The 115,343-nt window shown below is 73.9% G+C and carries 100 protein-coding genes, 1 tRNA gene, 1 pseudogene and 1 riboswitch (1 of these 103 only partly in view); of the genes and pseudogenes, 77 read left to right on the forward strand and 25 right to left on the reverse strand.

The window, feature by feature from the left end; translation table 11 throughout:
* Positions 1-72 (forward strand) — tRNA-Val (locus tag T328_RS04020).
* Positions 73-244: 172 nt separating this feature from the next.
* Here the strand turns inward: T328_RS04020 and T328_RS04025 are convergent.
* Complete coding sequence (locus tag T328_RS04025) at positions 245-973, reverse strand: 3'-5' exonuclease (RefSeq protein WP_496494437.1); 729 nt, start codon at positions 971-973, stop codon at positions 245-247.
* 206 nt (positions 974-1,179) lie between these two features.
* On the opposite strand from T328_RS04025, the gene T328_RS04030 reads away from it, so the two are divergent.
* From T328_RS04030 to T328_RS04045, 4 genes are all read left to right on the forward strand, one after another.
* On the forward strand, positions 1,180-1,761 hold the full coding sequence (locus tag T328_RS04030; RefSeq protein ID WP_496494438.1) for a DUF4365 domain-containing protein: 582 nt from the start codon (positions 1,180-1,182) through the stop codon (positions 1,759-1,761).
* Positions 1,761-2,921 carry a hypothetical protein gene (locus T328_RS04035; RefSeq protein ID WP_496494439.1) on the forward strand — a complete coding sequence of 387 codons (1,161 nt, stop codon included), beginning with the start codon at positions 1,761-1,763 and terminating at the stop codon, positions 2,919-2,921. The genes T328_RS04030 and T328_RS04035 overlap by 1 nt, the downstream gene beginning before the upstream one ends.
* A 161-nt stretch (positions 2,922-3,082) precedes the next feature.
* Positions 3,083-5,065 (forward strand): threonine--tRNA ligase, encoded by a 1,983-nt coding sequence (thrS, locus tag T328_RS04040; protein WP_496494440.1) that lies wholly within the window; start codon positions 3,083-3,085, stop codon positions 5,063-5,065.
* A gap of 152 nt (positions 5,066-5,217) precedes the next feature.
* Positions 5,218-5,766, forward strand: coding sequence for an HIT family protein (locus tag T328_RS04045; protein WP_496494441.1), 549 nt, complete (start codon positions 5,218-5,220; stop codon positions 5,764-5,766).
* A 32-nt stretch (positions 5,767-5,798) separates the two neighbouring features.
* Here the strand turns inward: T328_RS04045 and T328_RS04050 are convergent, their stop codons facing one another.
* Positions 5,799-6,986, reverse strand: a complete 1,188-nt coding sequence (locus T328_RS04050; RefSeq protein ID WP_496494442.1) for a trans-sulfuration enzyme family protein — start codon at positions 6,984-6,986, stop codon at positions 5,799-5,801.
* 63 nt (positions 6,987-7,049) lie between these two features.
* Here T328_RS04050 and T328_RS04055 point away from each other — a divergent pair, with 63 nt between their 5' ends.
* Entirely contained in the window at positions 7,050-8,507 is a 1,458-nt protein-coding gene (locus tag T328_RS04055) for an aminotransferase-like domain-containing protein (protein WP_496494443.1), read from the forward strand.
* A gap of 28 nt (positions 8,508-8,535) precedes the next feature.
* Here the strand turns inward: T328_RS04055 and T328_RS04060 are convergent, their stop codons facing one another.
* Together T328_RS04060 and T328_RS04065 are read right to left on the reverse strand one after the other, a co-directional pair.
* Positions 8,536-10,197 carry an AbeC-like domain-containing protein gene (locus T328_RS04060; protein ID WP_496494444.1) on the reverse strand — a complete coding sequence of 554 codons (1,662 nt, stop codon included), beginning with the start codon at positions 10,195-10,197 and terminating at the stop codon, positions 8,536-8,538.
* Positions 10,198-10,289: 92 nt separating this feature from the next.
* Positions 10,290-12,488 carry an elongation factor G-like protein EF-G2 gene (locus T328_RS04065; RefSeq protein WP_496494445.1) on the reverse strand — a complete coding sequence of 733 codons (2,199 nt, stop codon included), beginning with the start codon at positions 12,486-12,488 and terminating at the stop codon, positions 10,290-10,292.
* A 279-nt stretch (positions 12,489-12,767) separates the two neighbouring features.
* Between T328_RS04065 and pgsA the strand changes: the two genes are divergently transcribed.
* From pgsA to T328_RS04140, 15 genes are all read left to right on the forward strand, one after another.
* Positions 12,768-13,493: a phosphatidylinositol phosphate synthase gene (gene pgsA, locus T328_RS04070; RefSeq protein ID WP_496494446.1), complete on the forward strand. Its 726-nt coding sequence runs from the start codon at positions 12,768-12,770 to the stop codon at positions 13,491-13,493.
* Positions 13,490-14,389: a phosphatidylinositol mannoside acyltransferase gene (locus T328_RS04075; RefSeq protein ID WP_496494447.1), complete on the forward strand. Its 900-nt coding sequence runs from the start codon at positions 13,490-13,492 to the stop codon at positions 14,387-14,389. Before pgsA ends, T328_RS04075 begins: the two co-directional genes overlap by 4 nt.
* Positions 14,386-15,555 (forward strand): glycosyltransferase family 4 protein, encoded by a 1,170-nt coding sequence (locus T328_RS04080; protein ID WP_496494448.1) that lies wholly within the window; start codon positions 14,386-14,388, stop codon positions 15,553-15,555. The genes T328_RS04075 and T328_RS04080 overlap by 4 nt, the downstream gene beginning before the upstream one ends.
* Before the next feature lie 3 nt (positions 15,556-15,558).
* Positions 15,559-16,113 carry a LemA family protein gene (locus T328_RS04085; RefSeq protein ID WP_496494449.1) on the forward strand — a complete coding sequence of 185 codons (555 nt, stop codon included), beginning with the start codon at positions 15,559-15,561 and terminating at the stop codon, positions 16,111-16,113.
* A 197-nt stretch (positions 16,114-16,310) separates the two neighbouring features.
* The gene (pdxS, locus tag T328_RS04090) at positions 16,311-17,231 is read left to right on the forward strand and encodes a pyridoxal 5'-phosphate synthase lyase subunit PdxS (protein WP_496494450.1); all 921 of its coding nucleotides are present in this window, start codon (positions 16,311-16,313) and stop codon (positions 17,229-17,231) included.
* A gap of 11 nt (positions 17,232-17,242) precedes the next feature.
* Positions 17,243-17,833: a pyridoxal 5'-phosphate synthase glutaminase subunit PdxT gene (gene pdxT / locus T328_RS04095; RefSeq protein ID WP_496494451.1), complete on the forward strand. Its 591-nt coding sequence runs from the start codon at positions 17,243-17,245 to the stop codon at positions 17,831-17,833.
* 70 nt (positions 17,834-17,903) lie between these two features.
* Positions 17,904-18,656, forward strand: coding sequence for a YebC/PmpR family DNA-binding transcriptional regulator (locus tag T328_RS04100; RefSeq protein WP_496494452.1), 753 nt, complete (start codon positions 17,904-17,906; stop codon positions 18,654-18,656).
* 163 nt (positions 18,657-18,819) lie between these two features.
* Entirely contained in the window at positions 18,820-19,374 is a 555-nt protein-coding gene (ruvC, locus tag T328_RS04105; RefSeq protein ID WP_496494453.1) for a crossover junction endodeoxyribonuclease RuvC, read from the forward strand.
* Positions 19,371-19,994, forward strand: coding sequence for a Holliday junction branch migration protein RuvA (gene ruvA, locus T328_RS04110; protein WP_496494454.1), 624 nt, complete (start codon positions 19,371-19,373; stop codon positions 19,992-19,994). The genes ruvC and ruvA overlap by 4 nt, the downstream gene beginning before the upstream one ends.
* A gap of 70 nt (positions 19,995-20,064) precedes the next feature.
* On the forward strand, positions 20,065-21,108 hold the full coding sequence (ruvB, locus tag T328_RS04115) for a Holliday junction branch migration DNA helicase RuvB (RefSeq protein WP_496494455.1): 1,044 nt from the start codon (positions 20,065-20,067) through the stop codon (positions 21,106-21,108).
* A gap of 178 nt (positions 21,109-21,286) precedes the next feature.
* Positions 21,287-21,817: a preprotein translocase subunit YajC gene (gene yajC / locus T328_RS04120; RefSeq protein ID WP_496494456.1), complete on the forward strand. Its 531-nt coding sequence runs from the start codon at positions 21,287-21,289 to the stop codon at positions 21,815-21,817.
* Positions 21,818-21,977: 160 nt separating this feature from the next.
* On the forward strand, positions 21,978-23,765 hold the full coding sequence (gene secD / locus T328_RS04125; RefSeq protein WP_496494457.1) for a protein translocase subunit SecD: 1,788 nt from the start codon (positions 21,978-21,980) through the stop codon (positions 23,763-23,765).
* 1 nt (position 23,766) lies between these two features.
* Positions 23,767-24,972 carry a protein translocase subunit SecF gene (secF, locus tag T328_RS04130; protein ID WP_496494458.1) on the forward strand — a complete coding sequence of 402 codons (1,206 nt, stop codon included), beginning with the start codon at positions 23,767-23,769 and terminating at the stop codon, positions 24,970-24,972.
* Positions 24,973-24,974: 2 nt separating this feature from the next.
* Positions 24,975-25,517, forward strand: a complete 543-nt coding sequence (locus T328_RS04135; RefSeq protein WP_496494891.1) for an adenine phosphoribosyltransferase — start codon at positions 24,975-24,977, stop codon at positions 25,515-25,517.
* A gap of 132 nt (positions 25,518-25,649) precedes the next feature.
* Entirely contained in the window at positions 25,650-28,148 is a 2,499-nt protein-coding gene (locus T328_RS04140) for a RelA/SpoT family protein (RefSeq protein ID WP_496494459.1), read from the forward strand.
* A gap of 69 nt (positions 28,149-28,217) precedes the next feature.
* Here the strand turns inward: T328_RS04140 and T328_RS04145 are convergent, their stop codons facing one another.
* Together T328_RS04145 and T328_RS04150 are read right to left on the reverse strand one after the other, a co-directional pair.
* The gene (locus T328_RS04145) at positions 28,218-29,447 is read right to left on the reverse strand and encodes a DUF349 domain-containing protein (RefSeq protein ID WP_496494460.1); all 1,230 of its coding nucleotides are present in this window, start codon (positions 29,445-29,447) and stop codon (positions 28,218-28,220) included.
* Between the two features lie 230 nt (positions 29,448-29,677).
* Complete coding sequence (locus T328_RS04150; protein WP_496494461.1) at positions 29,678-30,526, reverse strand: peptidylprolyl isomerase; 849 nt, start codon at positions 30,524-30,526, stop codon at positions 29,678-29,680.
* 190 nt (positions 30,527-30,716) lie between these two features.
* Here T328_RS04150 and T328_RS04155 point away from each other — a divergent pair, with 190 nt between their 5' ends.
* From T328_RS04155 to nusB, 20 genes and pseudogenes are all read left to right on the forward strand, one after another.
* Positions 30,717-31,436, forward strand: a complete 720-nt coding sequence (locus tag T328_RS04155; RefSeq protein WP_496494462.1) for an MBL fold metallo-hydrolase — start codon at positions 30,717-30,719, stop codon at positions 31,434-31,436.
* Positions 31,433-32,719, forward strand: a complete 1,287-nt coding sequence (hisS, locus tag T328_RS04160) for a histidine--tRNA ligase (protein WP_496494463.1) — start codon at positions 31,433-31,435, stop codon at positions 32,717-32,719. The genes T328_RS04155 and hisS overlap by 4 nt, the downstream gene beginning before the upstream one ends.
* Before the next feature lie 195 nt (positions 32,720-32,914).
* Positions 32,915-33,556, forward strand: coding sequence for a vitamin K epoxide reductase family protein (locus T328_RS04165; RefSeq protein WP_496494464.1), 642 nt, complete (start codon positions 32,915-32,917; stop codon positions 33,554-33,556).
* A 34-nt stretch (positions 33,557-33,590) separates the two neighbouring features.
* Positions 33,591-34,982 carry a replication-associated recombination protein A gene (locus tag T328_RS04170; protein WP_496494465.1) on the forward strand — a complete coding sequence of 464 codons (1,392 nt, stop codon included), beginning with the start codon at positions 33,591-33,593 and terminating at the stop codon, positions 34,980-34,982.
* A gap of 182 nt (positions 34,983-35,164) precedes the next feature.
* Positions 35,165-35,776, forward strand: coding sequence for a 30S ribosomal protein S4 (gene rpsD / locus T328_RS04175; RefSeq protein WP_496494466.1), 612 nt, complete (start codon positions 35,165-35,167; stop codon positions 35,774-35,776).
* Between the two features lie 180 nt (positions 35,777-35,956).
* Positions 35,957-36,451 (forward strand): DUF948 domain-containing protein, encoded by a 495-nt coding sequence (locus tag T328_RS04180; protein ID WP_496494467.1) that lies wholly within the window; start codon positions 35,957-35,959, stop codon positions 36,449-36,451.
* A gap of 5 nt (positions 36,452-36,456) precedes the next feature.
* Positions 36,457-36,807 carry a DUF6167 family protein gene (locus tag T328_RS04185; RefSeq protein ID WP_496494468.1) on the forward strand — a complete coding sequence of 117 codons (351 nt, stop codon included), beginning with the start codon at positions 36,457-36,459 and terminating at the stop codon, positions 36,805-36,807.
* Positions 36,807-39,476, forward strand: a complete 2,670-nt coding sequence (alaS, locus tag T328_RS04190; protein WP_496494469.1) for an alanine--tRNA ligase — start codon at positions 36,807-36,809, stop codon at positions 39,474-39,476. The genes T328_RS04185 and alaS overlap by 1 nt, the downstream gene beginning before the upstream one ends.
* A gap of 31 nt (positions 39,477-39,507) precedes the next feature.
* Positions 39,508-39,972: a Holliday junction resolvase RuvX gene (gene ruvX, locus T328_RS04195; RefSeq protein ID WP_496494892.1), complete on the forward strand. Its 465-nt coding sequence runs from the start codon at positions 39,508-39,510 to the stop codon at positions 39,970-39,972.
* 78 nt (positions 39,973-40,050) lie between these two features.
* The gene (mltG, locus tag T328_RS04200; protein WP_496494470.1) at positions 40,051-41,718 is read left to right on the forward strand and encodes an endolytic transglycosylase MltG; all 1,668 of its coding nucleotides are present in this window, start codon (positions 40,051-40,053) and stop codon (positions 41,716-41,718) included.
* Positions 41,718-42,554: a shikimate dehydrogenase gene (locus T328_RS04205; RefSeq protein ID WP_496494471.1), complete on the forward strand. Its 837-nt coding sequence runs from the start codon at positions 41,718-41,720 to the stop codon at positions 42,552-42,554. The genes mltG and T328_RS04205 overlap by 1 nt, the downstream gene beginning before the upstream one ends.
* Before the next feature lie 183 nt (positions 42,555-42,737).
* The gene (gene aroC / locus T328_RS04210; protein ID WP_496494472.1) at positions 42,738-43,922 is read left to right on the forward strand and encodes a chorismate synthase; all 1,185 of its coding nucleotides are present in this window, start codon (positions 42,738-42,740) and stop codon (positions 43,920-43,922) included.
* Positions 43,919-44,482, forward strand: coding sequence for a shikimate kinase (locus T328_RS04215; protein WP_496494473.1), 564 nt, complete (start codon positions 43,919-43,921; stop codon positions 44,480-44,482). Before aroC ends, T328_RS04215 begins: the two co-directional genes overlap by 4 nt.
* Positions 44,479-45,606 carry a 3-dehydroquinate synthase gene (gene aroB / locus T328_RS04220; protein ID WP_496494474.1) on the forward strand — a complete coding sequence of 376 codons (1,128 nt, stop codon included), beginning with the start codon at positions 44,479-44,481 and terminating at the stop codon, positions 45,604-45,606. Before T328_RS04215 ends, aroB begins: the two co-directional genes overlap by 4 nt.
* Positions 45,603-46,043: a type II 3-dehydroquinate dehydratase gene (gene aroQ / locus T328_RS04225; protein ID WP_496494475.1), complete on the forward strand. Its 441-nt coding sequence runs from the start codon at positions 45,603-45,605 to the stop codon at positions 46,041-46,043. Before aroB ends, aroQ begins: the two co-directional genes overlap by 4 nt.
* 154 nt (positions 46,044-46,197) lie before the next feature.
* A complete protein-coding gene (locus T328_RS04230) occupies positions 46,198-46,410 on the forward strand; it encodes a hypothetical protein (RefSeq protein WP_496494476.1) in 213 nt (70 codons plus the stop codon).
* 143 nt (positions 46,411-46,553) lie between these two features.
* Positions 46,554-47,288 (forward strand): AAA family ATPase, encoded by a 735-nt coding sequence (locus T328_RS04235; protein ID WP_496494477.1) that lies wholly within the window; start codon positions 46,554-46,556, stop codon positions 47,286-47,288.
* Between the two features lie 97 nt (positions 47,289-47,385).
* Complete coding sequence (locus tag T328_RS04240) at positions 47,386-48,492, forward strand: M24 family metallopeptidase (RefSeq protein ID WP_496494478.1); 1,107 nt, start codon at positions 47,386-47,388, stop codon at positions 48,490-48,492.
* Positions 48,493-48,559: 67 nt separating this feature from the next.
* A complete protein-coding gene (efp, locus tag T328_RS04245) occupies positions 48,560-49,126 on the forward strand; it encodes an elongation factor P (RefSeq protein WP_496494479.1) in 567 nt (188 codons plus the stop codon).
* Between the two features lies 1 nt (position 49,127).
* Positions 49,128-49,553 (forward strand): annotated as a pseudogene (nusB, locus tag T328_RS04250) (transcription antitermination factor NusB); the annotation flags it as partial.
* Positions 49,554-49,896: 343 nt separating this feature from the next.
* On the opposite strand, the gene bldD reads toward nusB, so the two are convergent.
* Positions 49,897-50,400, reverse strand: a complete 504-nt coding sequence (bldD, locus tag T328_RS04255; protein ID WP_018836716.1) for a transcriptional regulator BldD — start codon at positions 50,398-50,400, stop codon at positions 49,897-49,899.
* A gap of 227 nt (positions 50,401-50,627) precedes the next feature.
* Here bldD and pyrR point away from each other — a divergent pair, with 227 nt between their 5' ends.
* The 14 genes from pyrR (at position 50,628) to T328_RS04325 (ending at position 67,415) form a co-directional block, all read left to right on the forward strand.
* Positions 50,628-51,197: a bifunctional pyr operon transcriptional regulator/uracil phosphoribosyltransferase PyrR gene (gene pyrR / locus T328_RS04260; RefSeq protein WP_496494480.1), complete on the forward strand. Its 570-nt coding sequence runs from the start codon at positions 50,628-50,630 to the stop codon at positions 51,195-51,197.
* A gap of 98 nt (positions 51,198-51,295) precedes the next feature.
* Complete coding sequence (locus T328_RS04265; protein ID WP_496494481.1) at positions 51,296-52,276, forward strand: aspartate carbamoyltransferase catalytic subunit; 981 nt, start codon at positions 51,296-51,298, stop codon at positions 52,274-52,276.
* Positions 52,273-53,568, forward strand: a complete 1,296-nt coding sequence (locus tag T328_RS04270; protein ID WP_496494482.1) for a dihydroorotase — start codon at positions 52,273-52,275, stop codon at positions 53,566-53,568. Before T328_RS04265 ends, T328_RS04270 begins: the two co-directional genes overlap by 4 nt.
* Positions 53,565-54,188, forward strand: a complete 624-nt coding sequence (locus T328_RS04275) for a PH-like domain-containing protein (protein WP_496494483.1) — start codon at positions 53,565-53,567, stop codon at positions 54,186-54,188. Before T328_RS04270 ends, T328_RS04275 begins: the two co-directional genes overlap by 4 nt.
* Entirely contained in the window at positions 54,185-55,399 is a 1,215-nt protein-coding gene (gene carA, locus T328_RS04280; protein WP_496494484.1) for a glutamine-hydrolyzing carbamoyl-phosphate synthase small subunit, read from the forward strand. Before T328_RS04275 ends, carA begins: the two co-directional genes overlap by 4 nt.
* On the forward strand, positions 55,392-58,712 hold the full coding sequence (carB, locus tag T328_RS04285; protein WP_496494485.1) for a carbamoyl-phosphate synthase large subunit: 3,321 nt from the start codon (positions 55,392-55,394) through the stop codon (positions 58,710-58,712). The genes carA and carB overlap by 8 nt, the downstream gene beginning before the upstream one ends.
* A 147-nt stretch (positions 58,713-58,859) precedes the next feature.
* Complete coding sequence (locus T328_RS04290; protein WP_496494486.1) at positions 58,860-60,056, forward strand: quinone-dependent dihydroorotate dehydrogenase; 1,197 nt, start codon at positions 58,860-58,862, stop codon at positions 60,054-60,056.
* Positions 60,053-60,922 carry an orotidine-5'-phosphate decarboxylase gene (gene pyrF, locus T328_RS04295; RefSeq protein ID WP_496494487.1) on the forward strand — a complete coding sequence of 290 codons (870 nt, stop codon included), beginning with the start codon at positions 60,053-60,055 and terminating at the stop codon, positions 60,920-60,922. The genes T328_RS04290 and pyrF overlap by 4 nt, the downstream gene beginning before the upstream one ends.
* A 207-nt stretch (positions 60,923-61,129) precedes the next feature.
* On the forward strand, positions 61,130-61,453 hold the full coding sequence (locus T328_RS04300) for an integration host factor (RefSeq protein ID WP_018836707.1): 324 nt from the start codon (positions 61,130-61,132) through the stop codon (positions 61,451-61,453).
* Between the two features lie 38 nt (positions 61,454-61,491).
* On the forward strand, positions 61,492-62,085 hold the full coding sequence (gene gmk, locus T328_RS04305; RefSeq protein WP_496494488.1) for a guanylate kinase: 594 nt from the start codon (positions 61,492-61,494) through the stop codon (positions 62,083-62,085).
* A gap of 31 nt (positions 62,086-62,116) precedes the next feature.
* On the forward strand, positions 62,117-62,389 hold the full coding sequence (rpoZ, locus tag T328_RS04310) for a DNA-directed RNA polymerase subunit omega (RefSeq protein ID WP_018836705.1): 273 nt from the start codon (positions 62,117-62,119) through the stop codon (positions 62,387-62,389).
* A gap of 90 nt (positions 62,390-62,479) precedes the next feature.
* On the forward strand, positions 62,480-63,739 hold the full coding sequence (gene coaBC / locus T328_RS04315) for a bifunctional phosphopantothenoylcysteine decarboxylase/phosphopantothenate--cysteine ligase CoaBC (protein WP_496494489.1): 1,260 nt from the start codon (positions 62,480-62,482) through the stop codon (positions 63,737-63,739).
* A gap of 221 nt (positions 63,740-63,960) precedes the next feature.
* Positions 63,961-65,172, forward strand: a complete 1,212-nt coding sequence (gene metK / locus T328_RS04320) for a methionine adenosyltransferase (RefSeq protein ID WP_496494490.1) — start codon at positions 63,961-63,963, stop codon at positions 65,170-65,172.
* Positions 65,173-65,279: 107 nt separating this feature from the next.
* Complete coding sequence (locus tag T328_RS04325) at positions 65,280-67,415, forward strand: primosomal protein N' (protein ID WP_496494491.1); 2,136 nt, start codon at positions 65,280-65,282, stop codon at positions 67,413-67,415.
* A 271-nt stretch (positions 67,416-67,686) separates the two neighbouring features.
* Here T328_RS04325 and T328_RS04330 read toward each other — a convergent pair whose 3' ends face one another.
* Positions 67,687-68,199, reverse strand: coding sequence for a hypothetical protein (locus tag T328_RS04330; RefSeq protein ID WP_496494492.1), 513 nt, complete (start codon positions 68,197-68,199; stop codon positions 67,687-67,689).
* A 302-nt stretch (positions 68,200-68,501) separates the two neighbouring features.
* Here T328_RS04330 and fmt point away from each other — a divergent pair, with 302 nt between their 5' ends.
* Both fmt and T328_RS04340 read left to right on the forward strand, forming a co-directional pair.
* Positions 68,502-69,455 (forward strand): methionyl-tRNA formyltransferase, encoded by a 954-nt coding sequence (gene fmt, locus T328_RS04335; protein ID WP_496494493.1) that lies wholly within the window; start codon positions 68,502-68,504, stop codon positions 69,453-69,455.
* 42 nt (positions 69,456-69,497) lie between these two features.
* Complete coding sequence (locus T328_RS04340; RefSeq protein ID WP_496494494.1) at positions 69,498-70,916, forward strand: RsmB/NOP family class I SAM-dependent RNA methyltransferase; 1,419 nt, start codon at positions 69,498-69,500, stop codon at positions 70,914-70,916.
* Between the two features lie 39 nt (positions 70,917-70,955).
* Here the strand turns inward: T328_RS04340 and T328_RS04345 are convergent, their stop codons facing one another.
* A complete protein-coding gene (locus T328_RS04345; RefSeq protein ID WP_496494495.1) occupies positions 70,956-73,202 on the reverse strand; it encodes an MMPL family transporter in 2,247 nt (748 codons plus the stop codon).
* Between the two features lie 141 nt (positions 73,203-73,343).
* Between T328_RS04345 and rpe the strand changes: the two genes are divergently transcribed.
* Together rpe and T328_RS04355 are read left to right on the forward strand one after the other, a co-directional pair.
* On the forward strand, positions 73,344-74,033 hold the full coding sequence (gene rpe, locus T328_RS04350; protein ID WP_496494496.1) for a ribulose-phosphate 3-epimerase: 690 nt from the start codon (positions 73,344-73,346) through the stop codon (positions 74,031-74,033).
* 172 nt (positions 74,034-74,205) lie between these two features.
* Positions 74,206-75,195, forward strand: coding sequence for a sugar-binding transcriptional regulator (locus tag T328_RS04355; protein WP_496494893.1), 990 nt, complete (start codon positions 74,206-74,208; stop codon positions 75,193-75,195).
* An 81-nt stretch (positions 75,196-75,276) separates the two neighbouring features.
* Here T328_RS04355 and T328_RS04360 read toward each other — a convergent pair whose 3' ends face one another.
* Positions 75,277-76,455 (reverse strand): acyltransferase family protein, encoded by a 1,179-nt coding sequence (locus T328_RS04360; RefSeq protein WP_496494497.1) that lies wholly within the window; start codon positions 76,453-76,455, stop codon positions 75,277-75,279.
* A gap of 146 nt (positions 76,456-76,601) precedes the next feature.
* Between T328_RS04360 and T328_RS04365 the strand changes: the two genes are divergently transcribed.
* Positions 76,602-77,888 (forward strand): MFS transporter, encoded by a 1,287-nt coding sequence (locus T328_RS04365; RefSeq protein ID WP_496494498.1) that lies wholly within the window; start codon positions 76,602-76,604, stop codon positions 77,886-77,888.
* 30 nt (positions 77,889-77,918) lie between these two features.
* On the opposite strand, the gene dgoD is transcribed toward T328_RS04365, so the two are convergent.
* A complete protein-coding gene (gene dgoD, locus T328_RS04370) occupies positions 77,919-79,067 on the reverse strand; it encodes a galactonate dehydratase (protein ID WP_496494499.1) in 1,149 nt (382 codons plus the stop codon).
* Positions 79,064-81,115, reverse strand: coding sequence for a beta-galactosidase (locus T328_RS04375; protein WP_496494500.1), 2,052 nt, complete (start codon positions 81,113-81,115; stop codon positions 79,064-79,066). The genes dgoD and T328_RS04375 overlap by 4 nt, the downstream gene beginning before the upstream one ends.
* Positions 81,116-81,219: 104 nt before the next feature.
* Between T328_RS04375 and T328_RS04380 the strand changes: the two genes are divergently transcribed.
* Together T328_RS04380 and T328_RS04385 are read left to right on the forward strand one after the other, a co-directional pair.
* Complete coding sequence (locus tag T328_RS04380) at positions 81,220-82,002, forward strand: SDR family NAD(P)-dependent oxidoreductase (RefSeq protein WP_496494501.1); 783 nt, start codon at positions 81,220-81,222, stop codon at positions 82,000-82,002.
* A 90-nt stretch (positions 82,003-82,092) separates the two neighbouring features.
* Entirely contained in the window at positions 82,093-82,905 is an 813-nt protein-coding gene (locus T328_RS04385; protein WP_496494502.1) for a FadR/GntR family transcriptional regulator, read from the forward strand.
* Positions 82,906-82,989: 84 nt separating this feature from the next.
* Here T328_RS04385 and T328_RS04390 read toward each other — a convergent pair whose 3' ends face one another.
* The 4 genes from T328_RS04390 to T328_RS04405 form a co-directional block, all read right to left on the reverse strand.
* Positions 82,990-83,883: an aggregation-promoting factor C-terminal-like domain-containing protein gene (locus tag T328_RS04390; RefSeq protein ID WP_496494503.1), complete on the reverse strand. Its 894-nt coding sequence runs from the start codon at positions 83,881-83,883 to the stop codon at positions 82,990-82,992.
* A gap of 6 nt (positions 83,884-83,889) precedes the next feature.
* Positions 83,890-84,063, reverse strand: a riboswitch (cyclic di-AMP (ydaO/yuaA leader).
* 103 nt (positions 84,064-84,166) lie between these two features.
* Complete coding sequence (locus T328_RS04395) at positions 84,167-84,739, reverse strand: hypothetical protein (protein ID WP_496494504.1); 573 nt, start codon at positions 84,737-84,739, stop codon at positions 84,167-84,169.
* 389 nt (positions 84,740-85,128) lie between these two features.
* Positions 85,129-85,377 carry a DUF397 domain-containing protein gene (locus tag T328_RS04400; RefSeq protein WP_496494505.1) on the reverse strand — a complete coding sequence of 83 codons (249 nt, stop codon included), beginning with the start codon at positions 85,375-85,377 and terminating at the stop codon, positions 85,129-85,131.
* Positions 85,378-86,238, reverse strand: coding sequence for a Sco1979 family transcriptional regulator (locus tag T328_RS04405; RefSeq protein ID WP_496494506.1), 861 nt, complete (start codon positions 86,236-86,238; stop codon positions 85,378-85,380). It abuts the gene before it with no gap.
* A gap of 234 nt (positions 86,239-86,472) precedes the next feature.
* Between T328_RS04405 and T328_RS04410 the strand changes: the two genes are divergently transcribed.
* Positions 86,473-86,949 (forward strand): ATP-binding protein, encoded by a 477-nt coding sequence (locus tag T328_RS04410; protein ID WP_496494507.1) that lies wholly within the window; start codon positions 86,473-86,475, stop codon positions 86,947-86,949.
* Positions 86,946-87,374, forward strand: a complete 429-nt coding sequence (locus tag T328_RS04415) for a hypothetical protein (protein WP_496494508.1) — start codon at positions 86,946-86,948, stop codon at positions 87,372-87,374. Before T328_RS04410 ends, T328_RS04415 begins: the two co-directional genes overlap by 4 nt.
* 151 nt (positions 87,375-87,525) lie before the next feature.
* Here the strand turns inward: T328_RS04415 and T328_RS04420 are convergent, their stop codons facing one another.
* From T328_RS04420 to T328_RS04445, 6 genes are all read right to left on the reverse strand, one after another.
* The gene (locus T328_RS04420) at positions 87,526-88,488 is read right to left on the reverse strand and encodes a sugar phosphate isomerase/epimerase family protein (RefSeq protein ID WP_496494509.1); all 963 of its coding nucleotides are present in this window, start codon (positions 88,486-88,488) and stop codon (positions 87,526-87,528) included.
* Between the two features lie 86 nt (positions 88,489-88,574).
* Positions 88,575-90,674, reverse strand: a complete 2,100-nt coding sequence (locus T328_RS04425) for a PQQ-dependent sugar dehydrogenase (protein ID WP_496494510.1) — start codon at positions 90,672-90,674, stop codon at positions 88,575-88,577.
* 280 nt (positions 90,675-90,954) lie between these two features.
* On the reverse strand, positions 90,955-92,040 hold the full coding sequence (locus T328_RS04430; RefSeq protein WP_496494511.1) for a mechanosensitive ion channel family protein: 1,086 nt from the start codon (positions 92,038-92,040) through the stop codon (positions 90,955-90,957).
* A gap of 303 nt (positions 92,041-92,343) precedes the next feature.
* Positions 92,344-92,829, reverse strand: a complete 486-nt coding sequence (locus T328_RS04435; RefSeq protein ID WP_496494512.1) for a transglycosylase SLT domain-containing protein — start codon at positions 92,827-92,829, stop codon at positions 92,344-92,346.
* 323 nt (positions 92,830-93,152) lie between these two features.
* Positions 93,153-94,310, reverse strand: a complete 1,158-nt coding sequence (locus T328_RS04440; protein ID WP_496494513.1) for a winged helix DNA-binding domain-containing protein — start codon at positions 94,308-94,310, stop codon at positions 93,153-93,155.
* A gap of 95 nt (positions 94,311-94,405) precedes the next feature.
* A complete protein-coding gene (locus tag T328_RS04445; RefSeq protein WP_496494514.1) occupies positions 94,406-95,299 on the reverse strand; it encodes a universal stress protein in 894 nt (297 codons plus the stop codon).
* A gap of 404 nt (positions 95,300-95,703) precedes the next feature.
* On the opposite strand from T328_RS04445, the gene T328_RS04450 reads away from it, so the two are divergent.
* Complete coding sequence (locus T328_RS04450) at positions 95,704-96,780, forward strand: S1 family peptidase (protein WP_496494515.1); 1,077 nt, start codon at positions 95,704-95,706, stop codon at positions 96,778-96,780.
* Between the two features lie 144 nt (positions 96,781-96,924).
* Here the strand turns inward: T328_RS04450 and T328_RS04455 are convergent, their stop codons facing one another.
* Both T328_RS04455 and T328_RS04460 read right to left on the reverse strand, forming a co-directional pair.
* Positions 96,925-97,719: a diacylglycerol/lipid kinase family protein gene (locus tag T328_RS04455; RefSeq protein WP_496494516.1), complete on the reverse strand. Its 795-nt coding sequence runs from the start codon at positions 97,717-97,719 to the stop codon at positions 96,925-96,927.
* A 179-nt stretch (positions 97,720-97,898) separates the two neighbouring features.
* Positions 97,899-99,503, reverse strand: a complete 1,605-nt coding sequence (locus tag T328_RS04460; RefSeq protein WP_496494517.1) for an FAD-binding oxidoreductase — start codon at positions 99,501-99,503, stop codon at positions 97,899-97,901.
* A 169-nt stretch (positions 99,504-99,672) separates the two neighbouring features.
* Between T328_RS04460 and T328_RS04465 the strand changes: the two genes are divergently transcribed.
* Entirely contained in the window at positions 99,673-100,272 is a 600-nt protein-coding gene (locus tag T328_RS04465; protein WP_496494518.1) for a TetR/AcrR family transcriptional regulator, read from the forward strand.
* On the forward strand, positions 100,269-101,882 hold the full coding sequence (locus T328_RS04470) for a glycerol-3-phosphate dehydrogenase/oxidase (RefSeq protein WP_496494519.1): 1,614 nt from the start codon (positions 100,269-100,271) through the stop codon (positions 101,880-101,882). The genes T328_RS04465 and T328_RS04470 overlap by 4 nt, the downstream gene beginning before the upstream one ends.
* Here the strand turns inward: T328_RS04470 and T328_RS04475 are convergent.
* Entirely contained in the window at positions 101,866-102,687 is an 822-nt protein-coding gene (locus tag T328_RS04475) for an SGNH/GDSL hydrolase family protein (RefSeq protein WP_496494520.1), read from the reverse strand. The genes T328_RS04470 and T328_RS04475 overlap by 17 nt on opposite strands.
* Positions 102,688-102,915: 228 nt before the next feature.
* On the opposite strand from T328_RS04475, the gene T328_RS04480 reads away from it, so the two are divergent.
* The 10 genes from T328_RS04480 to T328_RS04525 all read left to right on the forward strand — a co-directional run.
* Positions 102,916-103,542, forward strand: coding sequence for a TetR/AcrR family transcriptional regulator (locus T328_RS04480; protein ID WP_496494521.1), 627 nt, complete (start codon positions 102,916-102,918; stop codon positions 103,540-103,542).
* A gap of 173 nt (positions 103,543-103,715) precedes the next feature.
* Positions 103,716-104,633 (forward strand): ferritin-like domain-containing protein, encoded by a 918-nt coding sequence (locus T328_RS04485; RefSeq protein WP_496494522.1) that lies wholly within the window; start codon positions 103,716-103,718, stop codon positions 104,631-104,633.
* Positions 104,630-105,538, forward strand: coding sequence for an ATP-dependent sacrificial sulfur transferase LarE (gene larE, locus T328_RS04490; protein WP_496494523.1), 909 nt, complete (start codon positions 104,630-104,632; stop codon positions 105,536-105,538). The genes T328_RS04485 and larE overlap by 4 nt, the downstream gene beginning before the upstream one ends.
* Complete coding sequence (gene larB / locus T328_RS04495; protein WP_496494524.1) at positions 105,535-106,293, forward strand: nickel pincer cofactor biosynthesis protein LarB; 759 nt, start codon at positions 105,535-105,537, stop codon at positions 106,291-106,293. The genes larE and larB overlap by 4 nt, the downstream gene beginning before the upstream one ends.
* Positions 106,294-106,430: 137 nt before the next feature.
* Positions 106,431-107,696 carry a nickel pincer cofactor biosynthesis protein LarC gene (larC, locus tag T328_RS04500; protein WP_496494525.1) on the forward strand — a complete coding sequence of 422 codons (1,266 nt, stop codon included), beginning with the start codon at positions 106,431-106,433 and terminating at the stop codon, positions 107,694-107,696.
* Positions 107,697-107,757: 61 nt separating this feature from the next.
* Complete coding sequence (locus tag T328_RS04505; RefSeq protein WP_496494526.1) at positions 107,758-110,133, forward strand: HAD-IB family hydrolase; 2,376 nt, start codon at positions 107,758-107,760, stop codon at positions 110,131-110,133.
* A complete protein-coding gene (locus T328_RS04510) occupies positions 110,130-111,371 on the forward strand; it encodes a zinc-dependent alcohol dehydrogenase (protein ID WP_496494527.1) in 1,242 nt (413 codons plus the stop codon). Before T328_RS04505 ends, T328_RS04510 begins: the two co-directional genes overlap by 4 nt.
* A 131-nt stretch (positions 111,372-111,502) precedes the next feature.
* Positions 111,503-113,080: an NPN-dependent hydroxyacid isomerase, LarAH14/15/16 family gene (larAH, locus tag T328_RS04515; protein WP_496494528.1), complete on the forward strand. Its 1,578-nt coding sequence runs from the start codon at positions 111,503-111,505 to the stop codon at positions 113,078-113,080.
* Positions 113,077-114,105, forward strand: a complete 1,029-nt coding sequence (locus T328_RS04520; RefSeq protein ID WP_496494529.1) for a lysophospholipid acyltransferase family protein — start codon at positions 113,077-113,079, stop codon at positions 114,103-114,105. Before larAH ends, T328_RS04520 begins: the two co-directional genes overlap by 4 nt.
* Positions 114,106-114,467: 362 nt before the next feature.
* A protein-coding gene (locus T328_RS04525) for a bifunctional 3'-5' exonuclease/DNA polymerase (protein ID WP_496494530.1) crosses the window boundary here: on the forward strand, positions 114,468-115,343 show its 5' portion. The gene runs 786 nt beyond the window's last position; the window shows 876 of its 1,662 coding nt (coding positions 1-876); it begins with the start codon at positions 114,468-114,470; its stop codon lies off the right edge, out of view.

Consider the following 115,343-nt stretch of genomic DNA (forward strand, 5'->3'; position numbering starts at 1 on the left):
GGGCGATTAGCTCAGGGGGAGAGCGCTTCGTTCACACCGAAGAGGTCACTGGTTCGATCCCAGTATCGCCCACGAGCCGACGGCGACCCCTGTCCGCGGAAAGCGCGGACGGGGGTCGCCGTCGTCGTTATTGCGCGGCTGCGCCGCGCGGGCGGGGGCTCCGCCCCGCACCCCCGGAGAGGGCCGTTCCGCATCGTGCGGAACGGCCCTCCGGCTTTCCGTGCCGGGATGCGGCTCGGGCGGCTCAGGCCGCCGTCGCCAGGCCGCTCGTACGCAACGGCCAGGCCGGGTCGCAGCGTTCGTCCGAGCCGTTGTGCGCGAACCACGCCGTCAGGCCGCGCGCCTGCGCGCCGTGCCAGACCGCCTGCCGCGCGTGCAGCTCCGCCGCGCTGAGGTCGCTCAGCCGCTCCGCGTAGCGCTGGCCGATGGCCCGCACGAGGTGCAGCGCCGCCGTCGCGTCCGCCCCCGCCTCGTGGGCGCCGGCCAGCTCCACGCCGTAGTGCTCGCACAGCGCCGTGAGCGTGCGGCTGCCCTTGCGATAGCGGTCGAGGTGGCGGTCGAGCACCAGCGGGTCCAGCACGCACAGCGGTGCGCCGCTCAGGTACTTCGGCAGCGAGGAGGCGCGGTGCCGGCGTAACTCGCGGTCCAGCAGCGTCAGGTCGAACGGGGCGTTCATCACCACCAGCGGCACGTGGCTCGCGCACTGCGCCGCCAGCGCCTTGCCGACCTCCTCCATCACCGGCGCCGGCCAGCGGCCGAGGCGCTGCAGATGCGGCAGCGTCAGGCCGTGCACCGCCGTGGCCGCCGCCGGGATCTCCACGTCGGGGGAGACGAGCCACGACGTGCGGCGGGGCGGTGACGTGATGTGGGGCTGCACGACGACGGCTGCGGAGAGTATCCGGTCGCGCTCGACGTCCACGCCGGTGGTCTCGGTGTCGAAGGCCGCGAGCGGCCCCTCGTACCAGAGTGTCATCAGCCCCAACTCCCTGGAGTTTTGCGGGCGGTGGAGGTCAGGCCCGCCGACCGGGTGATACCCGGAACGCGCCGGATTCGAACTACGGTTGTTTGGCGGAGAGTCGGTGCGGTGACAACAGAGAGTGAGGGTCAGGCAAGCCTCCGGTCGCCCGCGGAGGTCCGGGCCCCGTCACCTACCGGCATCGTGTGGAAGGCAGTTGGGCCATGGCCCTGGCACGGCCTGAACCGGGCGGTCTGCTTCCCGAGCGGGCCGCGCCGAAGCGCGGCGCGCTCGCCGTGACGGCGTGCATGGAGACGCTGCAGATCGCCTATCTGCACGCGGTCGCCGCCGCCGCCGGCTGCACCCTGGCGCAGCCCTTCCCCGACAGCGGCATCGACTGGCACGTCAGCCACACGGCGCCCGCCCACCCCGGCGGCGGGCACCTGGTCGACGACGAGGTCACGCTCAAGGTGCAGTTGAAGGCCACGTACCAGATCGCGCCGCACCCCGCCGGCCCCAGCTTCCCCTTCACCCTCGATAACGCCCACCTCGCGCAGCTCGCCCGCGCCCCCGTGACGGTGCACAAGATCCTCGTCGTGATGCTCGTGCCGCGCCGCCGCGAGGAGTGGTTACGGGCCGCACACGACCGGCTGGAGCTGCGGCACTGCTGCTACTGGGTCAACCTCGCCGGCCACCCCGTGACCGGTGCCCGGCGGACCACTGTGCGGGTGCCCACCGCCCGCGTCTTCGACGACCGCGCGCTCTGCGAGATCATGACGCGGGTCGGCAGGGGAGGGAGACCCTGATGTACCGGCAGCCCCCCGAGCCCGACCCCGTCCGCACCGACCCCGCCGTGCTCGGCGCCCTCCTCGCCCGCCATGGCTGGCGCCGGCACGGCGGTTCCACCGGCCGGTACGCGCGCTTCACCCCGCCCGGCGACGCGCCGGGCGGCGCCAGCGTCCTCGTCCCCGCCGACCGCGCCTTCCCCGACTGCACCGACCTGCTCGCCGAGGCGCTCACCGCGCTGGCCCGCAGCCCCGAGCCGTCCGCCCCGCTCGTCCTCACCGCCCTGGCCGTGCCCAGCGACGAGGTCAGCTGGGAGTACGGCGCCGAGCGGCGCGCCGGGCCCGCCCGGTGGGCCGACGCCGAGCGGCTCTCCGCCGCCGCCCGCGGCATGCTGCTGGCCGGCGCGCTCGCCACCCGCCGCCCGGCCGGCTTCCACGGCGCCCGGCTGCGCCCGCACGCCGCCCGGGACGTCGAGCAGACCCTGCTCGGCCCCGGCGCCCACGCCGCCCGGCTCACCGCCTTCGTACCCGCGCCGGAGGGCCGCCGGGTCACCGCCACGCTGTTACGCGCCCTGCACGGCACTCGCGACGCGGTGGACTACCAGCGCACCACCGGCGGCATGGAAGCCTTCGACAGCGCCGTCGCACTCGGCGTGTGCCACGAGCTGGCCGAGGCGCTGACCGCCCTCGTGCGCGGTACCGAGGGCGTGCGCATCACCCTGGCCTGGGCCCCGGCCCACCCGCCGCCGGAGGGCTCCGCCGCCGCCCCCGAGCCGGTGGAGTTCACCCCCGGCGACGTCCCGGCCCTGCAGCGGGCCGCCGTGCGCTTCCGGGCCCGGGAGCCCTCCCTCCCGGTCCGGCTCACCGCAGCCGTCACCCGGCTCAGCCGGTCGGCAGCCACCGGCCCGGGCCGGGTGCGGCTGCGGGTACTCGCGGGCGCGGACGTCACCGACGTGCGGGCCTCGCTCGACGAGCAGGCGTACCGCGTCGCGGCCCAGGCGCACCTGGCCGGCGTGCCGATCCGGCTGAGCGGCCGGCTGGAGAGCCGCGGCGGCTTCCGGCGCGTCACCGGAGTGTCAGGGGTGGTGCCCGCACAGGTGGAGGACGCCGAGCGGGACCGGCTGCTGAAGTCGGAGCACGAGAACCTGGACTTCTTCGACGAGGCGTACGGCGACGGCTGAGCGCACCGGCCGGTCCCGCCCGCCCGTCGTCCGTCGCCTGCCCGTCGCCCCGCCCCTCGCTCGGCCCCACCGCCCGATTTCGCCGAGTGACCTCCCGGCTCGGTACGATTCACGCCGTGCCGCCGCACGCGCGGCACCCCACCCCTCGCGAAGGAGACCTCGTGTCCGACGTCCGTGTGATCATCAGCCGCGATGCCGCCGAGCGGGAAGAGCGCGTGGTCACGACGGGCACGACGGCCGCCGACCTCTTCCCCGGCGAACGCACGGTGATCGCCGCCCGCGTCGCCGGCGCGCTGAAGGACCTCGCGTACGAGGTCGCCGACGGCGACGTCGTCGAGCCGGTGGAGATCGACAGCCCCGACGGCCTCGACATCCTGCGGCACTCCACCGCCCACGTCATGGCCCAGGCCGTGCAGGAGCTGTTCCCCGAGGCCAAGCTCGGCATCGGCCCGCCGATCAAGAACGGCTTCTACTACGACTTCGACGTCGCCGAGCCCTTCCACCCCGACGACCTCAAGCGCGTCGAGAAGAAGATGCAGGAGATCGTCAAGCGCGGGCAGCGCTTCTCCCGCCGCGTCACCACCGACGCCGACGCCCGCGAGGAACTGGCCGCCGAGCCGTACAAGCTGGAGCTGATCGGCCTCAAGGGCAACGCGGCCGACGCCGCGGAGGGCGCGTCCGCGGAGGTCGGCGCCGGCGAGCTGACGATCTACGACAACCTCGACGCCAAGACCGGCGAGCTGTGCTGGAAGGACCTCTGCCGCGGCCCGCACCTGCCGACGACGCGGATGATCCCGGCCTTCAAGCTGATGCGTTCCGCCGCCGCGTACTGGCGCGGCAGCGAGAAGAACCCGCAGCTGCAGCGCATCTACGGCACCGCCTGGCCGTCGCGGGACGAACTGAAGGCGCACCTGGAGTTCCTGGCGGAGGCCGAGAAGCGCGACCACCGCAAGCTCGGCGCCGAGCTGGACCTCTTCTCCACCCCCGAGGACATCGGCTCGGGCCTCGCCGTCTTCCACCCCAGGGGCGGCGTCGTGCGCCGCGTGATGGAGGACTACTCGCGCCGGCGGCACGAGGAGTCGGGCTACGAGTTCGTCTACACCCCGCACGCGACGAAGGGGAAGCTCTTCGAGAAGTCGGGCCACCTGGACTGGTACGCCGACGGCATGTACCCGCCCATGCGGCTCGACGAGGGCCAGGACTACTACCTGAAGCCCATGAACTGCCCCATGCACAACCTGATCTTCGACGCCCGCGGGCGCTCGTACCGCGAACTGCCGCTGCGCCTCTTCGAGTTCGGCACCGTCTACCGGTACGAGAAGTCCGGCGTCGTGCACGGCCTGACCCGGGCCCGCGGCTTCACCCAGGACGACGCGCACATCTACTGCACCAAGGAGCAGATGGCCGGCGAGCTGGACTCGCTGCTGACCTTCGTGCTGAACCTGCTGCGCGACTACGGCCTGGAGGACTTCTACCTGGAGCTGTCCACCAAGGACCCGGAGAAGTTCATCGGCTCCGACGAGGTCTGGGAGGAGGCCACCGAGATTCTCCGCCAGGCCGCCGGAAAGCAGGGCCTGGAGCTGGTCATGGACCCGGGCGGGGCGGCGTTCTACGGGCCGAAGATCTCGGTGCAGGCCAAGGACGCCATCGGCAGGACGTGGCAGATGTCCACGATCCAGGTGGACTTCAACCTGCCGGCCAGGTTCGATCTTGAGTACACCGCCGCCGACGGTTCGCGGCAGCGGCCGGTGATGATCCACCGGGCGCTCTTCGGCTCCATCGAGCGGTTCTTCGCCGTGCTGCTGGAGCACTACGCGGGCGCCTTCCCGGCGTGGCTGGCGCCGGTGCAGGTCGTCGGCATCCCGATCGGCGACGACCACGTGCCGTATCTGGAGGAGGTCGCGGCGCAGATGCGGGCCCGCGGGCTGCGGGTCGAGGTGGACTCCTCGTCCGACCGGATGCAGAAGAAGATCCGCAACGCCCAGCGCGGCAAGATCCCCTTCATGGTCATCGCCGGTGACGACGACATGGCCAAGGGGGCGGTGTCGTTCCGTTACCGCGACGGGTCGCAGAAGAACGGGATTCCCCGTGACCAGGCCATCGCCGAGGTCGTTGACGCGGTAGAGCGCCGGATCCAGGTATGACGTGTACCCCTGCCGAGCCGGGGATGGTCCGCTCCAGCTGTGGAACGGCGGCCAACTGATGGCGTGCTCCCCGCATCCGCGGGGATCGAGGGGGGCCGCCGAGGCGGCCCCCTGTCCCTGATCCGCCCAGCTCGTCCACCTATGCTTGCCGTATGACGAGCGAGCCGGATCAGCAGATCGGGGTCGGGTCACCGGACGCGTTCCAGCGCCTGTGGACGCCCCACCGGATGGCTTACATCCAGGGTGAGAACAAGCCCACCGGCAGTGACGCCGGTGACGGCTGCCCGTTCTGCACCATCCCGGCCAAGTCCGACGAAGACGGGCTCGTCATGGCCCGCGGTCGGCAGGTATATGCGGTCCTGAACTTGTATCCCTACAATTCCGGACACCTCATGACCGTCCCCTACCGTCACGTCGCGGACTACACCGAACTGACGGAGGCCGAGACGCTGGAGCTGGCGGACTTCACCAAGCGCGCGATGACCGCCCTGCGCACCGCGTCCGGGGCGCAGGGGTTCAACATCGGCCTGAACCAGGGCCCGGTCGCCGGCGCCGGCATCGCCGCGCACCTGCACCAGCACGTGGTGCCACGGTGGGGCGGCGACACGAACTTCATGCCCGTCGTCGCCCATACCAAGGTGCTGCCGCAACTGCTCGCGGACACCCGCGCGATGCTCGCCGACGCCTGGCCCCGGGACTGACCCCACCCGGCCCCGCGCTCAACCCTCAGTCCTCAGCCCGACGCCTTCGCCAGCGCCTGCTCCAGGTCCGCCCACAGGTCCTCCGGGTGCTCGATGCCCACCGCGACCCGCACCGTCCCCTCGCCGATGTCCATCGCCGCCAGCGCCGCGGCGTCGAGCTGCCGGTGCGAGGTGCTCGCCGGGTGCATGACGAGCGTCTTCACGTCGCCCAACGACGGGCTCAGCAGCGCCAGCCGCAGCGACTCGACGAAACGGCGCCCCGCGTCCCGGCCGCCCGGCAGGTCGAACGCCAGCACCCCGCCGCCCGCCGCGAGCAGCCGGGCGGCCGTGGCCCGGTCCGGGTGGCCCGGCAGCCCGGGGTGGCGGACGCGGGCGACGGCCGGGTGGGCGGCCAGCCGTTCGGCCAGCGTCAACGCCGTCGCGGACTGCCGCTCGACGCGCAGCGCCAGCGTCGCCATGCCGCGCAGCGTCAGCCACGCCGCGAACGGGTCCGCCGCCGCGCCCAGCTCCACGGCGTGCGCCCAGACCCGGCGGCGCAGCTCGGCGTCCCGGAAGACCGCCACGCCGCCGAGGATGTCGGCGTGGCCGCCGAGGTACTTGGTGGCGGAGTGGACGACGATGTCGGCGCCGTGGTCGAGGGGGCGGCAGAGCAGCGGCGTGGCGAAGGTGTTGTCGACGACGCCGGTCACGCCGGCCTCCGCGGCGGCGGCGAGGAGCGCGGGCAGGTCGGTGACGGCGGTGGTGGGGTTGGCGATGGTCTCCAGGTAGAGCAGCCGGGTGCGCGGTGTGAGTGCGGCCCGTACCTCGTCCGCGTCCCGGCCGGAGACGTACGTGACCGAAAGCCCCCAGCGCGCTGCCAGATCGGTCAGCGTGGCGTACGTGCCCCCGTAGAGGGAGCGCTGCGCGATGACGTGGTCGCCGGCGGAGAGCAGGGCGAGGAGGACGGCGTTGATCGCGCCCATGCCGGAGGCGAAGGCCAGCCCGCCGGTGCCGCCTTCGAGGCCGCTGACGGCCTCCTCCAGCGCGCGGACGGTCGGGTTGCCGAAGCGGTTGTAGAGGTACGCGCCGTCGGGGTCGTGGAAGGCGGCGGCGAGCGCGTCGGCGGAGTCGAAGGTGAAGACGTGGCCCTGGTGGATCGGCACCGTCGCCGGGCGGCTGCCCTCGGGGACGGGCACGGGCGGGTGGGCGGTACGGGTCGAGGGGTGCAGGTCGGCGTCCATGCCGGAAGTCTCCGCCGCGAATGGGTTGCCGGAACAGGGCCAATTCCGGGAGATTGGTCCGCCATGGACACCGACGACGTGCGGGCCTCCGACCTGGTGGCCGCCCTCGGCCGCTGGTCGGCCGGGCGCGGCCCGCTGTACGTGCTGCTGGCCGCCCGGCTGCGGCGGCTGGTCGACGAGGGCCGGCTGCGCCCCGGCGCGGCGCTGCCGCCGGAGCGGGCCCTCGCGGCGGCGCTGGCCGTGGGGCGGACGACGGTGGTGGCGGCGTACGGCGTGTTGCGGCAGGAGGGCCGGGTCGTACGGCGGCAGGGGAGCGGCACGCGCGTCGCGGAGGCGGCGCTCGTGCCGGGGCGGGCGGCCGAGACTGCGAACCCGCTCTTCCTCAACCTGCTGGAGCCGTCCGACGGCGTGATCCTGCTCAGCTGCGCCGCCCCGGACGGCCCGCCGCCCGAGCTGGTCAGCGCGTACCGCGACCTCGCCCTGCCCGCCACCGGCCTCGGCTACCACCCCGCCGGGCTGCCCGCCCTGCGCGCCGCCGTCGCCGCCCGCTACGCCGGGCGCGGCATCCCCACGGACCCGGCGCAGATCCTCGTCACCACCGGCGGCCAGCAGGCGCTGGCGCTGCTCACCCGGCTCCTCGTCGCCCCCGGCGACCCGGTGCTGGTCGAGGCGCCGGCGTACCCGGGGGCACTCGACCTGTTCCGGGAGGCGGCCGCCGTGCTGCGGCCGGTGCCCGTGGGGGCGTACGGGATCGACGTGGCCGCGGCGGTGCGGACGATGGCGGAGCACCGGCCGGCGCTCGCGTACGTCGGCTCCGTGCACCAGAACCCCACCGCCGCCGTGCTGCCCCCGCTGCGCGGGCGGCGGCTGACGGAGGCGGCGGGGCGCCTCGGCGTGCCGCTGGTGGACGACGAGGTGGTGGCGGACCTCGCGTTCGACGGCGCGCCGCCGCCGGCGCTGGCGGCCGGCGCGGCGGGCGGCGCCGAGGTGATCAGCGTGGGGTCGCTCAGCAAGGTGGTGTGGGGCGGGCTGCGCATCGGCTGGGTGCGCGCGCCGGCCGGTGTGATCACCCGGCTCGCCCGGCTGAAGGCCGTGCACGACCTGGGCACGGACGTGCCGGCCCAGCTCGCCGCCGTCTCGCTGCTGGCGGCGTACGAGCCGCTGCTCGCCCGGCGCCGTACCGAGCTGCGCCGCGCCCACGACCACCTGCGCGCCGAGCTGGCCCGGCTGCTGCCCTCGTGGGACTGCCCGCCGGTGCGCGGCGGGCAGACGGTGTGGCTGCGGCTGCCGTACGGGGACGGGGTGGCCTTCGCGCAGGTGGCGCTCCGCCACGGGGTCGCGGTGCTGCCCGGCGCCTGCCTGGACGCCGCCGGGGGCAGCGGCCCGTACCTGCGGCTGCACTTCTGCTCCCCGCCGGACGTGCTCACCGAGGCCGTCGAGCGGCTGGCCGCGGCCTGGACGGCGTACGACGGCAGCTCCCGCCCGGCGACGCCCGCGGCCCTCGGCGGCGTGACCGTCTGACCCGGGCCCGCCGCCGCGCGGGGCGTCGTCAGCCGTCGTACACGTCCGCCCGCCGGGGCTCCGCGCCCTGCACGGCCCCGCTGAGGAACGCCGACCGGGCGCCGAAGCTCGTGGTGTCCACGTCGTGCTCCTCCAGCACGCGCAGCGCGGCCGAGTGCACCACCCGCAGCACCGGCGTCGCGGCGCGCAACGCGTCGTCGGCCATGAAGCGGTGCCGCCACGGCTTGTCCGCCCACACGTGCCGCAGCCCGAAGGGCTCGGGGAGCTTCAGCTTGCCGCCGAGGTAGTCGAGCAGCGGCGGATACCAGGTGAACGGCGCCCGCGCGGCCAGCCGCACCACCTCGCGGGTACGGACCAGGGGGAGCGGCTTCTCCTTGGTCTCCCAGAACTTCACGCCGCTCACGGTCTTGGTCTCGCGGCTGGGCTTGCTGGTGAACAGCGGGTGCACCGGGCCCAGCGCGTGCCCCGTGACCTCGATGCGCAGCGTCTGGTGCAGCACGGTCACCGAGACCAGCAGCGTGATGACCAGCTGGCCGTCCCAGAGCGTGAACTGCACGCCCAGATAGTGCCGGTTGCCCGCCCCGAACTGCTGCTCGTTGCAGATCCGCTGGACCTCGAAGTCCCGTACGGAATAGCCGTCGACGATCGCGCCGCCGGGCCGGGCGACCTCGCCCGCGCCCTCGCCTATCGGCGCGACGATCCAGTGCTTTATCGCGGGCGCCGGGAAGCCGCCGGTGTGCAGCGGGGTGCGCTCCAGCATGCGCAGCTGGTCGTGTACCGCCTTGACGACGTCCCAGCTGCGGAAGGGGTGGATCTCGGCGACGGACTCCTTGGGCTTGAGGTCCTCCGCCAGCTGCCAGGCGCCCCAGCGGGTGCCCATGCCGAGTATCCCCTTGGGGCCGGCGTAGAAGACGACGTTGCTGTGCTGCTCCGCGGACAGCTTCGCCAGGCCCAGCCGCAGCCGCTCCGCGCTGGCCTCCCCGGGGTTGCTCGGCACCGCCTCCGGGATCTTGGCGCCGAGGCCGCCGCCGGACAGCAGCGACGTCCAGTGCTCGCGCAGGCCCTTGGCGTACTTCTCGCAGATCCGGTTCGCCCAGAACCAGCCGATGATCGGCGCGACCAGCAGGCCGCGCAGATAGATGCCGAGCAGGCCGTTGAGGGGGAGCGTGAGGAACATGTAGATCGCGGCGACGCCGAGGACGCCCAGCAGGACGTAACCCACCGCGCCGACGCGCTTGTCCGACGCGCCGGCGAGGGTGCGGCGGAGCTGGAAGACGCCGAGCCAGAGCAGCACTCCGGGCAGGAAGAGCAGCCCGAAGACGGCCATCACCACGGTCAGCCGGGTGTCGCGCTCCTTGCGGTAGCGGTTGGCCGCCAGGCAGTGCTCCAGCACCGCCTGCGGCTCCGTGCCGAACGACTGGATGAGCGGCTTGCGGCCGTCGGCGAGCATGCGCACGGTGACCGCGCGCGCGAACGCCTCGCCCAGGTTCGGCTCGAAGAGCGAGAGCCTGCCCTTCTTGAAGTCCGACTTGCTCCAGTCGTTGTTGGCGTCGAGCAGCTTGGCGACCGGGTTGTCCCGGTAGGCCGTGGAGGCGAGCGCGTGGGTGGCGGCCGTCTGACCGTGGGCGCCGGAGAGCGGCACCTGTGCGCGTGGGGCGAAGTCGAACTCCAGCCCCTCAGAACCAGCCACTTCCGCCCCCAACGCCGCGCGTTCGCCCCGGTGGTGGGGCCGGGCCCGCGGGCAGCGGGCCCGACCACCAATGTGCCCCAGCCTAGCCGCGGTCAACCGTCGCCGGGCCGCCGATCACGGATCTTCGCGGCCAACTGCTGCGGCATCGGCTCGTGCCGGGCGTACGCCCGGTCGAACCGGCCGGTGCCGTGCGACAGGGAGCGCAGATCCACGGCGTACCTGCCGATCTCGAACTCCGGCACCTCGGCGCGTACCAGCGTCCGGCCGCCGGCCGACTGCTCGGTGCCGACCACGCGGCCGCGCCGCCCGGACAGGTCGCTCATCACCGGGCCCACGAACTCGTCCGCGACCAGCACGCTGATCTCGGCGACCGGCTCCAGCAGGTGGATCTGCACCTGCGCCGCGGCCTCCCGCAGCGCCAGCGCGCCCGCCGTCTGGAACGCGGCGTCGGAGGAGTCCACCGAGTGCGCCTTGCCGTCGACGAGCGTGATCCGTACGTCGACCAGCGGATAGCCGGTGGCCACGCCCTTCACGGCCTGGCCGCGTACGCCCTTCTCCACCGACGGGATGAACTGCCGCGGCACCGCGCCGCCGACCACCTTGTCCACGAACTCGATGCCCGAGCCCTCCGGCAGCGGCTCGACCTCGATCTCGCAGATGGCGTACTGCCCGTGGCCGCCGGACTGCTTCACGTGCCGCCCGCGCGCCGCCGACCGGCCCGAGAACGTCTCGCGCAGCGACACCTTGTGGTCCACCGAGTCGACCTGCACGCCGTACCGGGTGCGCAGCCGCTCCAGCGCCACGTCGCGGTGCGCCTCGCCCAGACACCACAGCACCAGCTGCCGGGTGGACGCGTTCTGCTCCAGCCGCATCGTCGGGTCCTCGGCGCACAGCCGGGCCAGGCCCTGCGACAGCTTGTCCTCGTCCTGTTTGGTGTGCGCCTCGATGGCCACCGGCAGCAGCGGGTCGGGCATCGCCCACGGCGCCATCAGCAGCGGTTCCTCCTTGGCCGACACGGTGTCGCCGGTCTCCGCGCCGTTCAGCTTGCCGACGCAGGCGATGTCGCCGGCGATCGCCGCGTCCAGCGGGCGCTGGAGCTTGCCGAAGGGGGCGGTGAGCGAGCCGATCCGCTCGTCCGTGTCGTGGTCCTCGTGCCCGCGGTCCTCCATGCCGTGCCCCGAGACGTGCACCGTCTGGTCGGGGCGCAGCGTGCCGGAGAAGACGCGCAGCAGCGACAGCCGGCCGATGTACGGGTCCGAGGAGGTTCTGACCACCTCGGCGGCCAGCGGTCCGGCCGGGTCGCAGGCCAGCTCCGGGCAGGCCTCCCCGCGTACGGTGGTGACGTCGGGGATCTCCCGCTCCAGCGGGGTGGGGAAGCCGCCGGTGATCAGCTCCAGCAGCTCCACCGTGCCCAGCCCCTGCGTGCCGCCCTCGGCGGCGGGCGCGGCGGCCAGCACCGGGTGGAACACCCCGCGCGCGACGGCCTTCTCCAGGTCCTGCACGAGCGTCTTGACCTCGACGTCCTCGCCGTCGAGGTAGCGGTCCATGAGGGACTCGTCCTCGCTCTCGGAGATGATGCCCTCGATGAGCCGGTTGCGCGCCTGTTCGATCAGCGGCAGCTCGTCCGGGCCGGGCGCGCGGTCCTCGCGGGCGCCGGCGGAGTAGTCGAAGACGCGCTGGGTGAGCAGCCCGATCAGCCCGTGTACGGGCGCGTGGCCGTCCGCGCCCGGCTCGCCGAGCAGCGGCAGGTACAGCGGCAGCACGGCGTCGGGGTCGTCGCCGCCGAAGGCCTCCCGGCAGGTTTCGGTCATCTGTTCGAAGTCGGCTCTGGCCGCGTCGAGGTGCGTGACGACGATCGCGCGCGGCATCCCGACCGCCGCGCACTCCTCCCAGAGCATCCGGGTCGCGCCGTCCACGCCGTCCGCGGCCGAGACGACGAAAAGGGCCGCGTCCGCTGCCCGCAGACCGGCCCGTAGCTCCCCGACGAAGTCCGCGTAGCCGGGGGTGTCCAGAAGGTTGATCTTGATGCTGTCCCACTCGACCGGGACCAGCGAGAGCTGTACCGAGCGTTGCTGGCGGTGCTCGATCTCGTCGTAGTCGGACACGCAGCCGCCGTCCTCGACCCGGCCGGCCCGGGAGAGCGCCTTCGTGGTCAGTGCCAGCGCCTCCACCAGCGTCGTCTTACCGGATCCGCTATGGCCGACCAGCACCACGTTCCGAATGTCGGAGGGCCGGGCGGCCGCCGCTGCCCTGCCGGCGGCTCCGGGGTGTGCGTTTGCTTTGTCACCCATGTGTCTCGCCTCCGTTGACACGTGCGGTGCATTCGAGCTTTGCACCGTGGCCAGACCCCGTCCATAGGACGGACGGCTCCGGACGGTCGTACGGGCCCGCCCGCGGCCCGGCGCCCCGCCCCGTCCACAGCCCTGTCCACGGCCCTGTCCACAGCCCCGCGCCCGGCCCGCGCGGTCCCGCCCGGGCGCTGGCTACGATGGCTGCGCTACGTTGAGCGACTTCCACCGACGAGCCCCCGGCCTGCCGCGGGCCCGCCGACCGGCAACCCTGGGACGGCCATGCTGAACAAGTACGCGCGTGCGATCTTCACGCGTGTCTTCGCACCGATCGCCGCGATGCTGCTGCGTCGCGGCGTCAGCCCCGACACCGTCACCCTTGTGGGCACCCTCGGGGTGATGGCGGGGGCCTTGGCCTTCTTCCCGCTCGGGGAGTTCTTCTGGGGCACGGTGATCATCACCTTCTTCGTCTTCTCCGACCTGATCGACGGCACCATGGCCCGGCAGTCCGGCCGCTCCAGCCGCTGGGGCGCCTTCCTGGACTCCACCCTCGACCGGGCGGCTGACTCCGCCGTCTTCGGCGGCATCGCGCTGTGGTACGCGGGCGACGGCGACGACCTCATGATGTGCGCGGTGGCGATCTTCTGCCTGGCCGGCGGCCAGGTCGTGTCGTACACCAAGGCGCGCGGCGAGAGCATCGGGCTGCCGGTGAAGGTCAACGGGCTGATGGAGCGGGCGGACCGGCTGGTGATCACCCTGGTGCTCGCCGGCTTCGCGGGCATGGAGCGCGCCTTCGGTATCCCGCACATCGACATCCTGCTGCCCATCGCGCTCTGGGTGGTCGCCGCGGGCAGCGCCGTCACGCTCCTCCAGCGGATGGTGACCGTGCACCGGGAGGCCGCCGAGAAGGACGCCGCCGACCCGCTGCCGCCGCCCGCGCCGCGCGGCGGCCCGCCGCGGCCGCCCTCGGCAGGCGCAGCCGCGCCGGCGGACCAGGAGCGCGCGTGAGGGAGCGCCTGACCGACGGGGTGTACGGCCTGGGCTGGGCCGCCGTGAAACGGCTGCCGGAGCCCGCCGCCGCCGCCCTCGGCAGGCGCATCGCCGACACCGCCTGGCGGCGCGACGGCACGGGTGTACGGCGGCTGACGTCTAACCTCGCCCGGGTGGTCCCCGACGCCGGGCCCGAGCGGCTGGCCGAGCTGAGCCGGGCCGGCATGCGTTCGTACATGCGCTACTGGATGGAGTCCTTCCGGTTGCCCGCGTGGCCCAAGGGGCGCATCCGGGAGGGCTTCGACCCCGCGGACGTGCACCGGCTGGAAGACGGCCTCGCCGGCGACACCGGCGTGATCCTCGCGCTGCCGCACATGGGCAACTGGGACCTGGCCGGCGCCTGGGTCACCACCAAGCTGGGGGTGCCCTTCACGACCGTGCAGGAGCGGCTGCGGCCGGAGTCGCTGTACGACCGCTTCGTCGCGTACCGCGAGAGCCTGGGCATGGAGGTGCTGGCGCACGGCGGCGCGAGCGCCTTCGGCACCCTCGCCCGGCGGCTGCGCGACGGCGGGCTGGTCTGCCTGGTCGCCGACCGCGACCTGTCCGCCGCCGGCGTCGAGGTGGACTTCTTCGGCTCCGCCGCCCGCATGCCCGCGGGCCCCGCGCTGCTCGCCCAGCAGACCGGCGCGCTGCTGCTGCCCGTCACGCTCTGGTACGACGACTCACCGGTCCTGCAGGGGAAGGTGCACCCGCCGGTGGAGGTGCCCGCGACCGGCACCCGCGCCGGGAAGACCGCCGCCATGACGCAGGCCATGGCCGACGACTTCGCCGCCGGCATCGCCGGGCACCCGGAGGACTGGCACATGCTGCAGCGCTTCTGGCTGGACGACCTCAAGGGCGGAGCGCCGTCGTGAGGATCGGGATCGTCTGCCCGTACTCCTGGGAGGCGCCCGGCGGGGTGCAGTTCCACGTCCGCGACCTGGCGGAGCACCTGATCGCCGCGGGCCACGAGGTCTCCGTCCTCGCGCCCGCGGACGACGACACCCCGCTGCCGGACTACGCCGTCTGGGCCGGCCGGGCCGTCCCCGTGCCGTACAACGGCTCCGTGGCGCGCATCAACTTCGGCTTCCTGTCCGCCGCCCGGGTGCGCCGCTGGGTGCGCGACGGCGACTTCGACGTGCTGCACATCCACGAGCCGGCCGCGCCGTCGCTTGCGCTGCTGGCCTGCTGGGCGGCGAAGGGGCCGATCGTGGCCACGTTCCACATGTCCAGCCCGCGCTCCCGCGGCATGATCGCCGCGTACCCGATCCTGCAGTCGGCGCTGGAGAAGATCAGCGCCCGGATCGCGGTCAGCGAATACGCGCGCCGCACGCTCGTGGAGCACCTGGGCGGCGACGCCGTCGTCATCCCCAACGGCGTCGACGTGTCCTTCTTCGCCGCGGCCGAGCCGAAGGCCGAGTGGCAGGGCCGCACGCTGGGCTTCATCGGCCGCATCGACGAGCCGCGCAAGGGGCTGCCGGTGCTGATGGAGGCGTTCCCGCGGGTTCTGGAGCGGGTGCCGGACGCCCGGCTGCTGGTCGCCGGGCGCGGGGACCGGGCGGAGGTGGCCGCGCAGCTGGCGCCGGCGGTGCGGGAGCGGGTGGAGTTCCTGGGGATGGTCAGCGACGAGGACAAGGCGCGGCTGCTGCGCAGCGTCGACCTCTACGTGGCGCCGAACACCGGCGGCGAGTCGTTCGGCATCATCCTCGTGGAGGCGATGTCGGCGGGGGCGCCGGTGCTCGCCGCCGACCTCGACGCGTTCGTCCAGGTGCTGGACGGCGGCACGGCCGGGGAGGTGTTCGCGCGCGCGGACGCCGGGGACCTGGCGGAGCGGGCGGCCGGGCTGCTGCTGGACGACGGCCGCCGGGCCGGGCTGCGCGAGCGCGGCAGCCGGCACGTACAGCGCTTCGACTGGTCGACGGTCGGCGCGGACGTCCTCGCGGTGTACGAAACCGTGACCCAGGGCGCGGCGTCGGTCGCGGAGGACGAGCGCGCCGGGCGCTGGGCCCGCTCCGGCCCCGCCCGCGACCGGGAGGCGTGACCCGTGACGGCCCCGCTGACCCTCCTCCTCGTCGCGGTCGCGCTCTGCCTGATCGGCGTCTACCTGAGCTGGACCGCCGGACGGCTCGACCGGCTGCACACCCGTATCGACGCCGCCAAGGCGGCCCTCGACGCCCAGCTGCTGCGCCGCGCCTCGGTGGCGCAGGAGCTGGCCACCAGCGGCGTGCTCGACCCGGCCGCCTCGATCGTGCTCTACGACGCCGCGCACGCCGCCCGGCAGGCGGAGGAGGACCAGCGCGAGGTCGCCGAGAGCGAGCTGAGCCAGGCGCTGCGGGCGGTGTTCGAGGCCCCGGAGCAGGTGGAGGCGGTGCGTGGGGCGCCGGGCGGGGAGGAGGCCGTACACGAGCTGGCGGAGGCGGCGCGGCGGGTGCCGATGGCGCGGCGCTTCCACAACGACGCCGTACGGGCGGCGCGGGCGCTGCGGCGGCACCGCAAGGTGCGCTGGTTCCGGCTGGCCGGGCACGCGCCGTTCCCGCTGGCGGTGGAGATGGACGACGAGCCGCCGCCGGCGCTCACGGACCGCGCCCCGGCGGGCTGACCCGCGCGGCCGACCCACGCGCCGGGCCCGACGGCCACGGCTTGCCGATTGGCTCTTTCCCGGCCCCTCCCGCCTGGGGTTTCCTTGACGGTGGCGGACGCTCGGGCCCGTAGACCGAACGTGTTTACGATAGATATGTCGCGCCCCGCGCCGCGTCAACGTCCACACGCACCCCTTCACCCCAGCGAGGTTCCACCGTGTCCAGCACGCCCAGCTCCGCCCCCCAGCCGTCGGCTCCCGAGACCGGCACCGCACGCGTCAAGCGCGGCATGGCCGAGCAGCTGAAGGGCGGTGTCATCATGGACGTCGTCACGCCCGAGCAGGCGAAGGTCGCCGAGGACGCGGGCGCCGTCGCGGTGATGGCCCTGGAGCGGGTCCCCGCCGACATCCGCAAGGACGGCGGCGTGGCGCGCATGTCGGACCCCGACATGATCGAGGGCATCATCGAGGCTGTCTCCATCCCCGTGATGGCCAAGTCCCGCATCGGCCACTTCGCCGAGGCCCAGATCCTGCAGGCGCTCGGCGTCGACTACATCGACGAGTCCGAGGTCCTCACCCCCGCCGACGAGGTCAATCACTCCGACAAGTGGGCCTTCACCACCCCCTTCGTCTGCGGCGCCACCAACCTCGGCGAGGCCCTGCGCCGGATAGCCGAGGGCGCCGCCATGATCCGCTCCAAGGGCGAGGCCGGCACCGGGAACGTCGTCGAGGCCGTCCGCCACCTGCGCCAGATCAAGAACGAGATCGGCGCCCTGCGCGGCCTGGACAACCACGAGCTGTACGCCGCGGCCAAGGAGCTGCGCGCCCCGTACGAGCTGGTCGCCGAGGTGGCGAGGCTCGGCAAGCTGCCCGTCGTGCTGTTCTCCGCCGGCGGCGTCGCCACCCCCGCCGACGCCGCGCTCATGCGCCAGCTCGGCGCCGAGGGCGTCTTCGTCGGCTCCGGCATCTTCAAGTCCGGCGACCCGGCCAGGCGCGCCTCCGCCATCGTCAAGGCCACCACCTTCTACGACGACCCGAAGGTCGTCGCGGACGCCTCCCGCAACCTCGGCGAGGCCATGGTCGGCATCAACCTCGACACCCTGGACGACTCCGAGCGCTATGCCGGCCGGGGCTGGTGAGGACGACCCGCATGGCCACCCCCGCCATCGGCGTCCTCGCCCTCCAAGGCGACGTACGCGAGCACCTGGCCGCCCTCGACGCGGCCGGCGCGCCCGCCGTGCCGGTGCGCCGGCCGGCGGAGCTGGCGCAGGTGTCCGGCCTGGTCGTCCCCGGTGGCGAGTCCACCACCATGTCGAAGCTGGCCGTCGCCTTCGGCCTGCTGGAGCCGCTGCGCGCCCGGGTGCGCGCGGGCATGCCCGCGTACGGCTCCTGCGCCGGCATGATCATGCTCGCGGACAAGATCCTCGACCCGCGCTCCGGCCAGGAGACGGTCGGCGGCATCGACATGATCGTGCGGCGCAACGCCTTCGGGCGGCAGAACGAGTCGTTCGAGGTGCCGCTGGAGATGACCGGTGTCCCCGGCGGCCCCGTGCACGGCGTCTTCATCCGGGCCCCGTGGGTGGAGTCCACCGGCGCCGGGGTGGAGCGGCTGGCGGAGGTCGACGGGCACGCCGTCGCCGTGCGGCAGGGTCCGCTGCTGGCGACGTCCTTCCATCCCGAGCTGACCGGCGACCACCGCGTGCACGCCCTCTTCGCCGATATGGTGCGCCGGGCGGCATGACCGCCACCGGTAGGATCGACGAGTTCGTTGTCGGTAGTCGAATGCGCGGAACGCGGAATGGAGCGGGGCTGTGTCCGGCCACTCTAAGTGGGCAACCACCAAGCACAAGAAGGCCGTGATCGATGCCAAGCGAGGAAAGCTCTTCGCCAAGCTGATCAAGAATGTCGAGGTCGCGGCGCGGCAGGGGGGACCCGACCCGGACGGCAATCCCACGCTGTACGACGCGATCCAGAAGGCAAAGAAGCAGTCCGTCCCGAACAAGAACATCGACAGCGCGGTCAAGCGCGGTGCCGGTCTCGAAGCGGGCGGCGCCGAGTACGAGACGATCATGTACGAGGGGTACGGCCCCAACGGCGTGGCGGTCCTCATCGAGTGCCTGACGGACAACCGCAACCGCGCCGCCTCCGACGTCCGCGTCGCCATGACCCGCAACGGCGGCTCCATGGCCGACCCCGGCTCCGTGTCGTACCTGTTCAACCGCAAGGGCGTGATCATCGTCCCCAAGGGCGAGCTGGGCGAGGACGACGTGCTGGCCGCCGTGCTGGACGCCGGCGCCGAGGAGGTCAACGACCTGGGCGAGTCCTTCGAGGTGCTCAGCGAGGCCGGCGACATGGTCGCGGTACGCACCGCCCTGCAGGACGCCGGGATCGACTACGACTCCGCGGAGGCCAACTTCGTCCCCACCATGCAGGTGGAGCTGGACGAGGAGGGCGCCCGCAAGATCTTCCGGCTCATCGACGCCCTGGAGGACAGCGACGACGTGCAGAACGTCTTCGCCAACTTCGACGTCTCCGACGAGATCATGGAGAAGGCCTCGGCCTGAGCGTGCCGAGCACGCCGCCCGGCGCGCGCCGCCGAGCACGCTCCGCAGGGCCCGTGGGACGACGACCACGAGAACCTCAGCATCCCGCGGGCCTTCGGCTGCGGTGTCGGTGCCGGCCGGTAGCCTGCACACACGTACGCGCGCAGACGAGAGGGGGCGGCCGGTGCGGGTGCTCGGAGTGGACCCGGGGCTGACGCGGTGCGGCGTTGGCGTCGTGGACGGTGCGCCGGGCCGGGCGCTGCGGATGGTCGCCGTCGGCGTCGTACGCACCCCTTCCGACGCCCCGGCCGCCGAGCGGCTGCTGCTCATCGAGCGCGGCGTCGAGGAGTGGCTCGACGCGCACGAGCCCGCGGCCGTCGCCGTCGAGCGCGTCTTCAGCCAGCACAACGTCCGCACGGTCATGGGCACCGCCCAGGCCAGCGCCGTCGCCATCCTCTGCGCCGCCCGCCGCGGCCTGCCCGTCGCGCTGCACACCCCCAGCGAGGTCAAGGCCGCCGTCACCGGCTCGGGACGCGCCGACAAGGCGCAGGTCGGCGCCATGGTCACCCGGCTGCTGCGGCTCGACGCCCCGCCGAAGCCGGCCGACGCCGCGGACGCGCTGGCGCTGGCCATCTGCCACCTGTGGCGCGCCCCCGCGCACGACCGGCTGCAGCGCGCGCGTGCAGCCGCCGCCGCACCGCCGCGCGCAGTCCACCGGATCCGGAGAGACCCCGCGTGATCGCCTTCGTCAGCGGCCCCGTCGCCGCCCTCGCCCCCGACGCCGCGGTCATCGAGGTCGGCGGCATCGGCATGGCCGTGCAGTGCACGCCCGACACCCTGTCCACGCTGCGCGTCGGCAAGGACGCGCGGCTGGCCACCTCCCTCGTCGTACGGGAGGACTCCCTCACCCTCTACGGGTTCGCCGACGACGACGAGCGCCAGGTCTTCGAGCTGCTGCAGACCGCCAGCGGCGTCGGCCCGCGGCTGGCCCAGGCCATGCTCGCCGTGCACCGCCCCGACGCGCTCCGCCGCGCCGTCGCCACCGGCGACGAGAAGGCGCTGACCGCCGTCCCCGGCATCGGCAAGAAGGGCGCGCAGAAGCTGCTGCTGGAGCTGAAGGACCGGCTCGGCGAGCCGCTCGGCAGCAGCGGCCTCGTCACCCGCCGGTCCGGCGCCGCGCCGGCCGCCGGCTGGCGCGATCAGCTGCACGCCGCGCTCACGGGCCTGGGGTACGCGCCCCGCGAGGCCGACGAGGCCGTCACCGCGGTCGCTCCGCAGGCGGAGGAGAACGGCGCCGCGCCCCCGCCGCTGCCGCAGCTCCTGCGCGCCGCCCTGCAGACCCTGAACCGCGCCCGATGACGGCGCCGCCCGGCCCCCGGCGCGTACCGCGAACCGAACCGGCACCCCGACCACGACGGACGGATCCACAATGACCTGGGAGGACGCCGACCCGCGGGTGGTGGACTCGGCCGCCGACGCCGACGACCGGGCGGTGGACACCGCGCTGCGTCCGAAGGACCTCGCCGAGTTCGTCGGCCAGGAGCGGGTGCGCGAGCAGCTCGACCTGGTGCTGCGCGCCGCCCGCCAGCGTGGCGGCGCCGCCGACCACGTGCTTCTCTCCGGCCCTCCCGGCCTCGGCAAGACCACCCTCGCGATGATCGTCGCCGCCGAGATGGCCGCGCCGATCCGCATCACCTCCGGACCCGCCATCCAGCACGCCGGCGACCTCGCCGCGATCCTCTCCTCGCTCCAGGACGGCGAGGTGCTCTTCCTCGACGAGCTGCACCGCATGTCACGCCCCGCCGAGGAGATGCTCTACATGGCGATGGAGGACCTGCGCGTCGACGTCGTCGTCGGCAAGGGCCCCGGCGCCACCGCCATCCCGCTGGAGCTGCCCCCCTTCACCCTGGTCGGCGCGACCACCCGGGCCGGGCTGCTGCCCCCGCCGCTCCGCGACCGCTTCGGCTTCACCGGGCACATGGAGTTCTATTCGCCGGCCGAGCTGGAGCACGTCCTGCACCGCTCCGCGAACCTGCTCGCCGTCGCCGTCGACGCCGCCGGCGCCGCCGAGATCGCCGGCCGCTCCCGCGGCACGCCCCGGATCGCGAACCGGCTGCTGCGCCGGGTGCGGGACTACGCGCAGGTCAAGGCCGACGGCGTGATCACGCGCGAGATCGCCGCCCGCGGCCTGGAGGTCTACGAGGTGGACGGCCGTGGTCTCGACCGCCTCGACCGCGCCGTCCTCGGCGCGCTGCTCAAGCTCTTCTCCGGCGGCCCCGTCGGGCTGTCCACGCTGGCCGTGGCGGTGGGGGAGGAGCGGGAGACCGTCGAGGAGGTCGCCGAGCCCTTCCTCGTACGCGAAGGGCTGCTGGCCCGCACCCCCCGCGGTCGCGTCGCCACCCCGGCGGCCTGGGCCCATCTCGGCCTCACACCCCCGCAGCCGGGCGGCGGCATGCAGCAGACCGCCTTCTGAACGCCCCCGCGACGGCGCGCGCAGTCACCGGGTGCGGAACCCGGGTGCCATGCCGGGCGTTGTTCCCACGGCGGAACTCGCTTAGACTCCGCCGACGCCTTCCGGAACCGGAGGGCACCCCCCGCCCCCCAGAACAAGGCCGTGGCGAACGCGGTCCTACGAAGGAAACCCGGACACCGTGGATATCACGATTCTCTTGCCGTTCATCGTGCTCATCGGGGCGATGTTCCTGATGACCCGCTCGGCGAAGAACAAGCAGCGCCAGATGATGAGCATGCGGGACCAATTGCAGCCGGGCAGCGGCGTGCGGACCGTCGGCGGCATGTACGCCACGGTCAAGGAGGTCCACGAGGACACCATCCTCCTGGAGGTGGCCCCGGGTGTGCACGCGATCTACGCGAAGAACTCCATCGGCGCCGTCCTGGACGACGCCGAGTACAACCGCATCGTGCACGGCGCTCCGGAGTTCGACGACGAGGAGATCACCGCGCCCGACGACGCCTCCTCGCTGACCGGCTCCGCCGACGGTGACGACGCGGACGACGACGAGAAGGCGGGCAAGATCGACCTCGGCAAGGGGGACGCGGACGCCGACGCTGACGTCGATGCCGGCGCCGACGTCGATGCCGACAACGCGGACAACGCCGACGACGTCGTGGAAGCCGCCGACGAGGACGAGAAGAAGAACGGCGGCTCCGCCGCGAAGTGACCGCGGCCCGTCGGCGGCGGCCCCGCACCACGTGCGGCGGCGCCGCCGGCCGCGGTGAACGGGGGACCGGTCACTTTTCGCCTCGCGGCACCGCGGGGCTACACTTCGTGACCGCGCGACGAGCCGCGCCGCGCGGTGTCTGGACAGGAGAAACGAGAAGGTGGCAGCACCGAAATCGGGTCGCAGGTCCCAGGGATCTCAGGGCAGGCCCTGGCGGCCCCTGCTGCTGATCCTGACCGCGATCGCCGCGCTCACCGGTGGGATGTTCCTCTCCGGGCACACCACCCCGCGCCTCGGCATCGACCTCGCCGGCGGCACCAGCATCACGCTGGAGGCCAAGCCCCAGCCCGGCGGCGAGAACGCGATCAACTCCACCAACATGGATACCGCCGTCAGCATCATCGAGCGCCGCGTCAACGGCCTCGGTGTGCAGGAGGCGGAGGTCCAGACGCAGGGCAGCAAGCACATCATCGTCAACATCCCTAAGGGCACCGACCAGAAGACGGCACGCGAGCAGGTGGGCACCACCGCGCGGCTGTTCTTCCGCCCCGTGCTCTCGTACGACGTGAGCGAGCCCTCCAAGCCGTCGCCGAGCGCCTCCGAGTCCGGGGACCAGGACAAGGACAAGGACAAGCAGAAGGACAACGGCAAGGGCGACGACGCCGCCACCTCGCCGTCCCCGTCCGAGACCGCCTCCGACGAGGCGAGCCCCAGCGACGACGCCACCGAGCAGGGCCGGGCCCTGTCCGAGGGCCTCGCCCAGGCCGACGACTCGCCCAGCCCGAGCGAATCCGAGGCGCCGGCCGAGACGACGCCTCCGGCCGAGCCGGCGCCCACCGGCCAGGTCCCCGCCGACGTGCAGAAGAAGCTCGACGCGCTGGACTGCTCCAACGCCGAGGAGCGCACCAAGGTCGGCGAGAACGCCAAGCCGACCGACACCGTCGTCGCCTGCGACAGCGACGGCGCGTACAAGTACGCGCTCGGCCCGGCCGAGGTCGAGGGCACGGACGTCGACGACGCCTCCGCCACGTACGACGCTCAGCAGGGCTCCGGCTGGATCGTGCAGCTGGAGTTCAACGACAAGGGCTCCGACAAGTTCGCCGACGTCACCGGCAAGCTCGCCTCCCAGGCCCCGCCGAACAACCAGTTCGCCATCGAGCTGGACGGCGAGGTCGTCTCCGCCCCCTCCGTCGACGAGTCGATCACCGGCGGCCGGGCGCAGATCTCCGGCAGCTTCAACCAGGAGTCGGCCGAGGAGCTGGCCAACGTCCTGTCGTACGGCGCGCTGCCGCTGTCCTTCGAGGAGTCCGAGGTCACCACCGTCTCGCCGGCGCTGGGCAACGAGCAGCTGGAGGCCGGCCTCATCGCCGGCGCCATCGGGCTGGCGCTGGTGATCATCTACCTCGTCGCGTACTACCGCGGGCTGGCCCTGGTGGCCGTCGTCAGCCTCCTGGTCTCCGCCGCGCTCACCTACACGATCATGTCGCTGCTCGGCCCCGGCATCGGCTTCGCGCTGAACCTCCCGGCGGTCTGCGGCGCCATCGTGGCGATCGGCATCACGGCGGACTCGTTCATCGTCTACTTCGAGCGCATCCGCGACGAGATCCGCGAGGGGCGCAGCCTGCGCCCCGCGGTGGAGCGCGGCTGGCCGCGCGCCCGGCGCACCATCCTGGTCTCCGACTTCGTGTCGTTCCTCGCCGCGGCCGTGCTCTTCGCCGTCACCGTCGGCAAGGTGCAGGGCTTCGCCTTCACGCTGGGCCTGACCACGCTCCTCGACGTCGTCGTGGTCTTCCTCTTCACCAAGCCGGTGATGACCATCCTGGCCCGCAAGCGCTTCTTCGCCAGCGGGCACCCGTGGTCCGGGCTCGATCCCAAACGGCTGGGAGCCAGGCCACCGCTGCGCGGCCGCCCGCGCGCCGCCGGTCCCGTCAACCCGAAGGAGGTCTGAGATGTCGCGCCTCGGCAGCCTCGGCGCCCGGCTCTACCGCGGTGAGGCCGGCTACGACTTCGTCGGCAAGCGGTTCCTCTGGTACGGCGTCTCCGTCCTCATCACGATCGTCGCGATCGCCGGCTTCTTCATCCGCGGCCTGAACATGGGCATCGAGTTCGAGGGCGGCGCGGTTTTCACCACCCCGAAGACCGAGACCTCGGTCTCCGAGGCCCAGGAGGTCGCCGAGGACGTCTCCGGGCACCAGGCCATCGTCCAGGAGCTGGGCGGCGACAGGCTCCGTATCCAGATCAGCAGCATCGAGACGCAGCAGGCCGACAAGGTCAAGGCGGCGCTTGAGGAAGAGCTGAACGTCGAGGACGTCAACGACCAGCTCGTCGGCCCGAGCTGGGGCGAGCAGATCGCGAACAAGGCGTGGCAGGGCCTGGCGATCTTCATGGTCCTCGTGGTGATCTATCTCGCCATCGCCTTCGAGTGGCGCATGGCCCTGGCGGCGCTCGTCGCGCTGATCCACGACCTGACGATCACGGTCGGCGTCTATTCGCTCGTCGGCTTCGAAGTCACCCCGGGCACGGTCATCGGCCTGCTGACCATCCTCGGTTATTCGCTGTACGACACGGTCGTGGTCTTCGACGGTCTGAAGGAGAGCACGAAGGGCATCACCAAACAGACGGGCTTCACCTACCGCGAGGCGGCCAACCGCAGCCTCAACGGCACGCTCGTCCGCTCCATCAACACCACCGTCGTGGCCCTGCTGCCGGTCGCGGGCCTGCTGTTCATCGGCGGCGGCGTGCTCGGCGGCGGCATGCTCAACGACATCGCGCTCTCCCTGTTCGTCGGCCTCGCGGCCGGTGCGTACTCCTCGATCTTCATCGCCACCCCGCTGGTGGTCGACTTCAAGGAGCGTGACCCTGCCATACAGGGGCACAACAAGCGCGTGGCCGCCCGCCGTGCTTCCGACGCCCGCGCCGCCGCCCGCGGCGAGAAGGCGTCGGCCCGGCGCGAGGACGAGCGCGGCGGCGCGGCCGTCGGTGCCGCCGAGGACGCAGAGCCCGAGGACGAGCCCCGCGACCCCGAGCCCGCCGGCCAGGGCGCCGTCGGGCCGCCGCGGGCACAGGGACGGCGGCAGCAGCCGGTGTCCCGGCAGCGCGGCCGGGGCCGGCCCTCGGGCAGCCGCGGCGGCCGGTCGGGGGGCAAGCGCCGGTGAGCATGCCCGACGGGAGCACGGAACTGCTGCTCAGCCGGATCCAGGACGTGCCGGACTACCCGAAGCCGGGCGTGATGTTCAAGGACATCACCCCGCTGCTGGCCGACGCGAAGGCGTTCTCCGTGCTCACGGACGCGCTGACCGAGGTCTGCCGGCAGCAGGGCGCGCAGAAGGTCGTCGGCCTGGAAGCGCGCGGCTTCATCCTGGGCGCGCCGGTGGCGGTGCGCGCGGGGATCGGCTTCGTGCCCGTACGCAAGGCGGGCAAGCTCCCGGGCGCCACGCTCGGGCAGTCGTACGACCTGGAGTACGGCACGGCGGAGATCGAGATACACGCCGACGCCCTGCAGCCCGGCGATCGCGTCCTCGTCATCGACGACGTGCTGGCCACCGGCGGCACCGCGGAGGCGTCCGTGCAGCTCATCCGGCGGGCCGGCGGCGCCGTCACCGGCCTCGCCGTGCTGCTGGAGCTGGGCTTCCTGGCCGGCCGGGCGCGCGTCGAGCAGGCGCTCGACGGCGCTCCACTCGACGCCCTCGTCACCGTCTGACCCCTCTGAGCAGGGGTTATCCGCCCGGCCTGGGGCCGGGCGGGGCGGCTGCCGGGTGGCGGGGACCGGGCGGCAGATACCATGGCAGTTCCGGGGATCTCCCCGTGGGCCGTCCACCGCCAAGGAGTGCTCTTGCCAGACGAGGCTCATCGGTCCACCACCGCGCCGCCCGAGAAGCAGCGGGAGCCGGGCGCGGCGGACGGCGCGCTGCCCGCACGGGCCGCGGAGAACGGGTCGGGCCGCCGTGGCGCGCCGCCGGAGGGGCGGGTGCAGCCGGCCGCCCCCGCGCGCGTCGAGCCCGCCGCGGGCCACGGCGCCGGGCCGGCCGGCCGCGGTGCCTCGCCGAGCCGGGTGCGGGCCCGGCTGGCGCGCCTCGGCGTGCAGCGGCAGAGCCCGTACAACCCGGTGCTGGAGCCGCTGCTGCGGATAGTGCGGGGGAACGACCCGAAGGCCGACACCTCCACGCTGCGGCAGATAGAGCGCGCGTACCAGGTCGCCGAGCGCTGGCACCGCGGCCAGAAGCGCAAGAGCGGCGACCCGTACATCACCCACCCGCTCGCCGTCACCACGATCCTGGCCGAGCTGGGCATGGACCCCGCCACGCTGATGGCGGGACTGCTGCACGACACGGTGGAGGACACCGAGTACGGGCTGGAGGACCTGCGGCGCGACTTCGGTGACCAGGTGGCGCTGCTGGTGGACGGCGTGACCAAGCTGGACAAGGTCAAGTTCGGCGAGGCCGCGCAGGCGGAGACCGTACGCAAGATGGTCGTCGCCATGGCCAGGGACCCCAGGGTCCTGGTGATCAAGCTCGCAGACCGGCTGCACAACATGCGCACCATGCGCTACCTGCGCCGTGAGAAGCAGGAGCAGAAGGCGCGCGAGACCCTGGAGATCTACGCGCCGCTGGCCCACCGGCTGGGCATGAACACCATCAAGTGGGAGCTGGAGGACCTCGCCTTCGCGATCCTCTACCCGAAGATGTACGACGAGATCGTCCGCCTGGTCGCCGAGCGCGCCCCGAAGCGGGACGAGTACCTGGCCGTCGTCATCGACGAGGTCCAGCAGGACCTGCGCAGCGCCCGCATCAAGGCGACCGTCACCGGCCGCCCGAAGCACTACTACAGCGTCTACCAGAAGATGATCGTGCGCGGCCGCGACTTCGCCGAGATCTACGACCTGGTGGGCATCCGTGTCCTCGTCGACTCGGTCCGCGACTGCTACGCGGCGCTGGGCACCATCCACGCGCGGTGGAACCCCGTCCCCGGACGGTTCAAGGACTACATCGCGATGCCCAAGTTCAACATGTACCAGTCGCTGCACACGACGGTCATCGGACCCGAGGGCAAGCCCGTCGAGCTGCAGATCCGCACGTTCGACATGCACCGCCGCGCCGAGTACGGCATCGCCGCGCACTGGAAGTACAAGCAGGAGGCCACCGGCGGCGCGACCCGCCAGCAGGGCGCCGGCACCCGTAAGGGCGCCAAGTCCGATCAGGTCAACGACATGGCCTGGCTGCGCCAGCTGATCGACTGGCAGAAGGAGACCGAGGACCCCGGCGAGTTCCTCGACGCACTGCGCTTCGACCTCTCCCGCAACGAGGTCTTCGTCTTCACGCCCAAGGGCGACGTGATCGCCCTGCCCGCCGGCGCCACCCCCGTCGACTTCGCGTACGCGGTGCACACCGAGGTCGGGCACAAGACCATAGGAGCCCGGGTCGGCGGCCGGCTCGTACCGCTGGAGTCCGCGCTCGACAACGGCGACACCGTGGAGGTCTTCACCTCCAAGGCGTCCGGCGCGGGCCCCTCCCGGGACTGGCTGAACTTCGTCAAGTCGCCCCGCGCGCGCAACAAGATCCGCGCCTGGTTCTCCAAGGAGCGCCGCGACGAGGCCATCGAGCAGGGCAAGGACGCCATCGCGCGGGCCATGCGCAAGCAGAACCTGCCGATCCAGCGCATCCTCACCGGCGACTCCCTGGTCACCATCGCGCACGAGATGCGCTACCCCGACATCTCCGCGCTCTACGCGGCGATCGGCGAGGGCCACGTCTCCGCGCAGAACGTGGTGCAGAAACTGGTCCAGGCGCTCGGCGGCGAGGAAGCGGCCACCGAGGACATCGAGGAGACCGCCCCGCCGCTGCCCGGCAAGACCCGCAAGCGCCGGGCGGCCAACGACCCCGGCGTGATCGTCAAGGGCGTCGACGACGTCTGGGTGAAGCTCTCCCGCTGCTGCACTCCTGTGCCCGGAGACCCGATCATCGGCTTCGTCACCCGCGGCAAGGGCGTCTCCGTGCACCGCGCCGACTGCGTCAACGTCGAGTCGCTGTCGCAGCAGCCCGAGCGGATCATCGAGGTGGAGTGGGCACCCACGCAGTCGTCGGTTTTCCTCGTCGCCATCCAGGTGGAGGCGCTGGACCGCTCCCGGCTGCTCTCGGACGTCACGCGCGTGCTGTCCGACCAGCACGTGAACATCCTGTCCGCCGCGGTGCAGACCTCCCGTGACCGGGTGGCCACCTCGCGCTTCACCTTCGAGATGGGCGACCCGAAGCACCTGGGACACGTGCTGAAGGCGGTGCGGAAGGTGGAGGGCGTCTACGACGTCTACCGGGTCACCTCCGCCCGGAACAACTGAACGCGGCACCGCGCGACGAGGGCCCCGCCGACCGGCGGGGCCCTCGTCACGTACGGGCCGCGGCGGGGCTCAGCCGCCGAACTCGCGCAGGCCCTTGAGCGCCTGGTCGAGCAGCGCCTGCCGGCCCTGAAGCTCACGGGCCAGCTTGTCGGCCCTGGCGTCGTTGCCCTGCGCCCGGGCCTGCTCGATCTGCCGGTGGAGCTTGTCGACGGCGTCCTGCAGCTGCCCCGTCAGCCCCTCGGCGCGCGCCCGCGCCTCCGGGTTCGTACGACGCCACTCGGTCTCCTCCGCCTCGCCGATGGCGCGCTCCACGGCGTGCATCCGGGCCTCGATCTTCGCCCGGGCGTCGCGCGGTACGTGCCCGATGGCCTCCCACCGCTCGTTGATCGAGCGGAAGGCGCCCCTGGCGGCCTTGAGGTCGGTGACCGGCAGCAGCTTCTCCGCCTCCGTGACCAGCTCCTCCTTGCGCGTGAGGTTCTCGCGCTGCTCGTGGTCGCGCTCGGCGAACACCTCGCTGCGGGCCTGGAAGAACACGTCCTGCGCACCGCGGAAGCGGGCCCACAGGTCCTCCTCCTGGTCGCGCTGCGCGCGGCCCGCCGCCTTCCAGTCCGCCATCAGCTCGCGGTAGCGGGCGGCCGTCGGCCCCCACTCGCGGGAGCCGGAGAGCGCCTCCGCCTCCTCCACCAGCTTCTCCTTGCGCCGCCTGGCCTCCTCGCGCTGCGCGTCGAGGGAGGCGAAGTGCGCCTTGCGGCGCTTGGAGAAAGCCGAGCGCGCGTGGCTGAAGCGGTGCCACAGCTCGTCGTCGCTCCTGCGGTCCAGCCGCGGCAGGCCCTTCCAGGTCTCCACCAGCTCCCGCAGCCGCTCGCCCGCCGCGCGCCACTGCTCGCTCTGCGCCAGCTCCTCCGCCTCGGCGACCACCGCCTCCTTGGACTCGCGCACCTGGACCTGGTGCTTGGCCTTGGCCGCCTTGCGCTCCTCCTGGCGGGCGCCGACGGCCTCCACCAGCCGGTCGAGCCGCGCCGTCAGCGCGTCGAGGTCGCCGACCGCGTGTGCCTCGGACACCTGCTCGCGCAGGTGGTCGATGGCGGCGGTGGCGTCCTTGGCGGACAGGTCGGTGGTCTGCACCCGGCGCTCGAGGAGGCCGATCTCCACGACCAGGCCCTCGTACTTGCGCTTGAAGTAGGCGAGCGCCTCCTCGGCCGAGCCCGCCTGCCAGGAGCCGACGACTCGTTCGCCGTCGGCGGTACGCACGTACACGGTGCCCGTCTCGTCGACCCGGCCCCATGGGTCGCTGCTCACAGCGCCTCCTCACATGACGCCCGGCCGGCCCGGCAGCCCGGCGGCGTCGTCCACAGTTGTCTGCGGCCGGAAAGGGGATGGGGTACCGGATCCGGCCGATCCGGCGGCGGGCGAAAGCGACTGCCGCCGGCACCCCCGCACCTGCACAACGCCAACATAGGCGAACGGCGGGCCGGCTGTCCGCACCCCGCGCGAGACCAATCACGTAACGGCGGGGGCGGCGCCGCGGCTCAGCGGTCGGTCTCCTGCTCCTTGTTGCCCTTGGTGACGGTCGCCTTGTTGATGACCACGGTCGCGTTCGGCGCGGTGTTGCCGGTCTGGTCCGCCGGCTGGGCGCCCGCCTCGGCGATCGTCTTGACGGTGGCCGTGCCCTCGTCGGTGAGCGTGCCGAACGGCGTGTAGTTCGGGGGCAGCGGGCTGTCCTCGTAGACCAGGAAGAACTGGCTGCCGCCGGAGTCCTTCTGGCCGGTGTTGGCCATCGCCACGGTGCCCGCCGGGTACGTCCCGCCCTTGACCGCCTTGTCCTTGAGGTTCTCGTCCGGGATGGTGTACCCGGGTCCGCCCTGGCCGGTGCCGGCGGGGTCGCCGCACTGCAGCACGAAGATGCCGGACTCCTGCCCGGTCAGCCGGTGGCACGCACTGTGGTCGAAGTAGCCCTCGTCGGCGAGGAACCGCATGCTGTTCACGGTGTGCGGCGCCTTGTCCGCGTCCATCTCGATGCCGATGTCGCCGCAGGTGGTCTCCAGCGTCATCGTGTACGTGGCGGGGTCGATGTCGAGCTTCGGCTCCTTCTTCCACGTCTTCTTCGACGGCTTGCCCTTCTCCGGCTTGCCGCACGGGTCGTGCGCCTTCTCCGGGCTCGCGCTCGGCGCCGCGGCGTCGTCCTTCTTCTTGTCGTCGTCGTCCGACCCGAAGCCGGTGAAGGCCGCGACCGCGACGACGGTGATCACCACCACGAGCGGGGCGGCGATGATCGCCGCGAGCCTCTTGTTGTGCTTTCTGCGGTCGGCGCGCCTGCGCTGCTGCCGCTCGTACTTCTCCCGGGCGAGCTGCCGCCTCCGCTGGTCCCTGCTGACCACCGCGTCTTCTCCCTCGAGTCGCTGCCACACGCGTTCGTGGACCGGAATTCCGTGTGCCGTACCGTATATCGATTCGCTGCCGGATGAGGAGCGCCGGTAGTCTCAGAACGGCCGCAATTCCGGGCCGCCGCCGGCCGTGCGGCCCCCTGCGGCGCCACCGCCGACGACAACCGACAGGTGAAGGACGATCGTGCTCATTGCCGGGTTCCCCGCGGGCGCTTGGGGCACCAATTGTTATCTCCTGGCCCCGGCCGCGGGCGAGGAGTGCGTGATCGTCGACCCCGGGCACCGGGCGGCGGACGGCGTCGCGGAGGCCGTCGCCAAGCACCGGCTCAAGCCGGTCGCGGTCGTGCTCACCCACGGGCACCTGGACCACGTCGCCTCGGTGATCCCGGTCTGCGGCGCCCACGACGTGCCCGCCTGGATCCACCCGGCCGACCGGTACATGCTCGCCGAGCCGGAGAAGGCGCTGGGCATGGCCGTCGGAGCGCCGCTGCTCGGCGACCTGACCGTGGGGGAGCCGGACGACGTGGCCGAGCTGGCCGACGGCGCCGAGCTGGAGCTGGCCGGGCTGAGCCTCACGGTCGCGCACTCGCCCGGCCATACCAAGGGGTCGGTGACCTTCCGGCTGCCCGAGCAGCCGGATGTGCCGCAAGTCCTCTTCTCGGGAGACCTGCTCTTCGCCGGCTCCATCGGACGCACCGACCTGCCCGGCGGCGACAGCGCCGAGATCCTTGAGTCGCTGGCCCGCGTGTGCCTGCCGCTCGACGACTCGACCGTGGTGCTGCCCGGGCACGGCCCCCAGACGACCATCGGGCGCGAGCGTGCCGTCAACCCCTTCCTGCAGGAGGTGGCCGCCGGCCCGGCGGGCGGCACGGCCGCCCCGCTCCGCCCACGACGACGAATGTGACGACACCCTCCGTGAGCACCTCACCGGCTTTCCGGGCCCCCCGGGGCACCTACGACCTGATTCCGCCGCGCTCCGCGGCCTACCTCGCCGTCCGCGAGGCGTTCGCCGCGCCCGCACGCCGCGCCGGCTACGGCTACGTCGAGACCCCCGGCTTCGAGGACGTGCGGCTCTTCGCCCGCGGCGTCGGCGAGTCCACCGACATCGTGACCAAGGAGATGTACACCCTCACCACCAAGGGCGGCGACGAGCTGGCGCTGCGCCCCGAGGGCACCGCCTCCGTGCTGCGCGCGGCGCTGGAGAGCAACCTGCACAAGCAGGGCAACCTGCCCGTCAAGCTCTGGTACTCCGGTTCGTACTACCGCTACGAGCGCCCGCAGAAGGGCCGCTACCGGCACTTCTCCCAGGTCGGCGCCGAGGCCATCGGCACCGAGGACCCGGCGCTCGACGCCGAGCTGATCGTGCTGGCCGTCGACGGCTACCGCGCGCTGGGGCTCACGGGCTTCCGGCTGCTGCTCAACTCCCTCGGCGACCAGGAGTGCCGGCCCGCCTACCGCACCGCGCTGCAGGACTTCCTGCGCGGTCTCGACCTCGACGGGCCCGCCCGCGAGCGGATCGAGATCAACCCGCTGCGGGTGCTCGACGACAAGCGCCCCGAGGTCCGGGCGCAGCTCGACGCCGCCCCGCTGATGCGCGACCACCTGTGCGAGGCGTGCAAGGCGTACCACGAGCAGGTCCGCGAGCTGCTGACCGCGGCCGGCGTCGGGTACGAGGACGACCCCCGGCTGGTCCGCGGCCTCGACTACTACACCCGCACCACCTTCGAGTTCGTCCACGACGGCCTCGGCGCGCAGTCCGCCATCGGCGGCGGCGGGCGCTATGACGGGCTGTCGGAGATGATCGGCGGCCCGGCGCTGCCGTCGGTGGGCTGGGCGCTGGGCGTGGACCGTACGGTGCTGGCCCTGGACGCCGAGGGTGTTGTGCTGGACCTGCCCGCGGCCACCGACGTGTACGCGGCGGCCCTGGGCGAGCGGGCCCGCAGGACGCTCTTCGGCGTGGTCACGGAGCTACGCCGGGTAGGGGTCGCGGCCGACTTCGCCTTCGGCGGCAAGGGGCTGAAGAACGCGCTGAAGTCGGCAGACCGCTCCGGCGCCCGCTACGCGCTGGTGGCGGGGGAGCGGGACCTCGACGAGGGCGTGGTGCAGCTGAAGGACCTCGGCAGCGGCGAGCAGCGGCCGGTGGCGCTGACGGCGGTCGTGGACGAACTGCGGGGGCTGCTCGCCTGACTCTGGGTGGCCCCTGCGGGTGGCCGGCTGACGGGTGGATTTACGCCGGTCGAATGCGCGGTCGGGCATCGTTGCCCCTGCCGGTGGACGGCCGATGGCCGACCTGTCGGGCACCGGGGCGCCGGTGCCCGACAGGTCGGCGTTACGGCACAATGAGGTATCGCCACCGGCACCTGAGTCCACGGAAGCAGCGAGATGACCACGACCGCAAGCAGAACGGCCCCGTCCCGGCACGAGGACCCGCCCGAACCGGGACTGATCGGGTCGAGCCGGATCTTCGCCTGGCTGCTGATGATCTGCGGCACGCTGGGCGTGGTGGCGTCCGCGGTGATCACACACGACAAGATGAAGCTGCTGGAGGACCCGAACTACGTCTCGGCCTGCAGCCTCAACCCCGTGCTGTCGTGCAACAACATCATGAAGAGCTGGCAGGCGTCGGTGTTCGGGTTCCCGAACCCGTTCGTCGGCTGGATCGCCTTCCCGATGCTCGTCGTGATCGGCGCCGGTCTACTGGCCGGCGGCCGGCACCGCCGCTGGTGGTGGACGGGCCTGTGGGCGGGCTCCCTCTTCGGCGTCGGCTTCGTCACCTTCCTCCAGTACTCCTCGCTGTACGACATCGGCTCGCTGTGCCTGTGGTGCTCGCTGGTCTGGGCGGTGACGATCCTGGTGTTCTGGTACACCACCGTGCACAACGTCAGGACCGGCGTCTTCCCGGTTTCGGCCCGGGTGCGCGAGGCGGTGCTGGAGTTCAACTGGGTGGTGCCCGTCCTCTGGTACGGGATCCTGCTCATCCTGATCGGCATCCGCTGGTGGTCGTACTGGAAGACGCTCCTCTGAGCCCTGTCGGTCCCGTGGCATAGGCTCGGGAAGCGTGGAGCCCGACCTGTTCACCGCCGCGGCCGAGGAGCGCCAGGAGAAGGATCCCGGCAGCTCCCCGCTCGCCGTCCGGATGCGCCCCCGCAGCCTCGACGAGATCGTGGGGCAGCAGCACCTGCTGGGACCCGGCGCACCGCTGCGCCGGCTCGTCGGCGAGGGCGCTGAGTCAGGCCCGGCGGGCCCGGCGTCCGTGCTGCTCTGGGGCCCGCCCGGCACGGGCAAGACGACCCTGGCGTACGTGGTCAGCCAGGCCACCCGGAAGCGTTTCGTGGAGCTGTCCGCGATCACGGCGGGCGTCAAGGAGGTCCGCGCGGTCATCGAGGGCGCCCGCCGCGCCGTCGGGGGGTACGGCAAGGAGACCGTCCTCTTCCTCGACGAGATCCACCGCTTCAGCAAGGCCCAGCAGGACTCGCTGCTGCCCGCCGTGGAGAACCGCTGGGTGACGCTGATCGCCGCCACCACGGAGAACCCGTACTTCTCCGTGATCTCCCCGCTGCTGTCCCGCTCGCTGCTGCTCACGCTGGAGCCGCTCACCGAGGACGACGTGCGCGCGCTGCTGCGCCGGGCGGTCGCCGCCGAGCGCGGCCTCGGCGGCGCGGTGACGCTGCCCGGGGAGACGGAAGAGCACCTGCTGCGGATCGCCGGCGGCGACGCGCGCCGGGCGCTCACCGCGCTGGAGGCGGCGGCGGGGGCGGCGCTGGCGCAGGGCGGGTCGGAGGTGTCGCTGCCGACGCTGGAGGCGGCGGTGGACCGCGCCGCCGTCGCGTACGACCGGGACGGCGACCAGCACTACGACGTGGCCAGCGCCCTGATCAAGTCCGTCCGCGGCTCGGACGTGGACGCCGCGCTGCACTATCTGGCGCGCATGATCGAGGCGGGCGAGGACCCGCGGTTCATCGCCCGGCGGCTGATGATCTCCGCCAGCGAGGACATCGGCCTGGCCGACTCCTCGGCGCTGCAGACGGCCGTCGCCGCGGCCCAGGCGGTCGCCATGATCGGCTTCCCGGAGGCGGCGCTGACACTGGCGCACGCCACGGTGGCCCTCGCGCTGGCCCCGAAGTCCAACGCGGTGACGAAGGCCATCGGCGCCGCGATGGACGACGTGCGGGCCGGCAAGGCCGGCCCGGTGCCGGCGCACCTGCGGGACGGGCACTACAAGGGCGCGGAGAAGCTCGGCCACGCCCAGGGGTACGTGTATCCGCACGACGTCCCCGGCGCCATCGCCGCCCAGCGGTACGCCCCGGACGCCCTGCACGGCCGGCGGTACTACGAACCGACGCGGTACGGCGCGGAGGCGCGGTACGCCGAGGTGGTCGAGCGGGTGCGCGAGCGGCTGGCGGGCGCGGGGCAGGACGGGCCTGGCCGGGGCGGCGACGAGCAGGGCTGACGCGGCGCTCACCGGTCGTCGCCGGGGCGGGGTGGCGGCAGGTTTCGGGGTGACGCGGATCACGGTGCCCGGCCGCCGGGAATGCCCGAAATCTCGGGCGCGTTTACCGAGGTTGTCGCGCCGGAGCGCGAGAATCGCCTAAGGTAAGCCTTGCCTAACTTTCTGAAGGAGGACGGAACCGCGTGAACCAGCCGCGCCCCAAGGTCCGCAAGTCGCGGGCCCTCGGCATCCCGCTCACCCCGAAGGCCGCCAAGTACTTCGAGAGCCGCCCGTACCCGCCCGGCATGCACGGCCGCGGCCGCAAGCAGACCAGCGACTACAAGGTACGGCTGCTGGAGAAGCAGCGCCTGCGCGCGCAGTACGACATCAGCGAGCGCCAGCTCGTCCGGGCGTACGAGCGCGCCAGCAAGGTGCAGGGCAAGACCGGTGAGGCGCTGATCGTCGAGCTGGAGCGCCGCCTGGACGCGCTGGTCCTCCGCGCCGGGCTGGCCCGGACCGTCTACCAGTCCCGGCAGATGGTCGTGCACGGCCACATCGAGGTCAACGGCCGGAAGGTCGACAAACCGTCCTTCCGGGTCCGCCCCGGGGACGTGGTGACGGTCCGCGAGCGCAGCCGCGAGAAGTACCCGTTCCAGGTCGCGCGCGAGGGCGGCTACGCCCCGGACGGCGAGACCCCCCGCTACCTGGAGGTCAACCTGCCGGCCCTCGCCTTCCGCCTGGACCGGGACCCCAACCGCCGCGAGATCCCGGTCATCTGCGACGAGCAACTGGTCGTGGAGTACTACGCCCGCTGACGGCTCCCCGGACGCGGCGGGGCGCACGGAACGTACGCGGAAGTATGCGCAACGTACAATCCGCTCGCGCAACTCCCCAGTGCACGGGGGCTAATCCGGTACGGCGTTGTCGGTCCGGCGCGATAGGGTCGGACCCTGCCCCTGGCAGCGCAAACCCCCGTCCCGAAGGAGCGGTGCAACGTGTCCGGTGGAGAGCTGGCCGGCATTCTCGTGGCCGTCTTCTGGGCCATCCTGGTCTCGTTCCTCGCGGTGGCCCTCTTCCGGCTCGCGCAGACGCTCCGCGCGGCGGGCGAGTTGGTCACGCGCGTGACGGAGGAAGCCGTCCCGCTGCTCTCGGACGCCGGCGCCACCGTCCGCTCGGCGAACACGCAGCTGGCCCGGGTCGACGCCATCGCCTCCGACGTCCAGGAGGTCACGGCGAACGCCTCGGCGCTGTCCAGCACCGTCTCCACCGCCCTCGGCGGACCCCTGGTGAAGGTGGCCGCGTTCGGATACGGGGTGCGACGCGCGCTCGGCCGGAACCGCGGCGCGGCCGGGGACGACGGCGGCGACGTGATCGTCGCCGGCCCGGTCGGCGCGCCCGCCCGGGCCGCGGCGGCCCGCGCCGCCGGGACCGCGAACGCCCGGGTGCCCGCCGCCCGCCGGGGTTTTTCCGCCAGGCGTAGAAAGGGCTGAGAGCATTGTTCCGTCGGACCTTCTGGTTCACGACCGGTGCGGCCACCGGCGTCTGGGCCACCCTCAGGGCACAGCGGGCGATCCGCCGCGTCACCCCGGAGGGCATCGCGGCCACGGCCGCCAACCGCGCCGTCGACACCGGCCGGCGCGCCCTGCTCTTCGCCCGGGACGTACGCGCCGCCATGGCCGAGCGCGAGGACCAGCTCAACGACGCCCTCGGGCTGAGCCCCCGCAGCCGCCCCGCGGAGTTGCCCGGGCAGCGCGTCAAGGCGCAGCTCGCACGGAAGGCCGCCCGCCGCCGCCCGACCGACCGGAACCCGTACCACCGCAATCGCGACCTGAAAGAGGACCACTGATGGAGTCGGCCGAGATCCGCCGCCGCTGGCTGCGCTTCTTCGAAGAGCGTGGGCACACCGTCGTGCCGTCGGCGTCGCTGATCGCCGACGACCCCACGCTGCTCCTCATCAACGCGGGCATGGTCCCCTTCAAGCCGTACTTCCTCGGCGAGGCCACCCCGCCGTACAAGCGCGCCACCAGCGTGCAGAAGTGCATCCGCACCCCCGACATCGACGAGGTCGGCAAGACCACCCGGCACGGCACGTTCTTCCAGATGTGCGGCAACTTCTCCTTCGGGGACTATTTCAAGGAAGGTGCCGCCACCCTCGCCTGGGAGCTGCTCACCACCCCCCAGGACGCCGGAGGTTACGGCCTGGACCCCGACCGCCTGTGGATCACGGTCTACGAGGACGACGACGAGGCCGAACGCATCTGGCGCGACGTCGTCGGCGTGCCCCCCGAGCGCATCCAGCGCCTGGGCAAGGAGGAGAACTACTGGGACATGGGCGTGCCCGGTCCCTGCGGCCCCTGCTCCGAGGTCAACTACGACCGCGGCCCCGAGTTCGGCGAGGCGGGCGGCCCCGCCGTCAACGGCGAGCGCTACGTGGAGCTCTGGAACCTGGTCTTCATGCAGTACGTCCGCGGCCCCGGCAAGGGCAAGGACTACCCCATCCTGGGCGACCTGCCGCAGCAGAACATCGACACCGGCCTCGGCTTCGAGCGGCTGGCGATGGTCCTGCAGGGCGTGCACAACATGTACGAGATCGACACCTCGCGCGTCGTGATCGACAAGGCCGAGGAGCTGACCGGCGTGCGCTACGGCGCCGCCGACCACTCGGACGTCTCGCTGCGCGTCGTCTCCGACCACATGCGCGCCTCCGTCATGCTCATCGGCGACGGCGTCACCCCCGGCAACGAGGGCCGGGGCTACGTGCTCCGCCGCATCATGCGCCGTGCCGTGCGCAACATGAAGCTGCTCGGCGCCGACCGCCCCGTCGTCGCCGACCTGGTCGACGTCGTCATCCGCACCATGGGCGAGCAGTACCCGGAGCTGGTCGCCGACCGCAAGCGCATCGAGTCCGTCGCGCTCGCCGAGGAGGCCCGCTTCCTCAAGACGCTCAAGGCCGGCACCAACGTGCTGGACACCGCCGTCACCGAGGCCCGGGCCGCCGGCTCCGGCGTGCTCCCCGGCGACAAGGCCTTCCTGCTCCACGACACCTGGGGCTTCCCCATCGACCTCACCCTGGAGATGGCCTCCGAGCAGGGCCTGACGGTCGACGAGGACGGCTTCCGCCGGCTGATGAAGGAGCAGCGGGAACGGGCCAAGGCCGACGCCGCCGCCAAGAAGACCGGCCACGCCGACCTGTCCGCGTACCGCGAGGTCGCCGACTCCGCCGGCGCCACCGAGTTCACCGGCTACACGCACACCGCGGCCGAGTCCACCGTCGTCGGCCTGCTGGTCGGCGGCGTGGCCTCGCCCGCCGCCACCGAGGGCGACGAGGTCGAGGTCGTCCTCGACCGCACCCCCTTCTACGCGGAGGGCGGCGGCCAGCTCGCCGACTCCGGCCGGATCCGGCTCGGGTCCGGCGCCGTGGTCGAGGTCCGCGACGTCCAGCAGCCCGTGCCCGGCGTCAGCGTGCACAAGGGCGTCGTCCAGGTCGGCGAGGTGACCGTCGGCGAGTCCGCCCAGGCCGCCATCGACGTGAGCCGGCGGCGCGCCATCGCCCGCGCCCACAGCGCCACCCACCTCACCCACCAGGCGCTGCGCGACGCCCTCGGCCCGACCGCCGCCCAGGCCGGCTCCGAGAACGCCCCGGGCCGCTTCCGCTTCGACTTCGGCTCGCCCGCCGCCGTGCCGAACGGCGTCCTCGGCGACGTCGAGCAGAAGATCAACGAGGTGCTCGCCCGTGAACTCGACGTGCACGCCGAGGTCATGTCGATGCAGGAGGCCAAGAAGCAGGGCGCGCTCGCCGAGTTCGGCGAGAAGTACGGCGACCGGGTCCGCGTCGTCACCATCGGCGACTTCTCCAAGGAGCTGTGCGGCGGCACGCACGTGCACAACACCGCCCAGCTCGGTCTGGTCAAGCTGCTCGGCGAGTCCTCCATCGGCGCCGGCGTGCGCCGGGTGGAGGCCCTGGTCGGCGTGGACGCGTATACCTTCCTCGCCCGCGAGCACACCGTGGTCCACCAGCTCACCGAGCTGCTCAAGGGCCGCCCGGAGGAGCTGCCCGAGCGGATCTCCGGCATGCTCGCCCGGCTGAAGGACGCGGAGAAGGAGATCGAGAAGTTCCGCGCCGAGAAGGTGCTGCAGGCCGCCGCCGGCCTCGCCGAGGCCGCCAGGGACGTGCGCGGCGTCGCGCTCGTCGCCGCCCGGGTGCCCGACGGCACCGCCGCCGAGGACCTGCGCAGGCTCGTCCTCGACGTACGCGGCCGGATCCCCGGCGACCGGCCGGCCGTCGTGGCGCTCTTCTCCGTCGCGGCTGGTCGTCCCCTCACCGTGATCGCCACCAACGAGGCCGCCCGCGAGCGCGGTCTGAAGGCCGGCGACCTGGTGCGTACGGCCGCGAAGACGCTCGGCGGCGGAGGCGGCGGCAAGCCCGACATCGCCCAGGGCGGCGGGCAGGACCCGCAGGCCGTCGGCGAGGCCGTGGCCGCGGTGGAGCGGGGCGTGGCGGAGGCCGCCGCCTGATGCGCGGCGGCAGCCGCCGGAGGGCCGCGTGATGCGCCGCGGGCGCAGGCTCGCGGTGGACGTCGGGGACGCCCGGATCGGGGTCGCCTCCTGCGACCCCGACGGGGTGCTCGCGACGCCCGTGGAGACCGTGCCGGGCCGGGACCTGCCGGCGGCGTACCGCAGGCTGGCGGCGCTCACCGAGGAGTACGAGCCGCTGGAGGTGCTCGTCGGCCTGCCGCGCTCGCTGCACGGCGGCGAGGGTCCGGCCGCCGCCAGGGTCCGCGGCTTCGCCGAGAAGCTGGCCCGGCGCGTCCACCCCGTGCCCGTACGGCTCGTCGACGAACGCATGTCCACGGTAACCGCCTCTCAGAACCTGCGTGCGGCCGGGAGGTCGAGCCGCAAGGGCCGATCGGTTGTCGACCAGGTGGCGGCGGTCGTCATCCTCCAGAGTGCGCTGGAAGCCGAACGGGTGTCGGGGGTCGCGCCGGGCGAGAGCGTCGAAGTGGCTATGTGATCGCGATACGGTAACGTTCCGCGCGGACACGGCACCTGTCGTATAAACGCACCGGCGGCCACGCGGCATAGGGGACTGATGACTGACTACGGCCAAAACCCCGGCTCCCAACCCTGGCAGCCCGACGACGGCCTTTACGGTGGGCACCAGGACTGGTCGGCCGGGCAGCCCGGCGCAGGGCACCACCACTACGGGGGACAGCAGCCGCAGCAGCACTACCCGCAACAGGCCCAGTCCTCCTGGGACTCGGGCCAGACGCCGCAGTACCCCGGCGGCTGGGACACCACCGGCGGGATGCCGCTGGCCGACCCCTACGCCGCTCCCGCGCCGCAGCCCGACTACTACGGCACGCCGGACGCCTACCCGCCGCCGAACCCGCACCCGCGCCGGCCGCAGCCGCACCAGCAGCCCGGGCAGCACCAGCCCGGGCAGCAGCAGCCCGGGCCGCCGCCCGGCCACCAGCCGCCCCCGCACCACCAGCAGCCGCCGCCCCGTCGGCGGCAGCCCGGGCAGCCGCCCCAGGGCGGCCCCGGCCCCGGCGCCCGCGAGGACTGGGACCCCGGCTCCCGCCGGCCGGAGCGCGACGACCACCCCTTCTTCGACGACGGCCCCCCCGACGACGACGACTTCGACGACCCCCGCGAGGGCCGCCGCGGCGGCGGCCGGAGCGCCGGCCGCGGCACGGGCCGCGACCGACGCGGCGCCAAGCGCCGCAACGGCTGCGCCTGCCTCGTCGTCGCCGTCGTGCTGGCCGCCGGCCTCGGCGGCCTGGGCTACGTCGGCTACAACTTCTGGAGCGACCGCTTCGGCTCCGCCCCCGACTACGCGGGCGAGGGCCACGGCAGCGTGACCGTGGAGATCCCCGAGGGCGCGAGCGTCACGCAGATGGGGAACCTCCTCAAGGAAAAGGGTGTGGTCAAGAGCGTCCAGGCGTTCATCGACGCCGCCGGCGCCGAGACGCTCCACCCCGGCTCGTACTCCCTGCACAAGGAGATGTCCGGCGCGGCCGCGGTCGAGATGATGCTGAGCCCGGAGGCCGCCAACGCGCTCGTCGTCCCCGAGGGCCGGCGCGCCACCGCCGTGTACGCGATGATCGACGAGCACCTCGGGCTCAAGGCGGACACCACCGCCAAGATCGCCGAGAAGGGCGGCCTCGGTCTGCCCGACTGGGCGGAGGGCAACCCCGAGGGCTTCCTGTGGCCCTCCAGCTACTCCGCGGCCGAGGGCACCGACCCGAAGAAGCTGCTGCGCGAGATGGTCAAGCGCGCCAACGGCAAGTACACCGAGATGGGCCTGGAGGAGAAGGCGGACAAGGCGGGCAGGACTCCGTACGAGATCCTCACCATCGCCAGCCTCATCGAGGCGGAGGGGCAGTCGAAGGAGGAGTTCGGCAAGGTCTCGCAGGTCATCTACAACCGCCTGAAGCCGGACAACACCGCCACCAACGGCATGCTGCAGTTCGACTCCACCATCAACTACGCCAAGGGCGAGTCGAACCTGAACATCTCCAACCAGGACACCCAGTTCGACTCGCCGTACAACACCTACCTCCACGCCGGCCTGCCGCCCGGTCCCATCGACAACCCCAGCGAGCGGGCCATCGACGCTGCGCTCGCCCCGACCGACGGCGACTGGCTGTACTTCGTCACCGTCGAGGAGGGCGACACGCGCTTCACCGCCAGCAAGGAGAAGCACGACCGGAACGTCGAGGAGTTCAACGAGAACCAGCGCAAGGAGGGCGACTGATGGCCCAGCCCCGGCGCGCGGCCGTGCTCGGCTCGCCCATCACCCACTCGCTGTCGCCGGTGCTGCACCGCGCCGCGTACGGCGAACTGGGCCTGACCGGCTGGACGTACGGTCGCTACGAGGTCGACGAGAAGCGGCTGTCCGGCTTCCTCGACAGCCTGGAGCCGGGGGAGTGGGCCGGGCTCTCGCTGACCATGCCGCTCAAGCGCGCGGTGATCCCGCTCCTCGACGAGGTCAGCGCCACGGCCCGCGACGTCGAGGCCGTCAACACCGTCGTCCTGCACGATGACGGCCGCCGCTTCGGCGACAACACCGACATCCCGGGCATGGCTGCGGCGCTGCGCGAACGCGGCATCGAGAAGGTCGAGCGCGCCGCCGTCCTCGGCGCCGGCGCCACCGCCTCCTCCGCGCTCGCCGCCCTCGCCACCGTCTGTACCGGGGAGGTCACCGCCTACGTACGCTCCGCCGCCCGCGCGACCGAGATGGAGCAGTGGGGCGAGCGCCTCGGCGTCTCGGTACGCTGCGCCGACTGGTCGGAAGCCGCCGGCGCCTTCGACGCCCCGCTGGTCGTCGCCACCACCCCGGCCGGCGCCACCGACGACCTGGCGACCGCGGTCCCGGACCGCCCCGGAGCCCTCTTCGACGTGCTCTACGAGCCGTGGCCCACCCCGCTCGCCGGGGCCTGGGCCGCGCGCGGCGGCACAGTCGTCGGAGGTCTCGACCTGCTGGTGCACCAGGCGGTGCTGCAGGTCGAGCAGATGACCGGCGTCGCCCGGGCGCCGCTGGCGGCCATGCGCGCGGCCGGCGAGGCCGTGCTCCGCGCCCGCACCCCCTGACCCGGCGGCCCGCCGGAGGCGTCCACCGGCCTCCCTGCGGCCCGCTGGCGCCCTGGACCCCGCCGGCCGGCGGGGTGCAAGAACCTGCCTGTCCAACCGTCCAGAACGTGGACCCGGACAAGTGCGGGGCCCGGAGCGTGCGAGGATCGGAGGCGAGGACTTCGCACGCGAAAGGGAGCACCGTTGAGCAGGTTGCGCTGGCTCACCGCAGGGGAATCACACGGCTTGGCACTCGTCGCGACGCTGGAGGGCCTCCCCGCGGGAGTGCCCGTCACCACCGACCTGGTCGCCGACCATCTCGCCCGCCGCCGGCTGGGGTACGGCCGCGGGGCGCGGATGAAGTTCGAGCGCGACGAGGTCACCTTCATCGGCGGCGTACGCCACGGGCTCACCCTCGGTTCCCCGGTCGCGATCATGATCGGGAATACCGAGTGGCCCAAGTGGGAGCAGGTCATGGCCGCCGACCCGGTGGACCCGGCCGAGCTGGCGGGCATCGCCCGCAACGCCCCGCTGACCCGCCCCCGTCCCGGCCACGCCGACCTCGCCGGCATGCAGAAGTACGGCTTCGACGAGGCCCGCCCGGTGCTGGAGCGCGCCTCCGCCCGGGAGACGGCGGCCCGGGTCGCGCTCGGCGCCGTGGCCCGCTCGTACCTGAAGGAGACCGCCGGCATCGAGGTCGTCTCGCACGTCGTGGAGCTGGGCGGCGCGAAGGCCCCGTACGGCAGCATCCCCGTTCCCGCCGACGTGGCGCGCCTCGACGCCGACCCGGTGCGCTGCCTGGATACGGACGCGAGCAAGGCGATGATCGCCGAGATCGACCAGGCCCACAAGGACGGCGACACCCTCGGCGGCGTCGTCGAGGTCGTCGCGTACGACGTCCCGGTCGGCCTCGGCTCGCACGTGCACTGGGACCGCCGGCTGGACTCCCGGCTGGCCGGGGCGCTCATGGGCATCCAGGCCATCAAGGGCGTCGAGCTGGGCGACGGCTTCGCGCTGGCCCGGGTCCCGGGCTCGCAGGCCCACGACGAGATCGTCGGCACCGACGACGGTATCCGCCGCTCCTCCGGCCGCTCCGGCGGCACCGAGGGCGGGCTGAGCACCGGCGAGCGCCTGCGGGTGCGCGCCGCGATGAAGCCCATCGCGACCGTGCCGCGTGCCCTGGCCACCGTGGACGTCGCCACCGGCGAGGCCACCAAGGCGCACCACCAGCGCTCCGACGTCTGCGCCGTGCCCGCCGCGGGGATCGTGGCGGAGGCGATGGTGGCGCTGGTGCTGGCCGACGCGGTGGCGGAGAAGTTCGGCGGCGACAGCGTCCCGGAGACCGCCCGCAACGTCCGCGGCTACCTGGAGCACCTGGCCATCCGATGAGCAGCAGCAGCGAGGGCCGTGAGCGCCCGGACACCGCAGCCGGGGCAGCCGGACCCGCCGTCGTGCTCGTCGGCCCGCCCGGCGCCGGCAAGTCGACCGTCGGCGCCCTGCTCGCCGCCCGCCTCGGCACCGCCGTCCGCGACACCGACGACGACGTCGAGAAGCTCGCCGGCAAGCCCATCCCCGACATCTTCTACGACGACGGCGAGCCCGCCTTCCGCGCCCTGGAGCGCGCCGCCGTGCGCGCCGCGCTCGCCGAGCACCCCGGCGTGCTGGCCCTCGGCGGCGGCGCCGTCATGGACGCCGGCACCCGCGAGCTGCTCGCCGCGCACCGCGTCGTCTTCCTCGACGTCGAACTCGCCGACGCCGTCAAGCGCGTCGGGCTCGACGCCCCCCGCCCGCTGCTCGCCGTCAACCCGCGCCAGCAGTGGCGCACCCTGATGGAGCAGCGCCGCCCGCACTACACCGAGGTATCCCGCGCGACCGTCACCACCGCCGGCCGCACGCCGGACGAGGTCGCCGAGCTCGTACTCGCAGCATTGGAGAGCCACCCCGCATGACATCGAGCGCCGAAGGGGCCGAGGCCACCCGCATCCACATCGGCGGCACCGCCGGCACGGAGCCGTACGAGGCCGTCGTCGGCCGGCAGCTCCTCGGCGAGCTGCCCCGGCTGATCGGCGAGCGGGCCAAGCGCGTCGCGGTCATCGTGCCGGAGGCGCTCGCCGAGAGCGGCGGGACGCTGCGCGAGGACCTGGCCGGCCAGGGGTACGAGGCCGTCGTCATCCAGGTGCCGAACGCCGAGGAGGCCAAGACCGCCGAGGTCGCCGCGTACTGCTGGCGGGCCCTCGGCCAGTCGGGCTTCACCCGCAGCGACGCCGTCGTCGGTGTCGGCGGCGGCGCCACCACCGACCTCGCCGGGTTCGTGGCCGCGACCTGGCTGCGCGGGGTGCGCTGGGTCGCGGTGCCGACGACCGTGCTGGGCATGGTGGACGCGGCGGTCGGTGGCAAGACCGGCATCAACACCGCGGAGGGCAAGAACCTCGTCGGCGCCTTCCACCCGCCGGCCGGGGTGCTGTGCGACCTCGCCGCGCTCGACTCCCTCGGCGTCCACGACTACGTCTCCGGCCTCGCCGAGGTCATCAAGGCGGGCTTCATCGCCGACCCGGTGATCCTGGAGCTGGTCGAGTCCGACCCCGAAGGCGCCCGCAGCCCCTCCGGTGCGCACACCGCCGAGCTGGTCGAGCGCGCGATCCGGGTCAAGGCCGACGTGGTCACCGCGGACCTGAAGGAGTCGGGGCTCAGGGAGATCCTCAACTACGGGCACACCCTCGGCCACGCGATCGAGAAGAACGAGCGCTACAAGTGGCGGCACGGCGCGGCCGTCTCCGTCGGCATGGTCTTCGCCGCCGAACTCGGCCGCATCGCCGGCCGCCTCGACGACGCCACCGCCGACCGGCACCGCGCGGTGCTCCGCGCCGTCGGGCTGCCCGTGACGTACCGCGGTGACCAGTGGCCCAAGCTGCTGCAGACGATGAAAGTGGACAAGAAGACCCGCGGCGACCTGCTGCGCTTCATCGTCCTCGACGGGCTCGCCAAGCCCGCCGTCCTGGAGGGGCCCGACCCGGCGATGCTGCTCGCCGCCCACGCCGAGATCGCGGCGGACGCCGAGGAGGGCGCCGCATGACGCGCGTGCTGGTGCTCAACGGGCCGAACCTCGCCCGCCTCGGCTCGCGCGAGCCCGACGTCTACGGCGCCACGTCCTACGCGGGGCTCGTCGAGCAGTGCACCGCGCTCGGCAAGGAGCTGGGCTTCGAGGTCGACGTACGGGAGACCAACGACGAGGCGGAGATGATCCGCTGGCTGCACGAGGCCGCGGACGGCCGGCTGCCCGTGGTCATCAACCCGGGCGCCTTCACGCACTATTCGTACGGGATGCGCGACGCGGCGGCGCAGCGCACGGCGCCGCTGGTCGAGGTGCACATCTCCAACCCGCACGCGCGGGAGGAGTTCCGGCACACGTCGGTGATCGCCGCGGTGGCCTCCGGCACGATCGCTGGCTTCGGCATCGGCTCGTACCGGCTGGCGCTGCGCGCGCTGGCGGAGGAGCTGGCCGCGTCCTGAACCGGGCGTCCCGCGGGCCGAGTCCCGTTCACCGCCGCCAGAGGTCGGGATCATCTTTTCGGTACGAAGGCGTAACCTCACCGTGCCCGCAGCGGATAGGAAGGTGGGACTGCTGAGTCCCCGTCAGAAACACCGACGACGAGGAGAAACGCGGATGAGGTTCTGGGCACGGGCGGCGGTCGCGGTGGTCGCGGCGCCGGCGGGTGTGGGACTGCCGGCCGGGGTGGCGGCTGCCGACGAGCACTACAACGGCGACGTCACGAACGGATCGAGTTTCGCGCTGGTGCGCACCGGTCAGATCGACGACCCGATGGAGGACGTGCTGGAGCACACCCTTCTGCTCGGGGGAGGGCACACCTGGGACTAGGCCCGCGCGGGGCTCCTGGCAGGATCGTACCCATCACGGTGGGTCGGGCCGGTACCGTGCGGGGCTACGGGCCCGCACCGCCGTACGGCCATGACCAGCCGGGGTGTCGGTACGCAACGGGTGACAGAGCGAGGGTGCACGGGATGCAGCACGCAGTGGGGGTTCCGCAGCCGCCCCAGGGCAGACCTGGGCCGGGCGGCCCGCCGCCGGCGGCCGGGCCGCACGACGCGGTGGAGACGACCGGCCACCTGAAGCTCCCGGTCGGCGGTCCGGTCACCCTGCCCAGCCCGCCGCCGGCGCCCATGCCGCACGGGGCACCGCCACCGACGGTGGCGGTGCTGCTCATCGGCCCGGCCGGGGCCGGCAAGACCACCGTCGCCCGGCACTGGGCGGACACCCGCCGGGCACCCACCGCGCACATCAGCCTCGACGATGTACGCGAGTGGGTGCGCGCCGGATTCGCCGACCCGCAGGCCGGCTGGACGGACCACTCCGAGGCGCAATACCGGCTGGCCCGCCGCACCTGCGGCTTCGCCGCCCGCAACTTCCTGGCCAACGGCATCTCCTGCATCCTCGACGACGCCGTCTTCCCCGACCGCCCCGTGGTCGGCCTCGGCGGCTGGAAGCGGCACGTCGGCCCGGGGCTGCTGCCCGTGGTGCTGCTGCCGGGCCTGGAGTCCGTCCTCGCCCGCAACGCCGCGCGCACCGGCAACCGGCGGCTGGCCGACGAGGAAGTCGCCCGCATCCACGGCCGGATGGCCGGCTGGTACGGCTCGGGCCTGCCCATCATCGACAACTCGCAGCACGACGTGCCCGCCACCGTGCGCATGCTCGACGACGTCGTCGGGCGCAGCCTGGCGAGCCCCCCGGCCTGGTAGCGCCGCGCCTGCGTCACGGGACGGGCCCGGCCGGACACGGTGCCCGTACGGACGCGCTCGGGCGGCCCCGGTCCCCGGACCGCCCTAGGCTTGGATCATGCCCGACGTGCACGCTGCCCGCCGTACCCGGCTGCGCTCCCACTGCGAGGCGGCCGGCAGCGACGCGGTGCTCGTCTCCCGGCCGGCGAACATCACCTACCTCGCCGGCTGCGCCCCGCCCGGCGCCGTCCTGCTGCTCGGCGCCGGCGAGGACCTGCTCGTACGGCCCGGCGACCCCGCGCAGGACCCGGCCGGTGCCCCGCAACCCGACGACCTGCGCGTCCACTCCCTCGGCGCCCCCGACGGCGACGCCGCCGTCGCCGCCACCGGGCTCGCCGCCGCCGGCGGCGCCACCGCGCTGGCCGTCGAGGAGCACCACCTGACCGTGGCCAGACACCGCGCGCTGGCCTCCGTCGCGCCGCGGCTCGCGCTGACCGACCTCGCCCGCGCCGTGGAGCAGCAGCGGCTCGTCAAGGACGACGAGGAGATCGCCTGCCTGCGGATCGCCGCCGAGATCGGCGACCAGGCGCTCGGCGAGCTGCTGGAGTCCATCCTCGTCGGCCGCACCGAACGGCACCTCGCGCTGGAGCTGGAGCGGCGGCTCGTCGACCACGGCGCCGAGGGCCCGGCGTTCCCCACCGCGGTCGGCACCGGGCCGCACGCCGGCCGCGCCGGGCACGTACCCACCGACCGGCGGGTGGAGGAGGGCGACTTCCTCACCGTCTGCCTGGGCGCGCGCTACCGCGGCTATCGCTGCGAGATCGGCCGCACCTTCGTCGTCGGCACCGCCCCCGACGACTGGCAGATCGAGCTGTACGACCTGGTCTTCGCCGCCCAGCGGGCCGGCCGGGAGGCGCTGACGCCGGGCGCGGAGTACCGCGAGGTGGACCGGGCGGCGCGGCAGGTGCTCACCGCCGCCGGACACGGCGACGGGGTCGGGCCGTTCACCGGCCACGGCGTGGGACTGGAAATCGACGAGGACCCGCGGCTGGCCCCGGCGGCGATGGGTAAACTGGACGCTCGTGTGCCGGTCACCGTCGAGCCGGGAGTCCATCTCCCCGGCCGGGGCGGGGTCCGGATCGACGACACGCTCGTCGTCCGCTCGCAGGCGGACGGCGGTCCCGAGCTACTCACCATCACGACCAAGGAACTGCTCGCGCTCTGACCCCGGCCGGGTCGCAGGCGAATCCGGGCCTCCTCGGTCGTCCACGCAGTCCAGGAGATTTCGCGACGTGGCCACCACGAACGACCTCAAGAACGGCTTGGTGCTCAAGCTCGACGGCGACCAGCTCTGGTCCGTCGTCGAGTTCCAGCACGTCAAGCCCGGCAAGGGCCCTGCTTTCGTCCGTACCAAGCTGAAGAACGTGCTCTCCGGCAAGACCGTCGACAAGACGTTCAACGCCGGGGTGAAGGTCGAGACGGCCAACGTCGACCGCAGGGACATGCAGTTCTCGTACAAGGACGGCGAGTACTACGTCTTCATGGACATGGAGACGTACGACCAGATCCACGTCGACCTCAAGACCGTCGGCGACACCGCCAACTACCTGCTGGAGGGCTTCGACGCCACCGTGGCGCTGTACGAGGGCACGCCGCTGTACGTCGAGCTGCCCGCGGCCGTCGAGCTGACCATCGCGCAGACCGACCCGGGCGTGCAGGGCGACCGCTCCACCGGCGGCACCAAGCCGGCCGAGCTGGAGACCGGCTTCTCCATCCAGGTTCCGCTGTTCATCTCGACCGGCGAGAAGATCAAGGTCGACACCCGCTCCGGCGAGTATCTCGGCCGCGTGAGCGGCTGACGTGGCCGCACGGAACACGGCGCGCAAGCGCGCGTTCCAGATCATCTTCGAGTCCGATCAGCGCGGCGCCCCCGCCGGGCAGGTGCTTGAGGACTGGATCCGGCTGGGCCGGACCGACCCCCGGCGGCCGCCGGTCGGCGACTTCACGCGACGGCTGGTCGAGGGCTACGCGGAGCACGCCGCCCGCATCGACGAGCTGCTCGGCTCGTACTCGGTCGGTTGGACCCTGGACCGGATGCCGGTCGTGGACCGCAGCATCCTGCGGCTCGGGGCGTACGAGCTGATCTGGGAGGACGAGACGCCGGACGCGGTGGCGATCGACGAGGCGGTGCAGCTGACGAAGGAGTTCTCCACGGACGACTCGCCCGGCTTCGTCAACGGCCTGCTGGGCCGGCTGCAGGAGCTGAAGCCGCGGCTGCGCCGCGACGGCGACGAACCGCACCGCGAAGCGGCGGCGGAGCCGGCAGCAGACCCGGAGACGGGTACGGACGAGGGCCGGGAGACCGCACAGCCGGCCGGCCCGGCTGCCGGCGCGGACCCGAGCCGCGACGCGGCGACGGCCGGGGAACCCGGCGTACCCGGTGCCGGCCCGGCGGAAGAGGTGCGCGGCGCCGCGCCGGCGGGAGACGTGCCCGACGGCGTGCGGCCCGACGCCGGCTAGCGGCGGCGCACGCCCCCGCGCGCCCACCACGCGTACCGCCGTCGGCAGGGCGGACCCGCAAGGGGCCCGCTCCGCCGACGGCGGTACGTTTCTGCTGGTGAACCGCTGGTCAGGCGTCCTCGTGGACCACGACCGCGCGGCGGGCGTCGGCGTCCAGGACGCCCCAGCCGATCAGCTGCTCGGTCAGCACCGACGGGGACTGGTCGTAGATCACCGCGAGCGTGCGCAGGTCGTCCTGGCGGATCGAGAGGACCTTGCCGTTGTAGTCCCCGCGCTGGCTCTGGATCGTCGCCGCATAGCGCTGGAGGGGGCCCGCCTTCTCGGCGGGGATCTGGGCCAGGCGCTCCAGGTCCAGCACGAGCTTCGGCGGCGGCTCCGCCGCCCCGCCGGGCGCCGAACCCGGGAGAAGCTCCTGTACCGGCACCCCGTAGAAGTCCGCCAGCTCGGCCAGGCGCTGCACGGTGACCGCACGGTCCCCGCGCTCGTACGACCCGACGACGACGGCCTTCCAGCGCCCCTGGGACTTCTCCTCCACGCCGTGCAGTGAGAGGCCCTGCTGGGTACGGATGCCCCGGAGCTTGGCCCCGAGCTGTTTGGCGTATTCGCTGGACATATGGCTCCCCGGACGACAGTCTGGTAACTCATTGTGAGGTTACGCAGCGTAACTTGGCTTCGTCAAGCGGAAGATTCATCCGGACGCCACCCATCAGGGTGGTCGACCCGCGGCGGGGGAGTGGTGGGAGCCCGGCGTCGGCGCCGTCCTGCCGCGCTGCTACGGTAGAGGGGACCTGACGTCCTTTAACGCCCGTCCTGTGAGGCGGGGAAGGGGGTCCTTTTCGTATGGACATGCATGGCACAGGCAGCCCTGACCCGGCGCGGCCCGTTCTGGAGGCGCCGGACATCCAGCGGGTGCTGACCCGCATCGCCCACGAGATCGTGGAGCGCACCAAAGGCGCCCACGACGTGGTGCTCCTGGGCATCCCGACCCGCGGCGTGTGGCTCGGCCACCGGCTCGCCGCGAAGCTCGAAGAGATCACCGGCAGGAAGTTCGGCCAGTCGGGCGTCGGCTCGCTCGACATCACCATGTACCGCGACGACCTGCGCATGGGTCCGCCCCGCGCGCTCGCCCGCACCGACATCCCCGCGGAGGGGATCGACGGCCGACTGGTGGTGCTCGTGGACGACGTGCTCTTCTCCGGCCGGACGATCCGCGCGGCGCTCGACGCGCTGAACGACATCGGCAGACCGCGCGCCGTGCAGCTCGCCGTCCTCGTCGACCGCGGCCACCGCGAGCTGCCCATCCGCGCCGACTACGTCGGCAAGAACCTCCCGACGTCGCTGCGGGAGACGGTCCGCGTCCAGCTCACCGAACAGGACGGCCGCGACGCCGTGCTGCTCGGCTCCAAGTAGCCGCCCATCCCTGCCGCCCCGCCGACCGCGGGGCGCGTACCGCCCCCGTGACCCGCGGCGCGCGACCCCGCCGCACCCACGACACCCCGGAGCACCCAGTGAAGCGCCATCTCATCTCGGCCGCCGACCTGTCCCGCGACGACGCCGTGCTGATCCTCGACACCGCCGAGGAGCTGGCCCGGATCGCGGACCGGCCGATCAAGAAGCTGCCCACCCTGCGCGGCCGCACGGTGGTGAACCTCTTCTACGAGGACTCCACCCGCACCCGCATCTCCTTCGAGGCCGCCGCCAAGCGGCTCTCGGCCGACGTCATCAACTTCTCCGCCAAGGGCTCGTCCGTCTCCAAGGGAGAGTCGCTCAAGGACACCGCCCTGACCCTGGAGGCGATGGGCGCCGACGCCGTCGTCATCCGCCACCACGACTCCGGCGCCCCGCACCGGCTGGCCACCTCCGGCTGGATCAACGGCTCCGTCGTCAACGCCGGCGACGGCACCCACGAGCACCCCACGCAGGCGCTCCTCGACGCCTTCACCATGCGCCGCCACCTCGCGCCCGGCACCGGCGGCGGCCTCGACGGCCGCCGGATCACGGTCGTCGGCGACATCCTGCACAGCCGGGTCGCCCGCTCGAACGTGCTCCTGCTGCACACCCTCGGCGCCGAGGTCACCCTCGTCGCGCCGCCCACGCTGGTGCCGGTCGGCGTCGGGACCTGGCCGTGCGAGGTCTCGTACGACCTGGACGCCGTGCTGCCGAAGTCCGACGCCGTGATGATGCTGCGGGTGCAGCGGGAGCGGATGAACGCCGCGTTCTTCCCGACCGAACGCGAGTACGCCCGCCGCTACGGCCTCGACGGCGACCGGATGGGGCGCATGCCCGAGCACGCCCTCGTCATGCACCCGGGCCCGATGAACCGCGGCATGGAGATCACCGCCGAGGTCGCCGACTCGCCCCGCTGCACCGCGGTCGAGCAGGTCGCCAACGGCGTCTCGATCCGCATGGCCGTGCTGTACCTGCTGCTCGGCGGCGCCCCGCAGGACGACGCCTCCACCACCGCCCGCACCGAGGAGACGAACCGATGAGCAAGACCCTGATCCGCGGCGCGCAGGTCCTCGGCGGCGAGGCGCGGGACGTCCTGATCGACGGCGAGACGATCGCCGGGGTCGGCGAGGCCGGCGCGGCGCTGCCGGCCGACGGCGCCGACGTCGTCGACGCCGCGGGGCACATCCTGCTGCCCGGCCTGGTCGACCTCCACACCCATCTGCGCGAGCCCGGGCGCGAGGACTCCGAGACCGTCCTGACCGGCACCCGCGCCGCCGCGAAGGGCGGCTTCACCGCCGTTCACGCGATGGCCAACACCTTCCCCGTCGCCGACACCGCGGGCGTGGTCGAGCAGGTCTGGCGGCTCGGCCGCGAGTCCGGCTACTGCGACGTGCAGCCGGTCGGCGCCGTCACCGTGGGCCTGGAGGGCAAGCAGCTCGCCGAGCTGGGCGCCATGCACGAGTCGGCGGCCGGCGTCGTGGTCTTCTCCGACGACGGCAAGTGCGTCGACGACGCCGTGATCATGCGCCGGGCGCTGGAGTACGTGAAGGCGTTCGACGGCGTCGTCGCGCAGCACGCGCAGGAGCCGCGGCTGACCGAGGGCGCCCAGATGAACGAGGGCGTCGTCTCCGCCGAGCTGGGACTCGGCGGCTGGCCCGCCGCCGCCGAGGAGTCGGTCATCGCCCGGGACGTGCTGCTCGCCGCGCACGTCGACTCCCGGGTGCACGTCTGCCACCTGTCCACCGCCGGCTCGGTGGAGATCGTGCGCTGGGCGAAGTCCAAGGGCTGGCGCGTCACCGCCGAAGTCACCCCGCACCACCTGCTCCTCACCGACGAGCTGGTCCGCTCGTACGACCCCGTCTACAAGGTCAACCCGCCGCTGCGCACCGAGACCGACGTGCGCGCGCTGCGCGAGGCGCTGGCCGACGGCACCATCGACTGCGTCGCCACCGACCACGCCCCGCACCCGCAGGAGGACAAGGACTGCGAGTGGGCCGCCGCCGCCATGGGCATGGTCGGCCTGGAGACGGCGCTGTCCGTCGTCCAGCAGACGATGGTCGACACCGGCCTGCTCGACTGGGCCGGCGTCGCCGACCGGATGTCCCACCGCCCCGCCGCCATCGGCCGGCTCGAAGGCCACGGCCGGCCCATCGCCCCCGGCGAGCCCGCCAACCTCACCCTGCTCGATCCGGCCTACCGTGGTCGGGTGGACCCGCACCGCTTCGTCTCCCGCAGCCGCAACACTCCCTACGCGGGCCGCGAGCTGCCGGGCCGCGTCACGCACACGTTCCTGCGCGGCCGGGCCACCATCACCGGGGGTGGGCCGGCGTGAGGCTCCTCGCCACCCTGCTCGCCGACGAGCGGCAGTCGCAACCGGTGACCGACTGGGCGGCGCGCATCGCCTGGGTCGTCGGCCTGATCCTGTTCATCGCGCTCGTCTACTGGCTGATGCGCGAGGGCTGGAAGTGGCGCGGCCAGCTCCAGTCCGGCATTCCGGACCTGCCCCGGATCCCGGACGAGACCGGCCCGGCGCGCCTCGCGCTCACCGGCCGCTACCACGGCACCACCACCGCCGGGCAGTGGCTCGACCGCATCGTCGCCCACGGCCTGGGCGTACGCAGCCGCGTCGAGCTGACCCTCACCGAGCAGGGCCTCGCGGTCGTACGCCCCGGGGCCACGGACTTCTTCGTCCCCGCCGCGCACCTGCGCGGCGCCCGGCTCGACAAGGCCATCGCCGGCAAGGTCCTCACCGAGGGCGGCCTGCTGGTGGTCACCTGGGAGCACGGCGGCGCGGAGTACGACTCCGGGTTCCGCTCTGACCACGCCGCCGAGCACGCCGCCTGGGTGGCGGCGCTCGGCGCGCAGCCCGCCGAGAACGCCGAGAACGCTCCCGCCGCCGACGTCGTCGCCGCGAGCACCGCAGACAGCACCACCACGGAAGGCGCACCATGAGCGCAACGCACCGCGGCCAGGGGAGCCCCGCCGTACTCGTCCTCGAAGACGGCCGCAGCTTCCGCGGCCGTTCGTACGGAGCGACGGGGGAGACCTTCGGCGAGGCCGTGTTCTCCACCGGCATGACCGGCTACCAGGAGACCCTGACCGACCCCTCGTACCACCGCCAGGTCGTCGTCATGACCGCCCCGCACGTCGGCAACACGGGCGTCAACGACGAGGACGCCGAGTCCGCCCGCATCTGGGTCTCCGGCTACGTCGTCCGCGACCCCGCCCGCGTCCCCTCCAACTGGCGCGCCACCCGCTCCCTCGACGAGGAGCTGCGCCGCCAGGGCGTCGTCGGCATCTCCGGCGTCGACACCCGCGCGATCACCCGGCACCTGCGCGAGCGCGGCGCCATGCGCGTCGGCATCTTCTCCGGCGAGAAGGTCACCGACCCGGACGCGATGCTCGCCCGGGTGCGGGTGCAGGAGCAGATGAAGGGCGCCGACCTCGCCCCCGAGGTCGCCACCGACGAGCCGTACGTCGTCCCCGCCATCGGCGCGAAGCGCTTCACCGTCGCCGCCCTCGACCTCGGCATCAAGGGCATGACGCCGCGGCGCATGGCCGAGCGCGGCATCGAGGTGCACGTGCTGCCCGCCACCGCCACGGTCGAGGAGGTCTACGCCGCCGGGCCCGACGGCGTGTTCCTCTCCAACGGTCCCGGCGACCCGGCCGCGGCCGACCTCACCGTGGTCCGCGCGGTGCTGGAGCGCGGCACCCCGCTGTTCGGCATCTGCTTCGGCAACCAGCTGCTCGGCCGCGCCCTCGGCTTCGGCACGTACAAGCTGAAGTACGGCCACCGGGGCATCAACCAGCCGGTCCAGGACCGCGCCACGGGCCGCGTCGAGGTCACCGCGCACAACCACGGCTTCGCCGTGGACGCCCCCCTCGACGCCGTCACCGACACCCCGTACGGGCGCGCCGAGGTCAGCCACGTGTGCCTCAACGACCAGGTCGTCGAGGGCCTCCGGCTGCTGGACCGGCCGGCGTTCTCCGTCCAGTACCACCCCGAGGCGGCGGCCGGGCCGCACGACGCGGCGTATCTCTTCGACCGCTTCGTCCAGCTCATGGCTGATCACGCAGCACCGGCAGAACAGGCAGAACAGGCAGAACAGGCAGAACAGGCAGAACAGGCCGCACAGGCAGAACAGGGAGCCCAGCGTGCCTAAGCGCACCGATATCCGGTCCGTCCTGGTCATCGGCTCGGGCCCGATCGTCATCGGCCAGGCCGCCGAGTTCGACTACTCCGGCACCCAGGCGTGCCGCGTGCTCCGCGCCGAGGGCCTGCGCGTCGTCCTCGTCAACTCCAACCCGGCGACGATCATGACCGACCCGGAGATCGCCGACGCCACGTACGTCGAGCCGATCACCCCCGAGTTCGTCGAGAAGATCATCGCGCGGGAACGCCCCGACGCCCTGCTGCCCACCCTCGGCGGGCAGACCGCGCTCAACACCGCGGTCTCCCTGCACGACGCGGGCGTGCTGGAGAAGTACGGCGTGGAGCTGATCGGCGCCAACGTCGAGGCCATCCAGAAGGGCGAGGACCGCGACCAGTTCAAGGACGTCGTCGCGGAGGTCCGCCGCAAGACCGGGCACGGCGAGTCCGCCCGCTCGGTGATCTGCCACTCCATGGACGAGGTGCTGGCCGGCGTCGACGGGCTCGGCGGCTACCCCGTCGTCGTACGCCCCTCCTTCACCATGGGTGGCGCCGGCTCCGGCTTCGCGCACGACGAGGAGGAGCTGCGCCGCATCGCCGGCCAGGGGCTCACGCTGTCGCCCACCACCGAGGTACTGCTGGAGGAGTCCATCCTCGGGTGGAAGGAGTACGAGCTGGAGCTGATGCGCGACAAGCACGACAACGTCGTGGTCGTCTGCTCCATCGAGAACCTCGACCCCATGGGCGTGCACACCGGCGACTCCGTCACCGTGGCCCCGGCGATGACCCTGACCGACCGCGAGTACCAGATCCTGCGCGACATCGGCATCGCCGTCATCCGCGAGGTCGGCGTCGACACCGGCGGCTGCAACATCCAGTTCGCCGTCGACCCCGCCGACGGCCGGGTCGTCGTCATCGAGATGAACCCGCGCGTCTCCCGCTCCTCCGCACTCGCCTCCAAGGCCACCGGCTTCCCGATCGCCAAGATCGCCGCGAAGCTGGCCGTCGGGTACACCCTCGACGAGATCCCCAACGACATCACCCGCGAGACCCCCGCGTCCTTCGAGCCCACGCTCGACTACGTGGTGGTGAAGGTGCCCCGCTTCGCCTTCGAGAAGTTCCCGGCCGCCGACGCGACGCTCACCACCACGATGAAGTCGGTCGGCGAGGCCATGGCCATCGGTCGTAACTTCACCGAGGCGCTGAACAAGGCGCTGCGTTCGGTCGAGAAGAAGGACGCCCCGTTCGACTTCGGCGGCCCGCCGCCCGGCCCGCGCGAGAAGGCCGCGCTGCTCGCGAAGGCCGCCGTGCCCACGGACGGCCGGCTGAACACGGTGATGGCCGCCATCCGGGCCGGCGCCACCCAGGAGGAGGTGCACGAGGCGACGCGGATCGACCCCTGGTTCGTCGACCAGCTCTTCCTGATCAAGGAGATCGCCGACGAGCTGGCCGCCGCGGACCACCTCGACCCCGGCCTCCTCGCGCACGCCAAGCGGCACGGCTTCTCCGACGCCCAGATCGCCGGCGTCCGCGGGCTGCGCGAGGACGTGGTGCGCGAGGTGCGGCACGCGCTGGGCGTACGCCCGGTGTACAAGACGGTCGACACCTGCGCCGCCGAGTTCGCGGCCCGTACCCCGTACCTCTACTCCTCGTACGACGAGGAGACCGAGGTCGCCCCGCGCGAGCGGCCCGCCGTGATCATCCTCGGCTCCGGCCCCAACCGCATCGGCCAGGGCATCGAGTTCGACTACTCCTGCGTCCACGCCTCCTTCGCCCTCGGCGCGGCGGGCTACGAGACCGTGATGGTCAACTGCAACCCGGAGACCGTCTCCACCGACTACGACACCTCCGACCGGCTGTACTTCGAGCCGCTGACGCTCGAAGACGTGCTGGAGGTCGTGCACGCCGAGACCCAGGCGGGGCCGGTCGCCGGCGTCCTCGTCCAGCTCGGCGGGCAGACCCCGCTGGGGCTCGCGCAGGCGCTGAAGGACAACGGCGTGCCCGTCGTGGGCACCCCGCCCGAGGCCATCCACGCCGCCGAGGACCGCGGCGCGTTCGGCCGGGTGCTCGCCGAGGCGGGGCTGCCAGCGCCGAAGTACGGCACCGCGTTCTCCTTCGCCGACGCCAAGGAGATCGCCGCCGGGATCGGCTACCCGGTGATGGTGCGTCCGTCGTACGTCCTCGGCGGGCGCGGCATGGAGATCGTCTACGACGAGCCGTCGCTGGCCGCGTACCTGGAGCGGCACGCCGGGCTGATCTCCGAACACCCCGTGCTCGTCGACCGCTTCCTCGACGACACCGTCGAGATCGACGTCGACGCCCTCTACGACGGCCACGAGCTGTACCTCGGCGGCGTCATGGAGCACATCGAGGAAGCCGGCATCCACTCCGGCGACTCCGCCTGCGTGCTGCCCCCCATCACCCTCGGCGGGCACGACATCAAGCGGCTGCGCGCCTCCACCGAGGCCATCGCCCGCGGCGTCGGCGTACGCGGGCTGATCAACATCCAGTTCGCGCTGGCCGGGGACATCCTGTACGTGCTGGAGGCCAACCCGCGCGCCTCCCGCACCGTCCCCTTCACCTCCAAGGCCACCGCCGTGCCGCTGGCCAAGGCCGCCGCCCGCATCTCGCTCGGCGCCACCGTCGCCGAACTGCGCGCGGAGGGCCTGCTGCCGGCCACCGGCGACGGCGGCACGCTGCCGCTGGACGCGCCGATCTCGGTGAAGGAGGCCGTGCTGCCGTGGAACCGCTTCCGCGACATCCGCGGGCGCGGCGTCGACACCGTGCTGGGCCCGGAGATGCGCTCCACCGGCGAGGTCATGGGCATCGACAGCGTCTTCGGCACGGCGTACGCCAAGTCGCAGGCCGCCGCGTACGGCGCGCTGCCCACCCGCGGGCGGGCGTTCGTCTCGGTCGCCAACCGCGACAAGCGCTCGATGGTCTTCCCGGCCCGCGAACTGGTCCAGCACGGCTTCGAGCTGCTGGCCACCTCCGGCACGGCCGAGGTGCTCAGGCGCAACGGCATCGCCGCCACCGTTGTACGCAAGCACTCGGAGGGCCCGGGGCCGAACGGCGAGCGGACGATCGTGCAGCTGATCCACGACGGCGACGTCGACCTCATCGTCAACACCCCGTACGGCACCGGCGGCCGGCTCGACGGCTACGACATCCGCACCGCGGCCGTCGCCCGCGGGGTGCCGTGCCTGACGACGGTGCAGGCGCTGGCCGCCGCCGTCCAGGGCATTGAGGCGCTGACCCGCGGCGAGGTGGGGGTGCGCTCGCTGCAGGAGCACGCCGGGCACCTCACCGCGGCCCGCGCCCGGTAGCCCCGATCCCGACCAGCCCCGATCCCGACCAGCTCCGGCCCGCCCTCGACCAGCCCCGCCCTTGACCACCCGCAGTCCCGCGCCCCCGCCGACCGCCGCCCCGAGCCGCCGGCGGGGCCCGGCACCCGAAGCAGCCGAAGGCCCCTTATGTACCCCTTCCTCTTCCACAGCGTCTTCGCCCGCATGGACCCCGAGCGGGCCCACGGCCTGGCGTTCGCGGCCATCCGCGGCGCCGCCGCCGCGCCCGGCGTACGCAGCGCCGTGCGCCTCACCGCCGCGCCCCGCTACCCCGAACTGCGCGTCCGCGCGCTCGGCATCGACTTCCCCGGCCCCTTCGGGCTCGCCGCGGGCTTCGACAAGAACGCGGTCGGCGTCGACGGGCTGACGATGCTCGGCTTCGACTTCGTCGAGGTCGGCACCGTCACCGCCCGCCCCCAGGCCGGCAACGAGCCGACCCGGCTGTTCCGGCTGATCCCGGACCGGGCGCTGGTCAACCGGATGGGCTTCAACAACGACGGCTCCGCCGCCGTCGCCGCACGCCTCGCCCGCCGCCGATGGGGTCGGCGGACCCCGTACCGGCCGAACGCCGTCGTCGGCGTCAACATCGGCAAGAACAAGGACGTCCCCGAATCGGGTGCGATCCGGGACTACGTCACCGCCACCGAGCGGCTCGCCGGCCACGCCGACTACCTCGTCGTCAACGTCTCCTCGCCCAACACGCCCGGGCTGCGCGACCTCCAGGCCACCCGCCACCTGCGCCCACTGCTCGAAGCGGTGCGCGCCGCCGCCGACCTCCCCCATAGCCCTAAAGGCATGGGCGGTACCCCCATCGGCGGCGCCCGGCCGGTCGCGCCCGGCGCGCCCGCGCGCGTACCGCTGCTGGTCAAGATCGCCCCCGACCTCGCCGACGAGGACGTCGACGCGGTCGCCGACCTGGCCCTGGAGCTAGGCCTCGACGGCATCATCGCCACCAACACCACCGTCGCCCGCGACGGCCTGACCACCGCCGCCGCCCGCGTCGAGTCCATCGGCGCCGGCGGGCTGTCCGGGGCGCCGCTGCGCGGGCGCGCCCTCGACGTGCTGCGCCGCCTCTACGCCCGCGTGGGGCCGCCCGGCGAGAACGGCATCGTGCTGGTCGGCGCCGGCGGCATCGAGACCGCCGAGCACGCCTGGGAGCGCGTCCTCGCCGGCGCCACCCTCGTCCAGGGCTACAGCGGCTTCGTCTACGAGGGCCCGCTGTGGCCGCGCAGGATCCACCGCGGCCTGGCGGAGCTGCTGGCCGCGTCCCCGTACGCCACGCTCGCCGACGCCGTCGGCGCCGACACCAGGAAGGCGACCCCATGAAACCCGAGCCCCCCGAGCCCTTCGGCCGGCGGCTGCGCCGCGCCATGGACGTCCGCGGCCCGCTGTGCGTCGGCATCGACCCGCACGCCTCGCTGCTGGCCCGCTGGGACCTGCCGGACGACCCGGTGGGCCTGGAGCGGTTCACGATGACCGTCGTCGAGGCGCTGGCCGACCGCGTCGCCGTCCTCAAGCCGCAGTCCGCGTTCTTCGAGCGCTTCGGCTCCCGCGGCGTCGCCGTCCTGGAGAAGGCGGTCACGGTGGCGCGCGCGGCCGGGGCGCTGGTCCTCATGGACGCCAAGCGCGGCGACATCGGCTCGACGATGGCCGGCTACGCCGGCGCGTACCTCGACAAGGACGCCCCGCTGCGCTCCGATGCGCTGACCGTCACGCCCTACCTCGGGTACGAGTCGCTGCGCCCGGCGCTGGACGCCGCCCACGCCGCCGGCGCCGGCGTGTTCGTCGTCACCCTCACCTCCAACCCGGAGGGCGCCGAGGTGCAGCGCGCGACCGTGCAGGGGACGGACGGGACGGGCGGGACGGGCGGCGCGCGGACCGTCGCGCAGACCGTCCTCGACCACATCGCCGCCGAGAACCGCGGCGCCGAGCCGCTCGGCTCGGTCGGCGCCGTCGTCGGCGCCACCCTCGCCGAGGCGGGCGCCGATCTGGCGGTGGGCGGCCCCCTGCTCGCCCCCGGCATCGGCGCCCAGGGCGCCGCGCCGGCCGACCTCCCGCGGGTCTTCGGCGCCGCGCTGCCCCAAGTCCTGCCGAGCGCAAGCCGGTCGGTGCTGGCGCACGGTCCGGATATCGCGAGGCTGCGGGCGGCGGCCGAACAGTTGGCCGATGACGTACGAAACGTATCCCCATAAACTGGGCGATATGCTCAGAACTTGTCGCGGAACTTGAGTCTGACCAGGACTTTTCATCTGTTCTCGCTGACTGGCGCGGTCTCGGCCGCTAGTCTCCGTCATCAGAGCGCGGGCACCAGCGCGTTGCTCGTTGCTCCGCAGGTGCGGGGCCACTAGGTTCCACACCGTTCCATATCCGATTAGTTCGACATCCGAGGTGACGTAGGCGTGGCTCTTCCGCCCCTTACCCCTGAACAGCGCGCAGCCGCGCTCGAGAAGGCCGCAGCGGCTCGCCGGGAGCGCGCCGAGGTCAAGAATCGGCTGAAGCACTCCGGCGCTTCCCTGCACGACGTCATCAAACAGGGCCAGGAGAACGACGTCATCGGCAAGATGAAGGTCTCCGCCCTGCTTGAGTCCATGCCCGGCGTAGGCAAGGTGCGCGCCAAGCAGATCATGGAGCGTCTCGGCATCTCCGAGAGCCGTCGGGTGCGCGGTCTGGGCTCCAACCAGATCGCCTCGCTGGAGCGCGAGTTCGGCAGCACCGGTTCCTGACGTTCCGAGGCACTCCCGGAAACCGGGATAATCGCTCCATGAGTACAGCTGTCTCCCGGGGGGCGGCCCCCGTCCCGCCGGCAGATCGTCCGCGGCTGACCGTGCTCTCCGGCCCCTCCGGGGTCGGCAAGAGCACGGTCGTCGCGCATCTGCGCAAGGTCCATCCCGAGGTGTGGAACTCGGTCTCCGCGACGACCCGCAGGCCGCGCCCCGGCGAACGGCACGGTGTCCAGTACTTCTTCGTCAGCGACGACGAGTTCGACAAGCTCGTCGCCAACGGCGAGCTGCTGGAGTGGGCAGAGTTCTCCGGCCACCGGTACGGCACGCCGCGCCGGCCCGTGCTGGAGCGGCTGGACGCCGGTGAGCCCGTGCTGCTGGAGATCGACCTGCAGGGGGCGCGGCTCGTCCGGGAGAGCATGCCGGAGGCGCTGCTGGTCTTCCTCGCCCCGCCCGGCTGGGACGAGCTGGTCCGCCGGCTGACCGGGCGCGGCACGGAGCCGCCGGAGGTCATCGAGCGCCGGCTGGCGGCGGCGCGTACCGAGCTGGCGGCCGAGGAGGAGTTCGACGCGACCCTGGTCAACACCTCGGTCGAGGACGTCTCCGCCGAGCTGCTAGCCTTGATGCAGGTTTGATTCGTGAAGTTTCACTGGAAGGCTGGATAGGTTGTCCTCTCCCATCACCGCGCCCGAGGGCATCATCAACCCGCCGATCGACGAGCTGCTTGAGGCGACCGACTCCAAGTACAGCCTCGTGATCTACGCGGCAAAGCGCGCGCGGCAGATCAACGCGTACTACTCACAGCTGGGCGAGGGCCTGCTGGAGTACGTCGGCCCGCTGGTGGACACGCATGTGCACGAGAAGCCGCTCTCGATCGCGCTCCGCGAGATCAACGCGGGTCTGCTGACCTCCGAGGCCACCGAGGGCCCCGCGCAGTAGGCATCCCTCATCGCACCGGGCCCGGCAGCGCGGCTGCCGGGCCCGTGGTGTGTCATGGGGGGAGGAGACAACGAGCGGTGGGGAGCAGGCATGGCGGAGGATGCGACGGCACCGGTGGCACCGACGGCGCCGGCCGAACCGGCTGCACCGGCTGAGGTCGTGCTCGGCGTCAGCGGCGGCATCGCGGCGTACAAGGCGTGCGAGCTGCTGCGGCTGTTCACGGAGTCCGGCCACGCGGTACGGGCCGTGCCCACGGCCGCCGCGCTGCACTTCGTCGGCGAGGCCACCTGGGCGGCGCTCTCCGGCCGCCCCGCCGCCACCGAGACCTGGGCGGACGTGCACGAGGTCCCGCACGTACGGATCGGCCGCCGGGCCGACCTCGTGGTCGTCGCCCCCGCCACCGCCGACGTGCTCGCCAGGGCCGCCCACGGCCTCGCCGACGACCTGCTGACGAACACCCTGCTCACCGCCTCCTGCCCGGTCGTCTTGGCGCCGGCCATGCACACCGAGATGTGGGAGCACCCCGCCACCCAGGCCAACGTCGCCACGCTGCGCGCCCGCGGCGCCGTCGTCATCGAGCCCGCCGTCGGCCGGCTCACCGGCACCGACACCGGCAAGGGCCGGCTGCCGGAGCCGGCGGAGATCTTCGAGGTCTGCCGCCGCGCGCTCGCCCGCGGCGCCGGCGGCCTCGTCCCCGACCTCGCCGGCCGGCACGTCGTCATCAGCGCGGGCGGCACCCGCGAGCCGCTGGACCCGGTGCGCTTCCTCGGCAACCGCTCCTCCGGGCGGCAGGGGTACGCCCTGGCCCGTACCGCCGTCGCCCGCGGGGCCAGGGTCACGCTGCTGGCCGCGAACACCGCACTGCCCGACCCCGCCGGCGCGGACGTCGTCCGCGTCGGCACCGCCGTGGAGCTGCAGGACGCCGTGGTGAAGGCCGCGGCCGACGCCGACGCCGTCGTCATGGCCGCCGCCGTCGCCGACTTCCGGCCCGTGACGTTTGTCACCGGCAAGATCAAGAAGCAGGACGGCCGCGATCCGGAGCCGGTCGCCCTCACCCGCAACCCCGACATCCTCGCCGGGATCTCCGCCGACCGGCCGCGCGCCGGACAGGTCGTCGTCGGCTTCGCCGCCGAGACCGACGACGTCCTCGCCAACGGCCGCGCCAAGCTCGCCCGCAAGGGCTGCGACCTGCTCGTCGTCAACGAGGTGGGGGAGACCAAGGCGTTCGGCTCGGACGGCAACGAGGCCGTGGTGCTCACCGCCGGCGGACGCGAGGTGACCGTGCCGTACGGGCCGAAGGAGGCGCTGGCCGACGTGGTGTGGGACCTCGTAGTGGAATCCCTCGGCTGAGTGATCCACCGCCGACACTCCGGACAGTTTATTGCTGCTTTTCGACGGAACCCGTCCGGGAAAATCCCTCGGTTCCCCAGGTCAACGGGTATCCAGGGACCGAGACGGGTTGTCCTCCGGGCGAGGCTGCCGGATAAAATGGCCCGCGGGTCCGTCCCGGAAGCACCCGGCCCGGGTCCGCAACCGATCAGCCAGCAGCCGCTGCAACCGTGGGGAGCGATGTGTCCCGCCGTCTTTTCACCTCGGAATCCGTTACCGAGGGTCACCCAGACAAGATCGCTGACCAGATCAGCGACGCCGTCCTCGACGCCCTGCTCAAGGACGACCCGCACTCCCGGGTCGCCGTCGAGACGCTGATCACCACCGGCCAGGTGCACGTGGCCGGCGAGGTGACCACCTCCGGTTACGCGGACATCGCGACCCTCGTGCGCAACAAGATCCTCGAGATCGGGTACGACTCGTCGAAGAAGGGCTTCGACGGCGCCTCCTGCGGCGTCTCCGTCTCCATCGGCGCCCAGTCGCCGGACATCGCCCAGGGCGTGGACACCGCGTACGAGAGCCGCGTCGAGGGCTCCGGCGGCGACGACCTCGACCTGCAGGGCGCCGGCGACCAGGGCCTGATGTTCGGCTACGCCTGCGACGAGACGCCCGAGCTGATGCCGCTGCCCATCCACCTGGCGCACCGGCTGTCCGCCCGGCTCAGCGAGGTCCGTAAGAACGGGACCATCCCCTACCTGCGCCCCGACGGCAAGACGCAGGTCACCATCGAGTACAACGGCGACAAGGCGGTCCGGCTGGACACCGTCGTCGTCTCCTCGCAGCACGCCTCGGACATCGACCTCGACTCGCTGCTCACACCCGACATCCGCGAGTTCGTCGTCGAGCCGGAGCTGAAGGCCCTCCTCGACGACGGCATCAAGCTGGACACCGAGGGCTACCGGCTGCTGGTCAACCCCACCGGCCGGTTCGAGATCGGCGGCCCCATGGGCGACGCCGGGCTCACCGGGCGGAAGATCATCATCGACACCTACGGCGGCATGGCCCGGCACGGCGGCGGCGCCTTCTCCGGCAAGGACCCGTCCAAGGTCGACCGCTCCGCCGCGTACGCCATGCGCTGGGTCGCCAAGAACGTCGTGGCCGCCGGCCTGGCCTCGCGCTGCGAAGTGCAGGTGGCGTACGCGATCGGCAAGGCCGAGCCGGTCGGTCTCTTCGTCGAGACCTTCGGCACCGCCACGGTCGACGTCGAGAAGATCGAGACCGCCATCACCGAGGTCTTCGACCTCCGCCCGGCGGCGCTCATCCGCGACCTGGACCTGCTGCGCCCGATCTACTCCCAGACCGCCGCGTACGGCCACTTCGGCCGCCCGCTGGGCGACTTCACCTGGGAGCGGACCGACCGCGTCGACGCGCTGCGCAAGGCCGCCGGCGCCTGAGCCGGCGACCCGCTACCCGCGTTCCGCACAGCCCGCGGCCCCGGACCGGCGTCCGGGGGCCGCGGGCTGTCCGGCGGGCTGTCCGCCGCGTCTGGTAGGACGGAAGGGTGACCAGCGACAACGCCCGGGAGGCGGAACCCGAGGGGGCGGAGCAGCTCGCCCTCATCCGGGAGACCGTGCGCAGGGCCAAGGGCCCCCGCGCCCGCCCGCGCACCTGGCGTGGCGCCGCGCTGGCCGAGGAGCTGCCCGTCGCCCGCGTCCTCGTCGACAAGGGACTGCTCCACCTCGACCGCCTCTTCGACTACGCCGTGCCCGCCGCCATGGACGCCGAGGCGCGCCCCGGCGTGCGCGTGCGCGTCCGCTTCGGCGCCGGCGAGCGGGAGGGCCGGCGCGAGGGCGGCGGCCTGATCAACGGGTACGTCGTCGAGCGCCGCGCCGACAGCGAGTTCCCCGGCACCCTCGCGCCGATCGCCCAGGTCCTCTCCCCGGAGCCCGTCCTCGGGGCGCAGCTCCTGGGCCTGTGCCAGGCCGTCGCCGACCGGTACGCCGGCGCGCTGGCCGACGTCGTCCAGCTTGCGCTGCCGCCGCGGATGGCCCGTGCCGAGAAGAAGCCCTCGCCCGACCCGCTCCCGCCGCCCCCGGCCCCCGGCCCCGGTGGCTGGGCGCGCTACGGGAACGGACCCGGGCTGCTCGCCGCGCTGGCCGACGGCGGCGCCCCGCGGGCGGTGTGGACGGCGCTGCCCGGTCCCGACTGGCCGGACGAGCTGGCCCGCGCGCTGGCCGCCGCCCTCGCCTCCGGCCGCGGCGCGCTCGCCGTGCTGCCCGACGGCCGCGCCGCCGCCCGCGTCGACGAGGCACTGACCGCCCTCGTCGGCCGCGGCCGGCACGTGCTGCTCACCGCCGACGCCGGACCCGAGGCCCGCTACCGCCGCTGGCTCGCCGTCAGCCGCGGCGCCGTCCGCGGCGTCGTCGGCACCCGCGCCGCCGCCTTCGCGCCCGTACGGGATCTGGGCCTCGCCGCGATCTGGGACGACGCCGACTCCGCCCACGCCGACGACCGCGCCCCGCAGCCGCACGCCCGCGAGGTGCTGGCCCTGCGCGCCGCCCGCGAGCACACCGCGCTCCTCGTCGGCGGCCACGCCTGCAGCGTCGAGGCCGCCCGCTACGTCGAGAGCGGCTGGGCCCAGCCCGTCGCCGCCCCCCGCGAGGGGGTACGGGCCGCCGCCCCCCTCGTCCGCACGGTCGGCGACAGCGAGCAGGCCCGGGACGTGGCGGCCCGCGCCGCCCGGCTGCCGACGCTCGCGTGGCAGGTGGCGCGGGAGGGGCTGCGCGCGGGCCCGGTCCTGGTGCAGGTGCCGCGCCGCGGGTACGCGCCCCGGCTGGCCTGCGCCCGCTGCCGCGCGCCCGCGCGCTGTGGCCGCTGCGCCGGGCCGCTGGTGGGCGAGGGGCGCCGGGAGGCGCTCGTGTGCGGCTGGTGCGCGGTGCGGGAGGACGCCTGGCGCTGCCCCGAGTGCGGCGGCACGCGGCTGCGCGCGCAGGTCGTCGGCGCCCGGCGGACGGCGGAGGAGCTGGGCCGGGCGTTCCCGTCGGTGCCGGTGCGCACGTCCGGCCGGGACCATGTGCTGGCGCAGGTGCCGGACGCCCCGGCGCTGGTCGTCAGCACGCCGGGCGCCGAGCCCGTCGCGGAGCGCGGGTACGCCGCGGCGCTGCTGCTCGACGGCTGGGCGCTGCTGAACCGGCCGGACCTGCGCGCCGGGGAGGAGGCGCTGCGGCGCTGGCTGACCGCCGCCGCGCTGGTCCGCGGGTCGGCGGCCGGCGGGGTCGCGGCGGTCGTCGCCGACCCGGCGCAGCGGCCGGTGCAGGCCCTGGTGCGCTGGGACCCGGCGGGCTTCGCCCGCACGGAGCTGGAGGAGCGCGCGGAGCTGGGCTTCCCGCCGGTGTCGCGGATGGCGGCGGTCTGGGGGCCGGGGGAGGCGGTCACGGCGTTCGTGAGCGGCGCCGGGCTGCCGCCGTCGACGGAGGTACTCGGCCCGGTGCCGGCCCCGGACCCGACGGCGGGCCCGCGGGGCGCGGCCGGCGGGGGAGCGGCCCCCGCCGGGTCCTGGGAGCGGGTGCTGCTGCGCGTGCCGCCGGGCCACGGGGCCGCCCTCGCGGCGGCGCTCAAGGCGGCGCAGGCGGCCCGCATGGCGCGGCGTACGGGCCCGGCGCTGCGGATCCGTATCGACCCGCCGGACATCGGCTGACCGGGGCCCTCGCCGGGCGGGCGATACCGGGCGGGTGGGGGGAGACCGGAGCTGGGGCGACCGGCGACGGCCCGGTGCCACGGGGCGCCAGGCGCGCGAGGGCCGGATCGAGTGGGGCCGGGTCGCTCGGCGGCCGGGCCCGGCCGCGCGGGGCGCTGCGGCGCGGTTGTGCCGCGGATACGTGCGGTGACGGTGGGGTGTCGCCGTCGGGGGCGGGCCCGTCGTGCGGTGGGTGCGAGCCGCCGGACCGTGGACCCGCCGCCCCGCGCCGTCAGGACTGGGAGACCGCCACCGCGTCCGTCGGCTGGGCCGGCGTGCTCGCACCCGGCGCCGGGCGGGCTGCCGGGACGACCGGGAGCGTCCCCGCGGGCAGCCGGCCCTCGGTGCCCACCGGCACGCCGGCCTCCGCGGCGCCGGGGTCGCGGCCGGGCTGCTGCGCGCGCCGCGCGCCGTAACGGCGGTGCACCGCCTGCTTGGTGACGCCCAGCGCCGAGCCCACCGCGTCCCAGGAGAACCCGAGCGAGCGATCGAAGTCGACGGCCGCGGTCACCAGCGTCTCGACGCTGTCCCGCAGCTCCTGGGCGAGCCGCACCGTGGGCGCCGGGGCCCGCCCGTACACGACGAAGCCCGCGGACGGGCCCGTCCGCCGGGGGCGGTAGACGTTGCCCAGCTGGGCGGTGAGGGTGCGCAGCGCGTCGACCTGCCTGCGCACCCTTTCGATGTCCCGCACCAGGAGCTGCAGGCTCGCCCGCGCCTGGGCGTCGTGGCTTGCGTGGTCGGCCATGGAGAAGCCTCTCGAACCGGCGTTCTTCGGATCGGGTCGCAGAGCGGCCCGTTTCGGTCACTTTTCACTTTCCTGACTGAGCAACGCGACACCGGGGGCGGCGGTCACGGGTCGGGGGCGCGCGCTCCGCGCCCGGTAGCGTGCGGCCGGTCGCACGCCCCGGGGGTATCCGGACCCTGACGTTCCGTCCGTGCCCGCCCCGCCGCCGGCCGGACCGTGGTTCTAGAATTGCCGCACCTCACCGCCCTCACCGCTCCCACCCCCGCACCGCCCCACCGCCGCCGAGAGGACCCGCGCCACCCATGAGGCTCGTTTTCGCCGGTACGCCGGAAGTCGCCGTACCCGCCCTCGACGCCCTGCTGGCGTCGGACCGGCACGAGGTCGTCGCCGTCGTCACCCGGCCCGACGCGCCCGCCGGGCGGGGCCGGCGGCTGGTGGCGAGCCCGGTCGCGCTCCGGGCCGAGGAGGCCGGCGTCGAGGTGCTGAAGCCCGGACGGCCGAAGGAGCCGGAGTTCCTGGAGCGGCTGCGCGCCCTCGGCCCCGACTGCTGCCCCGTCGTGGCGTACGGCGCGCTGCTGCCGAAGCCCGCGCTCGACATCCCCGTGCACGGCTGGGTCAACCTGCACTTCTCGCTGCTGCCCGCCTGGCGCGGCGCCGCCCCCGTGCAGCACGCGATCCTCGCCGGCGACGAGGTGACCGGGGCGACGACGTTCCGTATCGACGAAGGGCTCGACTCCGGGCCGGTGTTCGGCGTCGTCACCGAGCAGGTGCGGCCCACCGACACCAGCGGCGACCTGCTCACCCGACTGGCCATGGCCGGCGCGGGGCTGCTCGCCGCCACGATGGACGGGATCGAGGACGGCGGCCTCAAGGCCGTGCCGCAGCCCGCCGAGGGTGTCTCGACGGCGCCGAAGATCCAGGTCGAGGACGCGCGGGTGGACTTCGCCGCCCCCGCGCTCCGCGTCGACCGGGTGGTGCGCGGCTGCGCGCCCGCGCCCGGCGCGTGGACGACGTTCCGCGGCGAGCGGCTGAAGATCCGGTCGGTCGCGCCGCGCCCCGAGCGCACCGACCTCGCGCCCGGCGAGCTGGACGTGACCAAGTCCGCGGTCACCGCCGGCACCGGCTCGCACGCCGTGGCGCTGCAGTGGGTGCAGGCGCAGGGCAAGCGGCCGATGGCCGCGGCGGACTGGGCCCGCGGCGCGCGCATCGCGTCCGGCGAGCGCCTCGGCGACGGGCCGGAGGCGCCCGGGGCGTAGGCTTCCGGTGTACGCAACTGCCAGCCCCGGAGCACATTTCACGTGAGCGACCAGCCGCGCCGTCGCCGGCCCGCCAAGCCCTACCGCAGGCCGCAGAAGGACCCCGTACGGATCCTCGCCTACGACGCGCTCCGCGCGGTCGACGAGCGCGACGCCTACGCCAACCTCGTGCTGCCCCCCATGCTCCGGCAGGCCAGGCAGCGCGACGGCTTCGACGGCCGGGACGCCGCGCTGGCCACCGAGCTGGTCTACGGCACGCTGCGCCGCCAGGGCACGTACGACCGGATCATCGCCGAGTGCGTCGACCGGCCGCTGCGCGAGGTCGACCCCGAGGTGCTCGACGTCCTCAGCCTCGGCGCCCACCAGCTCCTCGGCACCCGCATCCCCTCGCACGCCGCCGTCTCGGCGTCCGTGGAGCTGGCCCGGGTGGTGCTGGGCGACGGGCGGGCGCGCTTCGTCAACGCCGTGCTGCGCCGGATCGCCGCCCGGGACCTGGACGCGTGGCTGGCCGAGGTGGCGCCGCCGTACGACGACGATCCCGAGGAGCACCTCGCGGTCGTCCACTCCCACCCCCGCTGGATCGTCTCCGCGCTCTGGGACGCCCTCGGCGGCGGCCGGGCCGGCATGGAGGAGCTGCTCGCCGCCGACAACGAGCGGCCCGAGGTCACCCTCGTCGCCCGCCCCGGCCGGGCCGCGCCGGCCGAGCTGAGCGGCCCGGACACGCTGCCGGGGCGCTGGTCCCCGTACGCCGTGCGGCTGGCCGAGGGCGGCGACCCGGGCGCACTCGACGCGGTGCGCGAGGGCCGGGCCGGCGTGCAGGACGAGGGCAGCCAGCTCGTCGCGCTGGCGCTGGCGAACGCGCCGCTGGACGGGCCGGACACCCGCTGGCTCGACGGCTGCGCGGGTCCGGGCGGCAAGGCGGCGCTGCTCGCCGCGCTGGCCGCGGAGCGCGGGGCGGCGCTGGTGGCGGCCGAGAAGCAGCCGCACCGGGCCCGGCTCGTCGCCCGCGCGCTCGCCGGCAACCCGGGCCCGTACCAGGTCGTCGTCGCCGACGCCACCCGGCCGGCCTGGCGGTCCGCCGGCTTCGACCGGGTCCTCGTCGACGTCCCATGTACGGGCCTGGGCGCCCTGCGCCGCCGCCCCGAGGCCCGCTGGCGCCGCCGCCCGGAGGACCTGGAGGGCTTCGCGCCGCTGCAGCGGGCGCTGCTGGACGGCGCGCTGCGGGCGGTACGCCCCGGGGGCGTCGTCGGCTACGTCACCTGCTCCCCGTACCCCGCCGAGACTCGCGCGGTCGTGGACGACGCGCTGAAGGCGGCCGGCGCCCCCGCCGCCGAACTGCTCGACGCCCGCCCGCTGCTGCCCGGCGTACCGGACCTCGGCGACGGCCCGGACGTCCAGCTCTGGCCGCACCGCCACGGCACCGACGCCATGTACCTCGCGCTGCTGCGCCGCACCGGCTGACCGGGGCGCCCGGAGCCGCTCCGCCGCTCCTTCCGGCCGCTACTTCCGCAGCGCCGCCTCCGTTTCGCCGCCCGCGGCGGTGCCCTTCGCCGCCAGCGCCGCCGCCGCCTCCGCGGGGGCCTCCTCCGGGGTGCCCGCGGGGCGGCGGGACAGCGCCCCCGGCCACCACACCCGGTCCCCGATGTCCAGGAGCAGTGAGGTGACGAGCATCGAGCGGACGATGAACGTGTCCAGCAGCACCCCGAGCGCGACCGCGAAGCCGATCTCCGCGAACGCCACCATCGGCAGCGAGCCGAACACCGCGAACGTCCCCGCCAGCACCAGGCCCGCCGAGGTGATCACGCCGCCCGTCGCCGCCAGGCCCGTCAGCGCCCCGCGCCGGGTGCCCAGCCGCTGCGACTCCTCCCGTACCCGGGTGGCGAGGAAGATGTTGTAGTCGATGCCGAGGGCCACCAGGAAGACGAAGACCAGCAGGGGGAACGCCGTGTCCTCGCCGGCGAAGTCGAAGACGTGCCGGAAGGCGAACGCGCTCACTCCCAGCGCCGCGCCGAAGGACAGCACCACCGTGGCCATCAGCAGCAGCGGCGCCAGCACCGCGCGCAGCAGGATCAGCAGGATGACGAAGACCGCCAGCAGCACGAGCGGGATGATGACCTTGTTGTCTCGCGACACCGCCGTGTCCATGTCCACGATGGCCGCCGTCGTGCCGCCCACGAGGGCGTTCGCCTCCGGCAGCCCGTCGAGTTCCGCCCGGACCCGGTCGACGGTGTCCTTCGCGGCGGAGCCGCTGGGGTTGTCGGCGAGGATCGCCTCCAGGTAGGTGCGGTCGCCGCTGCCACGAGTGTCCGGCGGGCTGGTGATCGGCTCGTCCGACACGCCGCGCACGCCCGAGACCGCCCGCACGACCTCGTCCTCGGCGTCCGCGTCGGCGAGGATCACCAGCGGGTCGCCGCCGCCGGCCGCGAAGTAGCGCGCCTGCACCTCGGCGCCGACGATCGACTCGGGGTGGGAGGTGAAGGAGTCCTCGTAGCTGAGGCCGGTCGCCTTCAGCTGTGTCAGGCCCAGCGAGAGCGCGGCCAGCGCCAGCGCGCCGGCCACCCACACCGTGCGCGGCCGGCGCGCGATGCGGCGTCCCGTACGGGCCCACACACCGCGCTCCGTCGGCTCCGGCGAGCCCAGGTGCGGCCGCACCGGCCAGAAGATCCACCGGCCGACGATCACCAGCAGCGCCGGGAACAGCGTCAGCAGCGCGAGCAGCGCCACCGCGATGCCGATGGCGACGACGGGGCCGAGGCCGCGGGTGGAGTTCATCTCCGCGAACATCAGCACCATCATCGCCACGATCACGGTCGCGGCGCTGGCCAGCACGGCCGGGCCCGCGCGGTGCAGCGCGAGCGCCATCGCCTCGTGCCGGTCCTCGTGCCGCCGCAGCTCCTCGCGGTAGCGGGCGACGAGCAGCAGCGCGTAGTCCGTGCCGGCCCCGAAGACCAGCACCGTGAGGATGCCGGCGCTCTGCCCGTTGACGGTGAGCCCCGCGTGCTCGGCGAGCAGATAGATCAGCGCCTGCGAGGTGACCAGCGCGGCCATCACCGAGATCAGCGGGATGAACAGGAGCGTGGGGCTGCGGTACGTGAGCAGCAGCATCACGATGACCACGCTCATCGCGGCGAACAGCAGCGTGGAGTCGATGCCCTCGAAGCCCTCGGCGAAGTCGGCGTTGGCCCCGCCGGGCCCGGTGACGTGCACCGACAGCCCGCCGTTGCCCTCGCCCACCGCTCCGCGGATGTCGTCGACCGCGGGGACGACCCGCTCCCAGGCGTCGTCGCCCGCGGTCATCGGCACGATGATCTGCGCCGCCCGCGGCGCGCCTCGGTTCTCGTACTGCGGGTCGGGGGTGTCGGCGCCGCGCAGCCCGTGGTCGCGCAGGGCCCGCAGCTCGGTCAGGTCCTCGTCGATACGGGCGCGGTCGGCGTCGGTCAGGCCCGCCTCCCGGGCGTACACCACCACGGTCGGCATCTGCTCGGGACGGATCTCCTCCGACTCGTGCAGCACCCTGGTCGACTCGGCCTCCTGCGGCAGCCAGTTCACCGTCTGGTTGTCCTGCGCGTCCGTGAGCTTCTGCGCGAGCGGTCCCATCCCGCCGAGCACCAGCACCCACACCACCAGCACGAGCCACTTCGTACGCCGTCCGCACACCAGCCAGGCCACGCCCCTGGGCTGCCCGGACCCCTGTCCGTCCGGCGGCCGTCTCTCGGTCTCCGCGTCCACCGTGCCCTGCCCGTCCATACGTACCCCCGAGGCTTATGGAGTCTTTAGATCGGCAGCATGCCGCGCGGGACTGACAATCCGCCCCCTTCGTGGTGAACGGCAAAGGGAAGCCCGGGTACCGCGGCCGTTCCAGTGACGCGGACGTGGCAGGCTGGGGGCATGGCAGTCCAGATCAACCCCAGCATTCTGTCCGCCGACTTCGCCCGTCTCGCCGAGGAGGCGGAGGCCGTCTCCGGTGCCGACTGGCTCCACGTCGACGTCATGGACAACCACTTCGTGCCCAACCTGACGCTGGGTGTCCCGGTCGTCGAGTCGCTGCGCCGGGCCACCGACACCCCGCTGGACTGCCACCTGATGATCGAGGAGCCGGACCGCTGGGCCCCCGCGTTCGCGGACGCGGGTGCCGGCTCCGTGACCTTCCACGCCGAGGCCGCCGCCGCGCCGGTGCGCCTGGCGCGCGAGCTGCGCGCGAAGGGCGCGCGCGCCGCGATGGCGCTGAAGCCGGCCACCCCCGTCGAGCCGTACGAGGATCTGTTGCCCGAGCTGGACATGCTGCTGGTCATGACCGTCGAGCCGGGCTTCGGCGGCCAGGCGTTCCTGGACATCATGCTGCCGAAGGTGCGCCGTACCCGGGAGCTGATCGCCAAGCACGGCCTGGAGCTGTGGCTGCAGGTCGACGGCGGGGTCTCCGCGGAGACCATCGAGCGGTGCGCCGAGGCGGGCGCGGACGTGTTCGTCGCGGGCTCCGCGGTGTACGGGGCCGAGGACCCGGCCGCCGCGGTGCGGGCGCTGCGCGCGCAGGCGGCGGCGGCCAGTGAGGGGGCGGCCTGGGCGGCCGGCTGCCACTAGCGTCCGCCCGTACCACCGCACCGCCTCGCGGTCCGCGGCCGTCGGCCCACCCGGAGCCGGCGCCTCCGGCCCCGGATCGTGAAAGTATGGACCACGAAGCAGCGCCTTCCGAGCAGCGCCGCTGGGAAACGCAAAGGAGATCGCGGTGTCGACGGGCCGGACGGCTGCGCGGATGGGACCCGCGGAGCTGGTGCAGGCGGCGGCGATGGCCCGCCGCTTCTACCTTGAGGGCAAGTCCAAGATCCAGATCGCCGACGAGTTCGGGGTCAGCCGCTTCAAGGTCGCCCGGGTGCTGGAGACCGCGCTCGAACGCGACCTCGTACGGATCGAGATCCGCGTCCCCGCCGAACTCGACGCCGAGCGCTCCGACGCCCTGCGCGCCCGCTTCGGCCTGCGCCACGCCGTCGTCGTGGAGGCGCCGGCCAACGCCGTGCCCGACACCCGCGACCCGGAGAACCTCGGCAGCGTCGCCGCCGACCTGCTCGCCGAGCTGGTCACCGAGGGCGACGTGCTGGGCCTGGCCTGGGGCCGGTCCACGATCAACATGGCGCAGGCGCTGCACCGGCTGCCCCCGTGCACCGTCGTCCAGCTCACCGGCGTCTACGACGCCGGTACCGCCGAGCGCGGCTCGGTGGAGGCGGTGCGCCGCGCGGCCGAGGTCGCCGGCGGCGAGGCCCACCCCATCTACGCGCCGATGCTGCTGCCCGACGCCGCCACCGCCACCGCGCTGCGCAGCCAGACCGGGGTGGCCCGCGCCTTCGAGTACTTCGACAAGGTGACCGTCGCCGCCGTCTCCATCGGCTCCTGGGAGGAGGGCATCTCCGCCGTCCACGACATGCTCTCCGAGGAGGAGCGCGAGCACTACGCCTCGCTGGGCGCCGCCGCCGAGATGTCCGCGCACCTCTTCGACGCCGAGGGCCGGCGCATCGGCCGCGACCTGGGGGAGCGGTGCATCACGGTCGAGGCCGACCGGCTGCGCCGGATCCCCGAGGTGGTCGCCGTCGCCGGCGGGGCGCGCAAGCGCGAGGCCGTCGGGGCGGTGCTGCGCTCGGGCCTGGTCACCAGCCTGGTCACGGACACCGCCGCCGCGGACTACCTGCTGGACGAGGTGGCGCCGGGCCCGCGGCCCGCGCTGGAGCGCGCCGACCCCGACGACCTGTAGCGTCTCGCTGGTCTCGCTGGTCTCGCTGGTCTCGCTGGCCGCGTCGGCCGCGCCGCGAAGCCGGCGGCCGCTGCGGGCGGCTCACCGGCGCTGCGGTTCCTCGTCGTGGTCCCCCGGAGGTCGGTGACCGGTTGGTGTCGTACAAGCGACGGCCGTAAGAGGGCCGGGGGCGGGCGCCGGAGTGAGTCCGCGGGACGCAACCGATCGGGCGGCGCGCGGGGGCACGGTACCCGCCGGTGCGAACAGCGGGGTCAGCCGCGGCTCGACCGCCCAGCGCAGCGCCCGGCGCACCGGGGGAGTGCACAGCAGCGCCATCCCCGCGGCGGCGGCCAGGGTGACGGCGACCGGCCCGGCCGGCGTCGTCAGCCACTCGGGCTCGTACCAGCGGGCGTAGCAGGCGCCCTGGGTGGCGAAGGCGTGCAGCAGGTAGCCGTAGAGCGTGCCCGCGCCCAGCACCGTGCACCACAGCCGCCGTCCGGGCACCCAGGCGAGGAACGCCGCCACCAGCAGCAGCGAGCAGCAGAACAGCACAGGCGTGACGAGCAGCCCGGTGCGGCCGGAGTGGCCGATCTCCTGGGCGGCGGCGTTGTGGTAGAGCCAGCGCCGGTCGGTGTGCGGGCCGAGCAGGTACGCGGCCACCGGCGCGGCGAGGAGCACCGGGGCGGCCAGCACCCGCGCCTCGCGCCGCCGCAGCAGCCGCAGCCGCTCCGGTGCACAGGTGAGGCCCAGGACGAAGAACGGCAGGAGCTGCAGCACCCGTTGCAGCTCCAGGCCGTCCCCGGTCTCGGGGCCGGCGGTGGCGAGCGCCGCCACCGCCAGCGCCACCGGCAGCGGCCGGCGCAGCGACGTCCACAGCGGCACGGAGAGCCGCCAGACGAACAGCGCGAGCAGGAACCACGTCACGCCCCAGGGGTCGAGCAGGCTGAGGCGGCTCTCGTCGCCGCCGGCCCACCGCCCGAAGAGCGTGTACGCGGTCTCGAAGATCAGGTACGGCACGACCAGGCCGGTGACCAGCCCCCGGGCGCGGCGGGGCGAGCCGTCCTGGCCGCGGGAGAAGTAGCCGGAGATCAGCACGAACGCGGGCATGTGGAAGGCGTAGACCGTCTCGTACACCGCGGCGACCGCGCGGCTGCCGTCGACCAGCGGCTCCCAGGCGTGCCCGCAGGCGACGAGCACCACGGCCAGGAACTTGGCGTTGTCGAAGTACGGGTCCCGGGCCGCGCCGGAGGCGCCGGGCCGCTCCCTGTCGTTGCCGGTCATCGATCTTCCCTATCATGCCGATAGGAATGATAGGGAAACATGGGGTGGCCGGCACCGCGGAGTCCCGGACCTCCCGGCCGCCACCCGCACTTCAGGCCGCGGGGACGATCTCGTACAGTGGCGGCCGACCTCGCCCTGGAGTGCGCATGACGGCCGACGCCCGCCGTACGGACCCCGCCCTCGACGCCCCCGGCCCCGCGCCCGGCGGCCGGCCGGGCGGGTCGCGGCGCTGGATGTGGCTGGCCGCCTGGCCCGTCGCCGCCTCGACTTCCCTGTCCAACGAGCCCGCGCCGCTGTACGTCCTGTGGCAGGGCCGCTTCGGCTTCTCCGCCGCCGTCATCACGCTGATCTACGCCGGCTACATCGCCGGACTGCTCTTCACCCTGACCTTCGCCGGCACCCTCGCCGACCGGTACGGCCGCAAGCCGGTGCTGCTGCCCGGGCTGGCGCTGGCGTTCGCGGCCTCCGTGCTCTTCGCCACCGCGGAGTCCGTCGCCGTGCTGGGGGTGGCGCGGGTGCTGACCGGGTTCGCGGTGGGCGCGGTGCTGGCGGCCGGAATGGCGGCCGTGGCCGATCTGGCGCCGCCGGGGCAGAAGCAGTTCGGCGGGCTGGTCGCGTCCGCGTCGATGGTCGGCGGTGCGGCGCTGGGGCCGATGCTCGCCGGAGTGCTGTCGGAGACGCTGCCGCATCCTACGACGCTGGTGTTCGTGGTGCAGGCCGGGATGCTGCTCGTCGCGCTGGCGGTGGTGCTGCGGATGCCGCTGCCCCGGCCGGCGGACCGGCGGGCGGTACGGCCCCGGGGAGCGGGAGCGGAGCCGGAGGGCGGGGGCGTAGCGGAAGCGGCGCCCCGCCGGCTCGTCCGCATCCCGTCCGTGCCCCGCCGGCACCGCCGTACCCTGCTGCTGAGCCTGGCCGTCCTCGCCCCCGGCATGACCGCCACCGGCTTCGTGCTCTCCCTCGGCCCGTCCCTGTTGGCCGAGTTACTGGACAGCGACAACCGCGGGCTCGCCGGCGGCATGATCTTCCTGCTCTTCGCGGCGGCCACCGGCGTGCAGTTCACCGTGCGGCGGCTGGCCGTACGTACCCTCTTCGTGCTCGGCGCCGCCCTGACCACCGCCGCCATGGGTGCGCTGGTGCTGGCCACCGCCGTCTCCTCGGTGCCGCTGCTGCTGGCCGCCGCGGTGCTGGCCGGGCTCGGCCAGGGCAGCGCGCAGCTCGGCGGCCTCAGCACGCTCAGCGCCCGGATACCGGCGACCCGGCTGGCCGAGGCCAACGCGGCGCTCACCGGCGGCGGCTATGTGATGGCCGGGGTGCTGCCCGTGGCCGCCGGGTACCTCAGCGACGCGGTGGGGCTGACGGCGGGCACCACCGCGTTCGGTGTCGCCATCGCGGTGCTGGTGACGGCCGGCGCGGTGGCGGCGACCCGCCGCTGAGCCGCAGCCGCCCGCCGGCTCCGGGCGCCCTCACCACTCCGCGAACGACCCGTCCGGGTGCCGCCACACCGGGTTGTGCCAGCTCTCCGCCGTGCCGTCCGCGGCCCGTACCGCCCGCTCGTCGATCGCCACGCCCAGCCCCGGCCCGGTCGGCCGCGGCAGGTGCCCGGCGTGGAAGCGGAAGACCTCCGGGTCGGCGACGTAGTCCAGTAGCTCCGCACCGGTGTGGTAGTGGACGCCGATCGACTGCTCCTGGATGAGGAAGTTCGGCGTGCAGAAGGCGAGTTGCAGGCTCGCCGCCAGCGCGAGCGGCCCCAGCGGGCAGTGCGGGGCGATCGCCACGTCGAACGTCTCGGCCAGCGAGGCTATCCGCCGGGTCTCCGAGATGCCGCCCGCGTGGGAGAGGTCCGGCTGCAGCACCGCGACGCCCGCGCGCAGCGCCGGCAGCACCTCGCCGCGCGAGAACAGCCGCTCGCCGGTGGCCACGGGCAGTGACGTCGAGCCGGTGACCCGCTCCAGCAGATGCGTGTGCTCGGGCAGCACCGGCTCCTCCACGAACATCGGCGCGTACGGCTCCAGCACCCCGATCGCCCTGATCGCGCCGGCCGCCGAGAACCGCCCGTGGAAGTCGACGGCGAAGTCCCCCTCGTCGCCGAGCGCGTCACGGGCCGCCTCCGCCCGCGCGGCGACCCGGCGCAGGTCGGCGACGTTCGGCAGCCGGTCCATGCGCCCGGAGCCGTTCATCTTCACCGCCGTGAAGCCGGCCGCCAGCTGCGCGGCGACCTGGTCCCGTACCTCGCCCGGCTCGTCGCCGCCGACCCAGCAGTACGCGCGGGCGCGCTCGCGCACCGGGCCGCCGAGCAGCTGGTGCACGGGCGCACCGAACGCCTTGCCCGCGATGTCCCACAGCGCCTGGTCCAGCCCCGCGACGGCGGAGGAGAGCACCGGCCCGCCGCGGTAGAAGGAGCCCTTGGTCATCAGCTGCCAGTGGTCCTCGATCCGCAGCGGGTCGGCGCCGACGAGGAACTGCTCGGCGAGTTCGTGGGCGGCCGTGCGGACCGTCGCCGCCCTGCCTTCCACGACGGGCTCGCCCCAGCCCACGAGACCGTCGTCCGTCTCGATCCGGCAGAACAGCCAGCGCGGCGGCACGGCGAAGGTCTCGACCCGGGTGATCTTCAACTGCTCACTCCTTGACGCTGCCCTCGGTCGGCCCGGTCGTGCCGCAGGACGACGACGCCGCGGGCGGGCAGCTCGACCGCGGCGACCGGGCCGGCCGCGGGGTCGGCGCCGTCGCCGACGAGCGCGCGCATCGGCTCGGGCAGGGTGACCGTCGCGGCACTCCCGCCGTGGTTGAGCAGGAACAGGAAGCGTTCGGCCGGCCCGTCCGCGCCCGCCTCGCCCTCGCGTACGGTGGCCTGCACGCCCGCCGGCAGCCCCGGCAGCACGGGCGTCACCCCGGCCCCGGCGCGCACCCGGTCCATCAGGGTGCGCATCGCCGCCGGCGTGAGCCGGGTGCCCGCGTACCAGGCGACGCCGTCCCCGTACCCGTGCCGGGTGACCGCGGGCCGGCCGGCCAGCTCGCCCGCGCCGAACGCGGCGACGGCGGTGGCGCCTTCGAGGTCGATCGACTCCGACCACAGGTCGCCGGTGCCGGTCAGCGCGCCGGTCAGCGGCAGGCTCTGGTCCTCGGCCAGCGGCCAGAACTCTTCCACGCGCAGGCCCAGGACCTCGCGCAGCGGCGCCGGGTAGCCGCCGGTGTGGACGCGGTCGCAGTCGTCGGAGATGCCGGTGAAGTACGAGACGAGCAGGTGCCCCCCGGCGCGTACGTACTCGGTCAGCCGGGCCCCCGTCTCCGCGCTCATCAGGTACAGGTTCGGCACGACCACGAGCCGGTACGCGGACAGGTCGCGGTCCGGCGGCACCACGTCGCACTCCACGCCCGCCTCGAACAGCGGCTTGTAGTGGCGGCGCAGGGTCTCGGCGAAGTCCAGGTCCGCGGACGGGTGCGAGCCCTGCTCCAGTGCCCACCAGCTGTGCCAGTCCGCGAGCAGCGCCACGTCCGGGCGCGCGCGGGAGCCCGCGAGCTGCGGAACGGCGCCCAGCTCCCGGCCCAGCGCGCTCACCTCGCGGAAGATCCGGGTGTCGGTGCCGGCGTGCGGCACCATCGCCGAGTGGAACTTCTCGGCGCCGCCGGGGGTCGCGCGCCACTGGAAGTACAGCACCGCGTCCGCGCCCTGTGCGACGGCCTGCCAGCTCCACAGCCGCATCGCGCCGGGCGGCTTGGGGCTGTTGCGCGCCCGCCAGTTGACGGCGCTCGGCGCCTGCTCCATCAGCATCCAGGGGCGCCCGCCGCCCGCGGAGCGCGTCACGTCGAAGGCGAGGCCGGCGCCGATGTGGGTCTCGGGGTCGTACGGGTCCTGGTAGAAGTCCAGCGCCTGGACGTCCTCGTGTGCCGCCCAGGCATACGGGTCGACGGGCTTGTGCAGCGGCATGTGGTTGGTGGTGACGGGCACGTCGGGGGTGATCCGGCCCAGGGCCAGTTTCTCGGCCAGGTAGCACTGCAGCAGGGCGTCGTCGCAGAAGCGTGCGTAGTCCAGCACCTGGGCGGGGTTGGGGTGGGTGGGGGTGGTGCGCGGCGGGAGGACCTGTTCGAAGGTGCCGTAGCGCTGCGACCAGAAGGTGGTGGCCCAGGCGGTGTTCAGCGCCTCGACGGTGCCGTAGCGCTCCTGCAGCCAGCGGCGGAAGTCGGCGGCGGAGACGTCGCAGTAGCAGCGCGGGTTGGAGCAGCCGTACTCGTTGCCGATGTGCCAGCTGTCCAGGGCGGGGTGCGTGCCGTAGCGGGTGGCCAGCTCGGTGACGAGGCGGACGGCGTGCTCGCGGTAGACCGGGCTGGAGGGGCAGAAGTGCTGCCGCGAGCCGGGCCACTTGCGGACGCCGTCGGGGCCCTGGAGCAGGATCTCCGGGTGCCGCTCGGAGAGCCACGGCGGCGGGGAGGCGGTCATGGTCGCCAGGCAGACGCGCACGCCGGCGCCGTGCAGGTCGTCCAGCACGCGGCCGAACCAGTCGAAGTCGTACGCGCCCGGTCGCGGCTCGACCAGCGCCCAGGAGAAGATCCCGGCCGTCACCATGGAGACCCCGGCCTCCTTCATCAGCCGGATGTCCTCGGCCCTGACCTCCTCCGGCCAGTGCTCCGGGTTGTAGTCGCCGCCGAAGTGGATGCGCCTCACGTGTGCGTCCTCCGCCCCTCTTGCTGATGACATAATTTACGAATTAACGTGCGGGCAACGTAGAAGCCCTCTGGCAGATCCGTCAATACCCGGAGCGTGACCTCGTGACAGCAGCCGGACCCACGCAACTCGGCCGCTTTGCCGGCCGCACCGCCGTCGTCACCGGAGCCGCCGCCGGCATCGGCGCGGCCGTCGCCCGGCGGCTCGCCGCCGAGGGCGCCGCCGTCGTCGTCGCCGACATCGACGGCGACCGGGCCGACGCCACGGCCGCCGAGATCACCGCCGCGGGCGGCACGGCCGCCGCCGTCACCGTGGACGTGGCCGGGGAGGAGGGCTGGGCCCGGATCGTGGCCGCGGCCGGCGCCTTCGGCCCCGTCGGCGTCCTCGTCTCCAACGCCGTCGCCGTCGACGTCGCGCCCGCGCACGAGACGTCGCCCGCGTCCTGGCGGCGCCAGGTCGACGTCGGCCTGACGGCCGCGTTCCTCGGCTTCCGCGCCTGCCTGCCCGGCCTGCGCGCGCAGCGGGGCGCCGCCGGCGCCGCGGTGCTGGTCTCGTCGGTGCACGCCAGGCACGGCATCCCGGGCCATCCCGCGTACGCCGCCGCCAAGGGCGGGCTGCTCTCGCTCGGCGGCCAACTCGCCGTCGAGTACGGCCCGTCGGTACGGGTGAACACCGTGCTGCCCGGTCCGGTGCTGACCCGGCTGTGGGACCGGGTCTCCGCGGAGGACCGCAGGGCCAGCGCGGCGCAGACCGCCGCCGGCCGGCTGGGCGCGCCGGAGGAGGTGGCCGCCGCCGTCGCCTTCCTCGCCTCGCCCGAGGCGTCCTACGTCACCGGCGCCAGCCTGGTCGTGGACGGCGGCTGGAGCGTCGTAAAGTCATCGGCCTGAGCGGGGCGGGCGGATCCCGGCGGAGCCGGGAGTGGCCGCCGGGCCCGGGGGAGCACGGGGAACAGGGGCACAGGGAAGGAGCAAGCGGCCATGTCGGGTTACGCCCGCCGCGGGGTGCACGGGCAGACGGTGGAGGCCCTCGCCCACCGCGTCCTCAGCGGTGAGATAGCCGAGGGCGCCACCCTCGACCTCGCCGCCATGCAGGCCGAGCTGGGCGTCAGCCTCACCGCGCTGCGCGAGTCGCTGAAGGTACTGGCCGCCAAGGGCATGGTCGACGCCCGGCAGAAGCGCGGCACGTTCATCCGGCCGCGCTCCGACTGGAACCTCCTCGACGCCGACGTGCTGCGCTGGCGCTTCGAGACCGCGGAGCGGCGGCAGGGCGACGGCGCCGCCGTGCGGGCGGCCTCCCCGCTGCTGCGGGACCTGGACGAGGTGCGCGGCATCGTCGAGCCGGCGGCGGTGCGGCTGGCGGCGGTGCGGCGTACCGCCGCGGACCTGGCGGCGCTGGACGCGGCGCTCGCGGCCATGGCCGAGGGGCGCGACGGGACGACTGCCTCTGCCGCGGCCGTCGCGGCGGACCTCGCGTTCCACCGCGCCCTGCTGGCCGCCTCGCACAACGAGCTGCTGGAGCGCATGGACCTGGTCATCGCCACCGGCCTGGCCGCCCGCGACCGGCTGGTGCACGGCCCCGGGCACCGCCCTCGGGATCCGGTGCCGAGCCACCGCGCGGTGCTCGACGCGGTACGGGCCCAGGACCCGAACGCGGCCGAGGCGGCGATGCGCAGGCTGCTCGCACAGGCGGCGCACGACCTGGCCGAGCTGAGCGCGGCACCGGGCCCGGAGCCCACCCCGGCGCCCGCGGCGGCGGACGAACAGGGGACCGAACAGGGGGCCGGGGCGTAGCCGGCGCACGAGCGCGCCCCGCCGCGCGGACGCATCCGCACGACGGGGCGGCGAAGAACTCCCGCGGGCCCACGGCCCCGGGGGTCAGTACCAGTTGTTGGCCTGCCAGAACTCCCAGGCGGCGCACGGGCTGCCGTAGCGCTCGTTCATGTAGTCCAGGCCCCACTCCAGCTGGGTGACCGGGTTGGTCCGCCAGTCGGAGCCGGCCGACGCCATCTTGTCGCCCGGCAGGGCCTGCATGAGGCCGTACGCACCGGAGCTGGGGTTGGTCGCGGTGTGGTCCCAGCCGCTCTCCCGCTCCACGATGTTGCTGAAGCAGGTGAACTGGTCCGCGGGCACGATCTCCCGGGCCGCGGCCTGGATGCCCGACTCGGTGGTCGGGACGCTCGCCTGCGACGCCTCCGTGGCACCGCCGGAGCCGCCGGAACTCCCGGAGGACGACGCGCCGTTCGGGTCGATCGACTTGTCGACCTTGCCGCCCTCGGTGTCGATGCGCAGCTCGGTGCCGACCTTCAACGCGGCCGGGTTGTCGCCGATGGCCTTCTCGTTGTCGACGTACACGCGCTGCCAGCCGCCGGGCACGTCGTACTTCGCGGCGATCTTGGACAGCGTCTCGCCGGCACCGACGGTGTGCTGGACGTAGCGCTGCTGCTTCTCGCTCTCGGCGGCGGTCTGGTCGGCCTCGGCGGGCTTGCTCTCGGCCTTCCCGTCGAGGTCCAGCTCCTGGCCCGGGAGGATCAGGTGCGGGTTGTCGCCGACGGCAGCCTTGTTGGCCTCGTACAGCCGCTGCCAGTCGGCCCCGAATCCGTTGTCCTCGGCGATCTCCGAGAGGGTGTCGCCCTTTTCGACCGTATAGGCGTGCGCGGCGGTCGCCGCGACTCCGCCGGCGACGGGGAGGGCTATGCCCACTCCCGCGGCGGCGGCATAGCGGCGGGTGGAGCGCGACTTGGGCGCGCGCCGGGTGCCGGTTCCGGCCATGGTGGCTCGCTCTTTCTCCGACGCCTGCGAAGTGAGCTGTCGGGTTCGGGCTGGAGTTGCCCGGCCGCGTCGTGCGGTGCGGCTTCACCCCGAGTCGGGGAGTCCGGTGCGGTTGCCACCGGGCCTCCGGCCGACGGAGAAATGGTTCCCCCGCTCCTGCCCGAACGGCTGTGGGGACGACGGTTCCGGGCTCCGACGGGCAGGATTCGGCGTACCGGAGCACGGTGCTCGCGTCTGCGAACCTCTCGGACACTAGGAGATCGAACGGCAGATCACAAGAGGATCACGAGGATCCACGCGGACTCTGACGCTCCGTGGCTACGCGTGCACGTGTAGGGCGGTTGGTGCGCTTGTGGCGTTGGACACCTCCGCCGCGGCGCAGCGCCTCCAGCAGCGGCGGCCCCGCCGGTACGACGAGACCGTGCACCCCGCGGTCCGCGGCGCCGGACAGCGCGGCCCGCCAGGCGTCCGGCCCGGCCGGCGCCGCCACCGGGGTCCAGGGCCCGGCGCCCGGCTCCTCGTACCCGGGCCCGGCGGGCGCCAGCCGGCGGAAGGCGGGCACCGTCGGGGCGACGGCGACGAGTTCCGCGCACCGCCGGGAGTCGGCGGCGAGCGCGAGCCGGCGCTCGCTCAGCAGCACGACGGTGGCCAGCGCCCGGGCCAGCCACGCGGCCTGCGGAACACTGTCGGGCAGGGCGACGACGAGCTTCGCCCGGTTCGTGGCGCCGGCCAGGGCGGCGGCGAGCGCCAGCACGTCGTGCGCCGGGTCCGGACCGCCGTCCAGCCACAGCGCGTCGGCGCCCGCGGAGTCGTACGCCGCGCACTCCGCCAGCCAGACGCCGGGCTCCTCCGGCATCTTGGGGAGCAGTACCCCGACGTGGACCGCCCGTCTAGCGCCGGCAGCGCCGCCGGACGGGGGTGGAGATGCGCTCATCGTGGGCCTCCCCGAGTGGCTGATGAGGGCCATCGGGGGCATACCGTACGCCGTTACGTCGCGTAAGGCAGCGGTTCGTGCACCCACAGTTCATGATTTCTGGAATTCCACGAGCGCCCGTACCCCCCGCAGACGCCGAGGGAGGGGACGCCCCCCGGGCGTCCCCTCCCTCTCTGTGCTCCCGGCCGGCGGCCCGCGTCAACCGACGCGGGCCACACCCCCGTTCGCCGGGTCGTGCTCGCCGTCCAGCGGGACCGGCGAGTGGACCCTGCGGCGCCGCCGCACGTGCGCGGCGGCGGCGCCGGGCTCGGTCATTCCGGGCTGCGGGAGAGCAGGAAGTCGGCTTCGCCGGCCTTCGCGCCCTCGATGAAGGCGTCCATCTCGCCGGGGGTGTAGATCAGGGCGGGGCCGTCGGGGTCGGCCGAGTGCCGTACCGCTATCCGGCCGTCCCGCAGCCTCATGGTCTCGACGCAGTTGCCGCCGTTGCCGCCGCTCCACGGCTTGCGCCAGCCCTCGGCGCCGAGGTCCGCGGCCGGCATACCGTTGTAAATGCGTTCCATTCACAGCTCCTTGCGGAAGTCCCGGAGGATCTCCTTCGTGCGTTTCGCCGTCGCCGCCTGGGCCGCCATGTGGTCCAGCGCGGCGAGGTGAGAGGCCACCTCGTGCCGGCCGTCGAGGTAGACGGCACCGGTGAGGTACTCGGTGTAGATCATGTCCGGCAGCTCCGGAACCGCGAACCGGAAGAGGACGAAGGGGCTGTACGTGCCCGGGTGGTGCCCGGTGCGGAACTCCGCCATCTGGAGCGTGACGTTCGGCCGCGAGGCGACGTCGAGGAGCCGGTCGACCTGCGCGCGCATCACCTGGCCGTCGCCCACCGGGCGGCGCAGCACGGTCTCGTCCACGATCGCCCAGAACCGCGGCGCGTTCTCGCGGGTGAGCAGCTCCTGGCGCTCCATGCGCAGCGCGACGTGCCGCTCGATCTCCGCGGCTCCCACCCGGCCGAGGGAGCCGACCTTCAGGACGTGCCGCGCGTAGTCCTCGGTCTGCATGAGGCCGGGCACGAAGTGCGGCTCGTACGACCTGATGAGCGACGCCGCGCCCTCCAGGCTCACGTACATGCTGAACCAGTCGGGCAGGATGTCGTGGAAGCGCTGCCACCAGCCGGGCTCGTTGGCCTCCTCGGTGAGCGCGACGAAGGCGTCGACCTCCTCCCGGTCGATGCCGTACGTCTGCAGCAGCAGCTGCACGTACGGGACCTTCAGCGCGACCTCGGCGGTCTCCATCCGGCGGACCGTGGCCGGGGCGACGCGCAGGATCCGGGCCGCCTCCTCGCGCTTCAGCCCGGCGTGCTCGCGCAGCTCCTGCAACCGCTTGCCGAGAACGACCTGCCCCACGGTCGGCGCGGACCGCGGTTCGCTCACGCCATACCTCCCTGTCGGAATGCCTCAAGCAGTGTGCCACGCCCAGTGCTTCGTGCCCACAGTGCAACAGCAACTCTGAAAAATTCACAGTGGGGGTTGCCAAGTGGTCGCGGCGGGACCATAGTTTGGGATGTGAGCCAGTCCACACAGCTGCATCGTTCGGGGGTCGTGACGCAGGACCCCGGCGTGCCGGGGGCCCGTTCGGGGGCGGATGCGGTGCGGTGCGGTTTCGAGGTGCCAGCACGAACGGAGGCCGTTGCGGTCGCCCGCCGGCTGGCCCGCGAGCAACTGCACCGCTGGGAGGTGGAGGGCGAGGTGGGAGACAGCGCCACCCTCGCCCTCTCGGAACTGGTGACCAACGCACTGCTGCATACGGGGAGTCGGCGCATAGGGTGCGAACTGCGCTGCAGCGCCGACAGCCTGCGGCTGGCCGTCACCGATCAGGGTGACGAGCCGGGAAGTCTGCGGGTGCAGCGGTCGTGCGCGGACGAGCAGGGTCGGGGGCTCCTGCTCGTCACCGCGGTAAGCAGCAGCTGGGGGGCGTATGACGCCCGACCCGGCCCGGGCCTGGTGGTCTGGGCGGAGCTGCGCCGTGAGGCGTCGGCGGCCGGGGGGGCCGCCGCGCCGAGCCACCGGCGGGCCGGTGCGTCGGACACATCGGGGGTCGACGCGGTGGCCGGCCGGGCGGTCGTCGAACGGGCGGCCGGATGATGCGCACCGGGCCCGGCGGTCGGCTGCGGCTGGCCGTACCGGGCGCGGGCGCCACGGCGCTCGGCTGCGACGCGGTGGGCGTGCCGGAGCGCATCGGGTACGACGTGATGACCCGGCTGCCCCGCGTCGGCTGCGTCTTCGCCGACGGCAGCCGGTGGTGGTGGATCGTGCCGGCCGGCTCCGACCTCGGTCTGCGCTGGCCGTCGGCCGTCGACTACGCCCCGGGAGCCGCGGTCTCCCGGGCCGCGGCCGGTCCGGGCGGCGGGGCGGCGGCCGTACCCCGGCTGGTGCACCGGCCGGCCGACGGCGTTCCGTACACGCCGCCGATCCCGCTGTACCTGCTGGTCTGTCGGCGCACCGGTGCCGAGCCCGCCTGGTCCTGCGACGTCGCCTGGACGGCCGCGGGCCGCAGCGACGCCGCCTGAGCACCCGCGGCGGACCGGTCGGCGGGCACCTCCTCGATTCGGTTGCGGGGGAGGTGCCCGCGGCCGGCCCGCCAAGGGGTAACGGCACCCGAGGGCCCCGTGCGCCAGACGTCCCGCGCCGGGTGTCCCGCGCTGCCGCGGACCTCGTTCATCAGTCCCGGCGCAGCGCCACCATCGCGTCGTAGCTCGTCTCGGCCGCCCAGATCGAGCCCTGCGGCTCCTCTGGCGCGCGGTCCTGCTCCCAGAAGTACAGCGGCAGCGCCGGCTCCCGCAGCCCGCCGAAGAACGTGTTGAAGTCCAGCTCGCCCTGGCCGAAGACGACGTCGCGGTACTGGTTCGTCTGTGCCGGGTCCCGCACGCCGTCCTTGGCGTGGAAGGCGATGTAGCGCCGCGGGGCGGCGTTGACGTAGTCCAGCGGGTCGAACTCGCCGAGCTGGTCGCGGAAGCGCAGCGAGGCGCCGAACGCCCAGAGGATGTCCAGCTCCAGGAAGACGTACCGCGGGTCGGTGCCGCTGAGGAACAGGTCGTGGCGCCGCACCCCCGGCTGGTCGGAGACCGGGCCGAACTCGTTGGTGTGGTTGTGCTGGTAGATCTTCAGCCCGTGGCGGCTGGCCGCCTCCCCGGACTCGTTGAAGCGGTCGGCGCCGGCCTGGATCTCCGCCGCCGTGCCGCCGGGGAAGTCGCTGGCGGTGCCGACGTAGTCCATGCCGAGCGCGACGGCGTTCTCGAACTCCTGCTCGCGGGTGTCCGCGTTGAGCAGCGCGTCGAGCCCGATGTGGGCGCCGCCGGCGCGCAGGCCGTTGTCGTCGAGCAGCGTGCGCAGCTTCGCCACGGTCATGTCCGGCTCCGCCGGCGAGGTGTAGCCGGCGAACTCGATGTGCTTGTAGCCGATCTCGGCCAGCTCCGTCAGTACCGGGGTGAAGCCGCGCTGCTGGATCTGGTCGCGGACGCTGTAGAGCTGGAGGCCGATACGGCCCCGGGGGATCAGGCCGCCGCGGCCGTTTCCGCGGGCGGCGGCGTGGGCCCCGGCGCCCGCTGCGACGGCGGCGGTGCCGGCCGCGGTGCCGGCGGCGGCCCGGAGGAATCCACGGCGGTGCAGGCTGGGCTTGCTCATGTCGTCTCTCCTGCGAGGTAGGTGTGGACGGGGTGGAGCCGCGGGGTGGCGTACGCGCGCACGCCACCCCGCGCCGTGCCGGAGGGTCAGCCGACGGCCTTCGTGACGGCCCGGTCGCTGCCGACGTGGCCGGCCGGGTCGGTGTACTCGGCGACGAACACGCCGGTGACGTTGCCCTCGGAGGGGTCGTGGCCCGCGATGGGCTCGGTCTGGATCGTGCCGCTGCAGCCCGCGGTGGTGCTCTGCGGGTGCCCGTGCGCGTCGTGGCCCACGATGTAGTGCACCTTGACCTTGCTGCAGTCCACCTCGGCCTCGTCGACCACCGTGACCTCGAACTCCACCGCGTCGCCGAAGTGGAACTCCTGGTCGTCGACCGGCTTGACCAGGGTCACTTCGGGCGCCTGGTCGCCGACGGTGACGTCGACGTCCTTGTACGCCGACCGGCCCTGGGCGTCGGTGACCTTCAGGGCCGCTTTGAAGGTGCCGTCCTCCTCGTACGTGTGCGAGGCGTTCACGTCGGTGGAGTCGGTCCTGCCGTCGCCGTCGAAGTCCCAGGCGTAACGCACCCGGTCCCCGTCGGGGTCGGCGGTGCCGTCGGCGGAGAACTCGACGGCCAGCGGCGCGAGGCCCTTGACCGGCGCGGCGGCCAGCTCGACCTTCGGCGCGTGGTTGCCGGTGCGGCCGATGTAGTCGATGCGGGAGAGCTGCGCGTCCGGGTTCTCCGAGAAGTAGCCGTCGCCGTACTCCAGGACGTAGAGGGCGCCGTCCGGGCCGAACTCCAGGTCCATGGGGTTGTCGACGGGCGGCGTGGCGACCGCCTGGGCGACCGGGTTGACCGCCTCCACGGCGCCGGAGCCGTCGAGCCTGAACTCCCGGATGTAGTCGCGGGACCACTCGGCGAACAGCGGCGTCCCGTCGTAGTACCGCGGCCAGGCCACATCGGGGTTCCGCAGCGTGGTCAGCGAGCTGTGCTCGTACGCCGGGCCCGCCATCGGGGCGATGCCGCCGGTGCCCAGGCCCGGGAACTCGGCGGACTCGCCGTAGGAGTACCAGACCTCCGGCTGCTCCACGGAGGGCAGCTCGGTGCGGCCGGTGTTGTGCGGCGAGGTGTTCACCGGCTGGTCGCAGTCGAAGGCCGCGCCGGAGGTCTCGGTGGCGAAGTCGAAGTCGTTGTACGGCAGTTCGGCGGTGGCGCAGTACGGCCAGCCGTAGTTGCCGGGCTCGTCGAGGACCAGCCACTTGCCGTGTCCGGCCGGGCCGCGGGCGTCGCTGGCCTCGCGGGCGTCGGGGGAGTAGTCGGCGACGTAGACGTCGTCGGTCTGCGGGTCGATCTCCATCCGGTACGGGTTGCGCAGGCCCATGGCGTAGATCTCCGGCCGCGTCTTGTCCGTGCCGGGCTCGAAGAGGTTGCCCCCGGGGATGCCGTACGAGCCGTCGCCGCGGACCTTGATGCGCAGCACCTTGCCGCGCAGGTCGTCGGTGTTCGCGGCGGTCCGCTGGGCGTCGAACGCCGGGTTGCGCCCGTCCCGTTCGTCGATCGGCGTGTAGCCGTCCGACTCGAACGGGTTGGTGTCGTCACCGGTGGTCAGGTAGAGGTTGTTCTGGGAGTCGAAGGCGATGTCGCCGCCGACGTGACAGCAGATGCCGCGGTCGACCGGGACCTGGAGGATCTTCTGCTCGGTGGCCAGGTCGAGGGTGTCGCCCTTGAGCTTGTACCGGGACAGCTGCAGGTGGCCCTGGTAGCGGTCCCAGTCCGCCTGCGTGCCCTCGAAGGGCGCGTCGCCCTCGTTGACGGGGGTGTCGGGGTCGTCGACCGGGGTGTCCAGCGGCGGCGAGTAGTAGAGGTAGACCCACTGGTTCTTGCGGAAGTCCGGGTCGATGGCGACGTTCTGCAGGCCCTCCTCGTCATGCTGGTACACGTCCAGCTCGGCGGCCAGCTTGTTCACGCCCGTGTCCGGGTCGTTGAGCCACACCTTGCCGGCGCGGGTGACGTGCAGGACCCGCTCGTCGGGCAGGACGGCGAGGTCGAGCGGCTCGCCCGGGCGGTCGTTGAGCGTGATCTTCTCGAAGGCGGAATCCGGTGGCGGCTGCTCGGCGGCGTTCGGCGCCGCCGCGGTCACGCCGGGCGCGACCAGCAGCGCGGCGCTGACCGCGCCGGCGGCGAACAGGGCCAGTCTCTTGAGCATTTCCCCTCCCAGGGGCTCGGACGGCAAGGCGGCTGGACACGCTCCTGGGTGGTCGACCCGTTTGCGCCGTCCTGATCGGCCCGCGCGCTGCGGCTCATGCGCGGCTTCACGTCCCCCCGCCGTACACGCTCCCGACATGTGACGGCGGCCGGTTGGAGATTAGACCTCTTTCGACGCAAGGCCAATGCCTACGACCAGAATCGGCGCTACTTTGTCTTTGGAAAGAGCAAACTAGGGTGTGGCGGGGGACGGTTCGGCACCCGGCCCGCAAGCGCCTCGGTCAGGCCGGCGTCTTGCCACCGGCGGGGAAGTCCGACGCCTCGCGCTGCCGCGGCAGCAGTACCTGGGTGTCCTGCTGGTGCAGCACGATGTTGCGCACCGGGTGGGCGATCTCGATGCCCTCCTCCCGGTAGCGCAGCTGCAGCCGCTTGATGAACTCGTGCTTGATACGGAACTGGTCGCTGAACTCCCCGGCCCGCAGTACCACGGAGAAGCCGGCGCGGGAGTCGCCGAAGGTGTGGAAGCGGACCACCGGGTCGTGCTCCGGCACGCCGCCCTCGACCGCCGCCATGATCTCCCGCGCCACCTCCACCGTCACCCGCTCGACCTGGTCGAGGTCGCTGGAGAGCGCGACGCCCGCCTGCACGACGATGGACAGCTCCTGCTCCGGGCGGTGGTAGTTCGTCATGATGGTGCTGGCGAGCTGGTCGTTGGGGATGACGACGAGGTTGTCCGACTGGGTGCGGATCACGGTGTTGCGCCAGTTGATGTCGGTGACGTAGCCCTCTTCCCCGCTGCTGAGCCGGATGTAGTCCCCGACCTGCACCGTCTTGGAGGCCAGGATGTGCACCCCGGCGAAGAGGTTGGCGAGCGTGTCCTGCAGCGCCAGCGCCACCGCCAGGCCGCCCACGCCGAGCGCGGTGAGCAGCGGCGCGATCGAGATGCCCAGGGTCTCCAGCAGGATCAGCAGCCCGATCGCCAGCACCGCGATCCGGGTGATGTTGACCAGGATCGTGGCCGAGCCCACGCCCTGCGAGCGGACCCCCATCAGCTGTGCGACCACCCGGGCGGCGGCGACGGTGACCGTCAGGATGAGCACGGCGACGACGATCTGGTCCACCGTGTGCTCGACCGGGCGCTTCAGCGGCAGCGACGCCGCGGCGATCGAGACGCCGCCGGCCAGTGCGCCCCAGGGGGCCATCGTGCGCAGCGCGCCCACGAGGATGTCGTCGCCTGCCCAGCTCGTCCGCGTCGCGCGCTTGCTCAGCCAGCCCAGCAGCACGCGCAGCAGCAGGCCGGCGCTGATGCCGCCGAGGACGGCGGCGCCGGCGACGACCAGATCGTGCAGAGTGAGGGCTCGGTTCACCTTGATACCTGTCTCGTTCGGGTACGGGGCACGTCCGGACGCCTGTGCGATCCGGCGTGGCCGCCATCCTGCCGCATACGGGCAGGGTGCTGGCCCCGTGCCCGGGCAAGCGGAGCGCCCGGGCGGGTCAGAGACGGAAGGGGAAGGTCAGGGTCAGCACTGAGGCGGCGCGGCTGCCGCCCGGCCACGGTGGTGATCACCGGCTCCGCTCCGCGACGGGCGCGACGGGGGTGGACCAGACCGGGACCCCGTCGTCCGGAGGGGGAAGGGCCGGACGGCGGGGTCCCGGGGTGCGGGGCGGGCTCAGTAGGCGCCGAAGACGTTGTCGATCGAGCCGTAGCGGTCGGCGGCGTAGTTGCACGCGGCGACGATGTTGGCGACCGGGTCGGTGATGATCGTCGAGGTGCCGGCCACGTGGTAGGCGGCGAAGGTGGGCGGGATCACCTGCAGCAGGCCCTGCGAGGGGATGCCGGCCGCGGCGTTGGAGTCCCAGTTGTTGATCGCGTTCGGGTCGCCGCCGGACTCCCGCAGGATGTTGCGGTAGATGCCTTCGTACGAGCCGGGGATGCCGTTGGCCTCCATGACGACGAGCGCCTCGTTGATCCACTCGTCCAGGGTCGTGCCCACCGTGGCCGGCGCGGCCGCCGGGGCGGCGGGTGCCTGGGGCGCGGCGGTGGCCTGCGGCGCCACCGCGACGCTGAGGGCTACGGCCGCGGCGGCGCAGCCGCCGGCGGCCAGCAGTCGTCTACGGGTGGAGAGGGCGGGGCGCTGACGGGCGGGAGCAGACATGTGAGCGGGTCTCTTTCCGTTTGCCGTACGTGGGGACGGCCGTCGGTAAATTGCGGCACCGAGCGACTCGGGAAGTTTTAACGGACATAAACCCGGAATGCACGCAGCCCTGTTACTACCCCTCATAGTGCGACAAGCCGCGGAGACTGCCCCTTCACTGAGGCGCCGGGCGGCCTGGTGCCGGGGGTATGTACGACGGCGCTTCGTATGTGACGCAGCCCATATGGGCGAGGTCACAAGCGAAAAGGGCACCGATAAGTAAAACGGACATTGCCGTTCCTTTGCCTGCAAATTGCTAGGTGAAGGGGTGCGATCGGCCGCGTTCAGCCGGTCAGTTCCTTGGTCAGCGGTGCCGGGAAGCTGACCACGAGGCCGTGCGCCGCAAGCCAGTTCTCCAGCCGCTCCACCTCCTCGGCGACGGCCCGCCGGGCCTCCGCGCCGCGGTCGGCGAGCAGGCGGTGCACGACGGCGCCGTCGCGGCGCTGTGCCCAGGCGCCGACGATCTCGCCGCGCCACCAGACCGTGGGCCCGGCGTTGCCCGCGCTGTCGAAGAGGAGCCTCGTGTGGGCCGGGTCCGTATACCAGTCGCGGTCGCGCCAGCCCATGGTGGCCGGGTCGAGGCCGGGCAGCAGCGCCGCCCACGGGCCGGGGTCCGGGGCCTCGCCGAGATCGCCCGGCAGCACGTACCCGACACCCGCGTCGAGCGGCACCTCCGTCGCCGCGATCTCCGCCAGTGCGGCGCGGGCCTGGCCCAGGGGCAGCCCGGTCCACCACTTCACGTCCGCGAGCGTGCCCGGCCCGAACGCGGCCAGCCAGCGCCGCACCAACTCGGCGCGCGCCCGCGCCGGTTCCATCGGCGGCGCCGGCGGCGCCACCGCGAAGCGGAACTGCCCTGACGTCCAGCCGCCCAGCGGCCTGGTGCGCCGGATCCGGCCCTCCATGGCCAGCACCCGCATGACCCCGCTGCCGGCCCGGGGACGCGACTCGTACGACTTCCCCGGGTGCAGCGTGTACGTCACGGCCAACTCCGGCACGGCGGCCGTGACCTCGGCGGCGCTCGCCTCGCCCAGCTCCGCGAGCGCGGCCAGCGCCCGGTCCTGGGCGGCGGCCAGCCAGGCGTCGTCGTAGCCGGGCCCGGCGGTGGCGAGCTGCTTCACCAGCAGCGCGCGCTCGCGGGCGGCGACGGTCTCGGCGACGGCGAAGCGGAGCATCGGCACGAGACCGGTGGGCACCACCCACAGCGTGCGGCGCATCGCGTGCATCCGCTGCAGCGACCCGTCCTCGTACAGCGCCCGGTCCAGCGCGGCGAGCGACGGGTCGCGCATCCGGGCGCGGGCGGAGAGCGCGACGGTCGGCGAGTCCGTCGCGTGCAGCCCCACGAGCGCCTCCGCCACCTCCTCGGGCCGCGTGGCGCGCGCGGAGCCGACGAGCAACTGCCGGTGCGCGAGCCGGGCACGGCGCTGCGCGGTGGTGATCCCCATGCGGCCACCCTACGAAGCGGGTCTGACACCGGGCCCGCACGCCCCGGCGAGCCGCCGCCGGCGGGCCCGCCGGGGCGTCGGCGTCCTGGCCGAACCTAGCCCTCCCGGACCACCGCCACCGGGCACGGCGCCAGATGCAGTACCCCGTGGCTGGCCGGGCCCAGTTGTATGCCCGTCGCCCCCGCCCCGGCCGTCGCGTCCGCGGCCGGCGTGCGGCGGGCGCCGAGGACGACGAGGTCCGCCGTGGCCGCCGCCGTCAGCAGGGTGTCGCGCGCCAGGCCCTCCGGCGCCTGCCGCTCCAGCGGTACGTCCGGGTGGCGCTCCGCCGCCGCGCGCACGGCGCGGTCCAGCGCCCACTCCGCCTCCCGCATCCGCGGGTCCGGCGCCCCGCCCAGGGTGTGCGCGTGCGTCGCCACGCCCCGCTCCGGCGAGCGCCAGGAGTGCACCGCAGTCACCGCGCAGCCGCGCGCCTGCGCCTGCCGGAACGCGAAGTCCACCGCCGCCGGCTCCGCCCCGTCGTGCCCGGTGCCGAGCACGATCCGGCCGAACTCGCCGCGCCGCGCCCGCTCCTCGCCCCGTACCACCACGACCGGGCAGGCCGCCCGCGCCGCCACGGTCAGCGCCACCGACCCCAGGGGCAGGGCGTCGTGCCCCCCGCGACCCCGGTCGCCGACGACGAGCACCGTGCCCTTGTCCGCCTCGCGCAGCAGGGCCGGCACCGGGTCGCCGGACAGCGACTCCGCCTCCACCGGCACGTCCCGGCCGTGCTCGCGGGCCCGTTCGCCCGCGGTCGCGAGGATGTGCTCCGCCACACTCCGGCCGCGCGGCCGGGCGGCGGTGAACTCCGGCCACGTGCGCTCGTACGGCTCCCACAGCGGCGCGTACACGATCCGCACGCCGACGCCGTGCCGGACCGCCTCGGCCACCGCCCAGTCGAGCGCCGCGAGGCTCGCGTCCGAGCCGTCCACCCCTGCTACCAACTTCCTCATGGCCACGAGGCTTGCATACGGCGCACGGCGCGGGCGAGGGGTCACCCGCCCCGGTGGGGCCCGGCGCGCGCCCCTCGGGCGCCGTCTCCGGCCGTCGCCTCCGGGGCGTCGGGGGCCGCGGGGGAGTACGGGACGGGCCGCGCGCCCCGTGCCGCGCCGGCCGCCGTGGCCGGCGAAGCGGGACCGGCGGGCCCGAGCAGTTGGACGCGTCCTCTTGCGCCGACCTCAAGTGATCTGGGACACAAGGAGTGCGGCCTTGTGTGCTACTCACGGGTTGGTCATACTCGGCGAGTTGTCTGGCAGTGATAAATCCGTTCGCTGCTGCTTGGCATGCGCATGTCCACTCAAATCCTCCAGAATCCCCCGCCGCCGGACGGATCCAACCCCCCATAGGAGGCAGCACGTTGAAGTATCGAGCCATATCCAAGAGCCGGTACGCCATCGCCGGCGTCGGCGCCGCCGCGCTGATCGCCGGCAGCCTGACGCTCGCGACAGCCAACGCCAGCACGAGTGAGCCCGACGCCGACACTCTCTCGTCGGCCGCCGCAAGCGACCTCGCGGGCACCCTCGTCCAGGACCTCAAGGGCGGTGCGGCCGGGGCGTACTACGACGCCAAGGCCAAGGAACTCGTCGTCAACGTCGTCAGCGACGAGGCCGCCGAGCAGGCCGAGGCGGCGGGCGCCCGTGCGCGTACCGTCGACCACACCACGAAGCAGCTCAAGGCCGCCAAGGCGGACCTCACCCAGGGCGCCACCGCCGGCACGTCGCGGGCGCTCGACCCGGTCACCAACCAGGTCGTCGTCACCGCCGACAGCACGGTCAAGGGCGCCGAACTGGCCCAGCTGAAGAAGGAGGTCGCGGCGCAGGACGGCAAGGCGGTGCTCAAGCGCAGCGAGGGCACGTTCAAGCCGTACATCGCCGGTGGCGACGCCATCTACACGGGCGGCTCGCGCTGCTCGCTCGGCTTCAACGTGACCAAGGGCGGGGAGCCGTACTTCCTGACCGCCGGTCACTGCGTCGAGCTCGGCGGCAGCTCCTGGTCCGAGAGCTCGGGCGGGCCCGTCATCGGCGAGGCCGAGGGCGCGACCTTCCCGGGCAACGACCGGGCGCTCGTCAAGTACGTGGCGGACACCGAGCACCCGAGCGAGGTCGACCTCTACGACGGCACCACCCAGGAGATCACCGGTGCGCGTGAGGCCACGGTCGGCGAGACCGTGCAGCGCAGCGGCAGCACGACCCAGGTGCACGACGGCACCGTCATCGCGCTCGACGTGTCGGTGACGTACCCGGAGGGCACGGTCGACGGCCTGATCCAGACCGACGTCTGCGCCGAGCCCGGCGACAGCGGCGGCTCGCTCTTCGCGGGCACCGACGCGCTCGGCCTGACCTCGGGCGGGAGCGGCGACTGCTCCAGCGGCGGTGAGACGTTCTTCGAGCCGGTGGTCGCGGCCCTCGACGAGTACGGGGCCACGCTTCCGTAAGCGCGGCGCACCACGCGCCGACGCACCATGTGAACGGCGTACGACCCGGGCCCCCGGCACCGCACGGTGCCGGGGGCCCGGCCGTGTCCGCGGCCCACCGGCCGCCGTCAGCCGCGGGGCGGCCGGCCGCGACTCCGCCGCCGGTCAGCGCAGCAGGCGGAGCGCCGCGGGGAGCACGTGCGCCGTCAGCGGCAGGGCGGGCGCGGGGATGCCGTCGGTCGCGTACGGCAGCGGCCGGTCGGCCGCCACGCGCACCTGCCGCCCGCGCAGCACCTCGCCGCGCGCCCGCGTCCGCCGCCCCGGGCCGCCGCCGAACACGGCGACGTCCAGCGCCCCGTCGTCGAGCCGGACCTCCGCGGCACAGTCCCCGGCGGAACCGCCGGGGCAGGGGGCGTTGGCGACGACGGCGGTGTGCCCGCGCATCTCGTACGGCGTGCCGTCCACGGTGATACGGAAGAGCGCCGACCGCCGCGACGCCAGCGCGCGCCCCGGCGCCGTGCGGGCCGCGCCCGCACCGATCCACACCGCGCCGAGCGCCACCGCCGCGGGCCGCTCCGGGGCCTGCACCCGCAGCACGTCCACCGGCCGCGGCTCGCCGCCCAGCAGCAGCTCCGCCAGCTCCTCCGCCGCCCGTGGCAGACCCAGCGCCCGCGCGACGGCGCCCTGCCCGACCGCGCCGGGCACCAGCCCGCACACCGCGTCCGTACCCGCGAGCGCGCCGGCCACGGTGGCGGCCATGCCGTCGCCGCCCACCGCGAGCACGGTGCGGCCCGACGCGGCGGCCCGCCCGGCGAGTTCGGCGGCGTGCTCGAAGCCGCGGCTGTACTCCGCCTCGACCTGCGCCCCGGCGCCGCGCAGCGCGCGGGCCAGCGGGATGAGCGCCGCGGCCCCGGCGGCCCGGCCGGCGGCGGGATTGACGATGGCGGTGAAGCGGCGCATGGCGGGCTCCGGTTCGGGGGGTGCGGGGACTTCGTGCGGCGGCCGGGTGCGGATCGGGGGTGGGGCGGCGGGCCCGGCGGCCGGACGACCGGCCCGCCGCGACGCCGGGGCACCACCCGCCGCGACCGCGCCGCGCGCGGCAGCCGGCGTACGTACGCCCGCATCCCGCCCCGGCGCCCTCACTCGTCCGCCCGCGGCAGCAGCACGCCCGGGTTGAGGACGCCCGCCGGGTCGAGCGCCGACTTGACCGCGCGCAGCGCCGCCACGCCCAGCGGGCCGATCTCCCGGGCGTACCACGGGCGGTGGTCGGTGCCCACGCCGTGGTGGTGGCTGATCGTGCCGCCGCACTCCAGGATCGCGTCGCTCGCCGCCCGCTTGGCCCGCTCCCACGCGCCCAGCGGGTCGTCGCCCCGGGCGCCGACCACCGTGAAGTACAGCGACGCGCCCGTCTCGTACACGTGCGAGACATGGCACATTACCAGCGGCGGCGTGCCCGCGGCGGTCAGCGTCCCGGTCAGCGCCCCGCGCACCGCCTCGTACAGCCGGGGCAGCGCCGGCCAGAAGCCCGCCGTCTCCAGCGTCTCCGCGAAGGCGCCGGCGTCCAGCAGGGCGTCGCGCAGGTACGGGGCCCGGTAGCGGCCCTGCGCCCACGCCTCGCCCGGCGCCGCGCCGAGCGGCTCGCCGCCGGCCGCCCGCAGGGCGACGTGCGCCGCGGCCCGGCGGTCCGCCGCCTCGCCCGCCGCGCCCTCGTACCCGGCGACGACCAGGCAGCCGCCCGGCTGGGGCGCAGCCGCGCCGATGTCCTCGGGGCGGGCCAGGCCCACCATCGTCTCGGTCTCGTCGGACAGCCGCAGCACCGTCGGCAGCGGCCCGTCCTGCGCCAGCGCGCGCAGCGCCGCCGAGCCCGCGTCGAAGGAACCGAACCGCCAGCCCTCGTACGCCCGGACCTGCGGCAGCGGCCGCACCCGTACGGTCACAGAGGTGATCACCCCGAAGGCGCCCTCCGAGCCCAGCACCAGCTGGCGCAGGTCGGGCCCCGCCGCCGAACGCGGCGCCCGGCCGAGCCGCAGCGTGCCCTCCGGCGTCGCCACGGTCAGCCCGACGACCATCTCGTCGAACCGCCCGTAGCCCGCGGACGCCTGCCCGCTGCCGCGCGTCGCGGCGAAGCCGCCGATCGTCGCCCACTCGAAGGACTGCGGGAAGTGGCCGAGGGTGAACCCGCGCTCGCCGAGCAGCCGTTCGGCCTCCGGCGCGCGCAGCCCGGCGTCGAGGACGGCGGTGCGCGCGACCTCGTCGAGCGCGGTCAGCCGGTCGAGGCGGCGCAGGTCGAGCGCCACCACACCGGAGAAGCCCGCCCCGTTCGCGTACGGCGCGAGCCCGCCGGTCACCGATGTGCCGCCGCCGAACGGCACCACCGCCACCCGCCGCTCCGCGCACGCCCGCAGCACGGCGAGCACCTCGTCGTGCCCGCCCGGCAGCACCACGGCGTCCGGCGCGTCCGCGACCTCGCCGGCGCGGATGCGCAGCAGGTCGGGGGTGGACTTGCCGCGGGTGTGCCGCACCCGGACCGCCGCGTCGGTGCGTACGTGCTCCGCACCGCCCGCCGCCCGCGCGAGCGCGTCGAGGACGTCCGCGGCCAAGCGCGGCGCCGGCACGTCCAGGTCCGCCAGGGCCACCGGCGGCGTGTCCGCCGGCCGCACCCCCAGCAGGTCGCGCAGCAGGTCACGGACGCCGTCGGGGAGGGGCGCCGCCTGCCCGGGATCGCCCCACCCGTTCCACAGCATGTCCAACGCGGTCCTCCCGTACGGGCGTACGACCCAGGACCTGCCGTTCGGATCTTTGCCGGGTTCGCGACCCCTGGCACTGCTCCCCCTGCCTGATCCAGCAAGATCCAAACGGCGGGCCCTAGCCGGAGGGCTTTCCTCCGCCGTCATTCTCGTTACACTGTGACAGGTGAAGTCGAAACGTCACAAGCCCTCGCTGGACGACCTCGCGCTCGACGCGCTGCGCGACTGCGTCCTGGCCGTGGGCGTGCGCCGCACCACGCTCACCGACGTGGCCCGCCGCGCCGGCGTGTCGCGGATGACGCTCTACCGCCGCTGGCCCGACGTGCAATCGCTGGTGGGCGATCTGATGACGCGCGAGTGGATCGATGTCGCGCGCGGCGCCCTGCCCGCCGCGGACGGCGCGGCGAACGCGCGCGAGCTGCTGGTCGCGGGGCTCACGGAGGGCTCGCGGGAGCTGCGCGCGCACCCGTTGTTCCGCAAGATCCTCGACGTCGACCCCGAGCTGCTGCTGCCGTACATGCTCGACCGCCGCGGCGCCAGCCAGGACGTCCTGCTCGACCTGATCGCCGACGACGTGCGCAAGGGCCACGCCGACGGTTCCGTACGCGAAGGGCACGCGGTGCGGCAGGCCAGGGCCGCGCTGCTCGTCGTGCAGTCCTTCACGTTCTCGATGCGCACGATGACCGACGAGGACGACCCCGACCTCGGCACCGCCGCGTTCGAGCGCGAGCTGCGGGGGGTGCTGGAGAGGATGCTCGCGCCATGACCGGGCAGAAAGCGGCAGCGGACCGCGGGGCCGGTGCGCGGACGGCCGCCGACCGGGACTTCTCCCTCAACGCCCGCCGCCGCGCCCGCGAGCTGGCCGGGCTGGCCGCCGGCGAGCGCGTCGACCTGCTGGTCGTCGGGCTCGGCGCCACCGGCGCCGGGGTCGCGCTGGACGCCGCCGCGCGCGGGCTGTCGGTCGCCGCGATCGACGCCCACGACCTGGCCTTCGGCACCTCGCGCTGGAGCAGCAAGCTCGTCCACGGCGGGCTGCGCTACCTGGCCTCCGGCCAGGTCGGCATCGCCCGCGAGTGCGCGGTGGAGCGCGGCGCGCTGCTGGAGCACATCGCGCCGCACCTCGTGCACGTCCAGCCGTTCGTGATTCCCCTCACCCCGCTGACCACCCGTGCCCAGGCCGCCGTCGCCTGGGCCGGGCTGCGCTCCGGCGACCTGCTGCGCGCCGCCGCGCGCACCTCCCGCGCGGCGCTGCCCGCGCCGCGCCGGCTGTCGGCGGTGGAGACCTGGCAACTCGTGCCCGGGCTGCGGCGCTACGGGCTGCGCGGCGGGCTCGTCTCCTGGGACGGGCGGCTGACCGACGACGCCCGGCTGGTGACGGCCGTGGCGCGGACCGCCGCGGGGTACGGCGCCCGGGTGCTGACCCGGGCCCGGGCGGTGGAGCTGACCGGCTCCGGCGCGGTCGTCCGCGACGAGACGACGGGGGAGCGGCTGCACATCCGGGCCCGCGCGGTGGTCAACGCGACCGGGGTGTGGGCCGGTTCGCTGGTGCCCGGGGTGCGGCTGCGCCCGTCGCGCGGCACGCATCTGGTGCTGCGCGCCGAGGCGCTGGGGATGGGGCGGCAGGCGGGCGGGGCGGGGGTGCACATCCCGATCCCGGGGGCGCCCGCCCGGTTCGCGCTGGTGCTGCCGCAGGACGACGGCCGGGTGTACGTGGGACTGACCGACGAGCCGGTCGACGGCGACGTGCCGGACGAGCCGGCGGCGCCGGAGACGGACGTCGGCTTCCTGCTGGACGTGCTGGACTCCGCGCTCGACGTGCCGGTGCGCCGGTCGGACGTCGTCGGCGCGTTCGCCGGGCTGCGCCCGCTGCTGGAGAGCGACGGCCGTACCGCCGACCTCTCCCGCCGGCACGCGATCCTCACCTCGCCGGACGGCGTGGTCACCGTCGTCGGCGGCAAGTTGACGACGTACCGGCGAATGGCCGAGGACGCCGTCGACGCGGCCGTGGCCGGCGCCGGGCTGGCCGCGGGCCCGTGCCGTACCGCCCGGCTGCCGCTCGTCGGCGCCGCGCCGCCGGCGGAGCTGGCGCGGCTGGACGCGCCGCGCCGGCTGGTGCAGCGCTACGGGACGGAGGCGCCGGCGGTGCAGGCGCTGGCCGCCGCCGAGCCCGCGCTCGCCGCGCCGGTCGTCCCCGGATACCCGGTCACCGGCGCCGAGCTGGCCTGGGCCGTACGCCACGAGGGCGCCCTCGACGAGGCCGACCTGCTGGACCGGCGCACCCGCCTGGGGCTGGTGGCGGCGGAGCGGGCGGCCGCGGTGGCAGCCGCCCGCGAGGTGTTGTCCGCGCTGCCCGGGGCGGTCAGCCCAGGGCGTTGAACACGGGGTAGTAGCCGCCGGACTGCCCGGCGGCCGTGGGGTGGTAGGAGTCGCCGATGGGGAAGGTAACGCTGTGCAGCCATTCGCTGTCCGAGCAGATCTCGTGCCCGGTGAACGCCGGCCGGACGTCGCCGTACGAGAAGCCGTGGTCGGCCGCGCGCTTGGCGGTCACGTCGCTCAGCAGGTCGGCGGCGCCGTTGATGGCGGCCCGGGATTCCTCGCTGATGCCGAAGACGCAGCCGCCGCCCAGCTGGTATATCCGCGGGTAGCCCAGCACGACGACCTGCGCGTTGGGGGCGCGGGCGCGGATCGCGTCGTACGCCGCGTCCAGCCGCCCGGGCAGGCTGCCCTCGATGTACGTGCGCGCCTCGTTGATGCGGTCGATACAGGCCGACTCGCCCTGGAGCACACAGGTGGTCATCGCGTCGGCGAAGCCCGCGTCGTTGCCGCCGATGCTGATGGAGACGAGGGAGGTGGCGGAGTCGAGCGGGCCGAGCTGGTTGCTGATGACGTCGTCGGTACGGGCGCCGGAGCAGGCGGTGAAGGAGAAGGACGCCGGGGCGTGGGCGTTCTTCCACAGCACCGGGTAGGCGTTGTTGCTCCGCTTGCAGTCGCCGCTTCCCGAGTCGTACGAACCGGCGCCGACGCCGGAGGCGTAGGAGTCGCCGAGCGCTACGTAGTTCTCGGCGTAGGTGCTCCCGGCGTGGGTGCTCTCGGCGGCTTGGGTGGGCGCGGTGCCGAGCAGCGCCACTGTGGTGGCGACGAGGAAGCCCAGCAACAGCCGCAAGGGCCGGGCAGTTCTCATGGAACCCCCTGGGGGTGAGGTTTTACCGAGTGGTAACCACACCCTGCCCTCTGACACCCATGTCCATGCCAAGGCGCAACTGCGCGCCTGTGATGCGCCGTTCAACCCCTGTTGTGCGAGTTCGCCATGGCATCAGCTGATAATCAGGGCGGCCGTCCGCCCGTTCCGTTCGACGACCTGACCGCAACCGGCAGAGTGCGCCTCTGCGTTGGAGCGTGAGCGACCACCGTGACCGGGAAGAGAACGCTGAGCCCTCGGGTGCGGCCGCTCGGGCCCCGCCCCGGCCGCCCCGACACCAGGGCGGACATCATCCGCGCCGCGAAGCGCATGTTCGCCCGCGGCTACGGCTCCTGCAGCCTGCGCGCCGTCGCGCGTGAGGCGGGTGTCGACCCGTCCCTCCTCGTCCAGTTCTTCGGCAGCAAGGAAGGGCTGTACCTGGCCGCCATCGCCGACGTCATGCGCCCCGACGACGTACTCGACCGGATCGTCGGCGACACCTCCGACGGACTGGGCCGCAGGCTCGCCGGCTACTACTTCGATCTGTGGGACGACGCCGAGACCAGGTGGCCCTTTCAGGCGATCCTGCTCTCCGCCGCCTCGTACCAGCCGGCCGCCGCCGTCCTGCGCGACTTCATCACCCGTGAACTGGTCGCCCGCGTCGCCGCCCGCGCCGTGCCGGACCGGGCGGAGCTGCGCGCGGGCCTCGCCGGCTCGCACCTCGTGGGCACCGCGCTGGTGCGCTACGTGGTGAGATTCGGTCCGCTCGCCGAACTGCCCCGGCCGGAGCTGGCCGAGATCGTGGGCGGCACCATCGACGGGTATCTCTTCGGCCCGCTGCCGTCCACCGGCGGCTAGCCCGGCGGCCGGCGCCGAGTCAACCTCACGGGCCGCCCCTGCGTCAGGGGTGGGGGCGGTGGCGTCCCGAAGCTGCGGCGATCTAGAATCCCGAGCTAACTCAACAGATGTTGATAAAGGGCTTCGTGCCGTGATGGACTCGGCGTAATCGGCGCACTGCCGGAGGGAGAATAATGGCCTTCGACATACCGGGCTACATCAGCACGGCCGGACGCGTCCAGGTCGACGACCTGGACCTCGACGCGTTCGCGGAGCGCCCGCTGTCCGAGGAGGCGCTGCGCTGCCTGCGCTACATGTCGGACGTGGAGAGCCACACGATCTGCTACCTGCGGGACGTGCTGGTCACCCCGTCCCACCGCGACCCGGACGTGACGGCGTTCATGTCGATGTGGGCCTTCGAGGAGTTCTGGCACGGTGAGGCGATCGACTCCGTGCTGCGCGCCCACGGGCAGAAGGCCGACTACGACCACATCCGCGAGGTGCGGGAGGCCCAGGGGCTCAAGGACCGGCTGGCGCCGATCTACCAGTCTGTCGCGGCCAACGCCATCGGCGACGACTTCGTCGCCGTGCACATGACGTGGGGCGCCATAAACGAGTGGTCCGCGCACGCCGCGTACGGAAGCCTGATCGAGAAGGAGCGGCACCCGGAGCTGACCAAGCTGCTCGGCCGCATACAGCGCCAGGAGTCCCGGCACCTCGCGTTCTACGCCAGCCAGGCCAAGGAGCGCCTGGAGCGCTCCAAGCGCGCCCGCTCGCTGGCCCGCTGGGTGACCGAACGCTTCTGGCAGCCCGTCGGCTCCACCATCCAGCCGGTGGAGGAGACCCGCTTCGTGCTGCGGCACCTGCTGGGCGACGACGCGGGCGCCGAGGCGGTGCGCAAGATCGACGAGAAGGTGCACAAACTCCCCGGCATGGCCGGGCTCAACCTGGTCCAGCGCGGCGTCGCGAACTTCGGCGCCGGAGTGCCGGTGGCGGTCGCGTCCGCCGGCCGCGGCTCCCGCGCGCGCGGGCTGCTGGCCGGCGCCGCGGTGGTCGCCGGCGCGGCCGGGATCGCCGCCGTACGACGCCGATCGGCGGGCTCGCAGGCATGACGGAAGCCGGCCCCGCCGCCCCCGACACCGGCGACACGGATGCAGCCGCGGCCGCCGCCGCGCTGCTGGACGAAGTCGGACGACTCGGGAGCGTCGCGGTGGCATACTCCGGTGGCGTGGATTCCACGGTCGTCCTCGCCGCGGCCGTACGCGCCCTCGGCCCCGGCCGGGCCGTCGCCGTCATCGCCGACTCGCCCGCCCTGGCCCGCGGCGAGCTGGCCCTCGCCCGTGACACGGCGGCGGACCTCGGCGCCCCACTCGTCGTCCTGGACACCGACGAGCTGTCCGTCGCCGGCTACCGCGCCAACGCCGGCGACCGCTGCTACTTCTGCAAGCAGACCGTCCTCGGCCGGGTCGCGGGCTACGCCGCGGAGCACGGCTTCGCACACGTCGCCACCGGCACCCACCTCGACGACCGGCGCGCCGCCCACCGCCCCGGGCTGCGCGCCGCCAAGGAACTCGACGCCGCCGAGCCGCTGGCCGCCGCCGGTCTCGGCAAGGCCGCGGTGCGCGCGGTCGCCCGGGCGTGGGGGCTGCCGGTCGCGGAGAAGCCCGGCATGCCGTGCCTGGCGTCCCGTATCGCGGTGGGCATCCCGGTCTCCAAGGACCGGCTGCACCTGGTCGAGCGCGCCGAGGAGCGGGTCCGCGAGACGCTGGACGAGCACCGGGTGGGCGCCCGCGACGTCCGCGTACGCCTGCTGAAGCGCGGCTTCCGGATCGAGCTGGACGCGCCCGCGCACCGCGAGGTGGCCGCCGCCCACGGCCTCGGCGACACGCTGCTGCGCGAGGTCGCCGCCGTCGGCCCGCTCGGCGAGGGCAGCCTCGCCGCCTACCGCACCGGGGCCGTCAGCACCGCCCGCGCCGCCTCCCGCACCGCCTCTCCCGATGGAGCGCCGACGCGATGAGCGAGCCGAGCGACAGCGCCCGCGACGCCACCGGCCTCACCGGCACCCCGTCGGGAGAGGCGGCGCTGCTGGACGGCGGCGTCGCGCAGGTCGGCGACTTCGCCCGGCTCGACGTGGGCCGGCGGCGCCGCACCGGCGTCCCCGAGGTCGTCTACGCGGACGGCAAGACCCCGCAGCAGACGCTCCAGCTCCTCGCCGAACTGCGCCGCCGGACACCGGACTCCCCGGCGCTGGCCACCCGCTGCCCCGAGGAGGTGCTGCGGGAGGCGGCCGACGCCTTCGCGGACGAGCCGGTACGGGCCGACAGCCGCGCCCGCACCGTCACCGTGGGCGCGCTGCCCGCCCCGCGCGGCACGGTCGCCGTGCTCACCGCCGGCACCAGCGACCTGCCCGTCGCCCGCGAGGCCGTCGCGACCCTCGACGCCCTGGGCACCGGCTCCCGGCTCTTCGCCGACGTCGGCGTCGCGGGCCTGTCCCGGCTGCTCTCGCTGCTCACCGAGGTACGCGCCGCGGACTGCGCGATCGTCGTCGCGGGCATGGACGGCGCCCTCCCGAGCGTGGTCACGGGCCTGCTCACCGCCCCCGTCGTCGGCGTCCCCACGAGCGTCGGCTACGGCTTCGCCGACGGTGGCCGCGCCGCTGCCGCGGCGATGCTGGCCTCCTGCGCCCCCGGTCTCACGGTCGTCAACATCGACAACGGCTTCGGCGCCGCCGTGCACGCCGCCAAGATCGTGGGGGTGCGCGTCGGTGAGTGACCCACGGATGTCCGCCGCGCTGGGGGCGTACGCCCTGCCCGGCTGCCGGGCCGGTGTGGCGGGGGAGCGGCCGGGGGAAGGCTCTTCCGGTGATCGCGCAGCACGGTTCGTACGGAACGCGTCGGGGGTGGCGCACGGTGGCTGAAGAGACGGCCGCGGCCCACCTCGACTGCACCGCCGGGGTGGCCGGCGATATGCTGCTCGGCGCGCTGCTCGACGCCGGCGCGAGCCTCGATGCCGTACGGGACGCGGTGGCGGCGCTCGGCATCGACGGGCTGGAGGTGTCCGTGGCGCGCGACCGCCGCGGCGGCTTCGGCTGCAACCGCGTCACCGTCCACCGCCCCGCCGTCGCCGACCACCACCGCCACCTCGCCGACGTCCTCGCCGACATCGGCCGCGCCGTCGGCGCCGGACTCGCCGAGGACGCCGCGGAGTTCGCCGCCCGCGTCTTCCGGCTGCTCGCCGAGGCCGAGGGCAAGGCGCACGGCACCAGCGCCGACGACGTCCACTTCCACGAGGTCGGCGCCTTCGACGCGCTCGCCGACGTCGTCGGCTGCGCCGCCGCGCTCGCCGACCTCGGCCTGCTCGCCCCGGGCGCCGCCGTCACCTGCTCCCCGCTCGCCGCGGGCAGCGGAGAGGTCGACTGCGCGCACGGCCGGATGCCCGTCCCGGTACCCGCCGTGCTGCACCTCGCCGCCGCCGGCGGCCTCGCGCTGACCGGCGGCCGGCTCGCCGGCGAGCGCACCACCCCCACCGGCGCCGCGCTCGTCGCCGCCCTCGCCGCCCCGGGCCCGCTGCCGGACATGGCGGTACGGGCCGTCGGCACCGGCGGCGGCAGCCGCGACACCCCCGACCGCCCGAACATCACCCGCGTCGTCGTCGGCACCCTCGCCGCCCCCGCGGCCCTCCGGGGCGGTGACCCCGTCGACGGCGAGGTCACCGTCGTGGAGAGCACCGTCGACGACCTCGACCCACGGCTGTGGCCCTCGGTCCTCGCCGCCCTGCGCGCCGCCGGCGCGTGGGACTGCTGGACCACCGGGACCGTCGGCCGGCACGGCCGGCCCGGCCGCGTCGTCACCGCGCTGTGCGCGGAGGACGTCCGGCCCGCCGTCGCCGACGCGCTGTTCCGGCACACCACCACGCTCGGCGTCCGCTGGTCCGCCCACCGGCGCCTGATGCTGCCCCGGCGAAGCGCCGTGGTGGCCGTGGGCCCGCCAGGAGCCGAGCAGCAGGTCACCGTCAAGGTGGCGGACGGCCCCGGCGGCGCGCTCACCGTGCAGCCGGAGCTGGCCGAGGCGGAGGCCGCTGCCGCCGCGCTGGGCTGGCCCGTACGCGCGGTGTGCGAAGCTGCCGCGGTCCGCTACCGGGGCGACCTGGCGGTGCCTCGGCCCGCCACCGGTTGACGCCGGTCCGCAACAGAAACAGAGACCGGCACATGCAAGACCAGACCAGGGGAGGGCACGAGTGACGGGGACTTACCGCATCGGGCGACTCGACGACGCGCACGTCCTGCTGACCGGGGCCACCGGCTTCATCGGGCAGGCGCTGCTGGAGCGGCTGCTGTCCGGCCATCCCGGCACCCGCGTGTCGATCGTCGTCCGCCCGCGGGGCAACGGCGCCGCCGCCGACCGCTTCCGCCGCCTGCTGCGCAAGGACGTCTTCCGCACCTGGCGGGAACAGGTCGGCGACGAGGCCGCGTTCGCCGAGGCGGAGCGGCGCGTCACCGTCGTCGAGGGCGCGCTGGACCGGCTGGAGGACGTCGAGTTCCCGGACGACATCGACGTCGCCATCCACTGCGCCTCGTCCGTCTCCTTCGACCCGCCCATCGACGAGGCGTTCAGCAGCAACGTCTCCGGCGCCGTCGCGCTCTACGAGAAGCTGGGGAAGCAGGAGCGCCCGCCGCACATCGTGCACATCTCCACCGCGTACGTCTCCAGCGGCGGCCAGGGCCTGGTGCGCGAGGGCCGGCTCACCCACGACGTCGACTGGCGGCGCGAGCTGGCCCAGGGTCTGGCCGCCCGCGACGACGTCGAGCGCGCCTCCCGCCGCCCCGAGGTGCTGCGCAAGGCGCTGGAGAAGGCCGGCCGCGACCACGGCAAGGCCGGCCCGCAGATCGCCGCCAAGGACGCGGAGGACGCACGCCGCGCGTGGGTGGAGGAGCGGCTCGTCGAGCACGGCGCCACCCGGGCCGAGATCCTCGGCTTCTCCGACGTCTACACCTTCACCAAGGCGATGTCCGAGCGCGCCGTCGAGGAGCTGTGGACGGACCGGCCGCTGTCGATCGTGCGCCCCGCGATCGTGGAGAGCGCGCTGCGCCACCCGTTCCCCGGCTGGATCGACGGCTTCAAGATGGCCGACCCGCTGATCATCGCGTACGGCAGCGGGCTGCTGCGCGACATGCCGGGGCAGCCGGACACGGTCATGGACGTCGTCCCCGTCGATCTCGTCGTCAACGCCACGCTCGCCGCCGCCGCGGCCCCGCCCGAGGAGGGCGCCGGGCCGCACTACTTCCACGTCGGCTCCGGCGCCACGAACCCGCTGACGCTGCGCGACCTCTACAAGCACGTGCACTCCTACTTCCGCCGCGACCCGCTGCCGGAGAGCAGCGGTCGCGGGCACGTACGCCCGCCGTCGTGGACCTTCCCCGGCGCCGCCCGGGTGGAGTTCGCGCTCGGCGCCGGCGAGCGGGCCGCGAACATCGCCGACAAGCTGCTCGGCCAGCTCCCCGGCACCGAGCGCACCCAGGAGTGGGCGAGCAGGCTGCACAAGGAGAAGCGGTCCCTGGAGACGCTCCGCCGCTACTCCGACCTGTACGGCATCTACACCCGCACCGCCGTCGTCTACGACGACCGCGAGCTGCGCGCACTCAACGCCGCGCTGCCCGCCGACCGCGCCGCCGAGCACGGCTTCGACCCCGCCGCGATCGACTGGTACACCTACCTCGAAGAGATCCACTGCCCCAAGGTCACCGCGCCCCTGCGGGCCAGGACCGGCGGCCGGCGCGGCACCCGCAAGCCCCACCCCGCCGCGCTCCCGCCCGGCGGGAGCGCGGCGGGGGGGACCGCCGGCGGCACCGCGGCCGTCTTCGACCTGGACGGCACGATCATCGCCTCCGACATCGTCGAGTCCTACGTCTGGACCCGGCTGGCGTCTCTGCCCCGCGGGCGCTGGGCCCCCGAGCTGTTCGACCTCGCCCGCAACGCCCCGCGCTACCTGCTCGCCGAGCGGCGCGACCGCGGCGACGTCATGCGCTCCTTCTTCCGCCGCTACGAGGGCGCGCACGTCGAGGAGCTGCGCGCCCTGGTCGCCGAGCAGGTCGGCGACGCGCTGCTGCACCGCGTGATGCCGGAGGCGGTACGGCGCATCCGCGCGCACCGCGCCGCGGGCCACCGCACCGTCCTCATCACCGGCAGCCTCGACCTGCTCGTCGAGCCGCTGCGACCGCTCTTCGACGACATCGAGGCGACCCACCTCGCCGAGCGCGACGGCATCCTGACCGGCTTCCTGCGCACCCCGCCGATCGTCGGCGAGGGCCGGGCGACCTGGCTGCAGAGCCACGCCCGCGAGCGGGAGCTGGACCTCGGCGCCAGCTACGGCTACGCCGACAGCTACTCGGACCGGCCGCTGCTGGAGGTCGTGGGCAAGCCGCACGCCGTCAACCCCGACACCCGGCTGTTCCGGCACGCCAAGCGCCGCCACTGGCAGATCGCCCGGTGGGGGACGCACACCGCGAGCCGCTGGGACGCGCTCGCGGGCACCGTGATCAGCCACACCCGGCCGCGGCCCGTACGGGCCCTGCCCGCGGCCGACCGCACCGCATCCGACGGAGAGGGCCGATGAGCCTGGCGCTGCAGTACCACCGTTCGCCCGCGCGCTTCCTGGCCGCCCGCGGGCTCAGCCGCACCCGCAGCCGCGCCGCCGGCTCGCTGGCCGGCTCGCTCGCGCCGCTGCGGCTCAGCCGCGACCGGCGCGAACTGCCCAAGGGCGACGGCTGGACGCGGCTGGCGCCCAGTCTGTCCGGCATCTGCGGCTCGGACCTCGGGATGCTCAACGGGACGGTGTCGCCGTACCTGGCGGCGCTGACGTCCACGCCGTTCGTGCCCGGCCACGAGGTCGTCGGCACCACCATCGACGACCTGCCGACCATCCCGCGCGGCACCCGCGTCGTGCTCGACCCGGTGCTGTCCTGCGCGGTACGCGGCCTGCCCGAGTGCGACGCCTGCCGCGCCGGCCACACCAACCGCTGCGACCACATCACCTCCGGGCACCTCTCGCCCGGCATGCAGACCGGCTACTGCGCCGACACCGGCGGCGGCTGGGCCCAGCGCATGGTCGCGCACGAGCACCAGCTCCGCCGTGTGCCCGACGACCTGCCCGACGAGCGCGCGGTGCTCATCGAGCCGCTGGCCTGCGCGATCCACTCGGTGCGCCGGGTGCCGATCGAGCCGGGCGCCTCGGTGCTCGTCATCGGGGCCGGCACGGTGGGCCTGTTCACCGTTCTGGCGCTGCGGCAGCTCACCGAGGCCGGCACGATCCACGTCGTCGCCAAGCACGCCCACCAGCGCGAACGGGCGCTGGCGCTGGGCGCCGACGAGGCCGTGGAGCCGGACCGCGCGCTGCGCGCCGTACGCCGGCTGACCTCGGCGCTGGCCCAACGCCCCGAGCTGGGCTCGGAGTTCCTGCTCGGCGGGGTGGACGTGGCCTTCGAGTGCACCGGCGGCGGCGCCGGCCTCGACACCGCGCTGCGTACGGTACGGGCCGGGGGGACGGTGGTGGTCTCCGGCATCCCGGGCGGTGCCGACCTGACCCCGCTGTGGTACCGGGAGCTGAGTCTGGTGGGCGCGTACACCACCAGACGCCGCGAAGACGCCACCGCGGACGAGGGTCCGGACGTGGGCCCCGACGGCCGCGCCGGCACCGACTTCGACAAGGCGGCGCAGCTCGCCGCGACCGCGCCCCTGGACGGATACGTCGAACGCTATGCGCTCCAGCAGTGGCGCCCCGCGCTGGAGCACGCGTTCGCGGCCGGCTCGGCGGGCTCCGTCAAGATCGCCTTTGACCCGACCCTGGACGGCTGACCGGGCACGAATGGCAGGGTAGGGGCCGACATTGGAGTCGGCCGCCCCCACCGCCGTTACGCAGCCGCCGGGCAACCGCCGCCCGCACCGCCGCCCGCTGCAGGCGCCGGCGACCACACTGAGGAGAGAGCGTGAGCAGACCAGGCTTCGTGCTGGAAGTCGACGAACGAACCCCGCCCCTGCTGGTGCACGAGGGCGAGAATTTCCGGCTGGAGCGGCTGCCCCACGGCACCCGGGTGATCTACCCGCCCGACTCGCTGCCCGGCATCCGCGACCTCGACGGGGTCATCCGCCGCGCGCTGCTCGAACCGCACGGCAGCGACCCGCTGCCCGAGCTGCTGTTCCCCGGCATGCGGCTGACGATCGTCTTCGACGACCTGTCGCTGCCGCTGCCGCCGATGCGCCGGCCCGACGTGCGCCAGCGCATCATCGAGCAGGTGCTGGAGATGGCCGCGGCCAAGGGCGTGGACGACGTCGAGCTGATCGCCGCCAACGCCCTGCACCGGCGCATGACCCCGGCGGAGCTGCAGCACGTGGTGGGCGACCGGGTGTTCCGGTCGTTCTTCCCGCAGCACCTGACCAACCACGACGCCGAGGACCGCGACAACCTCGTCCACCTCGGCGACACGGCGGAGGGTGAGGAGGTCGAGATCAACCGGCGGGCGGCCGAGAGCGACCTCGTCGTCTACGTCAACATCACCTCCACGGCGATGAGCGGCGGGCCCAAGTCGGTGTCGGTGGGCCTGGCCAGCTACCGCAGCATCCGCCACCACCACAACGTGCACACGCTGCGGCACTCCCGGTCGTTCAACGACCCGCCGAAGTCGGCCATGCACCACTCGTACAACCGCATGCAGGACCTGATCGGCGGCCAGGTCAAGGTGTTCACCGTCGAGACGACGCTGAACAACGACACCTTCCCGTCCGCGACCCGCTTCCTCAACAAGCGCGAGTGGGAGTGGAACTACGGCGACCAGGCCGCCTACCTCGCCTCCCGGCGCGGCAACGCGCTGATGACGCCGTCGATGCGGCGGCGGCTGTGGCACAAGACGGAGGCGCCGTACGGGGTCACCGGTGTCAATGCCGGCGCGCCCAGCGAGGTGCACCCGATCACCCTGCGGAACGTACACCGCCAGCAGCTGACCGAGGTGCAGGGGCAGGCCGACGTCGCGGTCTACGGGCTGCCGTACATCTGCCCGTACAACGTCAACTCGGTGATGAACCCGATCCTGACGATGTGCTTGGGGCTCGGCTACTTCTTCAACCTCTATCTGAACAAGCCGATCGTGCGGGAGGGCGGCGTCGGGATCTTCTACCACCCGATGCCGAACGAGTTCCACCCCGTGCACCACCCCAGCTACATCGACTTCTACGAGGAGGTGCTGGCCGAGACCACCGACCCGGCGGTCATCGAGGCCAAGTTCGAGAAGCAGTTCGCCACCGACCCGTGGTACGTGCACCTCTACCGCAAGAGCTACGCCTACCACGGCGTGCACCCCTTCTACATGTGGTATTGGGGAGCGCACGCCATGCAGCACCTGGGCCAGGTCATCTTCGTCGGCGCCGACCGCGGCGCGGCGGCCCGGCTCGGCGTCCAGTCCGCCTCGACGCTGAACGACGCGCTGCAGCTGGCGTCGCAGACGGTGGGCACCAGCCCCTCCATCACGTACCAGCACATGCCGCCGCTGACCCTGGCGTCCGTCCGATGAGCGGCGCGAAGGGCCCCCGGAAGGGGGGCAAGGGCGGCAAGGGCAGCTTGCGCGGTGACCTCGCCATGGTGCGGGCGGGGCGCGACTGGCGCGGGCGCGCGCTGGCCCCTCGCGGCTACCGCACACCGGGCGGCGGCGCGGCGGGGTACGGGGCGGGGAAGGTGGAGCAGAAGACCTTCCCCACCGCGTGGGCGCGTACGCCCGCGGCGCGCGCCGTGCGCAACGTGCTGCAGCGCGGGGTGCTCAAGCAGTACGCCTGGGCCAAGACCCGGCCGCAGATCGAGGGCCTGGACCTGCTGGAGTCGCTGCGCGGCCCGGCGATCTTCGTCGCCAACCACGCCAGCCACCTCGACACCCCGCTGATCCTCGGCTCCCTGCCGCGCCGCATCGCCGACCGCACGGCGGTCGGCGCGGCGGCGGACTACTTCTTCACCTCCACGGCGGTCAGCGTGACGACCGCGCTGATGTTCAACGCCTTCCCGGTGGACCGCTACGGCTCGCGCCGAAGCGGGGTGTCGCTGCCGGCGGAGCTGATCGACGACGGCTGGAGCCTGCTGCTGTACCCGGAGGGGACGCGGTCGCACGACGGCTGGATGAGCTCGTTCAAGATGGGCGCCTCCCGGCTGTGCGTGAGCATGGGCATCCCGGTCGTCCCGGTCGCGGTCCGCGGCACGTTCGCGGCGATGCCGCGCGGCAAGGCCTTGCCGACCCGTACGGGCACGCGCTTGGTCGTCCGCTTCGGCCGCCCGCTGCACCCGCAGGAGGGCGAGTCGGTGACGGACTTCCGCGCGCGGATGCTCCGCCACATCGCCGCCCTGTGGGCGGAGGAGGACCTGGGCTGGTACCAGTCGCTCCGCGCGGCGGAGGAGGGCCGCCTGACGCTGCCGGAGGGCCGCACGTCGGCGCTGCCGCTGACGGCTACGCCGGTGGAGCAGGGGAAGCCGGTGGCGGAGTGGCGGCGGGTCTGGGAGGCGACGAGACCGTCGCTGGGGGACGGGCGCCGGAAGGTGTGGCGGGACGAGTGAGAAGGGAGCGGGGCTCCACGCCGTCCGTCGGTACGGGGTGGCGCCCGCGGCCCCCGGATGTTGCTTGGACCGTGGCCCCGGTGGAGTTCCCGCGGCGAAGCCGGCGGGTTACGGGACCGGGGGACGGAGCCCCGGTCGGGGCGTGGGGCCGGAGCCCCGGAGTCCTGGCCGCGCCGCAGGGACGGTAGCGGCCGGGGGGCGCAACCCCGCGGGGGCGTGGGGCGGAGCCCCCAGGTCTTGCCCGCGCCGCAGGCGCGGTAGCGGGTCCGGGGCGCAGCCCCGGTTTCGGGGAGGGGCGGGGTCGGGGAACACCCCCCACCACCGAGCCCCGGGTGTCAGTGGCGGGTGGCAGACTCGCGCTCATGCACTGGGCCATGGCCGACGGACCGCACGGCGGCGTCACCGTCCGCCCCGTCGGTGCCGAAGGCGACAGCGCACGCACCTACCCACACCCCGCCGACGCTCTCCGCCACCACCCCACCGCCGACCGCTGGATCTGGTCCGCCACCGCCGAGTTCTACCCCCGCCTCCTCGACGCCGGCCTCACCGTCCCCCGCTGCCACGACATCGAAGCCGCCGAGGCCATCCTCCTCGGCCACGAGGGGCTGTGGGGCCTGCCCCGCTCCCTCGCCGCCGCCTGGGCCCGCCTCCGCGGGCACCCCGTCCCCGAGGACCGCCCACCCCGCTCGTTCGGCGGCGAGCCCGCGCCCACCCTCTTCGACGCCACCCCCGCCGCCCCCCACGGCGCCGACCCCCTGGACGCCCTCCTCGCCGTCCACGCCGCCCAGCAGGCACGTATCGCCGCCACCGCCCACCCCCACCGCATGCGGCTCCTCGTCGCCGCCGAGTCCGCCGGCATGCTCGTCGCCGCCGAGATGCACCGCGCCGGCCTCCCGTGGCGCGCCGACGTCCACGACGCCCTGCTCACCGAGTTGCTCGGTGGGCGCTACCCCGGTGGTCTGGAGCCGCCCCGCCTCGCCGAGCTGGCCGACGACGTGTCCCGCGCGTTCGGCGAGCGGGTCCGCCCGGATCTGCCCGCCGAGGTCGTCCGCGCGTTCCGCAAGGCCGGTGTCCGCGTCACGTCTACCCGCAAGTGGGAGCTGCGCGACATCGACCATCCCGCCGTGGCCCCGCTGCTGGAGTACAAGAAGCTGTACCGGCTGCACACCGCCCACGGCTGGTCCTGGCTGCAGACCTGGGTGCACGGCGGCCGGTTCCGCCCCGAGTACCTGCCGGGC

This window comes from Streptomyces sp. CNX435 (assembly GCF_059570575.1).

Excerpts from the sequence above, each read along its gene's own strand:
- T328_RS04025 (WP_496494437.1), bottom strand. The coding sequence starts at position 973 with ATGACACTCTGGTACGAGGGGCCGCTCGCGGCCTTCGACACCGAGACC.
- T328_RS04030 (WP_496494438.1), top strand. The coding sequence starts at position 1,180 with ATGGCCCTGGCACGGCCTGAACCGGGCGGTCTGCTTCCCGAGCGGGCC.
- T328_RS04035 (WP_496494439.1), top strand. The coding sequence starts at position 1,761 with ATGTACCGGCAGCCCCCCGAGCCCGACCCCGTCCGCACCGACCCCGCC.
- T328_RS04045 (WP_496494441.1), top strand. The coding sequence starts at position 5,218 with ATGACGAGCGAGCCGGATCAGCAGATCGGGGTCGGGTCACCGGACGCG.
- T328_RS04050 (WP_496494442.1), bottom strand. The coding sequence starts at position 6,986 with ATGGACGCCGACCTGCACCCCTCGACCCGTACCGCCCACCCGCCCGTG.
- T328_RS04055 (WP_496494443.1), top strand. The coding sequence starts at position 7,050 with ATGGACACCGACGACGTGCGGGCCTCCGACCTGGTGGCCGCCCTCGGC.
- T328_RS04065 (WP_496494445.1), bottom strand. The coding sequence starts at position 12,488 with ATGGGTGACAAAGCAAACGCACACCCCGGAGCCGCCGGCAGGGCAGCG.
- pgsA (WP_496494446.1), top strand. The coding sequence starts at position 12,768 with ATGCTGAACAAGTACGCGCGTGCGATCTTCACGCGTGTCTTCGCACCG.
- pdxT (WP_496494451.1), top strand. The coding sequence starts at position 17,243 with ATGGCCACCCCCGCCATCGGCGTCCTCGCCCTCCAAGGCGACGTACGC.
- ruvB (WP_496494455.1), top strand. The coding sequence starts at position 20,065 with ATGACCTGGGAGGACGCCGACCCGCGGGTGGTGGACTCGGCCGCCGAC.
- secF (WP_496494458.1), top strand. The coding sequence starts at position 23,767 with ATGTCGCGCCTCGGCAGCCTCGGCGCCCGGCTCTACCGCGGTGAGGCC.
- T328_RS04135 (WP_496494891.1), top strand. The coding sequence starts at position 24,975 with ATGCCCGACGGGAGCACGGAACTGCTGCTCAGCCGGATCCAGGACGTG.
- T328_RS04165 (WP_496494464.1), top strand. The coding sequence starts at position 32,915 with ATGACCACGACCGCAAGCAGAACGGCCCCGTCCCGGCACGAGGACCCG.
- alaS (WP_496494469.1), top strand. The coding sequence starts at position 36,807 with ATGGAGTCGGCCGAGATCCGCCGCCGCTGGCTGCGCTTCTTCGAAGAG.
- ruvX (WP_496494892.1), top strand. The coding sequence starts at position 39,508 with ATGCGCCGCGGGCGCAGGCTCGCGGTGGACGTCGGGGACGCCCGGATC.
- mltG (WP_496494470.1), top strand. The coding sequence starts at position 40,051 with ATGACTGACTACGGCCAAAACCCCGGCTCCCAACCCTGGCAGCCCGAC.
- T328_RS04205 (WP_496494471.1), top strand. The coding sequence starts at position 41,718 with ATGGCCCAGCCCCGGCGCGCGGCCGTGCTCGGCTCGCCCATCACCCAC.
- T328_RS04215 (WP_496494473.1), top strand. The coding sequence starts at position 43,919 with ATGAGCAGCAGCAGCGAGGGCCGTGAGCGCCCGGACACCGCAGCCGGG.
- aroB (WP_496494474.1), top strand. The coding sequence starts at position 44,479 with ATGACATCGAGCGCCGAAGGGGCCGAGGCCACCCGCATCCACATCGGC.
- aroQ (WP_496494475.1), top strand. The coding sequence starts at position 45,603 with ATGACGCGCGTGCTGGTGCTCAACGGGCCGAACCTCGCCCGCCTCGGC.
- T328_RS04230 (WP_496494476.1), top strand. The coding sequence starts at position 46,198 with ATGAGGTTCTGGGCACGGGCGGCGGTCGCGGTGGTCGCGGCGCCGGCG.
- T328_RS04235 (WP_496494477.1), top strand. The coding sequence starts at position 46,554 with ATGCAGCACGCAGTGGGGGTTCCGCAGCCGCCCCAGGGCAGACCTGGG.
- T328_RS04240 (WP_496494478.1), top strand. The coding sequence starts at position 47,386 with ATGCCCGACGTGCACGCTGCCCGCCGTACCCGGCTGCGCTCCCACTGC.
- bldD (WP_018836716.1), bottom strand. The coding sequence starts at position 50,400 with ATGTCCAGCGAATACGCCAAACAGCTCGGGGCCAAGCTCCGGGGCATC.
- pyrR (WP_496494480.1), top strand. The coding sequence starts at position 50,628 with ATGGACATGCATGGCACAGGCAGCCCTGACCCGGCGCGGCCCGTTCTG.
- T328_RS04270 (WP_496494482.1), top strand. The coding sequence starts at position 52,273 with ATGAGCAAGACCCTGATCCGCGGCGCGCAGGTCCTCGGCGGCGAGGCG.
- carA (WP_496494484.1), top strand. The coding sequence starts at position 54,185 with ATGAGCGCAACGCACCGCGGCCAGGGGAGCCCCGCCGTACTCGTCCTC.
- T328_RS04290 (WP_496494486.1), top strand. The coding sequence starts at position 58,860 with ATGTACCCCTTCCTCTTCCACAGCGTCTTCGCCCGCATGGACCCCGAG.
- pyrF (WP_496494487.1), top strand. The coding sequence starts at position 60,053 with ATGAAACCCGAGCCCCCCGAGCCCTTCGGCCGGCGGCTGCGCCGCGCC.
- gmk (WP_496494488.1), top strand. The coding sequence starts at position 61,492 with ATGAGTACAGCTGTCTCCCGGGGGGCGGCCCCCGTCCCGCCGGCAGAT.
- coaBC (WP_496494489.1), top strand. The coding sequence starts at position 62,480 with ATGGCGGAGGATGCGACGGCACCGGTGGCACCGACGGCGCCGGCCGAA.
- T328_RS04330 (WP_496494492.1), bottom strand. The coding sequence starts at position 68,199 with ATGGCCGACCACGCAAGCCACGACGCCCAGGCGCGGGCGAGCCTGCAG.
- fmt (WP_496494493.1), top strand. The coding sequence starts at position 68,502 with ATGAGGCTCGTTTTCGCCGGTACGCCGGAAGTCGCCGTACCCGCCCTC.
- T328_RS04345 (WP_496494495.1), bottom strand. The coding sequence starts at position 73,202 with ATGGACGGGCAGGGCACGGTGGACGCGGAGACCGAGAGACGGCCGCCG.
- rpe (WP_496494496.1), top strand. The coding sequence starts at position 73,344 with ATGGCAGTCCAGATCAACCCCAGCATTCTGTCCGCCGACTTCGCCCGT.
- T328_RS04355 (WP_496494893.1), top strand. The coding sequence starts at position 74,206 with ATGGGACCCGCGGAGCTGGTGCAGGCGGCGGCGATGGCCCGCCGCTTC.
- T328_RS04360 (WP_496494497.1), bottom strand. The coding sequence starts at position 76,455 with ATGACCGGCAACGACAGGGAGCGGCCCGGCGCCTCCGGCGCGGCCCGG.
- T328_RS04365 (WP_496494498.1), top strand. The coding sequence starts at position 76,602 with ATGACGGCCGACGCCCGCCGTACGGACCCCGCCCTCGACGCCCCCGGC.
- T328_RS04385 (WP_496494502.1), top strand. The coding sequence starts at position 82,093 with ATGTCGGGTTACGCCCGCCGCGGGGTGCACGGGCAGACGGTGGAGGCC.
- T328_RS04390 (WP_496494503.1), bottom strand. The coding sequence starts at position 83,883 with ATGGCCGGAACCGGCACCCGGCGCGCGCCCAAGTCGCGCTCCACCCGC.
- T328_RS04395 (WP_496494504.1), bottom strand. The coding sequence starts at position 84,739 with ATGCCGGAGGAGCCCGGCGTCTGGCTGGCGGAGTGCGCGGCGTACGAC.
- T328_RS04400 (WP_496494505.1), bottom strand. The coding sequence starts at position 85,377 with ATGGAACGCATTTACAACGGTATGCCGGCCGCGGACCTCGGCGCCGAG.
- T328_RS04415 (WP_496494508.1), top strand. The coding sequence starts at position 86,946 with ATGATGCGCACCGGGCCCGGCGGTCGGCTGCGGCTGGCCGTACCGGGC.
- T328_RS04420 (WP_496494509.1), bottom strand. The coding sequence starts at position 88,488 with ATGAGCAAGCCCAGCCTGCACCGCCGTGGATTCCTCCGGGCCGCCGCC.
- T328_RS04425 (WP_496494510.1), bottom strand. The coding sequence starts at position 90,674 with ATGCTCAAGAGACTGGCCCTGTTCGCCGCCGGCGCGGTCAGCGCCGCG.
- T328_RS04435 (WP_496494512.1), bottom strand. The coding sequence starts at position 92,829 with ATGTCTGCTCCCGCCCGTCAGCGCCCCGCCCTCTCCACCCGTAGACGA.
- T328_RS04440 (WP_496494513.1), bottom strand. The coding sequence starts at position 94,310 with ATGGGGATCACCACCGCGCAGCGCCGTGCCCGGCTCGCGCACCGGCAG.
- T328_RS04445 (WP_496494514.1), bottom strand. The coding sequence starts at position 95,299 with ATGAGGAAGTTGGTAGCAGGGGTGGACGGCTCGGACGCGAGCCTCGCG.
- T328_RS04455 (WP_496494516.1), bottom strand. The coding sequence starts at position 97,719 with ATGCGCCGCTTCACCGCCATCGTCAATCCCGCCGCCGGCCGGGCCGCC.
- T328_RS04460 (WP_496494517.1), bottom strand. The coding sequence starts at position 99,503 with ATGCTGTGGAACGGGTGGGGCGATCCCGGGCAGGCGGCGCCCCTCCCC.
- T328_RS04470 (WP_496494519.1), top strand. The coding sequence starts at position 100,269 with ATGACCGGGCAGAAAGCGGCAGCGGACCGCGGGGCCGGTGCGCGGACG.
- T328_RS04475 (WP_496494520.1), bottom strand. The coding sequence starts at position 102,687 with ATGAGAACTGCCCGGCCCTTGCGGCTGTTGCTGGGCTTCCTCGTCGCC.
- T328_RS04485 (WP_496494522.1), top strand. The coding sequence starts at position 103,716 with ATGGCCTTCGACATACCGGGCTACATCAGCACGGCCGGACGCGTCCAG.
- larE (WP_496494523.1), top strand. The coding sequence starts at position 104,630 with ATGACGGAAGCCGGCCCCGCCGCCCCCGACACCGGCGACACGGATGCA.
- larB (WP_496494524.1), top strand. The coding sequence starts at position 105,535 with ATGAGCGAGCCGAGCGACAGCGCCCGCGACGCCACCGGCCTCACCGGC.
- T328_RS04510 (WP_496494527.1), top strand. The coding sequence starts at position 110,130 with ATGAGCCTGGCGCTGCAGTACCACCGTTCGCCCGCGCGCTTCCTGGCC.
- T328_RS04520 (WP_496494529.1), top strand. The coding sequence starts at position 113,077 with ATGAGCGGCGCGAAGGGCCCCCGGAAGGGGGGCAAGGGCGGCAAGGGC.